The organism is Rhodococcus sp. NCIMB 12038, assembly GCF_002165735.1.
Lineage (GTDB): Bacteria > Actinomycetota > Actinomycetes > Mycobacteriales > Mycobacteriaceae > Rhodococcus_F.
Map to the genome: position 1 here is coordinate 57672 of NZ_NHML01000001.1, position 115343 is coordinate 173014.

Genomic DNA, 115343 nt, shown 5'->3' on the forward strand with positions numbered 1-115343 from the left:
CCCGATCACGACGTCGGCGGCGGCATTACCCAACCCCGGGCCGGTCGTGGTCGGTCCGGTAGGAATGAGCGCAGCCAGTCCACGGCCAAGTCCACCCTTACGCGTCTGACTCATCGCTGCTCCTGCTTCGTGATGTGCGCGGTGCGTGCTGCGAGTTCACGTCCCGCATCGAGGTAACTCATGGCCCCCCGTGAACCGGGGTCGTAATCCAGCACGGTCATCCCGTAGCCGGGAGCTTCGGACACCTTCACGCTGCGCGGAATGACAGCGCGGAGGACGGCGTCCCCGAAGTGATTGCGAACCTCCTCGGCCACCTGGTCCGCCAACTTGGTGCGCCCGTCGTACATCGTGAGGAGGACCGTCGACACGTGAAGGTCAGGGTTGAGATGCGCCTGCACCAGTTCGATGTTCCGCAGCAGCTGTCCCACGCCCTCGAGTGCGTAGTACTCGCACTGGATCGGGATCAGAACCTCCTTGGCGGCGACCATGGCGTTCACCGTGAGCAGTCCGAGCGACGGCGGGCAGTCGATCAGAATGAAGTCGGCATCCACCTCGCCGAGTGCCTTCTCTGACAGCGCACCCTTCAGCCGGCCCTCGCGGGCGACCATGGAGACCAGTTCGATCTCGGCGCCGGCAAGGTCGATCGTGGCCGGGATGCAGAACAGCCGGTCGTTGTGCGGGCTCTTCTGGATCGCTTCCGCGGCCGTCACCTCACCGAGGAGGAGCTCGTAGCTGGACGGCACGCCGGAGTGGTGGGCGACGCCCAACGCGGTGCTGGCGTTGCCCTGAGGGTCGAGGTCGATCACCAGTACGGTCAGTCCCTGAACCGCCAGAGCGGACGCGAGGTTGACGGCACTCGTCGTCTTGCCGACGCCGCCCTTCTGATTCGCGATGGTGAGGATTCGCCGTTCGGGTGGCTTCGGAAGAGATACCGAGTGCGGGTGCAGCACCTGGCTCGCGCGGTGCGCGGCGGCACCGATCGGAGTCTCCTCGACGGAGATTCCGTTGTAGGGGGCCGTGAATCCGTCGTCTCCGTTCCCGGAGCTCGTCGCCTGGTCGGATTGATGGTCGGTTTCACGTGAAACTGTTTCACGTGAAACGGCGGATTCAGGCCCACCCGACATTGACTACTCCTTCAATTGGGAATCGCTCGTTACTCGACATACTCACTCCCTCGTCCACCGTGCTCATCGTCATCGACGCTGACGGCGTTTCGGTAAACGTTCTGCCCGAACGACAACGGTGGGGACAGGAAGCAGGCCCACCCCGCATTCCACGATATCCAGCTTGCCAGCACCCAACCGAGTCAGGGAAGCGCGATCACGGGAAATCTCTTCGGCGGCGCTCGAACCTTTCAATGCGAGCATTCTCCCATGCTCGTGGATAAGCGGCAGCGACCACTTGGCCAATTTCTCCAACGGGGCCACCGCCCGGGAAGTGACGACGTCCGCGCCGCCTGCTTCCTTCACCACGCCGGACTCCTCGGCACGCCCCCGGACGACAAGCACATCCAGACCGTTCGACTCGACGAACTCCGCGAGATACACCGACCGGCGCAGCAGGGGCTCGACCAACGTGATACGGAGATCGGGCCTGGCGATCGCGAGGGGGATGCCGGGCAACCCGGCACCGCTTCCGACGTCGACGACCGACTCACCCTCAGCGATCAACTCACCGACGACGGCACAGTTGAGAAGGTGACGCTCCCAGAGTCGGGGAACCTCCCGCGGCCCGATCAACCCCCGCTCGACACCGTCGGTCGCCAACGACTTGTAGTAGCGCTCCGCAATATCGAATCGTTCACCGAACACCTGGCGTGCCGCCGCTTGTTCGTCCCATTCGGCCGGCTCTCCAGCATTCGGTTCCACGTGAAACATCCTCCCGCGAATGACGCGAAATCAACAAACACAGCCTCTCCATTATCCGCCCTCGCCCGCGACTATGTCCCTCAACTCGAACGCGCAACGCCGGACAGTGTCGAGTCGCACCCCTTCCGGTGGGGGAGGGGAGGGGTTGGACGTTCTGCTGGTGGCCCGGACCGGGCCCCGCGCGGAGCAGGCGGGCGTCAGGACCGGCGTCGTCATCACTGCGGTCGAGGGCAAGGACACACCCGCGTTTGCCGACGCGGCCGCCGCGACCCGATCGCTGTCCGGTCCGGTCGACTTGACGATCGAGCGGCACGGCCAGCAACAGACGATCGTCGTCGTGCACTCGGCCCTCTGTGCGGTTCCCGCGTCTATCGCGTTCACCGGTGACGTGTTCGCAATGACCGGATGGGACGGGACACGCGGACATCACATCGACGTCGCCCACGGGATGTTTCACGTGGAACCGCCGGGCGAGCGCGCAGGCGCCGGGAAGTCTGCACCCCTCGCGCTGTCGCCCCGACGGAGATGACATCCAGATAGCGGACGAGCCAGCCGATCCTGACTCGACAAGATCGCGGCGCTACACGCGCGACACGTCGGACTCATGCCTACCCGTCCCGCCGCGCCTCGCCTTCGACGACAAGAGGTTCACAGGACCCGGTTGAGTCGCGAGCAGTTTCACGTGCAACATCGGGTCGGTGTTTCACGTGGAACAGGCGTCGCGCGAATACCTGTTTCCGACTGCCACCAACGCTTCCACCGGACTCACCCTGTCGCACCGATGATTCCCGATTTCACAATCATCACAGTGACGAAACTCCCGGGTGTGGTTAGGTGGGTGAAACTACAACCTAAATTCGTCCGAAAAGTCCGAAAAGATGACCATCTCCGACCCGCATCGGCCGTCCGTCAGACACTGGTGTCGGGGAAGGAATGATGCTCGTGAGCGACGAGCCAACGACCATTCTCCTTCCGCAACCCGAAGGTGAGCCGAAGGCGGTTCTCCGGATTGTCGGCGAGTTCCATTTCCGTTCCGCACCGGAGGAGAGCGTGGGCGAATGCAACGTCCTCGCCCGCGGTCACATCCAATGACACCAACTCGAACCTGGCACCACTCGACTGCCATTCGAAGAACGGTGGCCATGTCTCGCGATACTCGTCGATTCCGCGAGCGCCTTCGTAGGGTGGCGGCACGTCGAACATCACGATGTCGTCGGAGTGGTCGGTGAGAACCCCAGCCATGTCACCACTGTGCACGGCCTCGGCCCAACGGTCGATCAGATTCCGGATCTGTTGTTCGTCCTCGCTCATCAGTCACTCCATCCACTCGACGGGCCCCGGTTCAGCCCCTTGGATGGTGTGGACTTCGGAACGCGTCGAAACTCATCGCCAAGCTCGGTGCACCCGTCGGGTAGACACCCGGCGCAGAGCATGTCCGCCGGCGCGACGTGCGGCCGCATTTTATTTCGAGGAGTTCAACCGTTGGCGACGCCCGCGAACTCGAGCGGGACTCGAGCACTTGCCAGGGCCGCGCGGTCTCGGGACCCGCGAAAGACAATGCGCTGCTTCACTGACTGCCCCGCACCGGAAGACCCACCTGGCGGTCGAGGCCGCGATCCGATTCTGTCTCCTGTCGGGATGATCGTCGGCGGGATACCGCTCGCGACCGCCGCCTCCGCGGTGAATGTCTGCCGAGTCCACTACACGGCCAGAGTCGCAACTTTTGAGGCGGTAGCTATCGCCTTCGAGGGACATAACGACGATGTAGTGGACGAGGCGACCGACCTCCTCTGCCGCGACGAGGGTGCCGGTGCAGCCGACCCGCACCCCAGCCACGGCGGTGACTGCGAATCCGCCGGTCAATCACCGCCGGGTGCACCTAATCGTCGTGGGACTCGAGACGGGCGTAGTGACTGCGGGCAAGCAGCGTCGTCCCGCGATCGGCGGCACCGGCGGCAGTGCAAGCATCACGTGCCAGTCGATCTCGACCCGGTCCGCCGGTGCGCAGTCTCGGCCCGACCATTCGCACATGACATCCCGTCGCCCCTCCCGACCTACTCGAGTCGGGATCAGCGCGCGGGAGATCGAACTCGAGATCACGGGTCGCCGACACGTTTGAGGCGGAGGCAGCGAATCCGCCTTTTCGATTCGTCTCGAGCCGCGAGGAATGCACCGGGTCGATCATCAACTCGAACGAGCCGTAGGCCGCTGCAAGTGAGTGTTCGGCGACAGGGTCGACGACACGGATCCGAAGATGAGCGTGCGAACGATACTCGAGTCCGCATGCCACACGACGTTCAGTTCTCACGTGCCCCCGCGTCTACATCTGCTGCGCGACGGCGGCCGGGCACGGAGCCTCGGTGGGGGAGGGGAGGGGTCTGTGTTTCACGTGAAACGAAACGACGCCAAAGTGACTAACCGAGACATCGACTCCCGCGACATACGCATAGAAAAAGGCGGGGCTCCGGAGGTGAATCCGGGAGCCCCGCCTAGGTGGTGCGTGTGTGGATCAGTCCTTGATGACGACCACGCGACGTGACGGCTCGGCGCCTTCGCTCTCGCTCGATACTCCGTCGACCTTCGCGACCGCGTCGTGAACGATCTTGCGCTCGAACGGCGTCATCGGAGCGAGCTCCTCGCGTTCGCCGCTCTCGAGGACGCGACGTGCTGCCGAGGAACCCAGCTCGGTCAGTTCGGCGCGACGGCCGGCACGCCATCCGGCGATGTCCAGCATCAGTCGACTGCGTTCGCCCGTCGCCTGCTGCACGGCGAGGCGAGTCAGCTCCTGAAGTGCGTCCAGCACCTCACCTTTGCGCCCGACCAACTTGGTGAGATCGTCTCCACCGTCGATGCTGACAACAGCGCGGTCGCCCTCGACGTCCAGGTCGATGTCGCCGTCGAAGTCGAGTACGTCGAGCAACTGCTCCAGGTAGTCGCCGGCGATTTCCCCTTCCTCGATCAAGTAGTCGTCAGAATCGGAATCCACCTCGGTGTCCGGGTTCTGCGTCGGTGCAGTCACGTCTGTCTCATCTCCGTCCACTGCGATGTCAGGCTCACTAGCCATGCTCGTTCTCTTTTCTGAATCAGCGCCGCTTGCGCTTGGGGGACTTTCCGCGGTTGGACTGGGGGCGGGCACCGGGCTTCGGCTTCGACGCCGATCCGTCACCACTCGGTTGATCGGAGACGTCGCTTTCGATGACGCCCTCGACGATCTCCGGTTCGTTGTCGGAGAGAGAACCGTCCGTTGCGGTCGCGGACTTCTTCTTTTTCTTGGTGAGATCGGGCCGTGCGCCGGGCTTCGGAGCGTTGTCCGCGCGGCGTGCGATGGCAGCCTGCTTCTTCTCTTCCTCTTCCGCGTCGATGCGACGGAAGACGATGTGCTGCTGCCCGTACGTCCAGATGTTGTTACTCACCCAGTACAGGAGGATCGCGATGGGGAGGAACGGACCACCGACGAGCACACCGAGCGGGAAGACCCACAGCGCGAGCTTGTTCATGATCGCCGACTGGGGGTTCGCGGCGGCCTCGGGGCTCTGGCGCCCGACGGACGCACGCGAGTTGAAGTGCGTTGCGATGCTGGCGATGACCATCAGCGGGACCGCGACAACCGCGATGTTCAACACGGTGGGAATGGGACCGTATGCGGCGAACGCGTCGAGCTGCGCCTTCGGCATCGTGATCCACGCCGAGATGGGGGCACCGAACAGGCGGGCACTCAGGAAGGACTGCACGTCCTCGACGCTGAAGAAGTAGTTCGGGGTGTTCGCGTTGGCCTCGACCGACATGCCGAGCTGACCGATACCGGTGCCGGTGCGGTTGAACGAGCGAAGCACGTGAAACAGGCCGATGAAGACCGGCGCCTGCGCGAGAACCGGGAGGCAGCCCATGATCGGGTTGAACCCGTGCTCCTTCTGGAGCTTCTGCATCTCGGTGGCCTGGCGCTGGCGGTCACCCGAGTACTTCTTCTGCAGAGCCTTGATCTGCGGCTGAAGTTCCTGCATCTGGCGCGTCGTGCGGACCTGCTTGACGAACGGCTTGTACAGCACGGCACGCAGCGTGAACACGAGGAACACCACGGAGAGCGCCCACGTGATGCCGCTGTCCGGACCCAGGAAGGGAATGGCACCGAAAACCTTGTGCCAGACCCACAGGATCCCGGACACCGGATAGTAAATGAAGTCGAGCACGGCTCTATGTACTCCTCTGTTCGTCCACGTTCGCCGGACAGCAACGACGGCTACCCGCATGACGGTCGTGACGGGCAGGGACCGGGTCCCACCCTCCAGGGTGCCAGGGGGCACACTTCGCCAACCGAACCACCGTCAAAAGAAGGCCTTTGATCGCCCCGTGGGTACGCAGGGATTCCACCGCGTACTCGCTACAGGTCGGCATGAACCGGCAGGTCGGCAACCGCAGGGGCGACACATACGTCCGGTAGAGCTCGATGAAGAATATGAGAGTGCGTGCCGGTAACGCACGGACCGACTTCCACGCGGAAGAGGCCGAGGAGGTGCCCTCGGCCGTGTCGGCGCGCGACTCGTGGAGTGCGCTTTTCATGTGGAGTTACTCACGGGTGCAAGAAGATCCAATCGAAGGAGACCTGCACGGAGTTGCTTCTCCAGGTCCCGGCTACTTGCAGTCGCAGCTCCCGGAAGAGCGCGAATCACCACATCGGTTCCCTGTGGAACCACGTCCACGAGGTCGATGCAGATATGACGAAGCCGGCGTGCGACTCGATGTCGAATCACCGCCGGCCCGACAGCCTTACTCACAACCAGTCCGAATCGCGGACCGCCGCTACTCACCAGCTCATCTGCCTGCGCACGGTCGAAAGCGTGCACAACCAGATCGCGTCTACCCATCCGACGACCACGTCGCACAGTCAACGAAAAATCTGAATGACGACGCAATCGGTGCGGCTCAGGCAACACCCCGAGCTCCCGAACCCAGTGTCGGGATCAGGCGGTGAGGGATTCGCGGCCCTTACGGCGACGCGCCGAAACGATTGCACGACCCGCACGGGTCCGCATACGAAGACGGAAGCCGTGAACGCGCGCGCGGCGTCGGTTGTTCGGCTGGAACGTCCGCTTGCCCTTGGCCACGGTCAACACTCCTCGAAGTTCATCGACGCCTCCCGGCGTCATGGATCTAACATTGGCGAAAACTCAGGTGTTCATCCACAGGTGGGGATGGAACGACTCCGAAACTGGACTCGAGCCAGCACGAAACCGCCACCTCACCACAGGGTGACTGTTCGAGAGTACTTACCACTCCCGGTCAGGTCAAACTCGCTCACCTGCGATTCCCCCGCGAATCGGCTGACCGACACGCCGAGGATCGACAAATGCTTGCACCCCAACTTCCAATGTGCCAAACCGCTGTGAGGTTGCCGACACTGTTGCTAGCGTCTATGCATGGTCTCGCCGATGAACCCTGATCGAGTGCCCAGCTCTCGACTTCACCGTTCTCATCTGCACATTCACCACAATTCATCCACAGGGCACAGATGGTGTCCCGTTTCGGATCATCACGAGGGTTCCTGACGCCCTTCACTTCTCGGGTCCCCGCACCCGCTCTTCCAGATTTCGTATGCATAAGCGCAGGTCAGCGCGCTCAATCTGGACTCCTCGCCGCGCCACAACGCCCAAACAAACGGCGTCTGCGGTTTGTCCACATCTGTGGATAATTGTGTGGAAACACAGTTCAGATGGCATATTCGTAGGTCCGTACGGGGTCCATCCTCAGGTCGGGGAAGCTCCCATTTCCGCCTCGACGACGGCACCGACACTGGACTCGGCACCGCACGCGCCGAGTCCGCGAACACACTGGGGAGGAACCACGTGAACGACGATCCGAATGCTCTCGCACGGATCTGGATCGACGTCGTCGCCGACCTCACATCCGATTCGCCCGGCGGCGATCTGCCGCCGTTGACGAGGGGACAGAAGGCGTGGTTGGCGCTCGTCAAACCGCTGACACTCGCACAGGGCTTCGCGCTCCTGTCCGTTCCGTCGCCCTTCGCGCAGGAAGCGATCGAACGGGATCTGCGTGAGCCGATCCTCCACGCGCTCGGCCGGCACCTCGGTGAGCAGGTCGAGGGCCTCGGTGTGCGCATCGCCGCCCCGGTCGACGACGAACCCGAATCCGAGGCCCCGAGCCGGGAGCGCAGGCCCGAGCCGGAACCTGTGCACACCCCTCGCCACCTCGAGTCTTCCGTCACCAGTTCAGGTACGTTCCGCAGGCGCCGCTTCGGCTCCGGTGAAGACCAGCCCTACTCCGACACCACGGACTTCGAGGAGGTGGACGACGACAGCGAGGCCCTCGCCAGCGTCCACGAATCCTGGCCGTCGTACTTCACGAAGCCGCCCGCAGGCCCCACACCTGCGGCGACGGGCGGGAACAGCCTCAACGCGAAGTACACGTTCGACACGTTCGTGATCGGCTCGTCCAACCGGTTCGCCCACGCCGCGGCGGTCGCCATCGCCGAGGCCCCGGCGCGCGCATACAACCCGTTGTTCATCTGGGGTGCGTCCGGACTCGGCAAGACGCACCTGTTGCACGCCGCCGGCCACTACGCCCAGCGGCTGTTCCCGGGGATGCGCGTGAAGTACGTCTCCACCGAGGAATTCACCAACGACTTCATCAACAGCCTCCGTGACGACCGCAAGGTGGCGTTCAAGCGTCGCTACCGCGAGACCGACGTGCTGCTGGTGGACGACATCCAGTTCATCGAGGGCAAGGAAGGTATCCAGGAGGAGTTCTTCCACACCTTCAACACCCTGCACAACGCGAACAAGCAGATCGTCGTCTCCTCCGACCGGCCGCCGAAGCAACTGGCGACACTCGAGGAACGCCTGCGCACCCGGTTCGAATGGGGCCTGATCACCGACGTTCAGCCCCCCGAACTCGAGACCCGCATCGCCATCCTCAGCAAGAAGGCCCGAATGGACCGGCTCGAGGTGCCCGACGACGTCCTCGAGTTGATCGCCTCCCGGATCGAACGCAACATCCGGGAACTCGAGGGTGCCCTCATCCGGGTGACGGCGTTCGCGTCCCTGAACAGGCAACCCCTGGACCTCACGCTCGCCGAGGTGGTGCTGCGGGACCTGATGCCGGATTCGTCGAGTCTCGAGATCAATGCGGCGACGATCATGGCGGTCACCGCGGAGTACTTCAACATGTCGATCGACGACCTGTGCGGGCCCGGCAAGGCGCGTCCACTGGCGTCCGCCCGCCAGATCTCCATGTACCTGTGCCGTGAGCTGACCGATCTGTCGCTGCCCAAGATCGGGCAGACGTTCGGCCGCGACCACACTACCGTCATGTACGCGGACAAGAAGATTCGCAAGGAGATGACGGAGCGGCGGAAGGTTTACGACCAGGTCCAGGAGCTCACCGCCCGGATCAAGCAGCGTTCCAAGAGGTAGTCACCCGCCTCCGCCTCTCCTGTGCCCCTGGTAGCTCGTCTACCGGGGGCACACGTCGTATCGCGGGAGTTGTGGCCCGGCTCCGCCGCCTCGAACAACTCGAGGGGCTCCTCGAGCCGGTCCTCGAGGGTGAGCTCGAGCGGGTCCTCGAGGTACCGCTCGAGGGTCTACTCGAGGCCCGCACGAACCCCCGTCGGCGCGACACACCGGGGCAACACGCCGACGCCGGGACCTGCGATAAAGCATGCACACCTGTGGATAAATGTGGGGATGAGGTGGAATCTCTGTGGACAGAACGTGCAGAACTTTGAACAACCTCGAGTAGTCCACACGGGTGTCGAATCGGTCCTCGAGTTTGTCCTCGAGAATTCCCCATACGAGTAAGCGGAGGGACCAGCGTCTACAGCTGTTCGTCCACAGATTCCACAGGACCTAATAGTACTTCTCATTAATTCTTCTAAAAACCTCTTTGAAAACAGGGTTGGGGATCGCGTCCGTTCACAGGCCTCCGTCGGAGACTCGAGGACGGACGCGTTCCGCTTTCAAGTTCGTCCTCGAGGGCATACGGTTATGCATCGCCGCTCTGTGAAAGACTGCAGTGCTGTGGTCACGGCCCGACCGTGGCGAACAACCGTGCCTACCGAGAGGAACAACCCGGCGATGGAGCTTGGAAGCCTGAAGTTTCGTGTCTCCCGGGAAGAATTCGCTGATTCAGTGGCATGGGTCGCTCGCAGTCTGCCGTCGCGGCCTCCTGTGCCCGTCCTCGGCGGAGTACTCCTGGACGCGACCGAGCAAGGGTTGACGGTTTCCGGATTCGACTACGAGGTGTCGGCCCAGGTCAGGGTCGGGGCCGAGGTCGGTAGCGTCGGTCAGGTCCTGGTCTCGGGCAAGCTTCTCGCCGACATCACGAAGTCGCTCCCCAACAAGCCCGTCGACGTGACACTCGAGGGCACCCGCGTGCTGATCACCTGCGGAAGTGCCAAGTTCTCCCTGCCCACGATGCCGGTCGAGGACTATCCCCAGCTTCCGCAGTTGCCGCAGCAGACCGGCTCGATTCCCGCGGACCTGTTCTCCGAGGCGATCAGTCAGGTGGCTGTCGCGGCGGGCAAGGACGACACCCTGCCGATGCTCACCGGCATCCGGGTCGAGATCGAACGCAACGCGATCGTGCTCGCGGCCACCGACCGGTTCCGTCTCGCGGTTCGCGAACTCGAGTGGTCGCCGGCGAACCCGGACACCACCGCGGCCGTCCTCATCCCCGCGAAGACGCTCTCCGAGTCGGCGAAAACCCTTGCGGGAGATGCCACTTCACCGGTCGAGCTGGCTCTCGGTTCGGGCTCCGCGGTCGGAAACGACGGCCTTCTCGGCATCGTCCACGACGGCCGCCGCACCACCACCCGCCTGCTGGACGCCGAGTTCCCGAAGTTCCGGCAGCTGCTGCCGTCCGAGCACACGGCACTGGCCACCGTCGAGATCGCCCCGCTCGTCGAGGCCATCAAGCGTGTCGCCCTCGTCGCCGAGCGCGGTGCGCAGGTCCGTCTGCAGTTCTCGACCGAGGGCCTGCTGCTCTCCGCCGGTGGCGACGATGCCGGTCGCGCCGAGGAAGGCTTGAACGCCGTCTTCCAGGGTGAGCCGCTCACCATTGCCTTCAACCCCGGCTACCTGATCGACGGGCTGTCGTCGCTGCACAGCGAGCAGGTGCTGTTCGGTTTCACGACCCCCAGCCGCCCCGCGGTGCTGCGTCCGGCCACCGAGGACGAGATCGAGCCCGACGATTCCGGCAACTTCGCGGCGCCGGAGAGCGCGTACACGTACCTGCTGATGCCGGTGCGTCTGCCGGGCTGACGATTCGCGGAAGCGAAACCAGTACTGCCGAAAGAAATCTCACGAGTGGACGGAGATCACGATGCAGATCGGGTTGGTCGGGCTCGGAAAAATGGGATTCAACATGCGCGAGCGGTTGCGCGCGCACGGGCACGAGGTGGTCGGCTACGACCCCCGACCCGAGGTCACGGATGTGGCGTCGCTGGAGGAACTCGCGCAGCGACTCGAGCCTCCGCGCGTCGTGTGGGTGATGGTTCCGGCAGGGAAGATCACCCAGGACACAGTGACCGGGCTGGCGTCGGTGCTCGAGAGCGGCGACCTGGTGATCGACGGCGGCAACTCGAGATACACCGACGACAAGATTCACGGTGAGCTGCTCGGTTCCCACGGCATCGGCTACCTCGACTGCGGTGTGTCCGGCGGGGTCTGGGGACTCGAGAACGGCTACGGGCTGATGGCCGGCGGGTCGGATGCGGACATCGAGCGGGCGCTGCCGATCTTCGACGCACTCCGCCCCGAGGGTGAGCGTGCGGACGGCTTCGTGCACGCAGGTCCGATCGGCGCAGGCCACTACGCGAAGATGATCCACAACGGCATCGAGTACGGATTGATGCAGGCGTACGCCGAGGGCTACGAACTGCTCGAGGCCGAAGACCTCGTCACCGACGTCCACGGTGTGCTGCGCGCGTGGACCAACGGCACCGTCGTCCGGTCGTGGCTGCTGGAACTGCTCGTCAAGGCGCTGGGTGAGGATCCCGATTTCGCCGAGATCTCCGGTTACACAGACGATTCCGGTGAGGGCCGCTGGACCGTTCTGGAGGCGATCGACCACGCTGTGCCCGCGCCGGTGATCTCGGCCGCGCTGTTCGCGCGGTTCGCGTCCCGTCAGGACGATTCCCCCGCGATGAAGGCCGTCTCGGCGCTGCGCAACCAGTTCGGTGGTCACGCCGTGAAGAAGGCGGCAGGCGAGGCAGAAGCCGGTTCTGGAACGTAGGTGTTCGTTCGCGCACTCTCGCTCAGAGATTTCCGTTCCTGGGACGCTCTCGGTCTCGCCCTGCGTCCGGGCTGCACCGTCTTCGTCGGACCCAACGGGCACGGCAAGACGAATGTGCTCGAGGCGCTCGGCTACCTGTCGACGCTCTCGTCGCATCGGGTCAGTTCGGACGCCCCGCTGATCCGGACGGGCACGGCTCAGGCGTTCGCGGGGGCCACCGTCGTCAACGCCGGCCGGGAACTGACGGTCGATCTCGAGTTGAACGAGGGCAAGTCCAATCGGGCGCGGATCAACCAGTCGCCCACCCGGCGGCCGCGGGAGATTCTCGGAATTCTGCAGACGGTGCTGTTCGCGCCGGAGGATCTGTCGCTGGTCCGCGGGGACCCGGGGGATCGACGGCGGTACCTCGACGAACTCCTCACGTCCCGGATCCCCCGTATGGCGGCGGTCCGCGCCGACTACGAACGGGTGCTGCGACAGCGGTCGGCGTTGCTCAAGACCGCGGGCGGCGCGTTGCGGCGGTCTTCGCGCGGCAGCGGTCAGCCGAGCGAGGACGGCGCGAGTGCCCTTGCCACACTGGAGGTCTGGGACGGACATCTCGCCGCGCACGGCGCGGAACTGCTGGCCGGGCGGCTGCACCTCGTCCACGATCTCGCGCCGCACCTGGCCGAGTCGTACCAGTCGCTGGCGCCCGAATCGAGGCCCGCGAGCATCCGCTACCGCTCCAGTCTGGGGTCCTCGCTGCCGCCGGAGTTCACCGAGCCGGCTCGAGTACCCGAGGCGGGCGACATCGCGTTCCTCGAGGAGCGGTTCCTCCAGGAGCTGTCCGTGATGCGCTCGAAGGAGATCGAGCGGGGTGTGTGCCTCGTCGGACCGCATCGTGACGATCTCGAACTGCAACTCGGCGACACCCCGGCGAAGGGGTTCGCGAGTCACGGCGAGTCGTGGTCGTTCGCCTTGTCGCTGCGCCTCGCGGGATTCGCCCTGCTGCGGTCGGACGGCAGCGATCCGGTCCTCATGCTCGACGACGTGTTCGCCGAACTCGACCGCAAGCGACGCAGCGCCCTCGCCAAGGTGGCGTTGGACGCCGAACAGGTGCTGATCACGGCCGCCGTGCCGGAAGATGTACCAGAGGAACTCGATGCCGTCCGATTCGGCGTGGAGGCCCGCGACACCGATCGAGGACGAATTTCACACATCCTGGAAGAGAGGGAGGACAGCCATGACGGATGATGCCGAACCCACCGCGCCCGCGGCGGCTCCCGAACCGGAGGTGAAGGGAATCGATCTCGCCCGGCGTGCCCTCGAGGAGGCGCGGGCCGCGGCGAAGGCGAGTGGAAAATCCGTCGGGCAGGGTCGCCGGTCCGGGACCGGTGTGCGGGCGTTGCGCGCCCGGCGCCGGCGAGGCTGGTCCGGTCCGGGGCCCGACGACCGCGATCCCCAGCCGTTCGGTGCGCTGACCAGTGCGCTCGCGAAGCAACGCGGCTGGTCTCCCAAGGTGTCCGAGGGGACGGTCCTCGGACGGTGGGTGCAGGTGGTCGGTGAGGACATCGCCGCGCACGCCGAGCCGACCGGGCTGCGGGACGGAATTCTGAGCGTCTCCGCGGAGTCGACGGCCTGGGCGACCCAGCTCCGGATGATGCAGTCGCAGATTCTCGCGAAGATCGCCGCGGCCGTCGGCGACGGCGTCGTGAAGTCGCTCCGGATCACCGGTCCGACCGCGCCGAGCTGGCGAAAAGGCGATCGGCACATCCGGGGGCGCGGCCCGCGGGACACCTACGGGTAGGCCGGAGCGGGCGTTCGGTCCCTAGTTTTGTCTATTACCCAGTGTTACAGTTACTCCAAGTCATAGAGTGAACTGTGCCACAAGCCTTCGTCGTGGCGCAGCCGCCGGCACGAAGGAGTAATGAGATGTCCGCCCCGACTGCACCCCGGACCACGATCCCCGAACCGGACCACATCCTGTTGCAGGCCAGGAACGTGGAGTTCGACTGGTCGAATCTCCCGATGCACTGGATCCCGGGCGACCCGTTCAGCACGCACGTCCTCAACGTCCTGCACCTCCTTCTGCCCGCGGGCGAGGAGTGGTTCGTCGAGACGTTCAAAGAGGCCCTGCCGCTGATCGAGGACGAGCAGCTTCGCGACGACGTCGTCGGATTCATCGGCCAGGAAGCGATGCACGCCAACGCGCACACCGGCGTGCTGGTGCACCTGAAGAAGAAGGGTCTCGATCCGACGCCCTTCACCGAGCAGATGGAATGGACCTTCTCCAAGATCCTCGGACCGCGACCGCTGACCGGGCTGCGTGAGAAGAACTACCTGATCGAGCGGCTGGCGGTCATCGCCGCCATCGAACACATCACCGCGTTCCTCGGCGACTGGGTCCTCAACGCCGACGGCCTCGACCGGGTGGGAATACATCCGACGATGCTCGACCTGCTGCGCTGGCACGGCGCCGAGGAGGTCGAGCACCGGTCGGTGGCGTACGACGTGATGCGGTACTTCGACAAGCGGGAGTCCCGGCGGATCCGCACCCAGCTGATCGTGACCCCGGTCATCGTGTGGCTGTGGGTGCGTGGCACCCGATTCCTCATGCGGAACGATCCGGAGCTCGCGCAGTGGTCGGCGCACCGCCGCAAGCCGCACCTGACCGATTTCTTCGGGGCGGGCAAGCGCGGCACCCTCCCCACAGCATGGGAACTCGGGAAGCGGATGTCCACGTATTTCACGCGTGCGTACCACCCGAGCAACGAGGGTTCGACGGCGCAGGCCGTGAAGTACCTGGCATCCTCGCCGGCGGCTCAGGCGGCCGAGCGATGAAGCTGTCCCAGGTTCGGGAGGTACTCGCCGGGCAGGGGCTGCCCCGCTACGACGCGCCGCCGGACATCAAGGGCCGTCCGCGCCCCGACCGCGCCATGCGCCTCACCGAGGCGATGGCCGCCAAGTATCTCCGCGTTCTCACCGCGTACGAGTACGACCCCGGCGTCGCCGGACACAACCCCGACGTGGCGATGACAATGGTTGTCTCCCAGCGGGACGTCGTCGCATTGGACGACAACGTCGTGCAGCTGCGGTTCGAGGCCGAAAACGGCGCGGAACTTCCTGCGTGGCAGCCGGGTTCGCACCTCGACTTCCACCTGCCGTCCGGGCTGCGACGCCAGTACTCGCTGTGCGGCGACCCGTCCGACCGCACGGGCTACAGCGTCGCCGTCCGGCGGATCCCCGACGGCGGCGGCGGATCCCTCGAGATGCACGCCCTCGAGCCGGGGGCGTCGGTGACGGTTCGCGGTCCCCGCAACGGATTTCCTTTCGTGGGCGAGGGGAGTGCCCTCTTCGTCGCCGGTGGTATCGGCATCACGCCGATCCTGGCGATGGTGCGCGCCGCGCGTGAACTCGGGATGGACTGGCAGTTCGTGTATTCGGGCCGGTCGCGGCAGTCGATGCCGTTCCTCGACGAGATCGAAACATTCGATCGGTCACGGGTTTTCATCCGCCCCGACGACGAGTTCGGCCTGCCGACCGCCGAGGAGTTGCTGGGGCGTGCCGCGCCCGGCGGCGCCGTGTACTGCTGCGGGCCGACCCCGATGCTCGAGTCGGTACGCCGCGCCTTTCCCGGAAGCCCGGCCACCGCACTGCATTTCGAGCGATTCGGGGCACCGCCGGTCCTGGGCGGAACCGAATTCGAGGTGCAGCTCGTCAGCACCGGTGAAGTACTCACCGTGCCCGCCGACGAATCCGCGCTCACGGTCATCAAGAAGACGATGCCCGGAGTCGGGTATTCGTGCCAGCAGGGCTTCTGCGGGACGTGCAGGGTCAAGGTGCTGTCCGGCACCCCGGACCACCGCGAGACCCGGCTCACCGACACCGAGCAGGAGAGCGAGATGCTGATCTGCGTGTCCCGCGCCGACAGCGGCCGTCTCGTCCTCGACCTGTAACCCACAACTTCCCGAACCCGAACGACGACCAGAGGACCCCCCATGACTTCATCCACGTCCGGCACCGCCCGGCGGATCGCCAACGGTTCCGTCGACCTCGCCGTGTTCGAGGACGGCAACCCCGCCGGCGAGACGATGGTGCTCGTCCACGGCTGGCCCGACACCCACGAACTGTGGAGCCGGGTGGTGCCGTTCCTGAAGGAACGGTTCCGGGTGATCAGCTACGACAGCCGCGGCGCAGGCGAGAGCACCGTGCCCACCCGGGTCGAGGACTACCGGCTGCCCGCACTGGCGAGCGACCTGTTCGCGGTGATCGACGCCGTCAGCCCCGGCAGGCCGGTGCACGTGCTCGCGCACGACTGGGGGTCGGTGGAGGCGTGGGAGGCGGTCTGCGAACCGGGCGCCCGCACGCGGATCGCGTCGTTCACCTCCGTCTCCGGGCCGAACCTCGACCACCTCGGCAAGTGGATGCGCCGCCGCATCTCGGACCGCAAGTTCGGCGGGCCGCTCGCACAGGCAGTCGCGTCCGGCTACACCGTCCTGTTCCAGATTCCGGGCCTGGCGACGCTGCCGCTGCGGCTGTGGTTCGCCCGGCACTGGCCGGCGTTCCTGAAGTTCTTCGACCGCCTCGACCCCACGCTGGTGCGCCCGGCGCCGACGCTGGCGGACGACATGGTCAACGGTCTCAAGCTGTACCGGGCCAACATCCGGACCAGCCTGTTCAAGCCGCGTGAACGGTACACCGACGTTCCCGTCCAGCTGATCCTGAACAAGAACGACAAGGCGGTGCGGCCCGTCGGGTACGAGGACACCGAGAAATGGGCACCCGACCTGCGCCGTCGAGGGGTCGACGCCGGTCACTGGTCGCCCATCTCCCACGCCGAGGACATCGCGCAACTCGCCGCGGAGTTCGTGCTCGACGTCGAGGACCGGCAGTGGGGAAATGTCCCGGACGGGCCGTCCGAGAGCGCGTCGGCCTAGGTTTTCACTCCCGAAGCGCCCTGAAAATTCGTCTACGGGGCGCTCAGGGGTGTCATAGCCCGCTCCTGGGCCAGACGTACCAGTAAGATGGCCGAGGTAACTAGCGGCAAGATTCCCGATTCTCGTCTCCCGCGTGCCCGACCAGGGCGGTGGGCGCCTGCGTCGGGCATTGGACGGAGAAGGAGAGCTACCCACCCGTGGCTGCCCAGAAGTCAGACAAAAGCACCTCCAGCAAGGACTACGGCGCTTCTTCCATCACCGTCCTCGAGGGACTCGAAGCCGTCCGTAAGCGACCGGGTATGTACATCGGTTCCACCGGTGAACGCGGTCTCCACCACCTGATCTGGGAAGTCGTCGACAACTCCGTCGACGAGGCCATGGCCGGCTACGCCAGCAAGGTCGAGATCACCCTTCTCGAAGACGGTGGCGTCCAGGTCGTCGACGACGGTCGAGGCATCCCCGTCGGGATGCACGCCTCCGGTGTTCCCACCGTCGAGGTCGTCCTCACCCAGCTGCACGCCGGCGGCAAGTTCGACTCCGACTCCTACGCGGTATCCGGCGGTCTGCACGGTGTCGGTATCTCCGTCGTCAACGCGCTGTCCACCCGGCTCGACGTCGACATCAAGCGCGACGGCTTCCGCTGGAACCAGACGTACACCGACTCCAAGCCGGGTGAACTCGTCAAGGGCGAGGCCACCAAGGAGACGGGAACCACGGTCACGTTCTGGGCCGACCCGAACATCTTCGAGACCACGGTCTACAGCTTCGAGACGGTCGCGCGCCGCCTCCAGGAGATGGCCTTCCTCAACAAGGGCCTCACGATCACCCTCACCGATGAGCGCGTCAGCGACGCCGAGGTCACCGAAGAGGTCGTCAGTCAGGTCGCGGACGCCCCGAAGACCGCCGAGGACGAGCACGCCGAAGCCGACGCGCCCGCCGTCCACAAGGTCAAGACCCGCGTCTACCACTACCCGGGCGGACTCGAGGACTACGTGCGGCACATCAACCGCACGAAGCAGCCGATCCACAACTCCGTCGTCGGGTTCACCGCGAAGGGCACCGGTCACGAACTCGAGATCGCGATGCAGTGGAACTCCGGCTACTCGGAGTCGGTCCACACGTTCGCGAACACCATCAACACCCACGAGGGCGGCACCCACGAAGAGGGGTTCCGGTCGGCTCTGACGGCGACGGTCAACAAGTACGCGCTGGACAAGAAGCTCCTCAAGGAGAAGGACCCGAAGCTCACCGGCGACGACATCCGTGAGGGCCTCGCCGCGATCATCTCCGTCAAGGTAGGTGAACCGCAGTTCGAGGGTCAGACGAAGACGAAGCTCGGCAACACCGAGGTCCGGTCGTTCGTGCAGAAGGCGAGCAACGAGCACCTCTCGCACTGGTTCGAGGCGAATCCGGCCGACGCGAAGACCATCGTGAACAAGGCGGTGTCGTCGGCGCAGGCCCGCGTCGCCGCCCGCAAGGCCCGCGAACTGGTTCGCCGCAAGAGCGCCACCGACCTCGGCGGGCTGCCGGGCAAGCTGGCCGACTGCCGGTCCAACGACCCGAGCAAGTCCGAGATCTACATCGTGGAGGGCGACTCCGCAGGTGGCTCCGCCAAGTCCGGCCGTGACTCGATGTACCAGGCGATCCTGCCGCTGCGAGGCAAGATCATCAACGTCGAGAAGGCACGCATCGACCGTGTGCTGAAGAACACCGAAGTCCAGTCGATCATCACCGCGTTCGGCACCGGCATCCACGACGAGTTCGACATCGCGAAGCTGCGGTACCACAAGATCGTGCTGATGGCCGACGCCGACGTCGACGGCCAGCACATCGCAACGCTGCTGCTCACGCTGCTGTTCCGCTTCATGCGGCCGCTCGTCGAGCACGGCCACGTGTACCTGGCGCAGCCGCCGCTGTACAAGCTCAAGTGGCAGCGCGCCGACCCGGAGTTCGCGTACTCCGATCGCGAGCGCGACGCGCTGGTCAAGGCCGGCCTCGAGTCGGGCAAGAAGATCAACAAGGACGACGGCATCCAGCGCTACAAAGGTCTCGGCGAGATGAACGCCAAGGAACTGTGGGAGACCACGATGGATCCGGCGGTGCGCGTCCTGCGTCTGGTGACGCTCGACGACGCGGCCGCGGCCGACGAGTTGTTCAGCGTCCTCATGGGTGAGGACGTCGAGGCCCGGCGAAGCTTCATCACCCGTAACGCCAAGGACGTCCGCTTCCTCGACGTCTAGGTATCGGGCACAAGAGAATACGGATCTGCTGCAGCCACCGGTGGTCGAAAGACCCCGGTGGCTGCACCCGTGTGGGCCGGTTGCGGGACCGGGTGACGCAGAAATCCGTCCTCGACTGTGAACGGCGATTCTGTGTAGCCTGGTCGGCTGATCCACCCCGTGGCGGCAACGTCTGGGAACAGTGGTGCGCATGTTACTCGGAAGTAAGGATCGGGGAATTTCTGTGGTAAGAACGTTCCCCATGGGGATGTGATGAACTCGTTACATTCGGAAATCGGTGCGTCGGGCAGCGCTGCGCACAGCGCAACTGATCGATCACTTTCCTCTGTCGACGCGTGTCGTCCGATCCGGTACGGCTGCCCTCTCACGGGCGGGGTCACGAGCACAGAGCGACAAGCTATGAGTGGTTGGAAAGGAAGCGTGGGATGAGCGACGATTCGCCGCCCCGGGCAAAGTTCTGGGATATCGAGGGCTGGGGCCTGCGGTGGAAGGTCACTGCGGTACTCGCAGTTCCCGTCACCGTCGCCATGGTGCTCGGCGGGCTCCGCGTGCAGGGCGAGCTGAGCAACGCCGTCCACTTCACCGAGGCCGCCGACCAGATCGTCGTCGTCCCGGACATCGTGGCCCTCGAGGCCTCGATGGGTACCGTGACCAGTGGTTACGCCTCGGGCACCCTCACCAAGGAGGACCGGGCGACCGCGGAATCCCTGATGAACGACGTGGCCGAACAAGCCCGGAACCCCGAACTGGATCCCGCTGTCGCGAGTTCCATCAACCAGACCGTCTCGGACGGCCGGGCCCTCCTGAATCTGATGGACTCTCCGGGTGTCGCCACCGATCTGCTCGCGGAACGCCAGCGCGCGTTCGCCGCGGACTTCATCCGCGAAGTCGACGACATCGTCCGTCCCATCGAGGACAGCGAGGTCGTCGACAAGGGTTACCAGCTGACCAACGCCTGGCAGGCGCAGCGCCGCCTATTCGAACAGGCCATGGGTCTCGTCATCGTGAAGGACGTGTACGCCAGTCCCGAAGGACGGGAGAAGGCCCGTACGGGCAACATTCCCACCTCCGCAGTCGTCGCGGCCGCCGGCGCCGAATCGAGCCTCCTCGACGTCCTCGACCGGTACTACCCGAAGGGCGACGAGCGGCTCCAGACGCTGCGGAACAACATCAACGACCGCAACGCTCTCATCGACAAGGGCCTGGCCGACGCGGCGCGCGGCGGGGTGCTGCCCATCCTGCAGTTGCGTTCCTCCCTCATCGCGAGCCGCGACGTCTACCAGGAACTGACCAGCGAGGCGGCGAAGGACATCGCGTCCACCGTGCAGGTTCGCGCCGCCGAGACCCGGTCCGCCGCGCTGCGTGACACGGCGATCGTCCTCGGAACGCTGCTCGCCGCGCTCGTCCTCGCGCTCCTCGTGTCGCGGTCGCTGATCGGCCCGATCCGCCGACTGCGGTACGGCGCCCTGAAGGCCGCCCGCCGCGACCTTCCGGACGCGATCGAGCAGATCAAGGCCAGCGACGATCCGAGGGCACTGTCGTTCGAGCCGGTGGCCGTGCACTCGTCCGAGGAGATCGGGCAGCTCGCCCGCGCCGTAGACGACATCCACGGACAGGCACTCAAGCTCGCCGGTGAGCAGGCCCAACTGCGCCTGCAGATCAACGACATGTTCGAAACGCTCGCCCGCCGAAGCAAGTCGCTCGTCGACCAGCAGCTCGGCCTGATCGAGAACCTCGAGTTCGAGGAGAAGGATCCGAAGCGGCTCGAGAGCCTGTTCCGCCTCGACCACCTGGCCGCGCGTATGCGCCGGAATGGTGAGAACCTGCTGATTCTGGCCGGCACCCGCGTGCGTCGGTCGCAGGCGGCACCGATCCCGCTCGGCGACGTGCTGCGTGCCGCGATCTCCGAGGTCGAGGACTATCAGCGCGTCCAGATGGGTGCGACCCCCGAAGGCGCACTCAGCGGCACCGTCGTCACCGACGTCGTGCACCTGCTCGCCGAACTCGTCGACAACTCGCTGCGCGCCTCGCCGCCGGACACGTCGGTGACGTTCAGCTTCGCCCGCGCCGTGGACGGCGGAGTGCTGCTCGAGATCGCGGACCGCGGCATCGGTATCCCGGCCGACGACATGCGCGCCGTCAACGAACGCCTGGCGTCGGGTGGCGAGGTCGGTCCCGAGACCGCCCGTCACATGGGCCTGTTCGTCGTCAGCCGGCTCGCGAAGCGACACGGTCTGACCGTGCGCCTGCGGTCGACGTTCGACACCGCCCGCAACCCGGGTGTGACCGTCAGCATCCACATCCCGAATGCGCTGATCGTGTCGCAGGCGGCGCGGCAGGACACCGGATCGCAGCGGAAGATTCCCGCGGCACCGGTCCGGACCGCCATCCCGGCGCCCGCTGCCCCCGCGCCGCGCAAGGACAACCCGCAGCTGCCGGCCACCCGCAACGGACTGCCGACCCGCACCCCGTCCACACCGGCGCCGAGCCCGGCTCCCGCGGGTGTCGTGGCGACGGCGTCGGGCACCAGCCTGCCCCGACGGCAGCCCGGTGCCAGTGGCATCGCGGCCGGCGCGGGATCGTCGGCCGTTGCCCCGGCCGCACAGTCCCGGGACACCGTCAACGTCCGCGGATCCGGAGCGATGCCGAAGCTGCCCGTGCGGCGGCCGCAGGCCGCGACCCCGGAATCCCAGTCGGAGACGGCACCGGCGGAATCGCAGCCGCAGCACGCACCACGCAGCGAGAACCGCATCGAGGCGCCCCCGTCGTCGAACGGCGACGATCAGAGCCCGGTCCGGCACCGCTACCGCACCAACTCGGCGAAGACCGCGTCGTTCTTCCAGTCGCGGATCGATCCGCCCCCGGCCGAGGCCACCCCGCGGCCCGGCGGCGGCACCCCGATCTTCTCCGACATGGTGTCCGACTGGCTGACCGATCCGACCGGCACCGAGGGCGCACCCGGCGTCTGGCATTCCGCCGGTGACGCCGGATGGTCCGCCGCGGAAAGGATCAACGAGACCCCCGTCGAGGTCGACCCGGAGATCGGACTGCCGAAGCGGCGTCCCGGCGACCGGCTGGTTCCCGGCACGGTCGAGGGCGCGCACAATACGGGGACCCTGCGCCGGGTGCGCGACCCTGAGACAATTCGCGCCAATCTCAGTCGTCACCAGCAGGGCGTCCGAAACGGCAGGGCCACGAGGCTCGCGGAACGCAACAGCATTGAAGGAGACCGATGAACACCGCTCATGGATCCGACGTCACGCGACCTCTCGACTGGTTGGTGTCGAACTTCGCCAGTGACGTGCCCGGTGTCTCGCATGCCGTGCTGGTGTCCGCGGACGGTCTCCTGATGGCGGCCAGCGCCCACCTCCCCATCGACCGGGCCGAGCAGCTCGCCGCGGTCACGTCGGGGCTCGCCAGCCTGTCGGCCGGTGTGTCCCGGCTGTTCGAAGGTGGCGGCGTGCTGCAGTCGGTGGTCGAGATGCAGCACGGGTACCTGCTGCTCATGAGCGTCGGCGACGGTTCGCACCTCGCGACGCTGACGGACGCCGAATGCGACATCGGGCAGGTCGGCTACGAGATGGCGATCCTGGTCGACCGCGTCGGCGCATCGGTGCAGGCCACGGCCCGCACCCCGCAGGGTCTCTGACCAGCCCATGCCCATGAACGACCACCACTCGGAGCGGCCGGGCCCGAACATCGTGCGCCCGTACTCGCTGACGTCGGGCCGGACCCGGCCCGCGGTCGAGCTCGCCCTCGAAGCGTTGATTCAGGCACTGCCGCAGTCGGTGGACCGGCAGTGGGAACTCGACGACGTCAACGCGGCCATCGTCGCGTTGTGTCAGCAGTCGCCTTCGGTCGCCGAGATCGCCGCCCGGGTGGGTGTGCCCCTCGGAGTGGCACGCGTCCTGGTCGCAGACCTGGTCGAGGCCGGTCATCTTCAGATCCTGGCCACCCTGAAGGAAGACTCGACCGACTCCGAACGTCGTGAACTCATCGAAAGGGTCCTCAGTGGACTTCGCGAAATCTGATCCCCGCAATCGGGTGACCTCGACCAAGATCGTGATCGCCGGCGGGTTCGGCGTCGGCAAGACCACGCTGGTGGGAGCTGTCTCCGAAATCGTCCCGCTGCGCACCGAAGCGCTCGTGACCAACGCCAGCGACGGCGTCGACAACCTGGCCGCAACGCCGCAGAAGGCCACGACCACCGTCGCCATGGACTTCGGTCGCATCAGCCTGGCCGACGACCTGGTGCTGTATCTGTTCGGAACCCCCGGTCAGCACCGGTTCTGGTTCATGTGGGACGACCTGATCCGCGGTGCGATCGGGGCGATCGTCCTGATCGACACCCGCAGGCTGGACGAGAGTTTCGCGGCGGTCGACTTCTTCGAGGCCCGGCAGCTGCCGTTCCTCGTCGCGATCAACGAGTTCGACGACGCCCCGCGTTACCCCATCGAGGACATTCGGGCGGCCCTTGCGATCTCCGAGGACGTGCCGATCATCCCGATCGACGCGCGTGACCGGGAATCGGCGAAACGCGCCCTGGTCGCGATCACCGAATACGCACTGACCAAGCTCCACACGGCCGCGTACTGAGGATTCGAAACATGTCGGACGAGTTGCAGCACTTCTCCATGGGCACCTGGATCGTCGCCCTCGCCGCGGTCACGTCGTTCATCGGCGTCTTCGTCGGTATCGCCAGCGCCCGCAAGGCGATGACCGCTCCGAACCCGAGGCAGCGGTACCTGTGGCTGGCGTGGGGCGCGCTGTCCATCGGCGGTTTCGGCGCCTGGCTGCCGCACTACATCGCGATGGTCGGGTTCGAGGTCTACGGCAGCGTGGTGCGCTACGACGTCCTGTGGATCGCGATCTCGTTCGTGGTGCCCGTCGCGGCCGCCGCGGTGGCGTTGCTGATCATCAGCCCGCCGCCGACGAAACACCGGCGGCCGAGCACGTCGGTGGAGATCAGCCGGCTCGCAGGCGGTGCGGTGCTCCTCGGCATCGGATTCACCGGAATGGACCTCGCGATCGTCGCCTCCCTCGAAATCCAGGGTGCGGTGAACTCCGACATCGTGCTGACCACGGCTTCGGCCGCGATCGGCCTCGTCGTCGGCGCCGGAATTATGTGGTCCATCTCCGCCCTCGAGTCGCGCACACTGCGACTCGTGGCGTCGGTGGTCGTGGCGGTCGGACTGGTGGCCATGCACTACACCGGCGTGTTCGGGCTGAGCGTCACCGTCGACCAGGCCGTGGCGCGCCCGGACGGGCTCGAGGTGTTCTCGATCCTGTTCCCCGTCTTCGTGCTGGGCATGCTGGTGGTCACCATCCCGATCACCGCCCTGCTGATGGCGCCCGACCGTGTCGCCGCCGAGCTCGAACTCGAGGCCGACATGCTCGCCGCCGAATCCCTTGCCGCCGAATCCCTCGCCGCTGAAACGCAGGGCAGGGAGCTCGAACTCCAGTAGTCGAGGCGACTGCTGCGGCAACGATTCCCGGGCGCACCCGAGTCCTTCACCCTCATAGCTGACCTGCACCTATAGACTCGGGTGGTTGCGCGACGTCGTGCTGGACCGCGAGTCCGCGAGGAGACGTCAAGCCGAGTAGAAGAAGGAGCTCATGACCGACACAACGTTGCCGCCGGAGGGACCGGGGCACGACCGCATCGAGCCCGTCGACATTCAGCAGGAGATGCAGAGCAGCTACATCGATTACGCGATGAGCGTGATCGTGGGTCGTGCGCTGCCCGACGTGCGGGACGGCCTCAAGCCGGTGCACCGCCGCGTTCTGTACGCGATGTACGACAACGGTTACCGGCCCGATCGCGGTTATGTGAAGTCTGCGCGACCGGTCGCCGAGACGATGGGTAACTACCACCCCCACGGCGACTCCTCGATCTACGACACGCTCGTCCGCATGGCCCAGCCGTGGTCGCTGCGCTACCCGCTCGTCGACGGCCAGGGCAACTTCGGTTCCCGCGGCAACGACGGCGCCGCCGCGATGCGGTACACCGAGTGCCGGCTGACTCCGCTGGCCATGGAAATGCTCCGGGAGATCGACCACGAGACGGTCGACTTCACCCCGAACTACGACGGTCGTACACAGGAACCGTCAGTTCTCCCCAGCCGTATCCCCAACCTGTTGATCAATGGTTCCGGCGGCATCGCCGTCGGTATGGCCACCAACATCCCGCCGCACAACCTGCGTGAGGTCGCCGAGGCCATCTACTGGGCCCTGGAGAACTGGGAAGCCGACGAGGAGTCCACACTCACCGCGGTCATGGAACGCGTGAAGGGTCCCGACTTCCCGACGCACGGGCTGATCGTCGGCGGCCAGGGCATCCACGACGCCTACACCACCGGCCGCGGCTCGGTCCGCATGCGCGGTGTCGTGGAGATCGAGGAGGACGCCAAGGGGCGCACCACGATCGTCATCACCGAACTGCCGTACCAGGTGAACCCGGACAACCTGATCACGTCGATCGCCGAGCAGGTGCGCGACGCGAAGATCGCAGGCATCTCCGACATCCACGACGAGTCCTCGGACCGTGCGGGTATGCGCATCGTCGTCACCGTCAAGCGTGACGCGGTCGCGAAGGTCGTGCTCAACAACCTGTACAAGCACACGCAGCTGCAGACCAGCTTCGGCTGCAACATGCTGTCCATCGTCGACGGCGTGCCGCGCACCCTGCGCCTCGACCAGATGATCCGGCTGTACGTCGCCCACCAGGTCGAGGTCATCCGCAGGCGCACCGAGTACCTGCTCCGCAAGGCCGAGGAACGCGCTCACATCCTGCGCGGACTGGTGAAGGCCCTCGACGCCCTCGACGAGGTCATCGCGCTGATCCGGGCGTCGCAGACCGTCGACATCGCGCGCGCCGGCCTCATCGAGCTGCTCACCGTCGACGAGATCCAGGCCGACGCGATCCTCGCGATGCAGCTGCGTCGCCTCGCCGCCCTCGAGCGTCAGAAGATCATCGACGAACTCGCCGAGATCGAGCGGGAGATCGCCGACCTCAAGGACATCCTCGAGAAGCCCGAGCGTCAGCGCCGCATCGTCCGGGACGAGCTGAAGGAGATCGTCGACAAGCACGGCGACGACCGCCGCACCCGCATCATCGCGGCCGACGGCGACGTGGCCGACGAGGATCTGATCGCCCGCGAGGACGTCGTCGTCACGATCACCGAGACCGGCTACGCCAAGCGCACCAAGACCGACCTGTACCGCTCGCAGAAGCGCGGCGGCAAGGGCGTGCAGGGCGCCGGGCTGAAGCAGGACGACATCGTCTCGCACTTCTTCGTCAGCTCCACCCACGACTGGCTGCTGTTCTTCACCACGAAGGGCCGCGTGTACCGGGCGAAGGCGTACGAGCTGCCGGAGGCGAGCCGCACGGCCCGCGGACAGCACGTGGCCAACCTGCTCGCGTTCCAGCCCGACGAGCGCATCCAGAGCGTCATCCAGATCAAGACGTACGAGGACGCGCCCTACCTGGTTCTCGCCACCCGCAACGGTCTGGTCAAGAAGTCCAAGCTCACCGACTTCGACTCGAACCGCAGCGGCGGCATCGTCGCGATCAATCTGCGCGGCGAGGACGAACTGGTCGGCGCGGTCCTCTGCTCCTCCGACGACGACCTGCTGCTCGTCTCCGCGCAGGGACAGTCGATCCGCTTCTCCGCCACCGACGAGGCGCTGCGCCCGATGGGACGCGCCACGTCCGGCGTCCAGGGAATGCGGTTCAACGGCGACGACGAACTGCTGTCGCTCAATGTGGTGCGCGAAGGGACCTACCTGCTGGTGGCGACGTCGGGCGGCTACTCGAAGCGCACCGGTATGGAGGACTACCCGGTCCAGGGTCGCGGCGGAAAGGGTGTACTCACGATTCAATACGACAAGAAACGTGGCACCCTGGTCGGAGCGCTCATCGTGAACGACGACGACGAGCTCTACGCGATCACGTCGGGCGGTGGCGTCATCCGCACCGCCGCCAAGCAGGTCCGCAAGGCCGGTCGGCAGACCAAGGGTGTTCGTTTGATGAACCTCGGGGAAGGCGACACCCTGCTCGCGATCGCGCGCAATGCCGACGAACCCGACGAACCCGACGACAACGCCGAGAGCAGCGGCAAAGGAGCTAAGGAGTCCTAGTGAGCACTCCCAACCAGCCAGGCAGTGACCGGCAGAACCCGGGTTCCGCCAATCAGGCGCGATCCGAGCAGCAGGCCTCCCGCACTCCCGAGAACGGGTCGGCGCGACCGAACCCGCAGCAGGGTTCCGCGCCGCAGGGGCCGCAGGCGTCAGCCGGTCGTGGTCCCGCTCAGGCGGGGCCGGCTGCCCGGCCGGGCGGTGCTCCCGACGCGAGACCGGATCGACAGGCCCCGGCCGATCCGGCCCGGTCGCCGTCGACGCCCCAGCATCAGGGTCCGCGTACGCAGACCCCGCAGGGCCGGTCCGTGCCGCCGCAGCAGGGTCAGGCTCCGAGCCAGCAGGCTCCCGGCCATCAGGCCCCGCCGCAGCAGGCTCCCGGCAACCGGGCGCCCGCGGGTGGTGCGCCCACCGAGTCGATCCGGGGGAATCAGGCGCCGCCGTGGCAGCGGGGAATGCAGCGTGAGCCGCAGACCAACCTGAAGCGGCCCCTGCAGGGCGGGGCGGTAGCCAAGCAGGCCTCGCGCCCCGAGGGGCAGAACCCGTCCGCCGGTGCGGGAACGGCGGCTGGGGGTGCCGCGGCCGCGAAGGCTGCGGGCGGTTCGCAGACCACCTCGCCGCAGAAGTCGCAGCCCGAGGGTGCGCCCCAGGGACAGCGACCGCAGGGCGGGCAGAATCCGGGTGCTCCCACCCAGGCTGTGCCCACGCAGGCCGTCCCCACGCAGAAGTCGCCTGCAGCGAACTCGTCGGCGCCGGCCAACGGTCAGCCCGCGCAGAAGCAGGAGACCAATCGCACAGCCTCCCCGACGGCCGCCACCGCGGCGGTCGGTGCGGTGTCCGGTGCAGCCGCGGCCGGGGCCGTGACCCAGCGGGAGTCCGCGAAGGCGAAGGCGTCCGCGATCGACGGACCCACCCGGCACATCAACCGGGACGTGCTCCCCAAGGACATGCCGGACCTGTCCGAGGCCAAGCACCCCCTGCCGGGGGCGGCGGCCACCGGTCAGCAGCCGAAGATCGCCGTTGCCCCGCAACGGGTCGAGGAGGGTGAGGCTCTCCGCGCGACGGTGCAGGTCCGAAAGATCGACCCGTGGTCGACGCTGAAGATCTCGTCCGTCATCTCGGTGTCACTGTTCTTCGTGTGGATGGTGGCCGTCGGTCTGCTGTACGTCGTCCTGGACGGGATGGGCGTGTGGGACCGGCTGAACAACGCGTTCACCGACATCGTCGCGGAGTCGAGCTCTGACGGGCTCGTGACGGCCGGGCAGGTCTTCGGATACGCCGCCGTCATCGGCCTCGCCAACATGGTGCTGTTCACCGCGCTGGCGACGATCGGCGCGTTCATCTACAACCTGTGTTCGGACCTCGTCGGGGGCGTCGAAGTGACGCTCGCGGACCGGGACTGAACGCGAAAACCGATAGGGACTGAGCTGGGAAAAGAGCGTCTCGCCGGACCGGTTTTGGTACTTGCCGGTCCGGTGGGGTAATCTTCCGACTCGGTTCAGGGAACTGTGCGAGATGAGTTTCCGGACTTCAGGGGCCTATAGCTCAGGCGGTTAGAGCGCTTCGCTGATAACGAAGAGGTCGGAGGTTCAAGTCCTCCTAGGCCCACTCCTGGTGCCGGTGAAAGGTCAGTCGCATGAAGGTCCTCCTGTTCGTGGGAGCCGGAGTGCTGGTGGCAATCGGACTGACCAAGTTGCTTCGCGGCAACGAGGTGTGGCACGAGGTAACGGGGCCTTAGCTCAGTTGGTAGAGCGCTGCCTTTGCAAGGCAGATGTCAGGAGTTCGAATCTCCTAGGCTCCACAAGTACATAGAAGTAACAGTGTGCCCCGGATTCGGAAGAGTCCGGGGCACACTGCTGTGCAGACCCGGATTGGGTGAGGTTACCCTTACTTCATGACCGCAGTCGACCCCGGAGCCCGTGACCGTCTCGACCCGCGCAGCCGCGTGGCGTCCCACCACCGGACGGGGGAGGGAACCGCGCGCATCGGTTACCCGATCGGGGTCCGCACGGTCACGGTCCGCGCGCGCGAGTACGTCACGCCCCGCATGGTGCGCCTGACGATCGGGGGTCCCGGACTCGACGGGTTCCACACCTATCAGGCCGACGATCACGTCAAGATCGTGTTCCCCGACGCGGACGGCACCCGCCGCATCCCGGTGGCGAACGACGCCATGATGCTCGACTGGCCGCGACCGCTCCCGACGAGCCGGAAGTACACCGTCCGGCGCTACGACGCCGACGCCCGTGAAGTCGACCTGGACTTCGTGCTGCACGAGGGCGGGCGGGCGTCGTCCTGGGCGACGACGGTCGAGATCGGCGACGACGTGACCATCGCCGGACCGCCCGGCGCGAAGGCGTTCGCCCACAACTTCGACCACTACGTCTTCGCGGTCGACACCACCGCGCTTCCCGCGGTCGCGCGGTGGCTCGACGAGTCCCCGGCCGACGTTTCGGCGCACGTCGTGATCGAGACCGACGACGCCGTCGAGCACGGCTACCCGCTGGCCGCGCGCGACGACGTGGACGTGACGTGGCTGGTTCGCGACGGCAGCGAGTCCTCCCTGGCGGCGACGGTGCAGTCGCTCGCGCTGCCCGGCGGCCGCACGTTCCTGTTCGCGGCCGGCGAGGCGAACGACATCAAGCCGCTGCGCGCGTGGAGCAAGGACCGGATGGAGTCGCTGTTCACGGGCTACTGGAAACGCGGAGTCGCCGGTCTGGACGACTGACCGGCCCTACACTCGCACCATGACGACGGTCCGGCCCGCACTCGCCCGCCGAGCAGTCGTCGCTGCGGCGATGCTCGGAATGCTGACGGCGGCCGGTGCCGCGCCCGCGAGTGCGCAGACCCGCCCGCTGCAACCGATCGCCCTGGCGGTGTCGCTGCGCCTCGCCACGGCGGACACGGTGGCGTCCGCCAAATGGGGCACGCCGTCGCCGATCGACGATCCCGCGCGCGAGGCGCAGGTCCTCGGCACGGTCGCCACCCAGGCAGCAGACGAGGGCCTCAGCGCGCCGCGGGTGCAGCAGATCTTCCGGGATCAGATCGAGGCCAACAAGGCGGTGCAGCGCGCGCTGTTCTCCTGGTGGAGCGTCGCACCCGGTGCGGCGCCGACGGTCCGGCCCGACCTGACGCAGGTCCGCCCGGTCATCGACCGCCAGAACACGGACATCCTGCTGCAGTTGCGTGAACAGGAGGACGTGCTCGCGGGTCCGGGCTGCGTGCCCGCTCTCGTCGACGCCGCGGTCGCGGTGGCGGCCGAACAGCGTCTCGACGCGCTGCATCAGGCGACGCTGGCCCGGGCGCTCGTGTCGATCTGCGGCGCCGTCCGCGAATGACTGGCCGTTTCGACATGGTCCGGCAAAATTTCGCCAACTAGACTCGGGGCATGATCTCCAGGGTCGCGACACTCCTCCTCGATCGGGTGTCCATGTTCGAGTTCGGTGTGGTGTGCGAGGTGTTCGGAATCGACCGCACCGAATACGGCGTGCCGGCATTCGACTTCCGGATCTGCGGAATCCGCCCCGGCGAACCACTCACGTCGGTCACCCCGGGACTGACGCTCTCCGCCGGATACGGGCTGGACGCGCTGCGCGACGCGGATCTCGTCGTGGTCCCGCCGCCGGGGGCGCAGTCCGGCTTCCCGGAGGAGGCGCTCGACGCCGTGCGCGCGGCCGCGGAGGCCGGTGCCACGGTCCTCAGCCTGTGCTCGGGTGCGTTCCTGCTCGGCGAGGCGGGACTACTCGACGGGCGCAAGTGCACCACCCACTGGGGGTACGTCGAGGAACTGGCTGCCCGGTTCCCGACCGCGGTGGTCGACCCCGACGTCCTGTTCGTCGACGAGGGCAACCTCGTCACCAGCGCAGGCACCGCGGCCGGCATCGACGCCTGCCTGCACGTGGTCCGCCGGGAACTCGGTTCCGCGGTGGCCAACACGATCGCCCGCCGAATGGTGGTGCCGCCGCAACGCGACGGCGGTCAGCGGCAGTTCATCGAGCAGCCGGTGGTCGCGTGCACGTCGGACAGCCTGAGCGTGACGATGGCGTGGATGAGCGAAAACCTCGACTTGCCGCACACGGTCGACGAGCTCGCGGCCCGCTCGTCGATGTCGACGCGGACGTTCGCGCGCAAGTTCGCGGCCGAGACGGGCACCACCCCGGTGAAGTGGCTGACGACGCAGCGGGTCCTCTACGCCCGGCAGCTGCTCGAGGGCACCGACCTCGGTCTCGAGGCGATCTCGAGACGCACCGGATTCGGATCCGGTGCGCTACTGCGCCACCACTTCAACCGGGTGGTCGGCGTCGCGCCCGGCGACTACCGGCGCCGGTTCGGCTGCCACACAGCCGAACTCACGCAATGAACGTTCCGATGGCCGGATTCGCCTGGCAGATCGGGCTGCTGCCGAAGTTGATCGACCCGAACGCCGTGGCCACCACGTTCCCGACACCGGTGTTCACCGTCGCGGACAGGAACGGGTAGACGCCGCCGAGGTTCACGATCCCCGAGCGTCCGCTGTCGGTGTTGACCCAGGCGACGGTGACCTGTGCGGCTGCCGGGATCGGTGGCGCGGCGGGGTGTGACTCGAAGCGGATGTCGCCGTCGGCGATCGGCGGGACCGCCTCCGGCCCGGACTGCCCGGTGAGCGCCGTCAACGACATCAGACTGCCCTGGTTCGGACATCCGATGGTGAGGGCCGGTCCACCGAAGGGGTGGGGTGGGTCGGCGCCGGCGGGCCCGGCCGTCAGCAGGGCCGCGGTGGCGGCGACCGGAAACGCGACAACGGCGATGCGGTGGGCGATACGTGTGGCGGTCATGTCTGCTCCTCGGAACGGATCCTCGCGCTGGTGCGCATCTGCCAGCGGGATACCCGTGGTACAAGCCGTGAAACGAAGACATGACCGCCCGCCGGACGACACCGCGCGCGCCCTGCCGGCCGGGGAGTGACGGATCAGTTGGCGGTGAGGGGCTTCGTCGCCGTCGGCGGCGTGGCCTCCTGCGCGTCTGCACTGTCGAGGTCGCGCAGGTTCGGGGGAGCGGACGCCACCCGGGGCTGCTCCCGGCGGCGGCTCTTGAAGAACACCGCGCCCCCGGCGACGGCGGCACCGACCAGCACGACGATCGCGATGCGACGGCCCTTCCGCGACTTCTTCTCCTCGACCGGCGCGACAGCCGAGGTCAGGGGACGGATGACGTCCTGGGTGACCTCTTTCACCGGTACGGTACGGGCGCGTTCGTAGCCCTTCTTCGCCAGCGACGCCCCCTGCCTGCCGAGGAACACACTGACCTGCCCGGCGCCGCGGGCCGCGGCGAGCGCAGCGGAGCGCGCGCAGCGCAGGGCCTGATCCACGGCCTCGGATTCTTTGACCCGAACAGCCGAATCCTCGACGTGGGCCAGCGCGGTCTCGACTCGTTCGGACACCTGCTCCTGCAGGTGCTCGGCGCGTTCGGTCGGAAGCAGATTCGTGAGGGACTCCGTCGCTCGTGTCATGACCCCACTTTGTCACAAGAACCGGCAGCACGAACCGATCCCAAGTACTCGAGTCACGGCGGCGGAACCACGCGGAACCGCACAATGGCAACATGGTGGTGTGACTTCACCTCATCAGACCGCAACCGCAACGCTGCACACCAACCGCGGCGACATCAAGATCGCGCTGTTCGGCAACCACGCGCCCAAGACCGTCGAGAACTTCGTCGGCCTGGCCGACGGTTCGAAGGACTACAGCACCGCCAACGCTGGTGGCACCAACTCCGGACCGTTCTACGACGGCGCCGTCTTCCACCGCGTCATCGACGGATTCATGATCCAGGGCGGCGACCCCACCGGCACCGGCGCCGGCGGCCCGGGCTACAAGTTCGGCGACGAGTTCCACCCGGAACTGCAGTTCGACCGCGCCTACATCCTGGCCATGGCCAACGCGGGCCCGGGAACCAACGGTTCGCAGTTCTTCATCACCACCGGCCCGACGCCGCACCTCAACCGTCGCCACACCATCTTCGGTGAGGTCGTCGACGAGGAGTCGAAGAAGGTCGTCGACGCCATCTCGACCACGGCCACCGATCGCGCGGACCGTCCGCTCGAGCCGGTCGTGATCAACAGCGTCACCATCGCGTAGGGAACCGCAGCACATGACCAACCCCGGCTGGGGCGGTGCCGCGAACGAGGGCACTCCGCCCCAGCCGCGGTGCGTCCGCCACCCCGATCGCCCCACCGCACTGTCGTGCAATCGGTGCGGTCGCCCCGCATGCCCCGAATGCCTGCGCGAAGCCGCCGTCGGCTACCAGTGCGTCGACTGCGTCGCCGCCGGACAGCGTGACGTCCGCGCGGTCCGCAACGTCGCCGGTGCCGTGACCACGCAGCGTGCGGTGCCGCTGGTGACGTACATCCTGATGGCCGCGAACGTCGGTATCTTCCTGATCACCGCGGCGCAGTCCCGCAGCATCATGCAGAACCAGGCGGGATCGACGCTCTTCGCGGACTGGGCGCTGTTCCCACACGCTGTCGTGGACGGTCAGCTCGTCCGCGTGATCGGCAGCGGATTCCTGCACTTCGGTCTCATCCACCTGGCCGTCAACATGTTCGCGCTGTGGATCATCGGCCGCGACACCGAACTGGTCCTCGGCCGAGCCCGCTACGCGTTCGTGTACTTCGCGTCGATCCTCGGCGGTTCCGCCGCGGTGATGCTGTTCCAGCTGCACGCAGTCACCGCGGGGGCGTCGGGCGCCGTCTTCGGACTGATGGGCGCGCAGGCGGTCATCCTCCTGAGGCTGAAGCGCAGCCCGGCACCGGTGATCTCGGTGATCGCCATCAACGTGATCATCAGCATCACCATCCCCGGGATCTCGCTGTGGGGGCATCTCGGCGGCCTGGTCGCCGGGGCCGCGGCCACCGCGGCCATCCTCTACGGGCCTCAGCTGCTGGGCGTCGGGAACAACCGGGAGAAGGCCGTCACCGTCGGCTGGATCTGCCTCGGCGTCGTGGTGCTGGTGCCGCTGGCCGTCATCGCGGTCCGCACCCTGCAGCTCCGCGCGAGCTTCGGTTACTGACCCCGGCCCACCAGACGGTGCACCGCGAGAGCATCGAACACGTCCTCCGGAGTGGTGCCGAGGTCCCAGCGGCCGAAGATCAGGAGGCGTTCGGTGCCGTCCTCGGTGCGGACGTCGATCTCGAGCATCGGCACCCGGCGGCCCAGCCGCGGATACCGGACCAGACGCGCCCGGTCGATCTGCGAGCGGGAGTACTCGTGGCGGCCCGTCAGCCGGTGCACCACGATCCCGCCGCCCTCCTTGTCGACGGCCAGGCGCGGGCGCTGCCGGAGAGCCGACGCGGCGGTCAGCAGCAGCCCGAGGGCGGCGACACACACGAGGACACGGCCCGCCGGCTCGATCGACACCGAAAGTCCCGCGACCCCCAATGCGAGCCCGCCCACGGCCAGAGCGATCACCGCACCGAGCGGCGTCGACCACTCCAGCGGTGCCTCGTCAGCAGACATCGGCACTCGACCTGCGGCTATCCACAGGGGTTGTCCACATTGGGGATGAATGACATGCGTGTAATTGTGATCGTCAACGCCAGCGCATCGTCATGATCAGCCCGACCACCATGAAGCCGAACCCGATGAGGAAGTTGTAGGCACCGAGGTTGTTCATCCACTCGAGCTGGTCGGCGGCCAGGTAGTAGACGAGCAGCCACACCAGCCCGACCAGCATGAACCCGAGCATCACCGAGACGTACAGGGTGCTCGAGGGGCCGGCCTTCACCTTCACCGGGGTGCGGCTCGCAGGGTTGATCGTGTAATCGGTCTTCTTTCGGACCTTCGACTTCGGCATGACGTCCTCGTTCGTGCGGCTCTGCGGGAATGTGGGCAGGTAGATTCGGAAATACCTGCGTGTGTACACGCTAACGTAGCCGCGATTCGCGCGGCGAGGACGAGGGGACGGAAACACCGGTGACCAGGTCGATCTTCTGGCGGATCGCGGTGCTGGTGGTGTGTCTCGTGGCCGGCCTGCTGGTGGCCACCACCCGCCAGGTGTCGCACGGCAACGAGATCCGGGCCGGTGACTCCACCCGGTTGTCCGACCTCGTGCGGAACGCGCAGTCCGAGACCGACCAGGTGGCCCAGACCCGCGACGATCTGGCGGCGCAGGTGGAGTCGCTGCAGCAGGACGCCGCGGCGTCCGACAGCGGTGTCGCGCGGGCGCTCGCCGACAGCAAGGCGCTCGCAACGGACGCCGGACTCACGCCGATGACCGGTCCCGGCGTTACCGTCACCCTCACCGACGCCCCCCGCGACGCCGACGGCAAGTACCCCGTCGACGCGTCGCCGGACGATCTCGTTGTCCACCAGCAGGACGTCCAGAGTGTGCTGAACGCGCTGTGGGTGGGCGGCGCCGAGGCCGTCGGCATGCAGGACCAGCGGATCGTCAACACGTCCGCGCCGCGCTGCATCGGCAACACCCTGCTGCTGCACGGCCGCACGTACAGCCCGCCCTACGTGATGTCGGCGATCGGGGATCCTGCGCGACTGGAGGCGGCACTCGCCAACGAACCCGGAATCCGGGTCTTCAAGCAGTACGCGACGCGGTTCGGCCTCGGCTATTCGGAGGCCGCGTCCGGCCAATTGTCCGTGCCCGGTTACGCGGGCCACTGACCCGAAGCCGGGCTGAACCGTCCCCGGCCGTGCGGGGCCTGGGGCGGGCAGAATACCCTGCTCCCATGAGGATTCTCGTCGTCGACAACTACGACAGCTTCGTGTTCAACCTGGTCCAGTACCTCGGACAGCTGGGAACCCGGGCCGTGGTCTGGCGCAACGACGATCCGAACCTCACCGGGCCCGACGCGATCGCGGCCGCAGCGGCCGAGTTCGACGGCATTCTCCTCAGCCCCGGCCCCGGCACACCGCAGCGCGCAGGGGCGACGATGGACCTGGTCACGGCATGCGCCGCGGCCGGGACGCCGCTCCTCGGGGTGTGCCTCGGACACCAGGCGATCGGCGCCGCGTTCGGCGCGACCGTCGACCGGGCCCCCGAACTCCTGCACGGCAAGACCAGCGTCGTCCACCACACCGGCAAGGGCGTTCTCGCGGGTCTGCCCGACCCGTTCACCGCCACGCGCTACCACTCGCTGACCGTCCTGGAAGACACCATCCCGGACGAACTCGAGGTCACCGCGCACACCGACAGCGGCATCGTCATGGCGATGCGGCACCGCGAACTGCCGATCCACGGCGTCCAGTTCCATCCGGAGTCCGTGCTCACCGAGGGTGGGCACCGCATGCTCGCCAACTGGCTCACCGTCTGCGGCGACGCCCCGAAGGAATCCCTCGTCGCCACCCTCGAAGCCGAGGTCGCGCAGGCATTGGGGGCGTAACCCCCCGTGCGCCTTTCTGGTCGCTACAGCAACCAAAAAGGCGCACGGGCGCGGAGCGCCTACCGCGGGATGCCGAGCGCGCCGACACCGACCGAGACGACCGCGTTCTTGGTGATCTCCGATCCCGGCGGCTGTTCCTGGCTGATGATCTTGCCGACCATCTCCGGGTCCAGCGTGGACGTCTGCGTCTGATTCAGCGAGGCTGACGACCCGCTCCAGCCGGCGCTGCGCAGTTCCGCGAGCGCCTGCGACACCGTCTTGCCCGTCAGGTCGGGCATCTCGATGTTGTTGCCGTTCGACACCCGGATCTGGATGGTGTCGCCCTTGGCGGCGGTGGAGCCGCCGACGGGATCGGTGGAGACGACCTGGCCCTTCGGCACACCGGAATCGATGTTCTGGATCTGCACCTTGAAGCCGGCGCCCTCGATGTTCGCCTGCGCGACCTCGACCTTCTGGCCGGTGACGTCGGGGATGCGGATCTGCTCCGGCCCGGTGCCGAGCGTGACGGCAACCTCGGAGTCGAGGGAGATGCTCGCCCCTGAGGACGGGTCCTGCTGGATCACCTTGTCGACGTCGGACGCGTCGGACGGGGCGCGGGCGACGGCGGTGTCGAGCCGCAGACCGACCGCGTTCAGTTCCTGCTGGGCTTCCTGCTGGGTCAGGCCCGCGAGCCGCGGGACCTTCACCTGTTCGGGGCCCGTCGACACCTCGAGAGTGATCGTGCTGCCCTCGTCCACCTGCACGCCGCCGACGGGCCGGGTGGTGATGACGTTGCCGGTCGCCACGACGGCGTCGGGTTTCTGCTGCCGGGAGACGCGGAAACCGAGGTTCTGCAGCGTCGTCTCGGCGTCGTCCGCCGCCTGGTTCGTGACGTCCGGCATGGTCACCTGATCGGCCTTCGAACCCGGGCCCACGGACCACAGGAACGCGCCGACGATGCCGACGACGATGAGGGCGCCCAGCGCCATCAGCGCCAACCGCATCGGGTTCTTCTTCTTGTCGGGCTCGCCGCCACCGTCCGTCTTCGACGCCGTGGTCTGGGTGGCGGTCTGCTGGCGCCGGTAGTTTCCGGCCCCGGAGTCGACGGCACCGAGGATCGTGGTGCGGTCCTCGTCGCTCATGACCATCGGCGCGCTGGGGCGCTGCCCACCGAGAACCCGGACCAGATCGCTGCGCATGTCTGCGGCGGTCTGGTAGCGGTTGGCGGGGTTCTTGCTCATCGCCTTGAGGATCACCGAGTCGAGCTCACGCGGAATGTCCGGGTTGACGACGGACGGCGTCTGCGGGTCCTCCCGCACGTGCTGGTACGCGACCGCGACCGGCGAATCACCCTTGAACGGGGGTTCGCCGGTGAGGATCTCGAACAGCACGCAACCGAGCGAGTACACGTCGGACCGGGCGTCGACCTGCTCGCCGCGAGCCTGCTCGGGCGAGAGGTACTGGGCGGTGCCGATGACGGCGGCCGTCTGCGTCATGGGGCTGGACGCGTCGGAGATCGCCCGCGCGATGCCGAAGTCCATCACCTTCACCGCACCGGCACGGTTGATCATCACGTTGGCGGGCTTCACGTCGCGGTGCACGATGCCGTTGCGGTGGCTGAAGTCGAGCGCCGCGCACACGTCCGAGATGACTTCCATCGCCCGGCGCGGCGCCATCGGGCCCTCGCCGCGCACGATGTCGCGCAACGTGTCGCCGTCGACGTACTCCATCACGATGTACGGCAGCGGTCCCGCGTCGGTTTCCGCCTCACCGGTGTCGTAGACGGCCACGATCGCCGGATGGTTCAGCGCCGCCGCATTCTGCGCCTCGCGGCGGAACCGCAGGTAGAACGTGGGGTCGCGGGCCAGGTCGGCGCGCAGGACCTTGATCGCGACATCGCGGCTGAGCCGGACGTCCCGGGCGAGGTGGACCTCGGACATGCCACCGAAGCCGAGAATCTCACCCAGCTCGTAGCGTGAGGAGAGGTTGCGCGGTGTCGTCATGGCTGTCCTTGTGGGGTCGGAGTAGTTGACTCCTCCGACGTGGTCGTCGTGGTCGTCGTCGTGGGTGCGGTGGTGGTCGTGGTGGTAGTCGTCGTCGGCTCTGTCGTCGTCGTGGTGGGTGCTGTGGTGGTGGTCGTCGTGTACGGCGGCTCGGTGGTGGTCGTCGTGTACGTCGGCTCGGTGGTGGTCGTCTCTTCTTCGGTCGTCGTCGTGGTCGTCGGCCGCGGTGTCGTCGTGATCGTCCGCAGCGACGAGGTCACCGCCGGCGACGTCGGTTCCTTCGTGTCACCACCGTCGAACAGGACGAGTGCGAGCGCGATGATCGCCGCCAGCAGGATCAAACCACCTGCACCCCAGGCAATGGCTTTCTGGCCGCTGGTCAACCCGCCCTTCTTGCCGTCACCGTTCGGGTCGTCCGGCGGCACCTGCCCGGTGACCGGTCCCGCGTACGCCGTGTGTGAGGGCGGCATCATCTGGGTTGCGCCGGTCATCGGCGGGGGCAGCACCCGCGCCGCCCCGGTTCCCGACACACCGGGCGGCGGCGGACGCCTGCCTGCCCGGACCGCCGCGACCGCGTCGGCGAACTCTCCGCCGCTGGCGTAGCGGGTGCTCGGATCCTTCGCGATCGTGATGTCGATGAGCTCGCGGATGTTCGGCGGCAGGTCGTTCGGCAACGGTGCCGGCGCTTCCTGCACGTGCTTCATCGCCACCGTGATGGCGCCGTCGCCGATGAACGGGCGTCGTCCCGACAGCGCCTCGTAGCCGACGATGCCGAGAGAGTACACGTCGCTGGCCGCGGTCGCGTCTTGGCCGAGCGCCTGCTCGGGGGCGATGTACTGGGCGGTGCCCATCACCATGCCGGTGCGCGTGACAGGCGAGTTCTCCACGGCCTTGGCGATGCCGAAGTCGGTGATCTTCACCTGACCGGTGGGGGTGATCAGGATGTTGCCCGGCTTCACGTCGCGGTGCACGACTCCGGCATCGTGCGCCACCTGCAGCGCCCGCCCGGTCTGCTCGAGCATGTCCAGTGCGTGCGGCACCGCGAGCCGGCCCACCCGCGCGAGGACGGCGTTGAGCGGCTCACCGTTGACGAGTTCCATCACCAGGTAGGCGGTGGAGTCGCCGGTGGCGTCGCGGACCTCGCCGTAGTCGTAGATTCCGGCGATGCCGGAATGGTTCAGCTGCGCGGTGGTGCGCGCCTCGAAGCGGAACCGTTCGACGAACTCCGGGTCGGACGAGAACTCGGACTTCAGCACCTTCACCGCGACACGGCGGTTGAGCCGGTTGTCCGTCGCTTCCCAGACCTGTCCCATTCCGCCCGTGGCGATGAGCCGGATCAGGCGGTATCGATTGGCGATCAGCGCGCCGTTGTTCAGTGCCACAATCAGCCCCCTTGTAGTCCGGCTGCGATGACGGCACGGCCGATAGGTGCAGCCACCGAGCCGCCGGTTGCGGCCAGTGCACGATCTCCGCCGTCCTCGACGATGACCGCGATGGCCACGGTCGGATTCTGGGCGGGTGCGAATCCGATGTACCAGGCGTGGGGCGGGGTGTTCCGGGGGTCGGTTCCGTGCTCGGCGGTGCCGGTCTTGGACGCGATCTGGACGCCCGGGATCTTGCCCTCGCCGCTGGTGTTGTTCTCGGAACCGATCATCAGATCGGTCAGGGTAGCCGCCACCTGAGACGACATCGCCTGGCCTTCGGACACCGGGTTGGTGGTCGCGAGGTTGGACAGGTCCGGGCCCTGCAGTTCCGACACCAGCTGTGGTTGCATGCGCACCCCACCGTTGGCGACGGTAGCCGCGATCATCGCGTTCTGCAGCGGGGTGAGCGCCACGTCCCGCTGGCCGATGCTGCTCTGGCCGAGCGCGGCGTCGTCGGGGATCGACCCGATGGTGCTGTCGGCGACGGGGAACGGGACGCCGGGCATCTGCCCGCCGATGCCGAGTGCACTGGCCTCGTCGCCGACGGCGTCGGCGCCGGTCTTGACGCCGAGTTCGACGAACGCGGTGTTGCAGGACCGCGCGAACGCCTCCCGCAGCGACGCGGTGGGTGCGGCGCCGCACGTGGAGCCGTTGTAGTTCTCGAGCGTCGTCGACGTGCCGGGGAGGGTGATCTGTGGGGCCGCGGTCAGCTGGGTGTCGGGGGTGGTTCCGGCGGCGAGCGCGGCGGCGGTGACCACCACCTTGAACGTGGAGCCGGGCGGGTACGTCTGCGACACCGCGCGGTTGATCAGCGGTTTCTCCGGGTCGGCGTTCAGCGCCTCCCACGCCTGCGTGGTCTCGGTGCCGTCGTGGCTGGCGAGCGAGTTGGGGTCGTAGCTCGGGGTGCTCACCATCGTGAGGATGCGTCCGGTGCTCGGCTCGATCGCCACGACCGAACCGGTGTAGCCCTTCGCGGTCAGCTGGTCGTACGCCACCTGCTGCATGACCGGGTTGATGGTGGTCACCACGTTGCCGCCGCGCGGGTCGCGTCCGGACACGAGGTCGAAGAAGCGACGCCCGAACAGCCGGTTGTCGGAGCCGTTGAGGACCGGGTCCTCGGACCGCTCGAGTCCGGTGCTGCCGTACTGCATGGAGTAGAAGCCGGTGACCGGTGCGTTCGCCAGCGGGCTCGACGGCGCCGCCGGGTTCGGCGGGTACGTGCGCAGGTATTTGTAGCGGTCGTCGGTCGGAACGGACGCCGCGAGCACCTGCCCGGCCGCCGAGATCTGGCCGCGCTGCCGCGAGTACTCGTCGAGCAGCACACGCGAGTTCCGCGGATCGGCCCGCAGGTTGTCCGCCTTGATGACCTGGACGTAGGTGGCGTTGGCGAGGAGGGCGACCACCATCACCATGACGGCGATCGCGACGCGACGCAGAGGTGTGTTCATGAGCGCGGCACCATCTCCGTCGGGGCGTCGGCGATGGGTGCGGGGCCCTTCTTCTTCGGGACGGCCGGCTCACGGGCGGCGTCGGAGATCTTGATGAGGATCGCGAGGAGGAGGTAGTTCGCGAGGAGGGACGACCCACCGTACGACATGAACGGCGTGGTCAGACCGGTGAGGGGAATCAGCTTGGTGACGCCGCCGACCACCACGAACACCTGCACCGCGATCGTGAACGACAGACCGGCGGCGAGGAGCTTGCCGAAGCTGTCGCGGACGGCGAGTGCGGTGCGCAGGCCGCGGATGACGAGGATCAGGAACAGCATCAGGACGGCGGCGAGACCGATGAGTCCGAGTTCTTCACCGATCGTCGCGACGATGAAGTCGGTCTTCGCGAACGGCACCTGGGCGGGCCTGCCGCTGCCGAGTCCCGTCCCGGCGACGCCGCCGGTCGCGAGCCCGAACAGCGACTGCGAGATCTGGTAGCCGGTGTTGTTGTAGTCGCCCAGCGGGTCGAGCCAGGTGCTGACCCGGACCCGGACGTGGCCGAACAGCTGGTACGCGAAGAAAAAACCGATGCCGAGCAGCCCGACGCCGATCAGCAGCCATCCGACGCGTTCGGTGGCGATGTAGAGCATCACGAGCACGGTGCTGAACAGCAGCAGCGACGTGCCGAGGTCCTTCTCCAGCACCAGCACGCCCACCGACACCATCCACGCGACGAGGATGGGCCCGAGGTCGCGGGCGCGGGGAAGGTCGATGCCGAACACGTGCTTGCCGGCGGTGGTGAACAGGTCGCGCTTCGCGACGAGGACGGAGGCGAAGAAGATGATCAGGAGGATCTTCGCGAACTCGCCGGGCTGAATGCTGAAGCCGGGGAGGCGGATCCAGATCTTCGCGCCGTTCACCTCGGAGAAGCTCGACGGCAGGATCGCGGGGATGGCGAGGAACACCAGTCCGGCGAGTCCCAGGGTGTAGCTGTAGCGGGCGAGCAGGCGGTAGTCCTTGAGCAGCACCAGCACGGCCACGAAACCGGCGATGGCCAGCGTCGTCCACAGCACCTGCTGGTTGGCGTCCGGCGACGGGACGGGCAACCCGAAGTAGGCGGCGGACTGTGCGTCGGCGAGGTCGAGCCGGTGGATCAGCACCAGGCCGAGGCCGTTGAGCAGCGCGACGATCGGCAGGATCAGGGGGTCGGCGTACGGCGCGAACCGGCGCACCGCGAGATGCGCGATCAGGAACAGCGCCGAATAGGCGGCGGCGTACTTGGCGAGGTCCCAGGTGATGCTCTGTTCCTGGCTGGCCTCGACCAGCACCAGCGAGATCGTCGTGATCAGGATCGCGAAACCGATCAGGATCAGCTCGGTGCCCCGGCGCGTCGACTGGACGGGGGCTGGCGCGAACCCGCCGGGTGGACTGGGAAACTGCGCCCCCGGTGATGCACTTGCGACCGACATCAGCTAGCCGTCCTGCAGTTCTGACCGGGAACCTGGGTCACGGTCGGCGCCGGGGTGGCGGTCGGGGTCTGAGGTGCAGGCGTCTCCGGTGCCGGCAACGCTGCCGGGGGAGCGGGTGCGGGAGCGGGCGCGGGCGGCGGCGTGGTCTCCGGGACGGGCGCGGGTGCCGGGGTCGGCGCAGGACTCGGTGCCGGGGTGGTCGTCGTGGTGGTGGCCGACTCCGACTCGCAGACCGGGAGCAGATCGTTCTGGGCGAGCCGGGTCATCTGGTTGCGGACGTCGTCGAGCTTGCCCGATGGCAGCCCCGCACGCACCTGCTCACGGGCGGACGGCTGGAGGTCGTCGACCTCGAGGATGGTGCACCCGTTCTGCGACTCGGTCGGCGACATCAACGTCAGGTCGCCGGTATCGCTGACACAGCCGACGAGATTCGCCTCCTGCAGCGAGTACCCGAGCACCGAGCCGGGAACTCCACGCAGCACGGTGACGCGTTCGCCGTCGGCGCCGACGTAGTAGTTGTTGCGGACCAGAGCCCGCCCCACGAAGGCAGCGACGGCGACCACGACGATCAGACCGAGCGCGAGTGCAGCCCACCACATGCGGTGACGCTTCTTCTTCGTCGGCGGTTCCTCGACCTGCGGGACCACCCGCTTCGGCGTGGCACGCGGCGGGCGCATCGCCGCGGCACGTCCCGCGGCCGTGTTGGGCGGCGGCGTGTCCTCCTCGTCGTCGGCGGACGCGGCACCGGCCACGATGGGATGACTCTGCCCGTAATCGAGGTCGATGACGTCGGCGACGACGACCGTCACGTTGTCCGGGCCGCCACTGCGCAGCGCCAGTTCGATGAGTCGGTCGGCGCACTCGTCCTGCGAGCCCTCCCGCATCGTGTTCTCGATGGTTTCGTCGCTGACCACGTCCGACAGTCCGTCGGAGCACAGCAGATAACGGTCGCCGGCGCGGGCCTCGCGGACCGTCAGCGTCGGTTCGATCTCGTTGCCGGTGAGGGCGCGCATGATGAGCGAGCGCTGCGGGTGGGTGTGCGCCTGCTCGGCGGTGATCCGGCCCTCGTCGACCAGCGACTGCACGAACGTGTCGTCCCGGGTGATCTGCGCGAGCGAGTCGTCGCGGAGCAGGTAGGCGCGGGAGTCGCCGATGTGGACCAGCCCGAGCTTGTTGCCGGAGAACAGGATTGCGGTGAGCGTGGTGCCCATGCCGTCGAGTTCCGGGTCTTCCTCGACGTGATCGGCGATGGTGTCGTTGCCCTCGCGGGTGGCGGCCTCCAGCTTGCCGAGCAGGTCTTCGCCGGGCTCGTCGTCGTCGAGATGCGCGAGGGCCGCGATCATCAACTGCGACGCGACCTCACCGGCCGCGTGACCGCCCATGCCGTCCGCCAGCGCCAGCAGCCGGGCCCCGGCGTACACCGAATCTTCGTTGTTGGAACGGACGAGGCCACGATCGCTGCGGGCGGCATAGCGGAGTACGAGGGTCACGGGCGCAACTCGATTACCGTTTTGCCGACCCGTACGGGGGTACCGAGCGGCACGCGGACAGATGTGGTGACCTTGGCGCGGTCCAGGTACGTGCCGTTGGTCGAGCCGAGGTCTTCGACGTACCAGTCGGCGCCCCGCGGGGAGAGCCGAGCGTGGCGGGTGGACGCGTAGTCGTCGGTGAGGACGAGCGTGGAGTCGTCGGCCCGGCCGATGAGGACGGGCTGGGTGCTGAGCGTGATGCGCGTGCCGGCGAGGCCGCCCTGCGTCACCACCAGATACTTGGCCGTCTTCGTCTTGCCCAGCGACGGCAGAACATTGCCGCTGCGCGAATACCGGGGCGGCACACGGACGCCGGAGCCGGCGTAGATGTCGCCGCGCAACGCCCGCAGAACGGTCCAGACGAACAGCCACAGCAGAAGCAGGAAACCTGCTCGTGTGAGTTGCAGAATCAAACCTTGCACGGCAGTCCACCTCCTTCTGTGGCCGGACCAGTCGAGATTCCGGCGTCTTTTTCTCGCAGCATCATAGGGGCAACCCGCACCCTGCGATCAGGATACGGACAGCCCACAACGATACGGAGTCCCCACCGTGTTACGTCCGACACGGGCTCCGACGCGATGTCGGTCCAGTATCGAAGCCGTCTCGGTTGTGTCTCGGCGAGGGAGCTCGGGTTCGGGTATCGGGGATGTGTCCTCGGGGTCCCAACTCGGTGGAGCCTCAGAGGATTCGGACCAGGATCTCCGAATGACCGGCCCGGATGATGTCTCCGTCGGCCAGCTGCCAGTCCTGCACCGGCGCACCGTTGACGGTGGTGCCGTTGGTGGAACCCAGGTCGGACAGCATCGCGACCTGACCGTCCCAGCGAATGTCGATGTGGCGGCGCGACACACCGGTGTCGGGCAGGCGGAACTGTGCCTCCTGGCCGCGACCGATGATGTTGTTGCCCTCGCGCAGCTGGAAGTGGCGTCCGCTGCCGTCCTCGAGCTGCAGAGTCGCCGTGAACGTGTGGCCGTCGGCTGCGTAGGCCTGCTGGCCGTAGCCGCCCTGGTCGTAGTCGGCGTAGCCCTGCTGGTCGTACTGCTGCTGGTCGTAGCCGCCCTGCTGGTAGCCGCCGCGGTCGTAACCCTGGTCGTAGCCCTGCGGCTGCTGGTAGCCGGCGTCGGCGTAGGAACCGTCCGGGTAGCGCGCGGGAGCCTGCTGGTCGTAGCCGCCCTGGTAGTCCTGCTGGTAGCCGCCCTGCTGGTAGTCGTAGCCGGCGTCCGCGGGCTGCTCGTAGCCGGGAGCCTGCGCGCCCTGGTCGTACGCCTGACCGTAGGCCTGATCCTGGGGGTACGCGCCGCGCTGGTCGTCGGGGTACTGCTGCTGGTCGTAGCCGCCCTGCTGGTAGCCGCCGCGGTCGTAACCGTTCTGGTAGCCCTGCGGATACCGCTGGTCCTGACCTGCATGGGCATGACCGTTGCGCGCGTACTGCGGGTCGGGATTGCGGTTGCCCGCTGGTTCGCGGCTGGGGTCGTAGCCTGAGTTCTGCGTCATGGGGCCAGCTCCTGGATTCGACGTGACGGGTACAAACGGTGCCTGTGGTCGCGGTGCGGGACCGCGTGGCGGTTCGGGTCGCCCCGGCGTGGCCGCACCCTGGCGGCCTGCGTCCGGATCCACCGAACCCCGGGTGCGGAACTGCCCGGTGTGCAGTGAAGGCGACGGTTCGAACGCGACATGAATGGGACCATACGTCTGCCAGCCCTGGTCGCGAATGAAGTCTTCGAGGTGTCGGGCGAAGGCCTTGACCGTCAACTCGCGGTCGGCGGCAAGTCCTTCGTGGTCCGAGTTGTTGATGGCGATGACATAGCTGTTCGGCGCGAGCAGGTGCCCACCGTCCAGTTGCTGGATCCGGTCGGAGGCTTCCTGCTGAAGCGCGGCCTCCACCTCCTGCGGCACCACACCACCGCCGAAGACCCGGGCGAACGCATCACCCACGGCTCCCTGGAGCTTCCGCTCGAAACGTTGAACTATCCCCATCGGAACCTCCTCACGGTGCCTGTCGGTCGGGCCTTCTGTCCTCGTGCGTGGTGGCTGTGACAAGACATGTCCGTGTCGCGCCGCTGCCGTACGCGTATCCCACGGTACTGTCATTGCCTCGAGCCAAGACACGGGTCCACGCCCTTGCATGATATCGGTCTTTGCCTGGACGGGTGTTTTTGTCGCCGTTTCGGGGCCTGACCTGTACGAATCGTGATTTCTGGCGACCTCGTGTTAATGTTTCCGGGTCGCTCGGGCGAGTGGCGGAATGGCAGACGCGCTGGCTTCAGGTGCCAGTGTCCTTCGGGACGTGGGGGTTCAAGTCCCCCTTCGCCCACCACAAGCGATTCTCCGGAATCGCGACAACGAGGCCACGAACTCCACGGAGTTCGTGGCCTCGTTTCGTCGGCGGTCCCAGCGCCTACTGGGGGCGGATCGGATTGCAGCCGACGCTGACGTACGTGACGATCCCCTCCTGCAGTCCGCAGGTCGTGTACGGATTCCGTTAGCCGAAGACCCGCCGGGGTGGCGTCGTCCCCACCCCAGGGTGCCTACCCGCGCAGCCCGCGCGGGCCGACGATGAAGTGGAAGCCTCGTCGCGAACCTCCGGCCCCTCCGGACCGGAACCCGTCCCCTCGGCGGTTCGTGACGAATGACTCGAGTGTGAACCTGCCGTCCGGCTTCTTCCGCTCGGTTACTGCGAACGTCGAGAGTGGGTTGTAGATGAGCATCAGCCAGGTCCGGGCCACCAGCTCGGCGAATGTCGGTGAATACGTCGGTTCCGTCGCGACGACAGTGGACGCCCTGTCGGTCGACTGGTGGTTGACCCCAGCGTTCGACGTGGTCGTGACCCTTTCCAGCGAGATCCCCTACTACCGCGGCCGGAAAGCGGTCCTGGCCTGGAACCGCCACTTCGGGTGGTCGCTCGGAGTCCACGGACTCTCTCAGGGAAACGTTCTGGTGGTCGAGGCACTCGGGCTGGGACCGGCACCGGATCCCGCGCAGTGTTCGGATCGGGTCGCCGAGATGCTCACCGAACTCGCCGACTGGGCCCCTCAGCGAGCGACCGGAAAGCCCGCCCTGCGAATCGTGCACGGCCCCGGCGCTCCTCGCGGGTGACCCAGTTCGCGGGAACCCGTGCGGCCCCGGCGCCGACCGGCTTGGATAGCGAATATGGACGGCAGGAGAGCCCTCGATCCGCTGCGCCTCGCGGCCGGCGCCGCCGCGACCGCAGGCAGTGCGTTGCAGCGCGTGATCGGATTCGGCATCGACACGGCGCGACGCCTGCCGGGAGTCGACCCGGTGCTGGTCACCCTCGAGGAACGTGGCACCGAGACACTTCGCGGCGCCGACGAACTTGCCGATCGGGTGCTGCACGCGGTGCTGCGGAAGGTCGTGCAGGTCGCTCTTCAGGAGGTGGACCTCACCGCGATCGTGCGTGATCACGTCGACCTCGACGTCGTCGCCGAGGGCATCGACATCCAGCGGATCATCGACCGGGTGGACGTGGACGCGATCGCCGCCCGGGTCGACATCCCGCTGATCCTCGACCGCGTGGACATCGACGCCGTCGCCGCGCGGATCGACGTGGACGCGATCGTCGACCGCGTCGATGTGGATTCCGTCATCGGACGCGTCGACCTGGTGGTGCTCGCCGACACCGTGATCGAGGGCGTCGACCTCCCGCGCATCATCCGTGAATCGACCGACTCGATGTCGAATGAGGCGGTCCGCGGGGTGCGCACCCAGGGCATGCAGGCCGACGACGCCGTCGCCGGGTTCGTGGGCAAGTTGTTCGGGCGCGGGCACGAACCGGACGATGCATGAGCGCGCCGGCGCATCGTGCCGCCGGGATCGTCACCCGGGGTCTGGCGAGCAGCATCGACCTGGCGATCGTCATGGCCGTGATGGGCGGCATCTACGTGGGCGCACTGTTCGTGCGGTTGCTGTTCTCCCCGCAGGAGTTCACGTTTCCCGACGCCAGTGCCCTGCTCTCCGTCAGCATGTTCATCGGCGTGTCGGTGCTGTACCTGACGGCGTGCTGGGCCGTGAGCGGCCGCACCGTCGGCGCCGTGACCATGGGGCTGCGGGTCGTCAGCCGCAACGGTGAACTGATCGGCTGGCTCCGCGCCCTTCTCCGGGCGCTGCTGTGCGTGATGTTCGGGTTCGGGTTGCTGTGGGCCGCGGTCGACGGCCGGCGCCGGTCCCTGCAGGACATCCTGCTGCGGACCACCGTCGTCTACGACTGGGAGCCGGATCTGCACATCGGTGAACCGGGCGCCTGACCGCTGCGGAATGTCGTGCCGGCTGCCTAGCATGGGGTCATGTACACGGAGCGGCGGTCGGTGTTCCCCGGCGCCGTCGTGTGGCAGAAGACCACGTCCGGCGGTGAGGCCGCAATCCTGCCCGACGGCTGCATGGACCTCATCTGGATGAACGGTGACGTCGTCGTGGCCGGTCCCGACTCCCGCCCGTATCTCACTCGCAGCAGGGCGGGCGACCGCTACGTCGGATTGCGTTGTTCCCCGGGCACTCTGCCGGACCTCCTCGGAACCCCGGCGGAGGTGTTGATCAATCAGCGGGTGCCGCTCGCCGATGTGCTGAGCGACCGCGCCACCGCAGAATTCCTCGGCAGGATCGCCGACGCCGCAGACCCCGGCCGGGCACTCGAGGAGTTCGCGCGGTCACGCAGGCTCCTCGGGCCGCCGCCGGACGGCAGGATCCCCGCCGTCGTGCGACTGCTGGAGCAGCAGGCGTCGGTCCGCGATGTCGCGGACGGGATCGGTGTCGGCGAGCGCCAACTGCACCGCCTGTGCCGACGGCAGTTCGGTTACGGGCCGAAGATGCTGGCCAGGATCCTTCGGTTGCAGTCGGCGGTCGGGCTGGTGGGTTCGGCCATTCCCGCTGCGCAGGCGGCCGGCATGGCCGGGTTCGCCGACCAGGCCCACCTGATCCGGGAGGCCCAGGAGTTGACGGGCCGCACCTTCGGTCAGCTGGTCACGGCGTGAGCGCCGCGAAGAGGTCGACGGAGTTGCCGTCGGGGTCGTCGACGGTGGCGTAGCGCTGCCCCCACGGTGCGTCCCACGGCTTCTTCTTGCCGTTGTAGCCGGCGTCCGTGATCTCGTCGAAGAGTGTGTCGACACCGGCAGCGGTTCCGCAGTCGAAGGCGAGCGCGATGCGATGCCCGCCGGCAGGTTCGGTCCAGTCGGGCGTGAACGAGCGGATGGTCTCGATCGTGTCCCACAGTAGGCGAACCCCACCCGGGAGTTCGAATTCGACGTGCGGCGCCTGATCGGCGTCGGCCGGAATGTCGAGTCCGAGTCGCCGGTAGAACGCGAGCGACGTGGGCAGGTCGCGGACGACCAGTTCGATGGCACTGAATGTTGCGGTCATGTCCAGAACGCTAACGATTTGGGGCGGACCCGCATTGAAGGTTTCGGACATCGGGCGCACGCGGGTCCGATTTCTTCAATCACCCGGGCCGTGCAGCAGGAATGCTGGGAGTCATGACCACCGAATCAACCCATGTCAGTGTGTTCATCGCCCGGACCGCCGCCGACGTGTACGCCTACGCGAGCGACCCCGCCAACCTCCCCGCATGGGCGGCCGGCCTCAGCAGCACCATCACCCGCGACGGCGACCGCTGGCTCGCCGACTCCCCCATGGGCCAGGTAGCCGTGACCTTCGCACCCGCCAACGACTACGGCATCCTCGACCACGACGTCACCCTCCCGAACGGTGACACCGTCTACAACCCCGTGCGCGTCATCCCCGACGGCGATGACAGCGAAGTCCTCTTCACCATCCGCCGACGCGACGGCGTGAGCGCCGAAGAATTCGCGCAGGACGCCGCAGCCGTCACCGCCGACCTCCAGCGGTTGAAGGGGTTGCTGGAGGCGTGAGGTGCGCGGGCACATCCGCGCACCGATTGGTCAAAATCTCACGCAATTGTGTGCGCAGGTGGCAAAGCCGTGCGCGGATGTCGTGCTGCGGTGTACTCACCGAAGGAGGAGTGAGTCCTCAGACCCGTTCCGCACGACCTTCGGCCACGGCCGATGCGGCGACGGCGAGACATTGGTACGCCGCCCGGGTTTCGGGTGCCAGCTTGCCGTGTTCGATGACGATTCCCATGCCGAGGTGTTCGTCGTAGGGGATGGTCTCGACGCCCCACACCTGTCCGCCGAGGTATTCGCGGAGCAGGTCGAGGTCCACCTGCCAGCCGGTGGCGTCCTGGTTGGACACGGTGACGACGGTGCGGGCGAGTCCGGGTTCGCCGAGCGTGTCACCGATCGACTGCAGTGCGGAGCGGAGGCGGTTGAACGCGTCGGCGCGGCATGGGACGACGAGGACGATGGGGGTTGGCGTGGCCAGCAGTGGCGCGAGGTACGCGGCGCGCAATCGGTGGCCGAGGTCGTGGACGGCGCTGACCTGGCGTGCGCGCAGTGAGGCTGTGAGAGTGTGGAATTCACGGTCCGACGCGGTCTGGTTCCCGATGCGGTTCAGGATGCGAGTCCCGGCACTGGTGCGGGAGCAGTATCCGTCGAACACGTCGTCCGCGACGGGGCCTGCGGCCGCGGACGCCACCAACTGCTCCAGGCCGCTCACGGACAGCACGGCGTCGGCGCCGCGTTCGGCGACATCGCCGCCCGCGGGAGTCGCGTCGACGGCGACGACCGCACCGCCGCGGGCCGCCGCGGTGTTGGCGAGCCCGAGCGCCGTCGTGGTGGCGCCTGCTCCTCCGCACGCCCCGAGGACGAGGGTCGACACCGGAAGTGCTTGCTGCAGTTGGTCGGTCACTTCGCGTCTCCAATGGATGTGATGTACGTGCGACCGTCGCGGTCCGCGGTGGTCACGACCTGCTCGTACCGTTTCGTCGACCCGTCCGGTCGCAGTTCCGTCAGCGTCACCGCGTAGCGGCCGGGTTCGGTTTCGGTGATGGCGAGGCAGTGCTCGGTGCCTTCGGGCAGCAGCGAGTCGATGCCGCCCTGGATGGTCTCGGCGGACCCGAGCGGCGCGTCGGGGGCGACCACCTCGCGGGCCTTCGCGCCGCTTCGTTCGACGTAGTAGGCGTGGTCGAAGGCCAGGATCGCGGCGACGCCGTCGGAGGTCCCGCCGGGACCGTTGCCGACGACCGTCGAACCGTCGCGGGATGCGGCGCACCATCCTGCGGCGACCGGGTTTCCGCTCGCATCACCGGAAGTCGAGGTGAACACGGCGACAACACCGACGACGACGGCGACCACCGCTGCGGCGGCTCCGGCGAGCGCGAGTTTCCGCTTGCCGCGACCGTCCCGGACAGGTGGGGTGGGATCGGGTTCGTCGCCCGGCGTCAGCCACGTCGGCGCCGGGGGAGGGGGCAGCTGTTCGGGTTCGGGCTCCACGACGGGAACCGTCGGTGCCGCGGCCGACGGGAAGGGCGGGTACCAGTGCGAGAAGCGGTCGAGGGGGGCCCGGTTCGGCGGTTCTGTCACAGTTGAATCCTCCACACCTCATTCCCCCGCGCGGAGCCCACCCCGGACGGGCTCGCGCGGGGGAATCGGATCACACGTGCAGCGTCGCCTGGCTGCGCACGTTCACGCCGGCGATCGTCGTGGTCGCCGGACCGCTGTCGGTCGACTGCAGCTGCGGGAGCTGCGGTGCGGGCAGGGACGCGATCGTCTGCACCAGCTGCCCGAACGCCGGGTACCGGTCGGCGGCATCTGCGATCGCGGCGGCGACGGGCGTGACGTCGACGGGCGCCGACCAGTTCGTCGGGTGCTCGGCGTTGGAGTCGGCCGAGAACGCGGAGACGGTGGCGGCGGTCGGCGAGGACGGGTCGACGGCGATGCCCGCGGTGCCGGTGGCGTCACCGACCCGCCAGCCGATGGTCCCGACGTACCCCTCGGGGTTGCCGTACTGGCGGCCGTTGACGGCGACCGGCACCGCGCCGACCAGCGTGTCGGCGGCCGCGTTCACCTCGACCACCGGCTTCGGCACGGGCAGGGTGGGGGCGACGGGCGCCTGGTGCGACTTCGGCATGTCGTCGGGGTCGATCCACACGGTCGCGGGCTGGGCGGCCTGCTCGGCGGGCACGGACTGCGCCGCGGGTGCCGGTTCCGCCGGAGCCTCGTCCTTCGCCAGATCGGGCGCGGCGGGTGCGGCCGTCTCGGCGCCCGGGACGGCCAGCGGCGCCTGCGGGGGAGCGGGCGTCGTCGTGGTCGGGGCCGCCGGATCGGTGACACCCGGCTGCGACGTGCTCGGCGGCGCGGACGGGACCGTCACGCCGGGCTGCGACGTGGTGGGCGCGGTCGAGGGATCGGTGACGCCCGGCTGCGACGTCGACGGCGGGGTGGTGGCCGGAGCGGCGTGTGCCGTCGCGGCCCCGAGCAGTGCGGCGGCGGACACCGAGATCGCGGCGGCCAGAGCGTGCATGCGGATTCTCAAGTCTTTGACTCCTGAAGTCGAACGGACATGGTTGATCGAACGGACGGGTGCTGACGAAGCAAACGCAAGAGAGATGCAGATCAGAGGCACCGAAAGAGGGATGCGAGCACAGCAGAATGCCTCCACCGACACGGTGGATGTGTTGTTTCCCCGATGAGATCCGTCCGTGCTGCGGGCGCACTGCCGCAGCCGTCGTTCACCGCCCCCATGACCGCCCCCGGTTCTTTCTCTTCCCCCTACCGCGGCAAAGTACCAGACGGGCAAGCGTTCCCGCGCTCCCGGATTCCGGTCAGGCCAGGCCCGCGGCCAGCTTCACCGTCAGATCGCGGAGTGGGCGGAGACGGCCGGTCATCGCGACGGCGGACATGGCGCGCGATCCGCGCACCAGCCGCCGGGTGGCGGGCCGTCGCGTGCGGTCGTAGCGGCGCAGCGCCGTCTGAATGTCGGTGTCGGCGGCGAGGAATCGACCGAGTGTGACGGCGTCGACGAGGGCCTCGCACGCGCCGCGGCCGAGGTTCGGCGCCATCGCGTGGGCGGCGTCGCCGAGCAGCGCCGTGGTGCCCGACACGTACGACGGGAGGGCCGGGGACTCGTACAGGTCGTGGTGGAGCATCGCGTCGGGCGTGGCTGCCTTCAGCACGGCCCGGACGTCGGCGTGCCAGCCCCCGAACCGGGACCGGAGGAAGTCGAGGCCACCGGGGTGCCCGGCGTCGGTGCGGATGCACGCGAACCAGTTGACGAGGTCGCCGTCGCGCGGGGTGATCCCGAAAAGTGCGTCTGCGTCCCAGGTTTCGCTGACGCTGTCGCGATGTCCGGGCACCCAGCCGCGCCAGGCGGTGGCGCCTACATAGCGTGGCTCGAACTTGTCGCCGAACAGTTGCGTGCGGGTCGGGCTGCGCAGACCGTCCGCGCCGATCACGACGTCGTGGTCCGTCAGCGCGTCGAGGGCGGGAGCGGGGGTGCCGAACGAGATCATGCCGTCGGGCAGTGTCTCGGCGAGCGTGGCCAGCAGGGCGGGCCGCGACAGCAGGTAGGCGATGCGGTCGCGGTTGTCGATGGTGCCGATCACGGATCCGTCGGGGCGCAGGAGCGAGCCGCGGTGCTGGGGTGACCCGAGGGTGCGGACCCGATCGCCCGCGCCGATCGCGTCCAGCGCGTCGAGGGCCTGCGGCCACATGCCGAGCGCGGTGCCCGACGTGGGCAGGGCGTCGGCCCGCTCGAACACGTCGACGTGCCAGCCGGCGCGGTGCAGGTAGCCGGCGACGGCGAGTCCGCCGATGCCGCCGCCGAGGACTGCTGCGGAGTGTGTCATGGCCACCACGCTACTACGGATGTAGTGAATATACTACCGATGTAGTGTCGGGGTCATGGCAGACAAACGGGAGCAGGTGCTCGACGCCGCCATCGCGCTTCTCGGCACGAAGGGGGTCCGGGCCCTCACGCACCGCGGCGTCGACGAGCTGGCCGGAATGCCGCAGGGGTCGACGTCCAACTACTTCCGCAGCCGGGGGGCACTGCTCGAGGGGATCGTCACACGGCTCGTCGAACGTGACCGGGAGGACTGGGTGAAGTTCGCGCACCTGCGCCCGGACAGCAAACATGCTCTGGTCGACGCGCTGGTCGCGTTCGTGAGATTTTCCACCGGTCCGGACCGGGTCCGCACGAGCGCCCGATACGCGCTGTTCGTGGAGGCCTCCGTCACGCCGGGGCTGGACGCGAAGATCGGATCGGCACGGCGCGCGCTCGTGGAATGGGGCGCGGACATGCTGGAACGTGTGGGTTCGAAAAACCCCGCCTCGGACGCCGTCGTGATCACCGACTACCTGGACGGTCTGATCCTTCACCAACTGACCGTCCCGGATCTCGATTTCGATCCGACTGCGGGAATTAGAGCGGTCCTCCGCGCGCTCACTTAACATGTACTCAGTGCAGTCGGACGAGGTCCGCCCTCGACAATGCCCAGTTCAGAGGGTTAATAGGCCAACCTAAGTTGTGTTTCGTCAGGGGTTCTGAATTATCGTTTTCGTTACACGTTGGACCCACGAAAGTCCGACCCGACCGAAAAGCCACGTCGCCTGGTGCGAGGACCACACCCAGCGTGCTGCAAAAGGGCGATAGCCGATCGGTGGTGCCGAGCACGTCGTGACGGCACCTGCATTGCAAGTTGATGGCCATCAGCGCTGCTGGTCGTCGGTGCATCTTTTGGCATACGAAGGCTAGGTATGAAGCAACTTCCAGGCCCCCAGGGGCTGTATCACCCGTCGAACGAGCACGACTCCTGTGGTGTCGCATTCGTCGTGGACATGAAGGGCCGCCGCAGCAGGGACATCGTCGAAAAGGCGATCACCGCGCTGGTGAACCTCGAGCACCGTGGTGCCGCGGGCTCCGAACCCAACACGGGTGACGGCGCCGGCATCCTCCTCCAGGTCCCGGACAAGTTCTTCCGCGCCGTGGTCGACTTTCCGCTGCCCGCGGAAGGCACGTATGCCACCGGCATCGCCTTCCTGCCGCAGAGCAAGGCCGACGCGCAGCGCGCCGCCGACGCCGTCGAGAAGATCGTCGAGAGCGAGGGCCTGAAGGTCCTCGGCTGGCGTGAGGTCGCGACCGACGACTCGTCGCTCGGCGCCCTGGCCCGCGACGCCATGCCGACGTTCCGGCAGATCTTCATCGGCAGCGAGAACGACGCCCTCACCGGACTCGATCTCGAGCGCCGCGCCTACGTCGTCCGTAAGCGCACCGAGCACGAACTGGGCAGCGAAGGCGCAGGCAAGGACGGTCCCGGTCGCGAGACCGTGTACTTCCCGAGCCTGTCGAGCCAGACGTTCGTCTACAAGGGCATGCTCACCACCCCGCAGCTCAAGGGTTTCTACCTGGACCTGCAGGACGAGCGCGTCGAGTCGGCCCTCGGCCTCGTGCACTCGCGCTTCTCCACCAACACGTTCCCGTCGTGGCCGCTGGCCCACCCGTTCCGGCGGGTGGCCCACAACGGTGAGATCAACACCGTCACCGGCAACGAGAACTGGATGCGTGCCCGTGAGGCGCTCATCGACAGCGACATCTTCGGAGGTCGCGAGCAGCTCGAGAAGATCTTCCCGGTCTGTACGAACGGCGCCAGCGACACCGCGCGCTTCGACGAGGTGCTGGAGATGCTGCACCTCGGTGGCCGCAGCCTGCCGCACGCCGTGCTGATGATGATCCCGGAAGCCTGGGAGCGGCACGAGAGCATGGACCCCGCACGCCGGGCGTTCTACCAGTACCACTCGTCGCTCATGGAGCCGTGGGACGGACCGGCGTCGGTGTGCTTCACCGACGGCACCGTCATCGGCGCCGTCCTGGACCGCAACGGCCTGCGCCCCTCCCGGCTCTGGGTGACCGACGACGGCCTCGTCGTCATGGCCTCCGAGGTCGGCGTCCTGCCGATCGACCCGGCCACCGTCGTGAGGAAGATCCGGCTGCAGCCCGGCCGCATGTTCCTCGTCGACACCGCCGAGGGCCGCATCATCAGCGACGACGAGATCAAGTCGGAACTGGCCGCCGAGCACCCGTACCAGGAGTGGCTCGACCAGGGTCTGACCCACATGAACGACCTGCCGGACCGCCCGTACACCTACATGTCGCACGAGCGCGTCGTTCTGCGTCAGCAGATGTTCGGGTACACCAACGAAGAGGTCAACCTCCTCGTCAAGCCGATGGCGATCTCCGGTGCCGAGGCTCTCGGCTCCATGGGTACCGACACCCCGATCGCCGTGCTGTCTTCGCGGTCGCGGATGCTGTTCGACTACTTCTCGCAGCTGTTCGCGCAGGTCACTAACCCGCCGCTCGACGCCATCCGCGAGGAGGTCGTCACCAGCCTCGGCGGCACCATCGGCCCCGAGCACGACCTGCTGCACCCCACCGCGGAATCCTGCCGGCAGATCTTCCTGCCGCAGCCGATCCTGCACAACGACGACCTGTCGAAGCTCATTCACGTCAACGACGACGGTGAATTCCCGAACTTCCGCAGCGTCATCGTCCGCGGTCTGTACCCGGTGGCCGAGGGCGGAGCGGGTCTGCGCAAGGCCCTCGACGACGTCCGCTACCAGGTGTCGGAGGCCATCGCCGGCGGTGCGCGCCTCGTCGTCCTGTCCGACCGTGAGTCGAACGAGACGTACGCGCCCATCCCGTCGCTGCTGCTGACGTCGGCCGTGCACCACCACCTGGTGCGCGAGAAGACCCGCACCAAGGTCGGTCTCATCGTCGAGGCCGGCGACGCCCGCGAGGTGCACCACATGGCGCTCCTCATCGGCTTCGGTGCTGCGGCGGTCAACCCGTACATGGCGTTCGAGACCGTCGACGAGGCCGTCCGCAACAACGAGTTGCAGGGCGTCTCTCTCGACAAGGCCATCCAGAACTACATCAAGGCCGCGGGCAAGGGTGTGCTCAAGGTGATGTCCAAGATGGGCATCTCCACCCTGGCGTCTTACACCGGTGCCCAGCTGTTCCAGGTCATCGGCCTGTCGCAGGACCTGGTCGACGAGTACTTCACCGGTCTCAACTCGAGTCTCGGCGGCATCGGCCTCGACCAGATCGCCGCCGACGTCGCGGTCCGCCACGCCAACGCGTACCTGGACCGTCCCGAGGAGCGCGCGCACCGCGAGCTCGAGGTGGGCGGCGAGTACCAGTGGCGTCGTGAGGGCGAATACCACCTGTTCAACCCGGACACGGTGTTCAAGCTGCAGCACTCCACGCGCACCGGGCAGTACGAGGTGTTCAAGGAGTACACGAAGCTGGTCGACGACCAGTCCGAGCGCCTCGCTGCGCTGCGTGGCCTGTTCGAGTTCAAGAAGGGCGTGCGCGAGCCCGTCCCGCTGGACGAGGTCGAGCCCGCCACCGAGATCGTCAAGCGCTTCTCGACCGGTGCGATGAGCTACGGCTCCATCTCCGCCGAGGCGCACGAGACTCTCGCCATCGCCATGAACCGCCTCGGCGGCCGTTCCAACTCCGGTGAGGGCGGCGAGAACCCTGCCCGCTTCACGCCGGACGAGAACGGTGACTGGCGCCGGTCCGCGATCAAGCAGGTCGCGTCGGGACGCTTCGGTGTCACGTCGCACTACCTGACCAACTGCACCGACATCCAGATCAAGATGGCGCAGGGAGCGAAGCCCGGTGAGGGCGGCCAGCTGCCCGCGCACAAGGTGTACCCGTGGGTGGCCGAGGTCCGGCACTCCACGCCCGGCGTCGGGCTGATCTCGCCGCCGCCGCACCACGACATCTATTCGATCGAGGATCTCGCGCAGCTGATCCACGACCTGAAGAACGCCAACCCGCAGGCCCGGATCCACGTGAAGCTGGTGTCCGAGGTCGGTGTCGGCACCGTCGCCGCGGGTGTGTCGAAGGCACACGCGGACGTCGTGCTGATCTCCGGTCACGACGGTGGCACCGGTGCCACCCCGCTGACGTCGATGAAGCACGCGGGCGCCCCGTGGGAACTCGGCCTCGCCGAGACCCAGCAGACGCTGCTGCTCAACGGTCTGCGCGACCGCATCGTCGTGCAGGTCGACGGCCAGCTCAAGACGGGCCGCGACGTCATGGTCGCCGCGCTGCTCGGTGGCGAGGAGTTCGGTTTCGCTACCGCGCCGCTGGTGGTGTCGGGCTGCATCATGATGCGGGTCTGCCACCTCGACACCTGCCCCGTGGGTGTCGCGACGCAGAACCCGGTGCTGCGCAAGCGGTTCAACGGCAAGCCGGAGTTCGTGGAGAACTTCTTCCTCTTCATCGCCGAAGAGGTGCGCGAGCTTCTCGCGGAGCTCGGCTTCCGCACCCTCGACGAGGCCGTCGGCCAGGTCGACGCCCTCGACACCACGAAGGCGCTCGAGCACTGGAAGGGCAGCAAGGCCGGCAACCTCGACCTGTCGCCGATCCTGCACGAGACCGAGTCGGCGTTCATGGACCAGGACCTGTACTGCACGGGCACCCAGGACCACGGCCTCGACAAGGCGCTCGACCAGCAGCTGATCGTCCAGAGCCGCAACGCTCTCGACAAGGGCGAGAAGGTCACGTTCGAGTCGCCGATCACCAACGTCAACCGGACGGTCGGCACCATGCTCGGCCACGAGGTGACGAAGGCGTACGGCGGCGACGGACTGCCGGACAACACGATCGACATCACGTTCACCGGTTCGGCCGGTAACAGCTTCGGTGCGTTCGTCCCCAAGGGCATGACCCTGCGCCTGCACGGCGATGCCAACGACTTCGTCGGCAAGGGCCTGTCCGGTGGACGCCTCGTGGTGCGCCCGCCGCTGGAGACCGCTCCCGGGTTCGTCGCCGAGGACAACATCATCGGCGGCAACGTGATCCTGTTCGGTGCCACGAGCGGTGAGGCTCTGCTCCGCGGTGTCGTGGGCGAGCGATTCGCGGTCCGCAACTCCGGTGCCACCGCCGTCGTCGAAGGTGTCGGCGACCACGGTTGCGAGTACATGACCGGCGGAAAGGTCGTGATCCTCGGTGCGACGGGACGCAACTTCGGTGCCGGCATGTCCGGTGGCGTCGCGTACGTCTACAACCCGGACAAGATGTTCGAGGACAACCTCAACACCGAACTGGTGGATCTCGAGGACCTGACGGGTGACGACTTCACCTGGCTCAAGTCCGCGATCGAGCGTCACCGCGACGAGACGGGCTCCGAGGTTGCCGCGCGCATCCTCTCCGACTGGTCGCAGCAGGTCAATCATTTCGCGAAGGTCATGCCCCGCGATTACAAGAAGGTGCTCTTGGCCATCGAGGCCGCGAAGAAGGATGGAAAGAACGTGGACGAGGCAGTGATGGAGGCAGCTCGTGGGTGATCCAAGCGGCTTCCTGAAGCACACGTCACGCGAACTTCCGGTTCGCAGGCCGGTGCCGTTGCGTCTGCTCGACTGGAACGAGGTCTACGAGGAGTTCTCGTCGGACACCCTGAAGACTCAGGCCAGCCGGTGCATGGACTGCGGTATCCCGTTCTGCCACAACGGTTGTCCGCTGGGGAACCTGATTCCCGAGTGGAACGACCTGGTGTACAAGGACCGGTGGCACGACGGCATCGAGCGTCTGCACGCGACCAACAACTTCCCGGAGTTCACCGGGCGGCTGTGCCCCGCACCCTGTGAGGCGTCGTGCGTCCTGGGCATCAACCAGGACCCCGTCACCATCAAGCAGGTCGAGGTCGAGCTCATCGACCGCGCCTTCGACGAGGGCTGGGTCAAGCCGGTGCACCCGACGCGTTCGACGGGCAAGAAGGTCGCCGTCGTCGGTTCCGGACCCGCGGGGCTCGCTGCAGCGCAGCAGCTGACGCGCGCCGGGCACATGGTCACCGTGTTCGAGCGGGCCGATCGCATAGGCGGGCTCCTGCGGTACGGGATCCCCGAGTTCAAGATGGAGAAGCGGCACATCGACCGCCGTCTCGACCAGATGAACTCCGAGGGCACCGTCTTCAAGACGGGTGTCAACGTGGGTGTCGACATCACCGCGGACGCACTGCGCGAGCAGTTCGACGCCGTGGTCCTGGCCGGCGGTGCGACCGAGGCCCGCGACCTGCCGATCCCCGGCCGCGAGCTGGACGGCATCCACCAGGCGATGGAATTCCTGCCGATCGCCAACCGCGTGCAGCTCGGCGACCTGGAGCAGCCGACGATCACCGCGGAGGGCAAGAAGGTCGTCATCATCGGTGGCGGCGACACCGGCGCGGACTGCCTGGGCACCTCGCACCGTCAAGGTGCCGAGAGCGTTTACCAGTTCGAGATCATGCCGCGACCGCCCGAGACCCGGGCCGAGCACACCCCGTGGCCGACGTACCCGTTGATGTACCGCGTCGCGTCCGCTCACGAGGAAGGCGGCGAACGCCTCTTCTCCGTGAACACGGAACGGTTCGTCGGTGCCGACGGCAAGGTGACCGCGCTGAAGGCCCACGAGGTCGAGATGAAGTCGGGTCGCTTCGAGAAGGTCGAGGGCTCGGACTTCGAGCTCGAGGCCGACCTCGTGCTGCTGGCGATGGGCTTCGTCGGACCCGAGAAGCCGGGCCTGCTCACCGATCTCGGCGTCGACCTCAACGAGCGCGGCAACGTCGCCCGCTCCGCGAAGTGGGCCACCAACGTCGACGGCGTCTTCGTGGCCGGTGACATGGGACGCGGACAGTCGCTCATCGTGTGGGCCATCGCCGAGGGTCGTTCCGCGGCCGCCGCGGTCGATGCGTACCTCGAAGGCAAGACGGCGCTGCCGTCTCCGATCGAGACCACCACCGCCCCGCAGCGGTAGCTGTAACCGCCAGTTCAACCCGCACCCCGGTAGGTTTTCCTACCGGGGTGTCGGTTTATCGTGCGGGGGTCACGTTCGGTCGGTAACGTTCATTTACCGATCGTGCATCTTTAGGTCACGTCGTCCTGGCAGCATCCCGTCTGCTGGACGACGAAGGGGAGAACAGGTTGATGCCATGGCAATGAGACGGGTTATCGCATTCTTGACCGCAGTGGCCGCGGCCGCGGCCATCCCGGTGGCGTCGGGGGTGGTGGGTACGAGCGCGGTAGCGAACGCGGACCCCTGCCCGAGCCTGTACGTGGTCGCGATTCCGGGGACGTGGGAAACGTCCACCAAGGACAACGTCCGGCCGACGCCGGGTCTGCTGTCCGCGGTGACGAACGGTCTGCCGTCGTCGATCCGCACCGACTACGTCACGTACGCCGCCACGGCCTTCCCGTGGGAGTCCGAGGTGTACGGGCGCTCGAAGGCGCAGGCGGTCACCAACGCCAAGGGCATGTTGTCGTCGATGGCGCAGCAGTGCCCCGACACCAAGCTGTCGATCATCGGCTACAGCCAGGGCGCCGACGCCGCAGGTGATCTCGCCTCGGAGATCGGCACCGGCCTCGGCGTCGTCCCCGCCGACAAGATCGCGGCCGTCGGACTCGTCTCCGATCCGCGGCGGTCGCCGACCGACGCCCTCGTCGGCCCCGCCGTCGCAGGCAGCGGTGCCGGTGGTCCCCGCATCGGCGGCTTCGGCTGGGTCAGCCAGAACACGCGCACCTTCTGCGCGTACGGCGACCTGTACTGCTCCACACCGAAGGAAGACTTCGTGACGCGGCTCGCCGGGTTCCTCGCGCAGACGTCGGATCCGACGCCGAACCTGTTCGGCCGGTACCAGCAGGAAGCGCTCGCGATCTGGAACGACATCCTCGCGGTCGGCGGTGTGCCCGCGCTGATGGCTCAGCTGGACGAGCAGCACAACGAGAAGCGCATCGACGAGCTGGAGCAGTTCTACAAGTCGCAGGCCCACCAGGACTACACCAGCTACGCGGTCGACGGTTCGGGTACGCCGGCCACCACGTGGCTGAAGAACTGGTTGCGCGACATCGCGTGAGTTCCGCCGACGGCGGCAGGGGATGATGTCCATCGTGACCGACTCCCCTGCCGCCGTCGTCGGCTACGACGCCTTCGTGACCGTCCGGTGGTCCGACATGGACGCCTTTCAGCACATCAACCATGCGCGGATGGTGACGTTGCTCGAAGAGGCCCGGATCGACTGGCTGCTCAGCGAGGGCAGCGAGAATTCGTCGCTCATCACGAGCGCGTTCATCGCCGACATCCACGTGCGGTACCGGGGACAGTTGCGGCATTCCGACAGCCCGCTGCGGGTCACGATGTGGATCGCGAAGCACCGGGCCGTCGACTTCACCATCGGCTACGAGGTCCGGGGTGCGCGCACCCCGATCACCGATCCGCCGGCCGTAACCGCCACCACGCAGATGGCTGTCGCGGATGTCGACGCCCAGCGGCTACGCCGCATCACTCCCACCGAGCGCGAGTACCTGGCCCGCTGGTCCCGTACGTGAGCGGCAAAGCGTGTTCCGGGACGCTTTCCCACTCACGTGCGGAGGTCGCCGGGGGCCGGTAGGGGAAGGTGGGGATCGAGGACGACGCCGCGGCCGCGCATGGTGGTGTCGACCAGCGCCCACGCCCACGCGGCCAATTGCTCGGTCAGCGCGCCGACGTCGGTGCCGCCCGGTCGTTCGATCCAGTCCAGCGCCACCGACTCGACCATCCCGATCAGCGCGTTGGCCAGAGGTGTCGCGGTGGCCGGGGTGCCGAGCGCATCCAAATAGGGGCGGAGCATGTCGGCGACGGCGGTGGTGATCGCCCGCCGCACCTCTTCGGCGGCGGGGGAGAACGACATCAGGTAGCGGTACAGGTTGGCGTGTTCGGTGACCCACTCGAGGTGGGTGCGGGCGGCGCGGGTGAGGATGGCGTGCGGCGCGCCGTCAGTGGTGATCACGGGCGCGTATTCGAGGAGCATCATCGCGGCGACCCGCCGGGCGACGGCGTTCCTGAGGTCGGTGCTGTCTTCGAAGTGCCGGTAGATGCGGGTGCGCGCGACCTCGGCGTAGACGGCCATCGTCGCGACCGACACGTCGGGACCTTCTTCGGCGATGGCGACGAGTGCCCGTTCGACGAACTCCGAGCGCCGCTTCTCGCGTTGGCCGCGCCAACGGACAGCGCGCCCGTCACCGGCGTCTTGCTGGGGGTTCGTCATCGAATCGAATCGTAGTCTTCCCTGCTGCGGTGTTTCCGTATAGCGTCACCAATATGCGGTACATCGATGTACCACACACTCTGCAGCTCGGACGCCGACACGTTGGGAACACCGCCTTGTCCATTCAGCTCTGCCTGTCCGACCCCCGCCGGTCCGCGCGTTCGATGATCGGGTTGCGCACCACCACGGTGATCGTCGTCCCGCCCCCGATGGCATTCGAGTACCTCGGTGACGCGGAGACCGTGCTCGGCCCGGTGACGCTGCCGTCCCGCGGCCGGATCACCGCGTCGGATCCGGGTCGTCGCCTCGTCGTCGAGGCCGATCACGGCGTGCACGGATCGGTCTGGACATTCGCCGCCCTCAACGCGGACGAAACGGAACTTACCGTCGACTTCCGCTACCACTCTCCCGGCAGGCCGGCCGGGAGAGTGCTCGGCGGGGTCGCCGCACCGGTGGTGTGGCAGGCGCTGCGTCGCGCGCAGGTCGTGTTGAAGGACCGGATCGAAACCCTCTACTACGAGCCCGCCGACCCGGCCGGTCTCGACCGAAGGAGAGCATGACGTGGGATTCTCGGCAGCGGGCAGGACGGTCCTGATCACCGGGGCGGCGATGGGGATGGGACGGCTCTTCGCCCGGCTCGCCGCCGCAGACCGGGCCGCCGCGGTGGTGTTGTGGGACATCGACGCCGACGGGCTCGAGCGCACCGCGCAGGAACTGCGCGAATCCGGGTGCGCCGTCAGCGCGCAGGTCGTCGACGTCGCCGACCTCGAATCCGTCCGCACGGCTGCCGCCGAGGTCCGCGGTACGGTCGGCCGTCCCGACGTGCTCGTCAACAACGCCGGAGTGGTGCGCGGCAAGTACTTCTGGGACCACGACCACGAGTCGGACACGAAGTTCGTGATGGACGTCAACACGCTCGCGCCGATGTACGTCACCAACGAGTTCCTGCCCGCCATGATCGAGGACCCACGCCGGGAGTGCCGGATCGTGAACATCGCCTCGGCCGCCGGGACCGTGGCAACACCGAGAATGGCCGTGTACGCGGCGTCGAAATGGGCTGTCCTGGGGTGGAGCGATTCGCTGCGACTCGAACTGGTCCAGGCCGGTCACGGGCACGTCAAGGTCACGACGGTGTGCCCGAGCTACATCTCCACCGGCATGTTCGACGGCGTGAAAAACCCGATGTTCGCCCCGATCCTGAGCCCGGAAGACGTCACCGCCCGGTCGTGGCGGGCGATGCGACAGGGCACACCGCTGCTGATGCTGCCGCGGTCGTTGTACCTGTCGAGGGTCGCGAAAGCCGTTCTGCCGGTGCGTGTCTGGGACCGTCTGGCCGATCGGCTCGGCGTCTATCACAGCATGGACGCCTACACCGGCCGGGTGCAGGTGCCCACCGCCTGACGTCGCGGATCAGCCGAGGTCGAGGCGGGCGCCGAGCCGCATGCTGCCCGGGGTGAGGCGGCTCAGCGCGCGCCCGAACTTGGCTTCGGGCGTGACGGGGACGACGGCCTTGTTGGACTTGACGGCCTTGACGATCTGGGTCGCCACCCGGTCCGGGGTGAAACCGCGTTTGCGGTAGAGCTTGTCGGTCCGGTCCCGCATCTTCGCCTGCTCCTCCGGGGTGGCGCCTGCGAAGTCGGTGGACTGGATGATGTTGGTGTGGACGACTCCCGGGCAGATGGCGCTGACGCCGATGCCGTGATTCACCAGTTCCGCTCGGAGACAGTCCGACAGCATGAACACTGCCGCCTTGCTCGTCGCGTACGCGGTCAGTCGCTTCTGCGGCGTGAATGCCGCGGCGGACGACAGGTTCACGATGTGCCCGCCGGTTCCGCGTTCGATCATCTGCTCGGCGAACGCGCGGGAACCGTAGACGACTCCCCAGAAATTCACGTCCATCACCCGCTCGAAGTCCTTCTGCGGGGTCTGCGTGAACGTGCCCGAATATCCGATTCCGGCGTTGTTGATCACGACGTCGGGGGTGCCGTGCTCGGCCTGCACCTTCTCCGCGAAGCGCTGCACCTCGTCCTCCACCGCGACGTCCACCTGATAGGCGTGGGAGCCCCCGCCGAAGATGGCGACGGCGCCGCCGCCCTTCATCTGCGCGGAGTTGATGAGATCGGAGGTCTGCTGCGCGGATTCGAGATCGCGGTCGGCGACCACCACCACTGCACCCTCGGACGCGAACGCGAGCGCGGTCTCGCGCCCGATCCCGCTGCCACCGCCGGTGACGACGACGAGAGTGCCGTCGAGATCCCGCAGGCGGTGATGCTTCCGTGCACCGCTGCGCCAGCCCCTGACTTCGCCGAGAAGACTCATGTGACCATCTTGTCCGAGTACGGTCGGTTGTGTGCTGATCTGGTACGTCAGCTATGGATCGAACATGGCTGCGACGCGTCTGACCTGCTACCTGCGCGGTGGTCGCCCGGCAGGGGGCAACCTCGTGCACGCGGGCGCCCGAGATGCGCGCGCTCCTCGGGCGTCGATGCCGGTGGTGATACCCGGCACGGTGTTCTTCGCGGGAGAGTCGCGGATCTGGGGCGGCGGCCGCGCCTTCTATGACCCCGACGCGCCCGGCACCGTCGCGGCCCGCGCCTTCCTGGTCACGCGGGAACAGTTCGAGGACATTCACGCGCAGGAACCCGCCTGCTACGACCGCCTGGTCGCACTCGGATCCCGCAACGGCGTTCCCATGCGCACGTTCACGACCCGTGCCCGCGGCGACGTCGTCGCCAGGAACGCGCCGGCGCCCGCCTATCTCGCGACCATCGCGGACGGTCTCCGCGAGGCGCACGGCTGGGACGAACCGAAGGTCGCCGATTATTTGACGCGACTTCGGGTTTCCTAGCCGACCCAACTGTGCTTACGTGAGACGGGCCACACGAGGTGGCGTTCACGAAAGGGAGTCGATGTCCGATCTGCATGTCGTAGCGACCATTCCTGCCAAGCCCGGCTCCGAGGACATTGTCGGCGGCGGACTGTCCGCGCTGGCCGCGGAAAGCCGCAAGGAAGAGGGCTGCATCTCGTACGAGGTCTTCGAATCAGCCGCGGTCGCGGGAACCTTCGTCACCGTGGAGGTGTGGACCGGCCAGGAGGCGCTCGACGCGCACATGCAGTCGCCGCACTTCCAGGCCGCGCTCGGGAAGTTCGGCGAGCACCTCGCCGGGGCACCGGGTATCCACCCGCTGAAGCCGGTTTCCTAGAGTCGTAGTTCGTGACCACACCACTCACCGTCATCGCCCCCGAAGGTCCGGCCCGCGGCGGCGTCGTCGTCATCCAGGAGGCGTTCGGCGTCACCGACCACATCGTCGACGTCTGCCGTCGTTTCGCCGCGGCCGGGTATCACACCGTCGCCCCGCACCTGTTCCACCGGAACGGGGATCCGGTGCTGGCCTACGACGACATGAAGTCGGCGATGTCGCTGATCGGTGAGCTCACGGCGGAGCACATCGACGAGGACGTCGACGGGGCCGTCGCGGCTCTGTCGGCGGCCTCGATCGCACCGCGGAACACGGCGATCGTCGGATTCTGCATGGGCGGGACCGTCGCGTTCCACACGGCGACCCGCCTCGACCTGGGCGCGGCGGCGAGTTTCTACGGCGGCGGCATCGCGAAGGCGCGGTTCGGGTATCCGACGCAACTCGATGCCGCGAGTCGGCTCCGGACACCGTGGCTGGGCCTGTTCGGCGACCGCGACAAGGGGATCCCGGCCGAGGAGGTCGAGGAACTGCGCACCACGCTCACCCACGCTCCGGTCGACACCGAGATCGTCCGCTACCCCGAGGCAGAACACGGCTTCCACTGCGACGACCGGCCCGCCGTGTACAACGAGGCGGCCGCCCGGGACGGATGGGCGCGAACGTTGCAGTGGTTCGGCACCCATGTCGACGGCACACGCGCAGCCGCCACCGACTGACCGCGGCCGAATCCCCTCGGGTGTACGGCGACGCAACATTCGTCCACGAGCAAGACAGGTCACGGCGTGTTGCCTTCGCCGTGTTTCTTGTGTCGCATTTCCGCAGGTTTCGACGTCGACGGCTCGCCGTTAATACGATGTGCGTCACAGGAGTACGTCGAAAACCCGTCTGACGTGGCGTCCGGTCTCCTTCATGCGCGAGACCCGTAATCGAACCGTTATAGTCGGCGGCATGACTTCAGTTCTCGGTGTATCCGTCGGCGCCAGCGCGGTGCGCTTCGCGTGCCACGACGCCGTGAGCCTCGAAACCCCGACCTTCCAATCACGGTCGGTGACCGCAACACTCGAACTGCCGGCGGAACTGGCCGCCGAATCCATCGGGACGGTACTCGCCGAACGGGACGAGGCCGACGAGGTGGAGGCCATCGGCGTCGCGTACCAGGACGACGCGCAGGCAGGTGCCATGCAGGCCGCGATGGCGCGGCTGCAGATCGGCAACTTCCAACTGGTCCCCGAAGTCACCGCCGCGCTGCAGATGCTGGAGATGTCCGGAGAACTCGGCGACCACTCGACGCTCGTGTTCTACGACCTCGGCAGTTCGGGTCTCACGGTCACCGTCCTGGACCGCGACTCCGGCATGGTGCTGAGCCGTGCACGCTCGGATCAGATCAGCGGCGACCTCGTCGACCGGCTGATCTGTGACAACCAACTCGAACTGAACCGCTTCGCGCACCCCGCCGACGCTGCGGCCGCCTTCGCGCTCGCCGCGCGGTGCCGCGACGCGAAAGAGCAGCTGTCCAGTAACGGCGCGGTGTGCATGCCGGGCGAGGGCGGTCTGCTGCTCCTGTCGCAGGACACCTTCGATTCGCTCATCGTGGGTCCCGTCGAGACGTCGGCGCGCCTCACCCGCGAGGTCATCCGCCGCTCGGGACGCGCACCCGACGCCGCGGTGCTGATCGGCGGCGGCGCGCACATTCCCATGGTCGCGTCGGTGATCGAGTCCTGGCTCGACCTTCCCGTGATCGTCCCCGCGCAGCCCGAATTGGTGGCGGCGGAGGGTGCGGCCCTGCTGGCGCTCCCGACATTCGACGAGTTCGTGGCACCCCTGCCCCGGCCGGAGCTGCAGCACGCACCGGAGCTGGAACCGGAACCTGAGCTGGAGCCCGAGACGCAGGCCCTGTGGCACTCGTCGTACCCGGACTCGGACTCGGACGAGGTGATCGCACCGGCCCGGAAGCGTCGGGGTCTCGTCCTCGCGGGCGGTGTCGTGGCCGTGGTCGCCGCGGTCGGTCTCGGACTCGGCTTCGGCACCGACCTTCTGCAGGGCTCGGAGGAGGAGGCGCAGCCGGCCGCCACGCAGGCGACAACGGAGGCGCCCGCCGCGCAACAGGCAGCACCGTCGCAACCCACGACGACCGCGGAGGTGCCGCCGCCGGTGGAGGCGGCTCCGTCGGTCGTCGACGAGCAGCCGGTGATCCCGCCGCAGACCGAGGTGCGCAGCAGATACCAGCCGCAGACACGGGCGCAGAGTCCGACGCAGGCGCCGGTCGCCCCCGAGACGCAGAGCGTCGCGCCGTCCGATACGTCGGTTCCGCCGACCACGACGGAACCCGCGCCGCTCATCCCGGGTCTGCCGCAATTCCAGATGCCGACGATTCCGCCGCCCGCACCACTTCCGATGCCGGAATTGCCGCGGATTCCCGGGCTCTGAGCCGCTATAACGAAGGGTGTCGTCGCGAGGCCCCGACACGCCTGCCGTGACCAAACCGTTATAGTCTCCACATGGTTTCAGCTCTCGGTGTATCGGTCGGTGCCAGCGCGGTGCGCGTGGCGTACCCGGACGACGAGGGGGCCGTGTTCCGGTCATTTCCCGTGGATTCGCCCCACACCCACCCGGAACAGCTGGTTGCCGACTCCATCGAAACGGTGATGGCCGAGTGCCCGGCCGCCGACGAGGTACAGGCGATCGGTGTCGCATATCGCGATCAGGCGCAGGCCGCTGCCGTGCAGGCCGCGATGGGCGACTGCCGGCTGGTCCCGGAGGTGGCGGCGGTGCTCCGGCAGCTCGAGGCGTCGGGACAGCTGGGCGACCATTCGACGCTCGTGTTCTACGACCTCGGCAGTTCCGGCCTCACGGTCACGGTCGTCGACCGGCTCACCGGGGAGGCGCTCGGGGCGGCACGGACCGACGAGATCAGCGGCGACGGCATCGACCGGTTGATCCGCGACCACCAACTCGAGCAGGAACGCATTGCCCGCCCGGCCGACGAGGCCGCGGAGTGGGCGCTCACCGAGCGCTGCCGGCGGGCCAAGGAGGAACTGTCCACCAACACGGCGGTCTGCGTGCCCGGCGACGGCGGTCTGCTGCTGCTCTCGCAGGACAATCTCGATTCGCTCATCGTCCGCCCCGTGGAGGCGTCGGCGCGCCTGGCGCGTGAGGTGATCGCGTCGTCCGGACGCAGACCGGACGCGGTGGTGCTGATCGGGGGCGGCGCGTACATCCCGCTGGTGGCGTCGCTGATGGAGTCGTGGCTCGCGCTTCCGGTGATCGTGCCCGCACAACCCGAACTGGTCGCCGCGGAAGGTGCCGCGGTGCTGGCGCAGGAGCATTCGGGTTCCTTCGGGGCCGGAGCGGCCGCCGAGAAGTTCGCGAAGCCGGTGATCCGGGCCGGTGCGCTGGCCGGTGGTGCGCTGGCGGTCGTCGCGGTGATCGGTCTCGGTCTCGGCTACGGCAACCACGTGCGGGGCGCCGAGGGCGAAGCGCAACCCGCCGCCACGCAGCCGAGCGCCGGGCAGGCGTCTCCGTCGCCCACGCCGTCACCGGTGGCGCCGCCGCCGGCCGCGGTGTCGATTCCGGAGCCGGCCCAGGAGGAGGCGAGCGTGCCGGATCCTGCGCCCGCACCGGCCCCCGCCCCGCGGCCCCTCATTCCCGGTCTGCCGCAGATTCAGCTGCCGACCCTGCCGCCACCCCCGCCGCTTCCTCCGCTGCCCCGGATTCCGGGCCTCTAGCGGCTCGGAGCGGGTTCTACCGGCGCAGCATGTCCCGGACGTGGCCGGTCTCGTTGACCGACGCCACCCGTCGCTCACCGCTGCGGGAGACGAGCACCCGCGTCACGGACACGTACTCGATCGGGAACACGAGGGGCCGGTCGAGGCCGAGAAGCTCCTGCAGGAACACGTTGATGACGCCGCCGTGCGCGAACACCGCGACGGTGTCCTCGTGGCCGGACTCCTCGACGATGCGGCCGAGGGAGTCGAACACCCTGGTGCGGAACGCGTCGGCGTCGACGGACTTCGGGAACTGCCCTGCCCGGATGCGGGCGTAGGCCTCCGGCGCCCGTGCCTCCGCCTCGTGGAACGGGATGTAGTGGTCGAGGTCGTAGTCGTATTCCGCGAGCCCGACGTATTCGGTGACGGGAAGGTTGAGCGCCTCGGCGACCGGCGCCGCCGTCTCGAGTGCGCGGCGCTGCGGGCTGCTCACGATCCGGGCGATGCGGTACGGGGCCAGCGCGGCGGGCAGCCGCTTGGCCTGCGCGTGACCTTCCTCGGTCAGTGCGGGGTCCGCGCGCACGCCGGACGTGGTGACGAGCTCGGGCAGCGCGTGGCGGATCAATAGCAGTTGCACGCACCTCAGCTTGCCAGCTCCCGCACCAGCGCCGCGATCTGGCCGGGCTGATCGATCATCGCGTGGTGGTGCGCGGGGCGCACGACGCGGAACGTGGCGCCCAGGAATTGCGCGAACTGCCTCTGCGTGCGGATCCACGCCGACCCCCAGGGCGTCGGGCGGCCGGTGTGGGCGGCGGCCACGACGACCGGCGCCGTGATCGTCGTGGTCCCGCGCAGCGCGGCCAGTTCCTGGGCCAGCGCCGGGTACGACGCGTTCTCGACGATCGAGGATTCGAGGTAGGCGGGCTCGCGGTAGATCCGCTCGACCCACCGGCGAGTGTCCGGGGCGACCCCGCCGGGCGGGGTCGAATGGTTCAGGATCCTGCGGACCGTGGGGCCGAGGAGTTTCTGCAGTCCCGTCGCGCTGGCCGCCCGGGCCACCCGCCTGCCTGCCGTGACGCGCCACCGGGTCGGGATCACGCGGTGCGGACGGGTGGTGACGGTGGCGTCCAGCAGAATCACGCCGCCGGTTCGCTCGGGGTACAGCCGCGCGAACGCCTCGACGTAAATGCCGCCGAGCGAGTGGCCGACGAGTACCGCCGGGGTGGTCACGCCGACCGCGTCGAGGACGCCGGAGATTCTGTCGGCCTCACCGCGAGCGGACGGCCGCCGGCCGGACGGGGGACTGAGTCCGTACCCGGGACGATCGATCCGCACGACGAGGCAGGTCCCGGACAGCAGTTCGACCACGTCGTCCCAGTCGAACCAGTTCCCGCCGAGGCCGCCGTAGAGGACGACGGGCGGGCCGTCGCCGTCGACGACCACGTGCACTCCCACGACCATTTCCCCAGGACGTTTCACGTGGAACCATCCTTTTCCGGGGTGACGTGAATCACGCTGAGTGCCACGAAGATCAGCCACCCGCAGAACGCGAGCAGTTGGACGCGCTGGCCGAGCCCGAGCCAGGCGTCCTGTTCGCCGCGCAGTCCGGCGGCCGTCAGCGTCCACACCGTGCCCCCGATGAACACGATCGCCACGGCCGCGCCGGTCACTTTCAGCCAGGCCGGCCAGCCGTACCGGAACGCGGCCAACAGGAACGCGAGGCTCGACACGACGGCACCCGTCGACGCGGACGCGCTGGTCACGGCGTGCAGATCGTGGGTGAGGGGCAGGTGCCCGGCGGACTCACGCGCCGCGCACACGGTGTCGGTGGTGGCCGCGCAACTCATCGGCAGGCGTGAATCGGCGATGGTCGCGACAGCGAACACGATCAGCCCGATCCATCCGACCGCCGTCACGCAGCCCTGCGAGTACCGCGACAGTCCGAGCACCCCGGCCACGGCGACGATGCAACCGGTCACCAGGTCGCTGGTGCGGAACACGAACCCGTACGGCTGGTCCGCGGCGGCGAGTTCGCTCGCGAACCCCCGCAGCGGATCGATGCCGGTGTCGAGGACGAATTCGAGTAGCCACGACGCATAGCCGACGGCGCCGAGGATCAGCAGCGCCGCGACGGCCACCCGGCCACGGGCGGTCATTGCCTCGGCTTGGCCAGGGGGAAGGCGAGGGTTTCGCGGATGCTGCCGCCGGTGATGAGCATGACCACCCGGTCGACGCCCATGCCGAGCCCACCGGTCGGGGGCATGGCGTGTTCGAGGGCCTGCAGGAAGTCCTCGTCGAGTTCCATCGCCTCCTCGTCGCCGCCGGCCGCGAGCATCGACTGCTCGGTGAGCCGGTTCCGCTGATCGACCGGGTCGGTGAGTTCGCTGTAGGCGGTGCCGAGTTCGATGCCCCACGCGACGAGGTCCCATTTGGCGGCGACCCCCGGAATAGTGGGGTGCGGACGCGTCAGCGGCGACATCGACGTGGGGAAGTTGGTGTAGAACGTGGGGAACTCGGTGTAGTCCTCCACCAGGTGCTCGTACATCTCCTGCGCCACGGCACCGGCGTCCCACGCCGACTGGTACGGGATCTCGTGCTCGTCGCAGAGCCGTTGCAGTTCCGCGAGCGGCGTCTCGGGTGAGACGTCGACGCCGAGTTTCTCGGCGACCGCCTGGTGCATCCTCTTGACGGGCCATTCGCCGGAGATGTCGACCTCCACCAGCCTGCCGTCGGGGCCCGGGCGCATGATGATCTCGCGCCCGTACGCCGCGACCGCCGCGGTCTGGATGAGCTCCCGGCACAGGACCATCATCTTCTCGTAGTCGCTGTGCGCCTCGTACGCCTCGAGGATCGTGAATTCGGGGTTGTGCTTGAAATCGACGCCCTCGTTGCGGAAGACGCGGCCGATCTCGAACACCTTCTCCATGCCCGCGACGCACAGACGCTTGAGGTACAACTCCGGCGCGATCCGCAGGTACAGGTCCAGGTTGTAGGCGTTGATGTGGGTGAGGAACGGGGCCGCGTTGGCGCCGCCGTGCACCTGCTGCAGGATCGGGGTCTCCACCTCGAGGAAGCCGCGTCCGCCGAGCGAATCGCGCAGCGACTTCACGACTGCGCTGCGGGCCTCGAGCAGGCGGCGGGCGTCGGAGTTGATGGCGAGGTCGACGTACCGCTGCCGGACCCGGGTTTCCGGGTCGGACAGGCCCTTCCACTTGTCGGGCAGGGGGTGCAGGCACTTGCCGGTCATGCGCCACTCGTTCGCGAGCAGCGACAGCGCGCCGCGACGGCTGTATCCGATGACGCCGGCCACCTCGACGAGGTCGCCGAGGTCGAATTCGGCGGCGAACGCCCGGATGCGGTCGGTACCCACCCGGGCCTCGTCGACGAGGATCTGGATGTCGCCGGACCAGTCCCGGACCACCGCGAACACGACGCCGCCGTAGTCGCGGATCCGGAGCAGGCGGCCTGCGATGCGGACGGTGGTCCCCTCCGGCGACTCCACGGCCTCGGTCACCGTGTGCGAGGGCGGAAGTGCAACCGGGTAGGGGTCGATGCCCTGTTCTGCGAGGCCGGCCAACTTGTCGAGCCGGACGCGAACCTGCTCGGGACGTTTCGGTCCGGTCGTGGTCGGTGCGAGGCCCTCGCCGGGTGCGCTGCCGTCGGAGTGCAGTCCCTCGGCGGCGACGAGCGCGGCGGGGACCGCGGCGTGGTGGCCGGTGTGCTCGATGGCGTCGTGGGTGCCGGAACGGCCGAACCGGGGCAGCGTCACGAATCCTTCCGCGACGGCCGAGGCGAATCCGACGCGGAGCAGTTCCCGGTTGTCCTCGAAGCAGAGGAACCGCGGCACCCATTCCGGCTGGTACTTCACGTTGGACCGGTAGAGCGCCTCGAGCTGCCACCAGCGGGAGAAGAACACGAGGATCGAGCGCCAGATCCGCAGGATCGGTCCGGCCCCGATGCGGGAGCCCTCCTCGAAGACCGAACGGAACACCGCGAAGTTCAGCGACACCTTGGTGATGCCGAATTGGTCGGAGTTGGTGGCCAGTTCGGACACCATCAGCTCGACCACCCCGTTGGGGGAGGTCGGCCTGCGGCGCATCAGGTCGAGGGAGACGCCCGTGGGTCCCCACGGAACCAGCGACAGGATGCCGTCGATCTCGCCGTCCTCGGCGACGGCCTCCACCAGCAGGCAGTCGCCGTCGAGGCGGTCGCCGAGCCGGCCGAGGGCCATCGAGAAGCCGCGCTCGGTCTCGGTGTCCCGCCACGAGTCTGCGAGCCGGATGGCCTCGGCCATCTCGTCGGGGGGAACGTCGCGGTGCCTGCGGATCCGGACGGTGATGCCCTGGCGGCGGACGCGGGTGACGGCCTGGCGGACCTGCCGCATGTCGCGTCCGCTGAGGTTGAACTCGCGGGTGCGGAGGATGGCCTCGTCGCCGAGTTGGAGGACGGTGAGTCCGGCTTTGTTGTAGGCGGTGGCCCCGGTTTCGCTGGCGCCCATCACGGCGGTGGCCCAACCGTATTGGGACGCGAGCGCCTGCCATGCCTCGATCGCGTGCGGCCACGCCTCCGGGTCGCCGATCGGATCGCCGCTGGCCAGGCACACACCCAGTTCGACGCGGTAGGTGATGGCCGCTTTCCCGCTGGGCGCGAACACGACGGCCTTGTCGCGGCGGGTGGCGAAGTAGCCGAGGGAGTCGTCGGCGCCGTACTGCAACAGCAGTCCGCGCAACGCCGATTCGTCGTTGCCGGTGAGCGCGTTGTGGGAGCGCTGGGCGCGGAACAGGGTGATGACGGCGGCCAGCAGGGCGAGCGCGCCGAACAGGCCGAGGAGGGTGTTGACGAATCCGTGCGGTCGACCGCTGAACTGTTCGTTGTCGGCGGCGGCGAGCGCGGTCACGCGGTTGAGCGCCCACAGGAACCGTTCGCCCTGCGGCAGGGTGCCGGGGAACAATTCGACGAGTCCCCACCCGACGAGGGTGCCGATGGCGAGACCGACGATGAGGACGCCCAGCGCTTTCCAGCCTGCGCCGCGCCGGACCCGGGTGTAGAACTCGGGCCGGGCCGCGATCAGGATGCCGATCAGCACCACCTGGACCACGGCGGCGACCATCGCATTGACGTTCCGGTCGGTGATGCTCACGATCACGTTGGTGATCAGAATCAGAGTCAGATAGATCGTCAGCAGCCACCACGCGATCCGCTTGCGGCTCGCCAGCGCCGCCGCGAGCAGCGCGACCACCAACGCCCACGACAGGCTGGTGTCGGGCGCGTCGAAGTAGTAGGTGTCGACGTACTCCCGCGGCACGTGCACGTAGTAGCGCAGTACCGGCGAGATGCTCCACAGGAACACGAGCACCGAGAAGACGCCCAGGATCAGTCCCGCGATGTGGGGAACCTGGTGCAGGCGCCCGTTCTTCGAGCCGAGGGCGGGCCGGGGCCGTGGTGCGGTGAGGTCGGCCTCGGACGCGTGGTGGGTCTCGGTGCTAGCTGACATCGAGCGTTTCCTTCCCGGCAAGAGATACGTACCGATCACGGGAGACAGATGTTCCAGTGTTCAGTGTGAGCCGTCGGGCCGCGATTTGGGTGAAGAGGGAAGATAGAGGCATGTCCGACATTCACGACGCCGTGCCGATCCGCGACGAATCCATCCGTCTCGGCCAATTCCTGAAGCTCGCCAACCTCATCGAGTCGGGGGCCGAGGCGAAGGAAGTGATCGCCGACGGACTCGTGTCGGTGAACGGCGAGGTCGAGGTGCGGCGGGGTCGGCAGTTGCGGGACGGGGACGTCGTGGAGATCGGTGGGATGACGGCTCGGGTGAGTTCTCAGTCCTGACGGGCGGCGGTCGCGAACCGCTGTAGGAACAGTGCCTCGGCGACGGCGAGGTTCTCGATTTCGCTGGGATCCACACTCTCGTTGGGGGCGTGGATGAGGCAGCGCGGTTCCTCCACCCCGATCAGGGCGATCTCCGCGGTCGGGATCACGGCGGCGAAGACGTTGCACAGCGGGATGGAGCCGCCCTGCCCGGCGGTTCCGAGTTGCTTCCCGAACGCCTCCTCCATCGCCGCGCCGAGGGCCGCGTACCCGGGACCGTCCGTGGTGGCGCGGAACGGTGAGCCCACCGCTTCGCGTTCCACCGTCACCCGCGCATTCCACGGGGTGGCGTTCTCGAGGTGCGCGGCGAGCGCGTCCTGCGCCTGCTGTGGGTCCATGCCCGGCGGTACGCGCAGGTTGAGGCGGGCCGAGGCGCGCGGCGCGATGGCGGCGGCGGAGCCGACCACGGGCGGGCAGTCGATGCCGAGGATGGTCAGCGCCGGCCGGGCCCACACGGCGTCGGCGACGGACCCGGAACCCGCGAGACCGACACCGTCGAGCACCCCGGCGTCCGTGCGGAACTGGGCCTCGGGGTAGTCGACGCCGGTCCACGTCTGGTCCGATTCGAGACCGTGAACGACGGTGTTGCCGTCCGCGTCACGCAGGGTGGCAAGCATCTGGACGAGCGCCGCGAGTGCGTCGGGGGCCGGCCCGCCGAACATGCCCGAATGCACCTCCCCGGCCAGGGTCTCGACGTGCACCACCACGTTCGCGATGCCGCGCAGCGTGGTGGTGACGGTGGGTCTGCCGACGGCGGCGTTCCCGGTGTCGACGACGAGGATCATGTCGGCGTCGAACAGTTCGGGCCTGGCCTCGACGAGGTTCTCGAGCCCGCCGGTGCCCATCTCCTCGGACCCTTCGGCGACGATTCGGATGCCGACCGGGAACGGGGTGCCGAGTGCGCGCAGCGCCAGCAGGTGCATCACGATGTTGCCCTTGCAGTCGGCCGCGCCGCGCCCGTACCAGCGCCCGTCCCGCTCGGTGAGGGTGAACGGGTCGGTGTGCCAGAGTTTCTCGTCGCCGGGCGGTTGAACGTCGTAGTGGCAGTACAGCAGCACCGTCGGGGCGCCGTCCGGGGCGGGTTGATGTCCGACGACGGCGTGTGAACCGTCGGACGTCTCGATCAGTTCGACGTGTCCGATTCCGGCTCCGACGAACGCGTCCTCGACCCATTCGGCGGCGCGAACGCATTCCTCCGGTGGGAACTGCCGCGGATCGGCCACCGACCGCATGGCCACCAGCTCGGCGAGTTCGTCACGCGCCGTGGGCATCAGCGCGGCCACCTTGGAACGGATTTCGTCGGACATCAACGCCTCCTCGAAATTCAGACTCAGCGGACGACGACGCCGTCCTGATCGCTGTAGACGGTCTCGCCGGGGTTGAACGTCACGCCGCCGATCTCGATCGGGACGTTCTTCTCACCGGAGCCGGTCTGGGTGCTCTTGCGGGGGTTGGTGCCGAGTGCCTTGACGCCGATGTCCAGGGTCTTCAGGATCGCCGAGTCGCGGACCGCGCCGTTGACGATCACGCCGGCCCAGCCGTTGTCGACGCCGCGGCCGGCGATGATGTCGCCGACCAGCGCGGTGTGGATGCTGGCGTCGCCGTCGACCACGAGGACGCCGCCGTTGCCGGGCTCGCCGAGGGTCTGCTTGACCAGCAGGTTGTCCTGGAAGCACTTGATGGTGGTGATGGGGCCGGAGAACACTTCACGGCCGCCGAACTGGATGAACTGCGTGTCGCAGCTCCGGATGTCGGGTCCGATCTCGTCTGCCAGGTCAGCGGTTGCCACGGGTTCAGTCATACGCGCCAGGATAGAGGTCCGGCGCTGGGAGAATGCGAGCCATGACCATTGCAGTGACTGGAGCCACGGGGTCGGTCGGCGGCAAGGTGCTCGAGCGGCTCGGCGGCGGCGCCGGTGTGCGGCTGATCGGGCGGAACGCGCAGCGGCTCGAGCCGCTGGCCGAGCATTTCGACTCCGGGTTCGCCGTGGCCGCGTACGCCGACGGTCCGGCGATGACGACCGCGCTGGACGGCGTCCGGTTGCTGTTCCTCGTCTCGGGTCGCGAGAGCGCGACCCGGCGCGAGGAGCACCGCACCGTCGTGGACGCGGCCCGGGCCGCCGGGGTGGAGCGGATCGTCTACCTGTCGTTTCTGGGTGCCGCGCCCGAGTGCACGTTCACGTTCGGCCGCGACCATTACTTCACGGAGCAGCACATCCGGGAGAGCGGCCTGAAGTTCACGTTCCTGCAGGACGGCTGGTATCAGTCGATGATTCCGCTGATGGCCGACGACCAGGGCGTCATCCGGGGACCCGCCGGCGACGGCCGGGTGAGCGCGGTGGCGCCCGACGACGTCGCGGATGCCGTGACGACAGTGCTCACCACCGGCAACGGCGACCACGACGGCGTCACCTACCGCCTGACCGGACCGGACGCGTTCACCCTCACCGAGGCCGCCGAGACGATCACGAGGGTGACCGGACGTTCGGTGCGTTTCGAGAACGAGACCCTGGCCGAGGCGTACGCGTCCCGGGCCCACTACGGGGCGCCGGAATTCGAGGTCGCAGGGTGGGTGACCTCGTACGCAGCGATCGCGGCCGGTGAGTTGGCGGTGGTGACGGGCGACGTCGAGGCGCTCACCGGGCGCCCGCCGCAGACCTTTGCCGACTACCTTTACAGCTACACTTGACCCGTCCTGGCATAGCGAGCGGTAGATAGGTCTTTGATGGTCAGCTCATCCAAGGGTGCGACGCCGCCCATCGAGGTCGGCAACGCGGCCGACTGGCGCCGCCTCGAACCCACGAAGTTGACGCCGATCCTCAGCGCCTCCCTCGACGCATTCTACGAACACGGCTTCCACGGCACCTCGGTGCGCGACATCGCCCGCCGAGTCGGTGTCACGGTACCTGCTCTGTACTACCACCACGAGAACAAGGAGGCCGTTCTCCTCGCGCTTCTCGAACTCTCCACCAGCGACGTCCTCGAGCGGGCCCACGCGGCGAGCGCCGACGGCGGCGACGATCCGGTGCAGCGGCTCGCCAACGTGATCGAGGCGATCGTGCTGCGGATGACCATGCGGTCCCGCCTGGCGGCGCTCGAGAGCGAGGTGCGTTACCTGAGCCCCGACAACCGGCAGCGGTACCGCACCGTCCGCAAGGGTGTGGAGGAACTGGTCCTCGAGATCGTCAAGGAAGGCAAGAAGCGGGAACTCTTCGACGTGGCGGATGCCGCGGAGACCACGCGGGCGCTTCTCGGTATGTGCCAGTCGATTCCGCGCTGGTATCACGCCGAGGGCAAGCTGACCCCGGACGCCGTGGCCCGCAAGTACGTCGAGATCGCCATGAAGACGGTCGGTTCCACCGAGCTTCCCGTCAAGCCGAAGAAGAGGCGCACCGCCGACGTCTGACCGGCGATGCGCCCCGGCAGGGTGCGGGTTTCAGCTCCCCAGACCCGATGACGCGACGACGTCGAACTGTGCCGTCGCCTCGGCGGGGGTGCCGTTCGGCGGGGTGAACGTGAATACGACGGAGTAGCGGCCGGCCTCGTGCGTCCGGATCGCGGCCGTCCCGGCACCGAGGGTGAGCGGGATGCTGCGGGTGTTCACGTCGCCGTCGGGTTCGGTGATCTCGAGTTCGACCGGGGTGGATCCGTCCGTGCCGGTCGGGGTGGGAGTGACCAGCGTCCCGAGCGTCACCAGATTGTTGGCGCGGACGGTGCCGATCGGCGGAATGACGGTGATCTGGTAGGTGGTGGCGGCGGTTGCCGTGGGCGCCAGAGCAAGTGTGGCCGCTCCTGCCAGTGCGGCAATGGTCAGGGTCCCTCGAGTGAAGTTCACGCAATCCCTTCCTGTCGACGGTCGCTACGCGCAGCCACGTTACGGCAGAACGGGGAGTTGCCCACCCTCATTCGCCGTGTGTCCGAGAATAGTTCGAACACACGGCTTTACGTCGATCAGGCGTCCAAAGCTGTTCGGGATGAGGTGTTTTCCGGCGCGACCGTACCGTTGGTGTGCTGCACGGGGCAGGTTCGGGGGAAGGTACCCAGTTTCTCCACTGCGTACCCGTTCGGGTAGCTGCGAATGTTGGGCAGGTCGCGGGCGAACTTGGGCACCGCGCGCACGGGATAGAACCGGACGAGGCGGGCGCGGGCCTTCAACGCACCGCGGGACAGCGTCCGCACGAGGCGGGACGGCCTGCGGTAGGCGAACGCGTCGAGAAGGGGATCGTCCATCAGCGCCCACGAAAACCGTTTGATCAGGGCGGCGGGAGCGAGATTGTTCGGTGGGAACGTGCACAGGAGGTCGAGCGTGGAGTCGGCGACGGCGCGGCCGCCCAGGTCGAAGAGGAAGTGTTCCCGCTCGTAGTCGTCCAGGAACTTCTCGAATGCCTCGAAGGTCTCGGAAATCTCCTTGATGCCCATGTACTTGCCGAGCGCGCGGTAGTAGTTGGTGGAACCGACGATCTCGTTGCGGGTGAGCTTCCGCCAGCCGAAGTCTTCGATCCAGCGCGCGGGGATCACCACGAACGTCGACAGTACGTACCGCATGTCGTCGTTGGAGATGTCGTAGGAGCCGTGCATCTGGTTCATCCGGCGGATGCCGGCGCGGCCGGGGTCGCTGGTGAGGCCGTGTTCGAGGACCGCGTCGAGGATCAGGCCGGTGTCGTCGTAGCGTTTCTGGACGCGTTCGGTGAATTCGCCGGTCTCGAACAGCAGTCTGCCGATGGTGGGCACCGCGTACGTCCGGAACAGCGCGAAGCTGAGGGCCTGGTTGATGTCCCAGGGAAACTCCTGCGTTGCGAGAATCCGGGCGATCTCTTCGTACTGCGTCTCGGGGTCGAGGCGGTCGGTCCGGCGACGTAGGTCGAAGCGTTTCATGAGTTTCACTTCCTGCAGCGGCTGTGACAGATGGCCAGGCAATTTAGCGATCGTTCAGGTGACTCGACTGTATCTCCCGTCACAGTGCGACGCCAGAGTGGCATTATGCAAACACATGGCACGAAATTCACCGCAGACCGACCGCATCGTGATGCTGACGGAACTCCTCGCCGACGAGCCGGAGACGCCCCGGAGCCTCGCCGACATCGCCCGGCACCTCGGCGTCGCGAAGGCCACCTGCTATCCGATGGTCGTCGCGCTGACCGAGGCCGGCTGGCTCATCCGGCACCCCACCCGCAAGACCTATCGACTCGGTCCCGCACTGATCCCGGTCGGGCGAGCCGCGGAGACGGCCACGGACGTCGTCGACCTCGCGCGGTCGGTGATGCACGAACTGGCCGACGCGTCCGACATGGCGTCCATCGCGTTCGTGCAATCGGGAAGCGACGTAGTGGTCGCGGAGGTGGTGCAACCGGTCGGCGGGCGCCGGGGAACCCTCGGGCTGCGCCTCGGCGACAAGGTGCTGCTGGTGCCGCCCATCGGTTCGGGGATCGCGGCCTGGTATCCGCAGGAGCAGCGCGACGAGTGGTACGCCCTCGGCGGGCAGAGTCTGGGTGTCGACGTGGACGTGCTGCGCGCGACGTACGAGCCGGCCCTCGCGCTCGTCCGGGAGCGCGGGTACGCGATGGAATGCATGCAGCAGCAACAGCATTCGCTCGCAGATACGGTGTCGGAACTCCGCGGACGCGGAGTGGGCGGACACCGCTCGACCGTCGCGCTGCGAGAGGCGCGCAAACTGCTGTCGGCGGATGCGGTGGTCGGTGACATCGACCCGGAGGGCAGCTACCAGCCGCTGTCGATCAACGCGGCGGCGTTCGACCGCGACGGTGAACCGGCGGTCGTGCTGTGCGTCGCCGATGCGTCCCGGCCGATGTCGGGGGTACGCACGGCGGAAATCGGTGAATTGGTCCGCGACGCCGCGGCCCGGGTGACGACCGCCATGCACGGCCGCCACCCGTGAGTACTTGTTAACCGCGGGGGGGCTGTTGCAAAATCCCGGCGGCTGATCAGCGTGTCACGGCGCCCTGGCCTGGGATTTCTTGGATAATGTGTTGGTGGCCAAGGGATATCGTCCGGTGAATCGTGATCAGCAGTTCCTGTTACCGCCGGACATGCGGGAATGGGTACCGGCCACGCATCCGGTGTGGACGGTGATCGAGATCGTCGACACCCATCTCGACACGTCGGCGTTCCACGCGTCCCGCCGCACCGGCGGTGCGGGCCGGGCCGGGTACGACCCGGACATGCTGGTGACCCTGCTGATCTGGGCGTGGTCGCGGGGAATGCGGTCGTCACGGCAGATCGAGCGGGCCTGCACCGAGGACATCTCGTTCCGGGTGATCTGCGCCGGGAACACCCCCGACCACGTCACGATCTCCCGGTTCCGCAAGGACAACCACACCGCCTGTCAGGACCTGTTCACGCAGGTCCTGATCCTGGCCGCGTCGCTGGGGTTGGGCCGGCTCGAAACGATCGCGCTGGACGGGGTGAAGATCGCCTCGAACGCCTCGAAGGGCGCCAACCGCACCGAGGCCGGGCTCGGTCAGGCGGCCGAGGCCGAGGCCGCGCGGATCGCCGCGGCCGCCACGGCCGCGCACGCGGTGACCGACGACGCCGAGGACGACCTCTACGGACCCGACGATCCGGGCCCGGGACAGGTGCCGGCGGAGCTGGCCGACCCGGGCACCCGGACGGCACGAATCGCGGAGGCGATGGCCCAACTCGAGGCGGACAAGCGGGAGCAGGACACCGCACGGGACCGGAAGGCAGACGACTACCTGGCCCGCCTCGACGCCGGTGAGAAGGTGCGCGGCCGGGTCCCGGTCGGGGCCGAGGTCGCCGCCGCACGCCGACGACTGGAGGAGGCGGTCACCGCCCAGCAGGCGACCCTCGACCGATTCGAGGGAGCGTCCGCTGCCGGGGCCCGGGGCCACCGGTTCGCACCGAAACCGGTCGACGAGCACCACCTGGTGCGGCGGCGGCGCACCGAACTCGACACCGCCCTGGCCAAGCAGGCCGCACGCGATGCCGCCGTCGGCCGGCGTCGCCGCAACACCACCGACCCCGACTCACGGCTGCAGCCACTGCGCGGCGGCGGCTGGCTGCAGGGCTACAACTGCCAGGCCTTCACCAGCGCGGACGGGCTGATCCTGGCCACCGGCGTCGGGACTAGCCCCGCCGACTACGACTACTTCCCCGACCTGGTCGAGCGGGCCGGGCGGGCCGCGCAACTGATCGACACCACCCGCCGCACCACCACCCCCGCCGACACCAACCCGGCCCCGGCCCCGGCCCCGGCCCCGGCTCCGGCTCCGGCTCCGGAGGAGTTGATCGGGGTGATGCTCTTCGACGCCGGCTACTGCTCCCGCGAGAATCTGACCTCCCCGGGCCCGGACCGGTTGATCGCCACCGGCAAAGCCCGCGACCTCGAAACCGCCGCGGCGAAGGACCCGGTCACCGGATCCCCACCACCACACACCGATCCGATCGAAGCGATGACCCACCGCCTGCGCACCGAGGACGGCATCGCCACCTACCGCCAGCGCTCACACATCGCCGAAACCGTGTTCGGGCACGCCAAACACAACCTCGGATTCCGGCGCTTCACCGGCCGCGGCCTCGACCGGGCCCGCAGCGAATGGGCCTTCCACGCCGCCGTCCACAACATCGGCAAGATCCTCACCCACCTGACCGACGGGAACACCCTCCCGGCCACCACCTGACCGGCAGCCCGGGGCGGGCGGGCCGCACCTTCCGCCGACCCACCCAACACGCCGACCACAGCCACACCACCGTCACTCAATTCCGCAACAGCCCCCCGGCGGTTAACAAGTACTCACGGGTGGGAGTCGGGCTCCGAGTCCGTGGAGTGCTGCGTGTGGTTGGTGGTCGGGGTCGACTGCTCCCGGCGTTCGAATGCGAGGTCCATCTCCAGGTCCTCGTGCTGGTTGTGCCGGAACAGGATGAAAAACACCACCCAGCCGACCAGTGCGACGAGGATGTAGCTCACGAGGCGGTAGACGAACACAGCCGCGAGCGCCTGCGACGCGGTGGCCCCCGCCGCGGTCAGTGTGGCGATCAGTGTGCCGTCGACGAACCCCAGCCCGCCCGGGGCCAGCGGAATGCTGGCCACGGCCTTGGCGGCCGCGAACGCGATCAGCAGACCCGCGAATGATGGTTCCGCGCCCACCGCCCAGCACGCGAAACCGAGGCACGCGACGTCGGCGAGCCGGTGCACCGCGGACCAGCCGAACGTGATGATCGAATCCTTGCGCCTCAGCTCGACCGAATCGAGCTGGCTCAGGATTTCCCGCCACCGGTCGGCGCCGGCTGCGGGAGGATTCTTGCGGATCTTGTTGTACCGGGCGAGCACCCACAGCCCGATCGACTCGATGGAATCGGGGTTACGTGAGATGTATCGCAGTGCGTAGAACAAGCCGAACGCGGCCACCAGCGACAGCGCGAGGGTGACCGGACTCACCTTGGTGCCCACCGCGAATGCGCCTACAGCGCCGAGAAGCGCGAGGCTTCCCGCGGCGATCACACCCGAGATCGCCAGCTGCCAGGACGCGACGATGGGGGTGGCACCCCACTTGCGGGTCTGCTTGTAGGTGAAGGCGGTGGAGAACACCTGACCGGCGGGGAGGCTCACGGCCATCGCGGTGCTCGCATAGATCACGGACACCGACTTCAGCTGGGTGACGACGACTCCGCCTGCCTGCAGCAGTCGCTGCTGGACCGCTCCGTACCCGCTCAGGGACACCGCCTGGGCTGCGATGCACGCCGCGACCCACCCCCAGTGGATCTCGGTGAGCGCTTTCCACGAGTCGCTGAGTGTGGGCCACAGATAGATTCCCTCGACGGTCAGCAGGGCCAGGAGGCCGGCGCCGAGTAGCCATTTGATCCACCAGTATCGGCTTCGCTGCCGAGGATGCTCGGCAGTGGGCGGGTCGGATCGAGGCTGTGCCACCTGACCAGCGTAACCAACGGGTAGCGGATTACTCCGGATAGTCCTCCGGCCAAGCCAGATGGGTGTTGCGGCGACGGCCCCGCAGCTGGACCTGTTCGCCGAGTTCCCAGTGTGCCTGTTCGTCGTCGTCCGCGAAATACAGGGCACTCGTCGACGCCAGCACGCGGCTGGGGTGCAGCTTGGCGAGTTCGGTGAGCCGCGACGCCTCGTTGACGGGGTCTCCGATCACCGTGTACTCGAAGCGTTCGGCGGCGCCGATGTTGCCTGCGACGGCGAGGCCCGCGGAGACGCCGATGCCGACGTCGAGGCCGGTGATCTCGTTCAACGCGAACCGCAGCTCCCGGGCCGCGGCCAGCGCCGCCGTCGGTGCGTCCGGGCGGTCGAGCGGGGCGCCGAAGATCGCGAGCGCCGCGTCACCCATGAACTTGTTGACGAAGCCGTGGTGCCGGTCGATCACGTCGACGACGACGCGGAAGAACTCGTTGAGCAGGTTCACGACCTCGCCGGGGGGACGTTCCGCGGCGGCGCCGGTGGAGCCGACCATGTCGACGAACAGGACGGCGACGAACCTCGTCTCGCCGCCGAGTTCGGTGCCGAACTGCAGTGCCCGCCGCGCCACGTCCTCACCGACGTGCTGACCGAACAGTTCACGCAGCAGCCGGCGCTCGTCCGACTCGCGCATCATGCGGTTGAACCCGACCTGCAGCCGCCCGACCTCGCTGCCGTCGAACACCTCGACGCGGACGTCGGTGGCGCCCCGCTGGACGCGTTCGATGGCCCGTCGCAGCTGCTTGATCGGGTCGGAGATCTGGCTGGCCGTCAGCATCGACAGCGCGAACGCCTGCGCGATCGCGATGATCGACAGCAGCATGATCGCCCACGCGAGCGCGTCGGGGGAGAACACCAGGTCGGTGGTTATCTGCGTCACGCACAGCAGGATGATGCCGATGACGGGCATCAGCGTTCCGAGTCCCCACGTCATCGCCATCCGGGTGCCGACGCCGGGGGCCATGGTCCGGTCGAACTCGCCCTCGCTGAGCGCGCGGGCGGCCACCGGTCGCAGGATGCGTTCGCCGAGCATGTACGTGAAGCCGAACGTGGTGGTTGCGGCCATGCAGACGGTGACGATCACCGCGACCGCCAGTTCCGGCATCTCGGTGATGGTGAGGAGCACGAAGATGATGCCGCCGAGGATCCACAGCACGAGGTGCACGATCGCCTGCCGCAGCGGTGCGTGCAGCGCCGACATCTGCTCGCTGCGCGTCGGCGGGCCTCCCCGCAACTGCCAGCGGACGACCGACCGCAGCATCATCGCGGCGGCAGTGAGACTCACCACGGCGGCGAACGCGAGATAGCCGCCGAAGATCGCGACGTTGCGCACCCGGTCGGCCATGATGGCTGCCGATTCGGGGATCGGCACGCCGTACCGGACGAAGGCGAACACGAGGATGGCGCCGATGAAATTGGCGAGGAGCATCGAGATCATATAGAGCGGCCATCTGCTGCGGACCGTCGCCGCGATCGCTCTATAGGATTTCCGCACGCCGTTCAATTTAGCGGGGGGTGTACCGGGTGGCGTAGGACACGTCCCCTAAACGGCGCATATGCGTGCCCTGCGCACGTGTTTCCCGCGCGAAGCACCCGGCGCCGCCCGAACCCCGATACGCTCCGCAGGTGAACGCGAACGAGCAACGCTCGGACACTGCCGCGGTAACACAGGGCGGGGGTCACCCTTCGGCGTCGGTGCACCCGGTGGTGCGGGTGGCGGCCGAGTGGACGTGGCGGCTACTGGTCATCTTCGCCGGCCTGCTGACCCTTGGATACATCGTGACCAGGCTCGACACCGTCCTGATCCCGGTGGGGCTGGCGCTCCTGGCGTCGGCGCTGTTGGTGCCGCTCGTCGACTGGCTGCAGGGCAAGGGGGTGCCGCGGTCGGCCGCCGTCCTCGTCGTCCTCATCGGGTCGATCGGCATCGTCGCCGGGATCATGACGTTCGTCGTCGAGCAGTTCATCGAGGGTCTTCCCGGCCTCACCGAACAATTCGAGGCGAGCGTCACACAGATCCAGGGGTGGCTCACGGACGGCCCGTTCCACTTCAGCGAGGATCAGATCCGGCAGGCCGGCGATTCGGTGGTCAAGTCGATCCAGGAGAACCGGCAACAGCTGACGAGTGGCGCACTGACCACCGCCACGGTCGTCGGCGAGATCTTCACCGGCGCCCTGCTGACGCTGTTCACCCTCATCTTCTTCCTCTACGGCGGCTCCCAGATCTGGGAGTTCGTCACCCGCCTCGTCCCCACCAGGTCACGGCGGCGGGTCCGGCTGGCGGGAAGCGAGGGGTTCGGCTCGCTGATCGGGTACGTCCGGGCCACGGTGGCGGTGGCCGCCGCGGACGCCATCGGGATCGGCGCGGGACTCGCGATCCTCGGGGTTCCGCTCGCGCTGCCGCTGGCGTCGCTCGTGTTCATCGGTGCGTTCATCCCGATCGTCGGTGCGTTCCTCACCGGGTTCCTCGCGGTGCTCGTGGCCCTCGTCACCAAGGGATTCCTCACCGCGCTGATCGTGCTCGGCATCATCATCGGGGTGATGCAACTGGAGGCCCACGTGCTGCAGCCACTGCTGCTCGGCCGCGCGGTCCGGTTGCACCCGCTCGCGGTGGTGCTGGCCATCACCACCGGCATCGTCCTCGCCGGGATCGTCGGCGGCCTGCTGGCGGTGCCGATCGTCGCGCTGCTGAACACGGCGGTGCGGTCACTGCTGTCGGCGGACCCCGAAGCCACCTACGACGCACTCGAGGTCGACGACCCGTCGGTCCCGCTCTATCCGGCCGAAGCCGACACGCCGCCTCACCACGACCCGCACTCGGAGAACCCGGCGCAGACCGATGACCGACGAGAGTGAACACCGCAGCCGCCTGCACTACCGGCCGCGACCCGCGACCGAACTCGACACCCAGCCGGACGCCCCGCTGTGGCGTGCGGCGCAGGCGTTCCGCCTCGTCACGCTGGTGTACGCGATCAGCTACCAGATCGTGTCGGTGCAGTACTACACCCATCAGCGGCTGAGCTGGTTCTTCATCGCCCTGATGGCGGTGTGGTCGGGACTGTCGGCGGTCCTGCTGTCCCACGGACGGGTCCCGCGCTACCAGGTCGTGATCGCCGACCAGGTGATCGCCATCGCGCTGATGGCGTCGACGCGCGTCGTCTCCGATCACGATTGGTACAGCCACCATCAGACGCTGCCGACGACGCTGTGGGTCACCAACGCGGTGATCTCTGCCGCCGTCTTCGGCGGGCCGTGGCTCGGCATGGCGTCCGGGGTGCTCATGGCGACCGTGAGCGCGGTGGTGCGCGACCAGGTCAACCTCGACCTGTGGAAGGATGCGACGGCGCCCGTCCTGGTGTCGGTGGGGTTGGCGCTCGGGCTCGCCACCACCACCGCGAGGCGCGCGCAGGCCCAACTGGAGCAGGCCGTGCGGTTGGCCGCCGCCACCGAGGAACGGGAACGACTCGCCCGTGAGGTGCACGACGGCGTCCTGCAGGTGCTGGCGCTCGTGCGCCGCAGGGGCAACGAGATCGGCGGGCCCGCAGCCGAACTCGCGGAGCTCGCCGGAGAACAGGAAGTGGCGCTGCGCATGCTGATCTCCGAGCAGGGCGCGGGTGTCGCGTCGGATCTGGGTGGGAGCGCGATCGACGTGCGACTGCTGCTGGGCACGCGGGCGAGCACCACGGTGTCCGTGTCGACTCCGGCGGATCCGGTGGCGATCGAGCGCGGCCGGGCGACCGAACTCGTCGCGATCGTCGACACGGCACTGTCCAACGTCGCGCTGCACGCGGGGACCGGCGCACGGGCATACGTGTTGCTGGAGGACCTGGGCGGCGAGGTGATCGTCAGCGTCCGCGACGACGGCAGCGGCATCGCCCCGGGACGGCTGGCCGAAGCGGAGGCCGAGGGGCGCATGGGAGTATCGAAATCCATTCTGGGCCGCGTCGGCGCGCTCGGCGGCACCGCCGAACTCGACACCGAACCCGGCCAGGGCACCGAATGGGAGATCCGTGTGCCGAAGGGAGACGAAACGCATGGGTGACCCGGACACCGGCGAACAGATCACCGTGATGGTCGTCGACGACCACCCGATGTGGCGGGACGCCGTGGCCCGCGACCTCGACGGCGCCGGGTTCACCGTGGTCGCCACGGCGGACGGCGTCGCCGCCGCGGGACGCCGGGCTGCGGCAACCCGTCCCGCTGTCGTGCTCATGGATATGCAACTGCCGGACGGCAACGGGGCCGCCGCCACCGCCGCCGTCCTGGACGTGTCGCCGGACAGCCGGGTGCTGGTGCTGTCGGCCTCGTCCGAGCGTGACGACGTCCTCGACGCCGTCAAGGCAGGCGCGTCCGGGTACCTCGTGAAGAGCGCGTCCGTCGAGGAACTGCTGGACGCGGTGCGGGCCACCGCCGCCGGGCAGGCGGTGTTCACGCCGGGCCTCGCGGGACTCGTGCTGGGGGAGTACCGCCGAATGTCGAGCGCACCCGCCGACGAGCAGGGCCCCGCCGTCCCCAAGCTGACGGAACGGGAGACCGAGGTGCTGCGGTTCGTCGCGAAAGGGCTCAGCGCCAAGCAGATCGCGAACAAGCTCTCGCTGAGTCACCGCACCGTCGAGAACCACGTCCAGGCCACCCTCCGCAAGCTGCAGTTGGCCAACCGCGTCGAGCTGACCAGGTACGCCATTGAGCAGGGCCTCGAGTAGCCGTGAGTACTTGTTAACGTCCGGCGGTTAACAAGTACTCACGGGCGCTAGCCTGGTCGGTATGGAGGCACGGGACCTACGCGTATCGGATGCGGAACGGGAACACGTCGGCGAACTGCTGCAGCGGGCGGTGGGCCAGGGGATGCTCTCGCTCGGCGAGTTCACCGAACGGATGGACACGGCACTCGCCGCGAAGACGCGCGCGGAGCTGAACGTCGTCCTGGTGGATCTGCCGGGGATCCAGTTGATCTCCGAGTTCACGCCGCCGCCGTACCCCGACCAGCCGTACGTATCCCGCCCGGTGCCGCCGTCCGTGCACCGCTCACCGGCACCGCCGCCGGGTGACGTCGTCCGCGGCCGGATGTCGTCGGTCAGCCGTACCGGCTCGTGGCACGTTCCCCCCGCCCTCGAGGTGAACACCCGCCTGTCGACGGTGACGCTCGACTTCACGCGCGCCGTGATGTCCACGCAGGTGGTGCACGTGACGATCGACGACTACGCGAGCACGATCTCGCTGGTCGTGCCGGAGGAGGCGACGGTCGACCTCAACGGCGTCGAGACGGTCGGCGGTTCCGCGACCAACAAGGTGCGGACCGGCCCTCCGATCGGCCCGCTGCACGTCGTCGTCCGTGGCAAGGTCCGGTTCGGGAACGTGACCGCCAAGCATCCTTTCGGCACGTCGATTCGCCGCATGTTCGGGTAGCACGACGCAGGTCTCTCGAGTAGGCCTACTCATGTGTGGGCGCCGTCGCCGCAGGACGATTGATCCATGTCCACACCTGGTATTCCTTCAGTCGACCCCCGGCTCGTCGCGCAGCTGTCCGGCGACTTCTCGGCGCTCGGTCAGCAGATGCGTCACGTGGGTGAGAACCTCGCCGTCCTGCAGGCGCAACTCGCGAGCGTCCCGCGGCCCCAGCCCCAAACACAGCCCCAACCGCAGCCTCAGCCCCAGCCTGCGCCGCAGCCGATGTACCGGCCGCCGGTGGCGCAGCCTGCGCCGGCACCTCCGCCACCCGCACCGGCCGTCCCGTACCGGCCCGCTCCCGCGCCGCGGCCCCGGGTGGTTCGCGAACCCTGGTGGCAGCGCGACGGGATGATCAGCCGCGTGCTCGCGGTCGCGGGTGTCGCCGTCACCCTGATCGGTGTGGTGATGCTGCTCGTGCTGGCCGCGCAGGCCGGGTTCTTCGGCCCGGAACTGCGGGTGGTGGCGGGCGGGCTGTTCTCGGCCGGTCTCGTCGTCGCCGGTGCCCGCGTCTTCGGACGTCCCGGCGGCCGGGTCGGCGGGATCGCTCTCGCGGCAACGGGTATCGCCGGCGCCTACCTGGACGTCGTGGCCGTGGCGGTCGTCTATCACTGGCTGCTGCCGGTGCTCGCGATGGTCGTGGCACTCGGGATCGCGGGAGCCGGTGTCGCACTGGCGGTCAGGTGGGGTTCGCAACCCCTCGCGCTGCTGGTGGTGACCGGCGCCGCCGTGCTCGCTCCCGTGTTCACCGACGGCATCACGCTCACCCTCATCGGGTTCCTGTTTGTCATCCAGGTCGCGAGCTTCCCGGCGCAACTCGGTCGCGACTGGCTGTATCTGGCGATCGCGAGGACGTGCCCGGTGGTGATCGCGCTGCTGATCGCGATCGCGAATACTGGACTCGACGACCGGCCGGAACGGTTCTGGCTGCTGGCCTCCGCCGCACTGGTTGCAGTGTTCGGGCTCGTGTCGTCGATCATCTTGCTGCGCAGCAACTCCCACGACGTCACCGCGACCGCGATGATCGTCACGACGGCCGTCCCGACGCTGGTGATCGGCCACCTCTTCGACCGGCTCGGGTCCACGCTGATTGCGCTGGCACTGGCCGCCGCGATGTTCGGCGCGTTCGCCGTGGCCCGGTCGTTGCCGAACCACGCCCGGATCGCGCTCGCCGGCGTGGGTACCCTCGCGCTGCTCGAAGCGTGCCTCATCGGATCGAGCGAAGACCTCGCACCGCTCGTACTGCTCGGGGTGGCGGCACTGTTCCTCACCATCGGCGGGCAGGCGGAGTCGCGGATCGCGTACGCCGTCGGTGCCGTCTTCACCGTCGTCGGCGGATTCGCCTTCGTGATCACCGCGCCGCCGTTCGTCCTGGTCGACGAGTACAGCGCGCTCGACGCACTCGGGGTGACCACGGTGCTGTCGTCACTCGTGCTGGCGGGAACCGTCTTCCTGTTCGTCTGGTACGCGCACCCACTGAAACTGCTGAGCGCCACCGCCGCCCAGCCGTGGTGGGTGCTCGCGGGGCTGGTGATTCTGTACGCCGTCACCACCGCGACGGTGTCCGCGGGGACGGCGGTCACCGGGACGTCCGCAGGCTTCATCGCCGGACACTGCGCCGCGACCATCGCGTGGATGGCGGCAGCGACGGCGGCCCTGGTGTTCGGACTGGCTCGACGCGACTACGCCCACACCGCGCTCGGCGTCGGACTGGGACTGACCGCGGCGGCGCTGGCCAAACTGTTCCTGTTCGACCTGGCCACCCTCGACGGACTGTTCCGCGTCCTCGCGTTCCTTGTGGTGGGCCTGCTGCTGCTCCTCGCCGGCACCCGCTACGCGCGGGAATTCGCGGAGCGTGAGGCCGGACGGGAAACGCCGAACGGCTCCGTCAGCGCCGGTTCTGCCGAGCGATGAGTTCGCTGACGCTGACGGCGTTGGTGTCGTCCGCGCGGTGCCTGCCGCTCGAGGCGTCGTCCGGATCGACGGGCGGCTCCTCGGCGCGGCGGCGCGAGCCGTTGGTCGGGGCACCGTTTGCCGGACTCCCGTTGGCCGGGCTCCCGTTGGCAGGCGTGCCGTTGGTGCGCCTGCCGCCGTTGACGGGTTCCGCAGGCTCGGCGGCGCGACGCCGCGACGGGATCGGCGGCACCGGGCGGGCAGGAGACGACTGGGGGGTCTCCTGCTCGTACGGTGCGGGCACCGAACGCGGCGAGCGGGTCGGCAATGACGGCGCCGACGCGCTCGGTCGCGGTTCGGAAGGCGAGGAGATCGGCCGCGGTTCGGCGGCCGACGTGGACCGCAGGTCCGCGAGCCAGCTCTCGATGGGACGCGACTCGGTGGCCGGGCCCGGGGCCGGGGCCGCCGCCTGGCGGGGCCGGGGAGCGGGACGTGACTGCGGTGCGGGGCGCGGCGTCGGCGTGGGGGCGGGACGGGACTGCGTCGGTGCCGGACGCGGGGGAGCGGGCTGCGGCAGCGCGGTGGTCTGCGGTTCCGCGGCCGGCTCCTCGATTTCCACCGGTGGCCGGGCGGGGCGGCCTGTCGCCGACCGCCGGGCCTCGTCCTGCGCCCGGCGTGCCTTCGCGTCGTCCTCGGACATCTTCGCGGCCAGCGCCCGCGCCGTGACGAGGGGGATCGGTTCGGTGAGCGGTTCCGGTTTCCGGGGGGCGGGCGGGGCCGCGAGCTTGCGCTGCGGCGGGACGGCACCGATCGGGGTGAGCTCCGGGACGTCGGTGGGCATCAACTCGTTGTCGAGGATGGGCTCACCGAGACCGGTCTTCTCCTGGATCCGTTTCATCCACGCCGGCGCCCACCAGCAGTCGTCGCCGAGCAGCTTCATCGTGGCAGGGACGAGGAACATACGGATGAGGGTCGCGTCGATGATGAGCGCGGCGATCATGCCGTAGGAGATGTACTTCATCATCACGAGTTCGGAGAACCCGAACGCGCCGGTGACGACGATGAGGATCAGCGCGGCCGCGGTGATGATGCGGCCCGTGTGCGCGGTGCCGATGCGGATCGACTCCGTCGTACTGGCCCCCTGCGCCCGCGCCTCGACCATCCGGGAGAGCAGGAACACCTCGTAGTCGGTGGACAGGCCGTAGACGATCGCGATGATCAGCACCAGCACCGGCGACATGATCGGTCCGGGGGTGAAGTTCAGCCACTCCGAACCGTGACCGTCGATGAAGATCCACGTCAGGATGCCCAGCGTGGACCCGAGGCCCAGCGCGCTCATCAACGCAGCCTTGATCGGCAGCACCAGCGAGCCGAACGTGAGGAACATCAGCAGCGTCGTCAGGAAGAGGACAGAGATCACCATCGTGGGCAGGTGGTCGAGCAGCGCCGAGATACTGTCCTGCTCGATCGCCGGGGTGCCGCCCACCAGCACTTGGACGCCGTCCGGACTGTCCAGGGCACGCAGATAGTCGATGGTCGGCTTGGACTCGTTGCGGTCGACGAGACCCGCCTTGAGGACGACCACCCCGTCCTTGGCCGCGCCCTCCGGGGTGAACCGCTCGATCAGACCCGGCGCGCCACTGGCTTCCTTGATGATCTGGCCGAGCGCCTTGTTGTCGGCGTCGGACACCACGAGCTTGACCGGTTCGGTGCGCAGATTCGGGAAGATCTCGTCGAACTGTTCCTGCGCCGCGCGGGTCGTGCTGTCCGGGGGCAGGTAGGTCTCGTTGATGCCACCGAACTTGATACCCGTCAGCGGCACGATCAGCAGGAGCAGGCCGACGACGATGGGAATGGTGACCTTGAGCGGGTTGCGCATCACCCAGCGGGTGAGCCGGCCCCAGACGCTCGCCTCGATCTCCTCGGTGTTCTTGGTCTGCCGGAAACGGTCGAGGCTGAGGGCGTCGACGCGCTTGCCGAGGATGCCGAGGATCGCGGGCAGGATCGTGATCGACGTCAGGGCGGCGAGGCCCACGGTCGCGATGGCGCCGTAGGCGACGGATTTCAGGAAGCCCTGCGGGAACAGCAGCAGTCCGCCGAGGCTGGCGACGATCATCGTCGCCGAGAAGACCACCGTGCGGCCCGAGGTCATCACCGTTCTGCGGACGGCGGAGCGGGTGTCGTACCCCTCCGCCATCTCTTCTCGGAACCGGCTGACGATGAACAACCCGTAGTCGATGGCCAGGCCCAGCCCCACGAGGGAGACCACGGGCGCGACGAACGAGTTGACCTCGGTGAAGTTGGTGATCAGACGGACGATGCCGTTGGCGCCGACCACGGTCAGGCCGCCGATGATCAGTGGCAGCGCCGCCGCGATGACACCACCGAACACGAAGAACAGCAGCACACCCACGGCCGGGATCGCGAGGAGCTCCATCCGCCGGATGTCCGTGGCCATCGTGTCGTTGAGCGCACCGGACACGGGCTGGAGACCGGCGAGTTGCACGTCGACGCCGTCGATGTAGAACTCGTCCTTGACGTCGCGGAAATTGGCCGTGACCTCGGTGTCGTTGTCGCCGACGATGGCGATGCTCTCGATCGCGTGCTGCTTGTCGGCGTCCGCGGCGGACGCCAGCTGTGGCGCGGTACCGACCTTGAAGTAGCCGCCGTTGATCTTGAGGATCTTGTCCGGGTGTTCTGCCGCCAGACGCTCGAGGTTCGCGACGACCTTCGCCTGGAACTCGGGGTCCTCGATCGTCTTGCCCTCGGGGGCCGTATAGAGCGCGACGACGTCGCTGTTGGTGTCGCGACCGAAGGTGCCGTCAGCCAGCTTGGCCGCGGCGACCGACTCCGAGCCCGGATCGTCCCAGCCGCTCTGGCTGAGATGCTTCTCGAGGCCCAGGCCGTACGCGGCCGAACCGAGCAACAAGGCAACCATGATGCCGATGACGGTGAATCGGGCCCGGTAGACGACGCTTCCCCAGCTCGCGAACACAGATCAACTCCTACTCGGCAGCACTCTTCCGCCCGACGAGCAGGGCGGAAAGCGGTCGGAACGGCTGCAACCAGGCACCCTCGTCGGGCAGTGTGTCGAGGCTGACCCGAGGCAGTGGCTCCCGGAACACGCCGGGGATGTCCTCGAGATCGACGAAGTCCAGAAGGTCGGACGCGACCGCCCAGCTGGCGTGCTCGCGGAACCCGAGTATCTGGACCGGAATGCCGGTCGCGGCGATGCCCTCCAACGGTTCGCGAAATGCTTGACCGTCGGCGGAGGCGACCATGACACCGGCCAGCCCCTCGCCGTGACGAAGCGCGATGTGGTCCAGCATGTCGGAGTCGACGTCGCTGTCCTCATCGATCTTCGGCTTGGCGAACACCGCGAATCCCACATTACGCAAGGCTTCGACCCACGGTCTCACGACATCGGCGCTGCCAGCCGCGATGTTGGTGAAGACCGTTGCCTCGGGTTCGAGTGTGTCGGTGCCGGACGCGGACAGTTCCGCGGTCCGGGAGAGCAGCCAGCGGCCGAGTGCATCGAATCGTGGCCGGTAGGCGGCCGTGGGCCTGCCGCCGAGGATGGCGCCGAGACCCATGTCGAGGTTGGGTGCGTCCCAGACGAGAAGGACCCGCTTCTGGTGGCGCCCGTCACGTGCACCCACCGCGGGAGATCCTGACGACACCGCGGTGCCTGCCGGGGCGGTGCCGGCTGTGTCGGTGTATTGCTCGCTGACGCTCATGACCTGATCTTCCCCCAAATCAACTCGGTGATCGCACTGCCGACCTGGTGGGCCTTGTCTTCGAACTTCGTCACCGGACGTTCGTGCGTCATGGGTGACTCCCAGTCGAGGGAGGTCAGGAGGGGTTCCGCGTTGCCTGCCTCGGCGATGGCCTCGGCGTACTCGGCGTGATCTGTTGCGACATGCAACACACCGCCGGCCTTCAGTCGACTCGCGATCAGGGCGAAAGTGGGGGCCTGCAGCAGGCGGCGCTTGTGATGGCGGGCCTTCGGCCACGGGTCCGGGAAGAAGACACGGACTCCGGTGAGCGATTCCGGTTCGATCATGTTCTCCAGGACATCCATGGCGTCGCCGCGCAGGACCCGGATGTTCGGGATCTCGTCCCGTTCGATCTGTTGAAGCAACTGTGCGAGCCCGGGCCGGTAGACCTCGACGGCCATGAGGTTCACATGGGGTTCGGCCTTCGCCATCGCCGCGGTAGCGGTACCGGTGCCCGAGCCGATCTCGAGGATCAGGGGCGCGTCCCGGCCGAACCACGACGGCGCGTCCAGGCGATTGTCCGAGACGTCCGCGCCGATCACGGGCCATTGCCGGTCCCACGTCTCCTGCTGCGGAGCGGTCAGAGCGCCCCTGCGCGAGCGGAAACTTGTCACCCTCGGGTGGAGACGGGACCCCTTCGAGTCCTTCGTCTGCCCCTCCTCGGGGACGGCGGGTGCATCCTGATCAGCGTGGTTCACCGGACCATTGTCACGCATGAGGGGCGTTTCTGGCATACGGGTCTGAAGTTCACCTTGAGACTTTTTCGGTAATCCGGTGCCCAGCCTGCACGGTTGCCCACGCCGATTCGGGGCGAGTCTGACAGAATCGGCGCGGGACAAAGGGGGGTGACTGCGTCATGGGCACTGCAGATGCCGGGGCCGGGGAACTGACGGATCTCGCCGCAGAAGTCGCGGCACTGGACGAGGCCGCCGGCGACCGCGTCCGCGCCGCCGTCGCGGCGTTTCGGGCGCCGATCCGGGTTCAGACCGCCGGTCGGGCGGGTGTGGGCAGGTCGACCGTGGCCGCCGCGCTGACCGCCGATGGCATCGACGGCGCGGTCGTCGAGGAATCGGACGCCGTCGACGTGCCCGGCGCACCCGACCCGATGCTGGACGGCGACGTCGTGGTCTACATCCTCGTAGAAGCGGTGCGCGACGCCGACCGGGACGCCGTGCGGAACCTGGACCCGGCGCAGGCCCTGTTCGTCCTCAACAAAGCGGACACGTTGGGCGCGTCGCGCGTGCCCGCCGACGCCTGGGCGACGGCGACCGCGCGGGCCGCCGAATGCTCGGAGGAGGGCGGCCTGCCGGCCCTGCCGCTGATCGGCACGCACGCGAGCGCGGGGACGTCCTCGAAGTCGGGGATCTCGGAGTCGGGGATCTCGGAGTCCGGGATCGGCGCGGTGTCGGCCGCTGTCGCCGACCGGGTCGCACGAGCCCGGGCGCACCGCGGGGAGATCCTGCTGAACACGCTACGGTCGCAGGCCGCGCGCAGCCTCGCGTCCCGCGACGTGCTGGAGCGGTACCTCGCCGGCGACCACGCGGTCGCACTCGGCGCCGCCGCGGCCCGGCTCCACCTCGCCGACTGCATCGCGGACGAACCGGAACCGCCGCGCACCGCCGCGGACGCCGGCCGGTGCGCGGACTGGTGGCGGGCGCAACTCGCCCGGCAACCGACGGCCCGCCGGCGCCGAGCGGTCGTAGACATCCGGCGCCACTACGTTCGCGTCGGACGGCAGCTGAGCGGCAGCCCCGGAACGTGACGACGCCACAGTTGTCCGATCTGCCCGCAGAGACCGTCGACGTCGTGACGCGATGGAACCCGGACGCCGTCGCCCGCCTGAACTCCGGGGGACCCGCGCAGCGAGGTGTCTTCGTCGCGGGGCCGCGGCGCGCAGGCAAGACCACTCTCGTGCGCAGGCTCCGCGCACTCGACGCGTCCGCGCTCGCATTCGTGGAGGATCCGCTCGACGCCGGGGTGGTCCTGATGGTGCTCGACGCGGCAGCGCCACTCGGACGGGAGGAGCTGTCCGTCCTCGACGTCGTTGCGCGACCGGCGTGCCCCGTGGTCTTCGCGCTCACCAAAACCGATGTCCACCGGGACTGGGCGGGCGTGCGTGAACGTAACCGGGCCCTGCTCGCCGGGCACGCGGCGCGCTTCGCCGACGCGCAGATCCACCCGGTCGCGGCAGGCGGATCCGGGGTGGAGGCGCTGCTCGCGGCACTCCTGCGGGCCGCCCGGGACGAGGCCCACGGCACGCGCCCGGCCACCGAGTCGGTGCTCGAGCAGACCCGACGGATGATCGTGGCCACCGCCCGGTCCGTGCGGGAGACCGAGCCGGGCGCGGAACTGCGCGCCGAGCGGGTGCGCGCGCTGACGCTGCGGGACGGCGGGCGAACGGAACGGGTCGCCCAGCTCCGCGGTCAGGTCCAGCTCGCGAAGGTCGAGTTGCTGCACGAGGTGGCCTCCCAGGTTCGCGCGGCCGGAGCGTCGGCGCGGTCCGAGATCGACCGCGCGGGCCGCGGGACCCTCGCGGACTATCCCGAACGGCTGGCCGAGATCGTGCGCGAGAGAAGCGGTGCGGTCGACGCCGCGGTGACCGCGCGCCTCGACGACCTGCGGTCGCGTGCGGGCGTCGCCGCCGCCGATCCCGGGGCCGCCGCTCCGCTGCCGGAACCGGTGGTGCCGGACGGGCCCGAACCGCGGCACCGCGGGCTGGAGGACCGGATGACGATTCTGATCGGTGCGTCCGCCGGGCTCGGTCTGGGCCGGCTGGTGGTGTCGCCGCTGTCGATGGTGCCCGCCCTCGACATCGCGAGCATCCCGCTGACCCTCGCGCTGGGAGCCGTCGCGGCGTGGTGGCTGACGCGGTCGCGCGCGCACGTCGCCGAGCGTGCCCACGTGCGGCAGTGGGCCACCGAGGCGCTGGTGCACGTGCGGTCGCAGTGGGAGCAGTTCGTCCTCGCCCGGTTGCTGGCGGCGGAGACCCGGGGGAGTGAGGCGGTCATCGCCGAGAGCAGGGTCGCCGCCCGGGAGGTGGACGAGCGGGTCGCGCAGATAGACGGTGAACTCCGCCGGCTGGCCGCGCGGCGCAGCGGGCAGTTGTCGTCCTGCGAACGCGACCTCGCGGCGGTCGACCGGGGACTGCAGGAGGTCCGCAGGCCGGCCGGGGAACCGAATCGCCGCGGTGAACGTCTGAATACATAGGTGCCCGACCGTTGTTCGCCCGCTTTCATGTGGGAACGTGTTGAAATATCTTGATATGTCTTGTTTTGGGCGGGAAACTGGTCCGAAATACGAAGGGAGACCGCGGTGGCGACGACTGAGAGTTTTCTGGTCCCGGACGTGCCGGACCTCGATCCGAACACGTTCGGTCACGATTCCGGGCCGGTCGCGCTCACCGATCCCACCCACGACATCGACGGCGACGGCATTCTCGATACCCAGACCTTCGACGCGGGCGATGCCGTCGTCATCGCCTCCGACCTCGACTCGGACGGCGACGCAGACCATCTGACGTTGATCCACGAGGACGGCGAGTACGCGTCGTGGGAGTTTCACCGCGACGGCGACGGCGTCGTGCACTGGGAGCAGACCGACGGTGGGACTCTCGGTAACGGCTGACCACCCCGAAACCCGCACTCCAGACGCGGGAAAAGCCCCTGGCAGGGCGACTGAATCGTTTCTGTGACCATTCCAACCGCACCCGATTCCCCGAGATGGGACCCGCGGCGTTAACCTCTAGGGATAGGACACCCGGCGCCCGCGTCTTCCATGTGGCATGGACGGCCTGGCTGGACCCCGCCGAGAGGGGAAATCGGACCGTCTGGCACACGCTGCGAGGTTCTCTCAGCGGACGGCAGATGGTCCGGTTCCGGCTCACCCCAGGAGAGTTTGATGACCTCAGCGACCATTCCCGGTCTGAACGGAACTGACGGCACGCCCCCCACGGAGCACAGTGAGCTGCTCGCCTGGGTTCGAGAGGTTGCCGAACTCACTCAGCCCGACCGCGTCGTCTTCGCCGACGGCTCGGACGCAGAATGGGATCGACTGACCGAGCAGCTCGTTGCGGCCGGCACGTTCACGCGACTCAACGACGAGAAGAAGCCGAACTCGTTCGTCGGCAACTCGGACCCGTCGGACGTCGCACGCGTCGAGTCCCGCACCTACATCTGCTCGCGTGAGGAGATCGACGCCGGGCCCACCAACAACTGGATGGATCCGACGGAGATGCGGTCGCTCATGACCGACCTCTACCGCGGCAGCATGCGCGGACGCACCATGTACGTGGTGCCGTTCTGCATGGGCCCGCTCGGTGCCGACGACCCGAAGCTGGGTGTCGAGATCACCGACTCCGAGTACGTCGTCGTCTCCATGCGCATCATGACGCGCATGGGCACGGCCGCGATGGAGAAGCTGGGCAAGGACAAGCCGTTCGTGAAGGCGCTGCACTCGGTCGGCGCACCTCTCGCGGAGGGCCAGGCCGACGTCCCGTGGCCGTGCAACGACACCAAGTACATCACCCACTTCCCCGAGGACCGCGAGATCTGGAGCTACGGTTCCGGCTACGGCGGAAACGCCCTCCTCGGCAAGAAGTGCTACTCGCTGCGCATCGCATCGGCGATGGCCCACGACGAGGGCTGGCTCGCCGAGCACATGCTGATCCTCAAGCTGATCTCCCCGGAGGACAAGCCGTACTACATCGCGGCCGCGTTCCCGAGCGCCTGCGGCAAGACCAACCTCGCGATGATCCAGCCCACCATCCCCGGATGGCGCGCCGAGACCCTCGGCGACGACATCGCGTGGATGCGCTTCGGTGAGGACGGCCGCCTATACGCCGTCAACCCGGAATACGGCTTCTTCGGCGTCGCGCCGGGCACCAACTACGGGTCGAACCCGAACGCGATGAAGACGCTCGAGGCCGGCAACTCGTTGTACACGAACGTCGCGCAGACCGACGACGGCGACGTCTGGTGGGAGGGCCTCGAGGGAGACCCGCAGCACCTCGTCGACTGGAAGGGCAACGAGTGGACGCCCGAGTCGGACGGTAAGGCCGCGCACCCGAACTCGCGTTACTGCACCCCGATGTCGCAGTGCCCGATCCTCGCCCCCGAGTGGGACGACCCGCAGGGAGTGCCGATCTCCGCGATCCTGTTCGGTGGACGCCGTAAGACCACGGTTCCGCTGGTCAGCGAGTCCTTCGACTGGCAGCACGGCACGTTCCTCGGTGCGACGCTGTCATCCGAGCAGACCGCTGCCGCCGAGGGTGCCGTGGGCACCGTCCGCCGCGACCCGATGGCCATGATCCCGTTCATCGGCTACAACGCCGGCGACTACCTGAACCACTGGATCAACCTCGGCAAGCACGCGGATTCCGAGAAGCTGCCGAAGATCTTCTACGTCAACTGGTTCCGTCGCGGCGAGGACGGCCGCTTCCTGTGGCCCGGTTTCGGCGAGAACTCCCGCGTGCTGAAGTGGATCGTCGACCGCATCGAGCACAAGGCCGGCGCCGAGTCCACCCCGATCGGATTCGTTCCGACCGCAGCCGATCTGGAGCTCGGTGGGCTGGACGTCAACGCCGACGACGTCGACGAGGCGCTCAAGGTCGACGTCGACGAGTGGAAGCAGGAGCTGCCGCTCATCGAGGAATGGTTCGAGTTCCTCGGCGAGAAGGTGCCCTCCGGCATCCGTGACGAGTTCGAGGCCCTGAAGCAGCGCCTGGGCTAGTCCCTCCCCGGTGACCGAATGTCACAGTGGTTCAGTTCGCCTGAACCACTGTGACATTCGTCGTTTCGGGGGAGGTTTCCGTAGTAAACGCATACCATTCGGTTTGTAAAGGCCTCGATTCTCGAAGCTCGCACGCGACGAAAGGATTGCAGATGCAGACAGGGACCAGCAGGGGCATGAAGCGACTCGCCGGAGGGGCCGCACTCGCTGCCGCAGCCGCCGCCACCGTAGCCATGACCATGCCGGCGACCGCTTCCGCAGCGACGGAAGTGCAGCCTCCCACCTTGGTGACCGCGGTCGACGGAAGCACCCTCGACATCACCGTCACCAACCCCAACGTCCTGAATCTGCTGGACGCACAGTCCTGCGGCGCAGTGGCATTCGACGCCACCAAGCTGCCCGCGGTACTGGCCGATCCCACCGTCGTTCTCGAACCGGGATTCGTCGCGTGGGCCACCAACCCGATCGAACGCGTCCTCGCGAACGCCGCCGGCGACGCGGTCAAGACGTTCACCACCCCGGAACTTCCGGACGGCGCCTACGCGGTCCTCGGCGAATGCCTGTCGCTGACCACCGTCGCCAATCCCCAGACCACGATGCCGCAGATCGTCCTCGTCGGCGGTCCGTTGGGTGGGATGCAGTTCGGAAGTTAGGCCCTCCGGGCTCGTGCGCCTTTCTGGTAGCTGGAGCAACCGGAAAGGCGCACGGGCGGCGAAGCCGCCTACCCCGTGTAGCCGGGCGGCATGAGCACGGACTTGGTCTCGCAGAACGCCTCGAGCCCCTCCGGTCCGTTCTCACGGCCGATGCCGGAGGCCTTGTAGCCGCCGAACGGTGATCCCGGATCGAATGCGTACCAGTTGATGGCGTACGTGCCGGTGCGGATCTGCTTCGCGACGGCGAGACCGTGATCGATGTCGGTGGTGTACACCGAACCGGCGAGGCCGTAGTCGGAATCGTTGGCGATCTTGATCGCCTCGTCCTCGGAATCGTAGGGAATCACGGACAGAACGGGCCCGAAGATCTCCTCGCGGGCGATCGTCATCGAGTTGTCGACGTCCGCGAAAATGGTCGGCTCCACGTACCAGCCCTTGTCGAGGCCCTCCGGACGGCCGCCGCCGAGCACCACGCGGGCGCCCTGTTCCTTGCCCTTGGCGATGTACCCCTCGACGCGGTCGCGCTGCTTCTCGGAGATCAGCGGCCCGAGTTGCGCGGCCGGGTCGGACGGATCTCCGACGGCCATGAATCCGGCACCCGCGACGAGGGCGTCCAGCACCTCGTCGTAGCGGGACCGCGGGGCGAGGATCCGGGTCTGCGCGACGCACGCCTGCCCGGTGTTCATCAGCCCGGACATCACCAGCATCGGCATCGTGGACGCGAGGTCGGCGTCCTCGAGGATGATGGCCGCCGACTTGCCGCCCAGTTCGAGGGAGCAGCGCTTGAGGTTCTGCGCGGCGATGGCCCCGATCTTGCGGCCGACGGGACTGCTGCCGGTGAACGTGATCTTGTCGATGCCGGGATGCGAGACCAGGTATTCACCGGTCTCGGCGCCGCCGGGCAGAACGGAGATGACGCCCTCGGGGACCCCGGCCTCGGCGAAGATCTCGGCGAGAACGTGGGTGGAGAGCGGGGATTCGGGTGCCGGCTTGAGCAGCACGGTGCAGCCGGCCAGCAGTGCCGGGGACAGTTTGTTGACGGCCAGGAACAGCGGGACGTTCCAGGCGAGGACCGCGGCCACCACACCGACCGGCTCCCGCAGCACCTTCGTCTGGCCGAACACGCCGGTGCGGGTCTGCTCCCACTCGAATTCGTTCGCGAGACCGGCATAGAAGTTCAGCGTCGCGAGTGACGGTGTCTGCTGCATCATCCCGACCATCGCGGGCGGCTGACCCATCTCCGACGAGATCAGCGCGTTCAGGGTCTCGCCGCGCTCCTCGATGAGCTTCGCCGCCTTCGCGAGGATCTCCCCGCGCTCCGCGGGAGTGGTCTGCGGCCACGGACCTTCGTCGAACGCCCGCCTGGCGACGGCGACGGCGTCGTCGATGTCGGCAGGCGACGCGACGGGACAGCTGCCGACGCGTTCCTCGGTGGCCGGGGAGAACACTTCGAGCACCTGGTCGGTGGCCGGGGCCACCCACTTGCCGCCGATGTAGAGCTTGTCGTAGTCGGTCATGAGTCCATTCCTCGTGTCGGTCCCCCGGTCAGGAGGCGGTGTCGGTGAAACTGTCGAATCCGTATCGTGCGTGTGGCCCGATCGCCGCGACCTCGAACAGCCCGGTCCCGACGACGGTCTCGCCGCCGTCCTCGAGCCGGAATCGGGTGAGATTGTCGACGGGGCAGAACATCCGGAGTCCCGGCTCGATCTCGGACGCCCGTTTGCGCAGTCCCTGCACCACGAGTTCGCCCTGCCACATGCCGTGACGCCAGTCGGCTTCGAGTCCGTACCCGGTGCCGATGCCGATGTAGTTGGGAACCAGCAGGTCGCAGGTGACGGTGACGACCTCGCCCGTCGGCCGGTGGAAACTCAGCGACGCCGACGTGACGTCCCGCGTCCCGGGCTCGAATTTCAGCTCGTGTTCGGGCCGGCCCAGCCATTCGGGTTCGCGGTCGGCGTCCGGCCAGATGCGGACGGCCTCCTCGACGATGCGCCTGCCGAGTTCGTCCTCCTGCAGGACGACGGAGACGGCATAGTCGTCGAACTGCATCACCGAGTAGATCCAGAAGAAGTTCTGAATCCCGTCGAACGCCCGCCGTCCGGGAGGCTCGGACTCGCCGACTGGGCGCACTCCCCACGACCGGTCGCGGTTGCCGCGCCAGGTGTCGGGGGTGACGGGGCGGGACTCGCCGTCGATCGTGAGTTCGCCTGCCCAGGTGCCGGTCTGGACGAAGCGGCTGGTGTCGAACGTGACGCGCTCGAGTTGCCTGCGGAAGTGGCGGGGCTCGAGCGTCGCGGGGATCGCGCCGTCGAAGGTGAGGTCGAAGGAGAGGTCGTAGTCGTCCGGTGCGAGCACCACGCGCAGGCGCTGCAGCCCCTCGAGCACCTCGACGCGGAACGGTCCGACGGTGCTCTCGGAGCGGTCGTGGCCCAGCGCCGCCGACCCGCGGACCACGATGTGGTCGTCGCCGCGGCGGAGCACCGCGAACGCGTCCGTGACCCCGAGGTTGGGGTACTGGCCGAGACCGATGATGAGGAACAGGTCGGACTCGTCGGAGGGATAGCAGTTGAAGTAGTAGCGGTCGTAGAAGTTGCGGTCGGATGTCGCGACCCGACGGATCGGTTCGGCCACCTGATGGATGGGGTAGTCGTCCATCGGGGACAGCGGGTTTCCGGCGTAGTCGGCGGTCATCGGATCTTCTCCCAGTACGTGCCGTCGAGCATCGCCTCGAGCGAGGCGCGGTGCATGATCATGTCGTCCGGATCCTCGGGGGCGACGGCCTGACCGAAGTGGATGGCGCGCTCCTGGATCCGCAGCATGATCGTGGCCTGCCGCAGGGCCGCGTAGGCGGTGTAGTACTCGAGATCGCGGGGCGTGTGGCCCGTAAGTTCCTCGTACAGGGCGGCGAGGTCGTCGAGGCGCAGGAAGTCGGGCATCCCGTCGAGTCCGGCGGACGCGGCGATGTCCTCGAAGAACCGGTGCAGGTACGTCATCCAGCCCAGGTCGAGTTCGCGGGGCCCGAGCGTGGCCATCTCCCAGTCGAGTACGGCCACGGGCCGGAAGTCCTCGAACATCATGTTGCCGATGCGGGCGTCGCCCCAGCAGAAGACGGCGGGGGAGGAGTCGTCGGGGAGGTTCTCCTCCATCCACGCGAAGCCGCGTTCGATCAGCGGGGACCGGGGACCCGACTGGGTCGTCCATTCGTAGTAGTCGCGTTGCTGCCGGAGGTGCGCGGCGAGCGCCTCGGTGACGGTGGGGCCGGCGCCGGGCAGTCGCAGGAACGCGAACCGCTCCCACGGCCGGTCGATGCCGTGCAGTTGCGCAAGCACATTCACCGCGCTGTGCTGCAGCACCGCACGCTGCTCCTCGGTCGCTTCCGTCACCCACGACCCGAAGTTGTAGGGCATCACGTCCGGCGGGACCTGCCCCGAGACGCGGGCCATGACGAAGAACGGGGCGCCCAGGGGTCCGGGGTCGGGTTCGGACCAGTAGACGACCGGGACCGGGACGGCGGAGTGCTCCCGGACCTGCGTCATCGCCCGGAACTGTCCGTCGAGGTCGTAGTCGGGGAAGACGGGCATCGTCGTGTCGGCGGGCGCGACGCGTGCGACCAGTGGGTGCATTTCGCCAGACCAGGTGGCGTCGAACAGGATGGTCTCGCTCGACATCCCGTTGGCGTCGGGGAGATGGACGTGCGTGACTTCGGGTGCGGCGTCGGCCGGCAATTGCGCGGCGAGCCAGCGTTGCAGCGCCTCCCGCAGCACCTCCGGATCGCGACGGGAGTCACTGGGCCTGGCAACTTCGGATCGGTGATCGGAGTCGTCGGCAGATCGGGTTGCGCTCGTGCTCACGGTCACCTCCTCTCCTGAACGTGGTGTGACCCTGAACACTAGAACACGTTACAGAATTTCGGAACAGGTGAGGAGATTCCGCTGCGTCAGCCCTCGCCGCCGGCCAGGACTGCCGCCCCGGCGAGCGTGCCCGAGGCGCCGAGTTCCGCGGGCACCACCCGCAGATCGGCGACGAAGGACAACCGGGCGTGACGGGCCGCGGCCCGGCTCATCGGGTCCCACAACGGCGGCCCGGCCTGCGCGAATCCGCCGCCGATCACCGCGAGATCCACGTCGAGGAGGGCCGCGGCCGACGCGATGGCTTGCCCCAGCGCGGTCCCCGCGCGGTCGAGGGCGGCCACCGCGACCTCGTCACCGTCCGCGGCGGCCCGCGCCAGTTCGACGCCCGTCGTCCCGCGCCATCCGCGGGACCGAGCCCAGCGCACGGACGACGGTCCGCTGGCGACCGTCTCCAGGCACCCGACCCCGCCGCACGTGCACGGGTCGGTCCCGCCGGGAACCACCATGTGACCGATGTGTCCCGCGTTGCCGGTCCGGCCGGTGGCGATGCGGCCGCCGAGGACCACCCCGCCGCCGATGCCGGTGGACACGACGAGGCTCAGCAGGTCGGGGGCGCCTCGACCGGCACCGTGACGATGCTCGCCGAGAGCGGCCGCGGCGCCGTCCATCGCCAGTCGCGCTGGGACCCCCGGGAAGAGTTCCTGCACCGCGCCGCCCAGGCCGAATCCGCCCGCCCACTCCGCGATGTTGATCGGCGACACGGTGCCGGCGACCGTGTCGACCGGTCCCGCGCACGCGATGCCGACCGACGTGATCTTCGCGTCTCCCGCGACCTGGCGCAGCAGCGCGGCGCACGCGTCCGCGACTCCGGTCGCCGGCGTGGGAGTGGTCGCGGGATGCGGCACCGAACCGTTCGCGTCGACGATCCCGGCGGCGATCTTGGTGCCTCCGATGTCGAGTGCCAGCGCGACCACGGTCAGCGCTTCCGCATCACGAGAACGAGGTTGCTCACCAGGAACTCGCGCACTCCGGGAATCCGCACCATCCACCACGCCCAGCGCGGGTGATAGCGGGGGAAGGCGGCCAGCAGGTCCGCGTCCGGGGTGCGCCGAGCCCACCGAAGCCCGTCGGTTGCACCCACTTTGAACAGGGACACACCGTAGCGGTTCTTGGGATCGCGGCCATTCTTGCGCAGGTAGCGCCGGGCGGCGTACTCGCCGCCCAGGGCATGCCACGGCCCGGTCTCGTGACCGCCGAACGGGCCCCACCACAACGTGTACGACAGCACCATCAGACCGCCGGGCTTCGTCACGCGGATCATCTCCTCCGCCATTGCCCACGGTTCGCTGACGTGTTCGGCGACGTTGGAGGAGAAGCAGATGTCCACCGACGACGTCCGGAACGGCAGCGCCAGCCCCGACCCACGCACCGCGCCGCCCACGGCGAGCCCCGCGGCGTGCATCTCGGACGGATCCGGTTCGACGGGAACGTACCGGGCGCCGGCCTGCTGGAACACGTCCGCGAAGTAGCCGGGGCCGCCGCCGACGTCGAGGACCGTCGTACCGGTGAGATCCGCGTCGGTCAGACCGCCCCACAGGTCGCCGATCAGTTCGACGGAGTCGCGGGCGAGGGCGCCGTAGAACAGGTCGGGCGCGGTCTGTTCGTGCCGGAAGTCGCTGAGCAGGCCGAACGACCTCTTCAGGGTTGCCCGTCGACCGAATCGCCGGGTCACGGGAGGCGTCGTCACGAGACTGAACCTTAGCGAGTGCAGCCCGCGGGACGGCAATCCGTGCGCGGTGGCTGCAACATCCGGCGGAATGCGACCGATAGGGTGTTCGGGGACTACCGCGCGGAACGTCCCGCCCCGAGACCACGAGTACCGCACCGACCACAGGAGTTTATGAACGTGCGAGAGGTTCTGCTGCTCTGCTGGCGCGACACCGGTCACCCGCAGGGTGGCGGCAGTGAGCGGTACCTCGAGGAGGTCGGCGCGCAACTCTCGGCGCGGGGCATCAAGGTCACTCTCCGCACCGCCGGTTACCGCGGTGCCGCCAAGAAGGAGACCGTCGACGGCATCGAGATCAGCCGGGCGGGCGGACGGTACAGCGTCTACCCCCGCGCCCTCGCCGCGATCGCCGCCGGACGGCTCGGGTTCGGGCCGCTCCGCGGCATCCGGCCCGACGCCGTCATCGACACCCAGAACGGCATCCCGTTCTTCTCCCGCGTCGTCGCCGGCGCACCCGTGACGCTGCTCGTCCATCACTGCCACCGCGAGCAGTGGCCGGTGGCGGGCCGCTTGATGGGCAAGATCGGCTGGTGGGTGGAATCCCGGCTGTCGCCGCGCGCGCATCGCGACGACCAGTACCTCACCGTGTCGCTGCCGTCGGCCGACGAACTCGTCGAACTGGGAGTGGAGCGCGAGCGGATCGCGGTGGTGCGCAACGGCGCCGACGACATCCCCCTCGACGTGGAGATCGGCGGCGCCGGCACGAGGACCGCGCACCCCAGTGTGTGTGTGCTGTCACGGCTCGTGCCGCACAAGCAGATCGAGGACGCCCTCGAGGCCGTGGCCGCCCTGCGCCCCACGATTGCCGACGTGCATCTCGACGTCATCGGTGGCGGCTGGTGGGAGCAGAACCTCCGCGATCGCGCGCACGAGCTGGGCATCGGCGACGCCGTCACGTTCCACGGGCACGTCGACGAGACCCGCAAACACCAGTTGCTGTCGCAGTCCTGGGTGCACGTGATGCCGTCCCGCAAGGAGGGCTGGGGTCTGGCCGTCATCGAGTCCGCGCAGCACGGCGTCCCGACCGTCGGCTACCGCAGCTCCAAAGGGTTGACGGATTCGATCGTCGACGGCGTGACCGGGGTTCTGGTCGGCAAGGCGGAAGCGGCGACGGCCGATGTCGCCGACCTGACCGCGGCGGTCAAGACGCTCCTGCTCGAGCCCGAGACCCGCACGGTGCTCGGCGAGAAGGCACGCGTCCGGGCCGGTGAGTTCTCCTGGAAGCACACCGGGAACGGCGTCCACGAGGTACTGGCGGGCACTGCCGCGGGCCTGCGCACGTCAGGTTTGGTGTCGCCGGCGCCGGCGCGTCCGGGCCTCGAGCACGCCCGCGCCGAGTAGACCGCCTGCCAACAGCATCGCCCACAGCACGTGGGCCGCGACCACCGTCGCGCGCGCCCGTCGGGTCGCCTCGTGCGGCGTGACGTCGCCGTCGACGCGGTACAGCTCCAGATGCTCGTCCGAGAACTGTCGCTCCAGACCGGCCAGGGTGGTCGCGGATTCGCCGCGCGGTCCGGGCGTGTCGCGCTCGACCAGAACCCATCGGACGCCCAGCGCCGCGAGATCGGCGGCGGAACCGCCGGTGAGCAGCACCCGTTCGACCTGCTGCCCCCGGGACCCCTCGCCCTCGACGCTGCCGCCGGCCACCACCAGCTCGCCGGTCTGCAGGACGTCCTCCGGCAGCATTCTCGGGGCGGGGTCCAGGACGGGAGCGGAACTGCTGTAGGGGAACTTGCGGAACATGCCGGTGGGCAGGACTGCGACGTCCCCGCTGTTCGGGTCGCTGTCCAGTTGGGAGGCCACCTGCTGCCACGACGGCGGATAGTGGACCGGGCGCAGGGCGCCGCCGACGCCCCACGCGAGGTCGGGGAGGGCGAGCAGCACGATCAGGACGGCCGAGACCGACCAGGTGACCGGGCGCCTCAGCACGGCGGCCGCACCGGCGAGCGCATACAGCGGCGCCGCGAGCGCCACCCACTTCTGCGCGTCCCGGAGCAACCCGGCGCCGGGGATGTGCTGCACCGACCAGCGGCCCGCGTCGAGACCCCACGCCGTCGCGCCGAGCGTGGGCAGCAGCACCGCGAGCAGTGCGAGCACGGTCAGCGCGGCCACCGCCGGATGCCGTCGCCGCCGCCGCAGCGCGGGCAGGCCACACAGCACGACACCGAGCAGCAGGACCGTTCCCACCACGGCGAACAGCGTGGTCCGGGTCTGCGGGACGGCGGTCTCGTTCCACACGCCGCCGAGCCCGGCGAGACTGCCGAGCGTCGCCAGTCCCGGCTCGGCGCGCGCCGCGAACGCCGCGACCCCGGCCGGATCGGAGCCGTCCCCACCGCCGCCGGACAGGGCCGTGGCCACCAGCCACGGCGCGCTCGCGGCGAAGAACAGGCCCAGCGCACCCGTCAGACGCAGCCACCGGCGGGAACGTCCACCCGGGCAGGCGAGGACGGCCACCGCCGTGACTGCCGCGAGCAACACCCCGGTCGGGGTCAGCCCGGCCGCGGCGAGGCAGGCCGCGAGCGCGAACCACCCCCGGCCCCGGCCCCGCCGGATCGCGACGGCCGCGCACACCGTCCACGGCAGCGCCGCGTACCCCGTCAGCAGACTCCAGTGACCCTGCAGCAGTCGCTCGGCGACGTACGGGTTCCACACCGTCACCGTCGCGGCCACGAGTTGCGGTCCGAGCCCGGCGGTCGGCAGGACGGCCCGGACCATGTGGGCCGCCCCCCAGCCCGCCGCCCACAGCGCGAGCAGCAGGATCGCCTTCACCACCAGGCCGCCGTCGACGAACGTGCTCAGCGCGGCGAGGAGAGCGTCCTGCGGCACCGCCCGCGCGGCGGCATCCGTGAGCCCGAGCGCCGAGGCCGTGAGATACGAGCGGGGAGTGCTCACCGCATCACGCAGCAGCAGGTAACCGGGACCGAGCAGCGGACCGAGGACGAGTAACGCCAGGACGAGGCTGTAGACCGCCGCCACGAACGGTGCTCGGCGCCGGACGGTCATGGGCCGTCACGATACGTGGTGCATCGACCCGGCCCGCACGGCACGTAGTGCATCATGGGCGAATGCCACGCCAGACCCTCACCAGCTCGGCGGTCGCCGGGGTGACGATGGTGACGGCGGGCTCGATGACCGCGAATATCGCGTCCTACCTGCTTGCCTGGGCAGCGAGCGCCTGGCTCGGCCCGGCCCGCTACGGGGAGTTCGCGAGTCTGCTGGCCGCCCAACTCGTCCTCGCCGTCCCCGCGCTCGCACTGCAGACCGTCGTCGCCCGCGAGGTGGTCCGGGGCAAGGGCGCCCACGCGCTTCGGCTGCTGGGGTACCGCTGCGCGCTGATCGTCGCGGTCGCGGCGATGCTGCTCGCACCACTCGTGTCGTGGGCCCTCGACACCGGCATGCTCGCCACGTTCTCGGCGCTCGTCACGGCTCCCGTCCTCGTCCTGCTCGCCACCGAACAGGGACTGCTGCAGGGCGCGGCCCGGTTCGGTCCGCTCAGCGTCGTCCTCGCCGGAGCCGGTATCGCGAAGGTCGTTCCCGCGGTCGTGGTGCTCGCCGTCGGCGCCGGGCCGGGACTCGCCCTCGCCGCCAGCGCGGTCGGCACCGGCCTGGTGGCGCTGTGCGCGCGACTGTTCGCCGATTCCGGCATCACCGGGGAGTCGAGCACCCGGATCGGCGTCGCGGCGGTGCTGAAGGCGTCGCAGGTGCAACTGGCGCTGATCGCGCTGTCGTCCATGGACCTCGTGATCGCCCGCATCGTGCTCAGCAACGACGACGCAGGCCTGTACGCGCTGGGTGCCGTCGCCACCAAGGCCGCGTTCTGGCTGCCGCAGGCCGTCGGGGTGGTGCTGTACCCGCGGATGGCGAATCCCGCGCACTCCGCGCAGGCGATCCGCTCGGCGCTCGCCGTCCTCGTCGGACTCGGCGCGGTGCTCGTCGCGGGCGTCGCGGTGGCCGCCCCCCTCGTCCCGCTCCTCGTCGGCGACGCGTACCGGCCCGTGCAGTCGCTGCTGTGGCTGTTCGCGCTGCACGGCGCGTGCCTGGCCGTCCTGCAGGGTGCCCTGCTGTCCGCCATCGCGGGGGAGCGGACGCACCTCGCCGTCATCGCGTGGATCGGTCTGGCCGTCGAGATGACCGCCATGCTGACCCTCGCGTCCACGATCGGCGAGTTCATCGCCGTCGCCGTGACGGTCGCGTCGAGCACCGCCCTGGTCGCGAGTCTCTTCGCCGTGCGCAGCGCGCGGCGTGACGCGCCCCGGACTATCTGACATCGGTCCGGTCCGACAGGACCCCGACACGCCCTGACACGACGAAGGGGACCTCGGTGAGATACCGAGGTCCCCTTCGCACCGGACTACGTGGCGTCCGGCTGTAGTGCTCTACCGCTCGTCGTACCGGCGCGGATCTGCGACGGGAATCTCTTCCGTCTTGTCCGTGGTCCAGTCGTGCTGCTCCGTGGGAGCCTCCGAGGCATCCGACTTGCCCAGGTCGACGTGGCGTCCACCGCCGCTCTGCGGGTAGTCGCCACCGTCGGCCGGTGCGGGCTGGTTGCCCTTGCCGCCGCGCAGACCGAGGAACAACCCGGCGATCAGGGCGATGAGACCGAGGATGCCGGCGATGATCGGCACGGTGCGACCGAACGTGCTGAGCTTGTCCATGCCGTCCTTGGCCTGCTGGACCTGGTACTCGATGGTCTGCTCGTTGAACGGCAGTTCCACCTTCAGGACGTCGATCTCCGGCTTGTCCTTGTTGCGGGCGTAGTACTGGTGCAGCTGCTCCTGGCCCTTGACGACGACACCGGTCTCGGGCTCCACCCACAGGTCACGCACGTTGGTGTACCAGCGGGTCATCGTGACGGGGAGGGTGCCACCGGGGACGCCCCAGGCTTCGGCGGGCAGCGTCAGCTTGTTGGTGGGCGAGTTGACGACCTTCGACAGGTCGACGGGGGCGATCGTCTGGCTGTAGTGGTACACCTTCAGGCCGTTGATCTCCGTCTCCTCGACGAAGTCGATGTCCTGGGTGGCGCGCGCGTTCAGGTCGAAGTAGGGGTAGCTCTGCTTCTTCGAATCGAACGGGAACTTGTACTGCAGTCCGTCGCGCGGAACTTCCTCGGCAGGCTGGTTGGGCTGCGTCTGGATGGTGCCCACCGGGTCGTTGGTCGGCATCGACGTCTTGCGGTCGACGGTGTTGCGGTCGACGATCGCGGACAGCAGTCCGGTGTCGCCCTGCTTGTCGGTGCGCCGCAGCGTCTGCCCCGCCTGGAGAGTGACGACGTCCGCGTTCGCGGGGTCCTCGGTGGTGACGTAACGCTGTGACACCAGTGGAACGTTCGTGTTGACTTCGGCCTTGCCTGCGAGAAGAGACTGCGAGTTGAGCACGCTGCCGGAACCTTCGGCGATCGTGGTCACTTCGAGGTCCAACGGCGTCTTCGCCAATTTGCCCACCGTGTAGGTGGGAATGAGAATGGCGACGGCCAAGAGGAAGGCACCGAGGCCCACCAGAATGCAAGCAAGTATCCGGCTCGGCCCTGAGCGCTCCGCCATGCTTTCTCTCCTAACCCAATTCTGTCGATTGAGATTCCCCCACCGGCAGCACGGCTGCACGGATCGCATGGAGCCCACATCGACACCACGTGAGGCAAAACACTAACAGTCTCGAATGCGCATTTGCCCCATCGGATAGTAAACGCACCGGCCGTTCCGCAGCGAAGTGACGGGGACGGAGTTTTCCGTCACAGCGCCCGGACCAGGCACACTGTTGGTGATGAGCACCTCGGCCACGATCTCGCCCGCGCCCGCAGCGACCGCTGCTGCGCGCAGTTTCATTCCCGCACTGGAGGGGATGCGCGGTCTCGCGGCGCTGGGAGTGCTCGTGACGCACGTCGCGTTCCAGACGGGCGCGACGCACGTGCCGGTCCTCGGCCGCATCTGGGGACGATTCGATCTGGCGGTGGCGGTCTTCTTCGCGCTGTCGGGATTCCTGCTGTGGCGCAGCCATGCCGGGGCGGCGCGGGGGATGGGTTCCGCCCCGAGTGTCATCCGGTACTGGATTTCGCGGGCGACGCGCATCCTGCCGGCGTACTGGGTCGCCGTGGCCGTGGTGTTGACGTTCCTGCCCACCGCCAACGCGAGTTACCGCACGTGGTGGGCGAATCTCGGTCTCGTGCAGGTGTTCGTGCCCCTCACACTCACCGACGGTCTGACCCAGATGTGGAGTCTGTCGGTGGAGGTGGCCTTCTACCTGGTGCTTCCGCTGCTGGCGTTCGCGCTGGTCCGGTTGCGGGGTCCGGCTGCGCGGCTGCGTGTTCCGGCGATCCTCGCGTTGATCGCGGTGAGCCTGACGTGGGCGTTCGTGCCGATCTCGACCCCGGGCGGCATCCACCACGACAACTGGCTGCCCGGGTACCTGCCCTGGTTCGGCGCTGGGATGTTGCTGGCCGAACTGGCGGTGAGCCCGCCCGGGCGGATGCATCACTGGGCGCATCACCGCATCCGGATGTTTCTCGTCGCCGCAGGGGCATTCGCGCTCACGGCGACCGACCTGGCCGGGCCGGAGGGGCTGGTGCGTCCCGAACCGTGGCAGTACGCCGTCAAGATGGCGCTCGGCGCCGTCATCAGTTTCGCGTTGATGGCTCCGCTGGTGCTGTCCGACACGTCCACCCACCGCTACCTCGCGAGCCCACTCGCGCTCGCCGTGGGCCGCTGGTCGTACGGCATCTTCATCTGGCACCTCGCGGTGCTGTCCATCGTCTTCCCGGTGTTCGGGCTCGTTCCGTTCACCGGCCACTTCGTCTATATCCTGTTCCTGACGACGGCGCTGAGCGTCGCGGTCGCGTCGGCCAGTTACGCGTTGGTGGAGGAACCGGCGCGCCGCGCCGTCAAGCGCTGGGAGGCGCGCGCCAGCAACGCCGAACGTCCGAGCGGCAGCACGGCGAGCCCGGTCGCGACGAGC

105 protein-coding genes, 3 tRNA genes and 2 pseudogenes (2 of these 110 cut by a window edge) are annotated in these 115343 nt (G+C 68.3%); 62 read left to right on the forward strand and 48 right to left on the reverse strand.

Translation table 11 applies throughout. The features are described 5' to 3' along the window. The 3 genes from CA951_RS00160 to rsmG form a co-directional block, all read right to left on the reverse strand. Positions 1-114, reverse strand: partial view of a ParB/RepB/Spo0J family partition protein gene (locus tag CA951_RS00160; protein WP_087554927.1) — the 5' end (the start) only. Its footprint begins 981 nt before the window's first position; 114 of the gene's 1095 nt are visible here — the first part of the coding sequence; the start codon lies at positions 112-114; the stop codon falls past the left edge of the window. Then, entirely contained in the window at positions 111-1124 is a 1014-nt protein-coding gene (locus CA951_RS00165) for a ParA family protein (protein WP_087554928.1), read from the reverse strand. The genes CA951_RS00160 and CA951_RS00165 overlap by 4 nt, the downstream gene beginning before the upstream one ends. A 69-nt stretch (positions 1125-1193) precedes the next feature. Further along, the gene (gene rsmG, locus CA951_RS00170) at positions 1194-1877 is read right to left on the reverse strand and encodes a 16S rRNA (guanine(527)-N(7))-methyltransferase RsmG (protein WP_012690670.1); all 684 of its coding nucleotides are present in this window, start codon (positions 1875-1877) and stop codon (positions 1194-1196) included. A 136-nt stretch (positions 1878-2013) separates the two neighbouring features. On the opposite strand from rsmG, the gene CA951_RS43920 reads away from it, so the two are divergent. Next, on the forward strand, positions 2014-2397 hold the full coding sequence (locus CA951_RS43920) for a hypothetical protein (protein WP_256973159.1): 384 nt from the start codon (positions 2014-2016) through the stop codon (positions 2395-2397). 380 nt (positions 2398-2777) lie between these two features. Here CA951_RS43920 and CA951_RS00180 read toward each other — a convergent pair whose 3' ends face one another. From CA951_RS00180 to rpmH, 6 genes are all read right to left on the reverse strand, one after another. Then, on the reverse strand, positions 2778-3182 hold the full coding sequence (locus CA951_RS00180; protein WP_087554929.1) for an SgcJ/EcaC family oxidoreductase: 405 nt from the start codon (positions 3180-3182) through the stop codon (positions 2778-2780). 1195 nt (positions 3183-4377) lie between these two features. Further along, positions 4378-4932: a protein jag gene (locus CA951_RS00190; protein WP_037234922.1), complete on the reverse strand. Its 555-nt coding sequence runs from the start codon at positions 4930-4932 to the stop codon at positions 4378-4380. Between the two features lie 19 nt (positions 4933-4951). Beyond that, complete coding sequence (gene yidC, locus CA951_RS00195) at positions 4952-6055, reverse strand: membrane protein insertase YidC (RefSeq protein ID WP_087554931.1); 1104 nt, start codon at positions 6053-6055, stop codon at positions 4952-4954. Between the two features lie 4 nt (positions 6056-6059). After that, positions 6060-6425, reverse strand: a complete 366-nt coding sequence (gene yidD / locus CA951_RS00200; protein ID WP_087554932.1) for a membrane protein insertion efficiency factor YidD — start codon at positions 6423-6425, stop codon at positions 6060-6062. Continuing rightward, on the reverse strand, positions 6422-6799 hold the full coding sequence (rnpA, locus tag CA951_RS00205; RefSeq protein ID WP_087554933.1) for a ribonuclease P protein component: 378 nt from the start codon (positions 6797-6799) through the stop codon (positions 6422-6424). Before rnpA ends, yidD begins: the two co-directional genes overlap by 4 nt. Before the next feature lie 27 nt (positions 6800-6826). Next, a complete protein-coding gene (rpmH, locus tag CA951_RS00210; RefSeq protein ID WP_005263481.1) occupies positions 6827-6970 on the reverse strand; it encodes a 50S ribosomal protein L34 in 144 nt (47 codons plus the stop codon). A 738-nt stretch (positions 6971-7708) separates the two neighbouring features. Between rpmH and dnaA the strand changes: the two genes are divergently transcribed. The 21 genes and pseudogenes from dnaA (at position 7709) to CA951_RS00315 (ending at position 31765) form a co-directional block, all read left to right on the forward strand. Continuing rightward, positions 7709-9295, forward strand: a complete 1587-nt coding sequence (gene dnaA / locus CA951_RS00215) for a chromosomal replication initiator protein DnaA (RefSeq protein WP_087554934.1) — start codon at positions 7709-7711, stop codon at positions 9293-9295. Positions 9296-9955: 660 nt separating this feature from the next. After that, positions 9956-11140: a DNA polymerase III subunit beta gene (dnaN, locus tag CA951_RS00220; RefSeq protein WP_087554935.1), complete on the forward strand. Its 1185-nt coding sequence runs from the start codon at positions 9956-9958 to the stop codon at positions 11138-11140. Positions 11141-11180: 40 nt separating this feature from the next. After that, positions 11181-12113, forward strand: a pseudogene (gene gnd / locus CA951_RS00225) (phosphogluconate dehydrogenase (NAD(+)-dependent, decarboxylating)); the annotation flags it as partial. Then, positions 12114-13346: a DNA replication/repair protein RecF gene (recF, locus tag CA951_RS00230; protein WP_087554937.1), complete on the forward strand. Its 1233-nt coding sequence runs from the start codon at positions 12114-12116 to the stop codon at positions 13344-13346. Continuing rightward, positions 13336-13899 (forward strand): DUF721 family protein, encoded by a 564-nt coding sequence (locus tag CA951_RS00235; RefSeq protein ID WP_087554938.1) that lies wholly within the window; start codon positions 13336-13338, stop codon positions 13897-13899. Before recF ends, CA951_RS00235 begins: the two co-directional genes overlap by 11 nt. Before the next feature lie 125 nt (positions 13900-14024). Continuing rightward, the gene (locus CA951_RS00240) at positions 14025-14933 is read left to right on the forward strand and encodes a metal-dependent hydrolase (protein ID WP_087554939.1); all 909 of its coding nucleotides are present in this window, start codon (positions 14025-14027) and stop codon (positions 14931-14933) included. Further along, positions 14930-16048 carry a PDR/VanB family oxidoreductase gene (locus CA951_RS00245; RefSeq protein ID WP_087554940.1) on the forward strand — a complete coding sequence of 373 codons (1119 nt, stop codon included), beginning with the start codon at positions 14930-14932 and terminating at the stop codon, positions 16046-16048. The genes CA951_RS00240 and CA951_RS00245 overlap by 4 nt, the downstream gene beginning before the upstream one ends. A 42-nt stretch (positions 16049-16090) precedes the next feature. Continuing rightward, positions 16091-17029, forward strand: coding sequence for an alpha/beta fold hydrolase (locus tag CA951_RS00250; protein WP_087554941.1), 939 nt, complete (start codon positions 16091-16093; stop codon positions 17027-17029). A 197-nt stretch (positions 17030-17226) separates the two neighbouring features. Next, positions 17227-19269 carry a DNA topoisomerase (ATP-hydrolyzing) subunit B gene (gene gyrB / locus CA951_RS00255; protein ID WP_087554942.1) on the forward strand — a complete coding sequence of 681 codons (2043 nt, stop codon included), beginning with the start codon at positions 17227-17229 and terminating at the stop codon, positions 19267-19269. A 425-nt stretch (positions 19270-19694) separates the two neighbouring features. After that, positions 19695-22505, forward strand: a complete 2811-nt coding sequence (locus tag CA951_RS00260) for a sensor histidine kinase (RefSeq protein ID WP_087554943.1) — start codon at positions 19695-19697, stop codon at positions 22503-22505. Next, a complete protein-coding gene (locus tag CA951_RS00265; RefSeq protein ID WP_005249096.1) occupies positions 22502-22918 on the forward strand; it encodes a roadblock/LC7 domain-containing protein in 417 nt (138 codons plus the stop codon). Before CA951_RS00260 ends, CA951_RS00265 begins: the two co-directional genes overlap by 4 nt. 7 nt (positions 22919-22925) lie before the next feature. Continuing rightward, positions 22926-23300 (forward strand): DUF742 domain-containing protein, encoded by a 375-nt coding sequence (locus CA951_RS00270; RefSeq protein WP_087554944.1) that lies wholly within the window; start codon positions 22926-22928, stop codon positions 23298-23300. Between the two features lie 13 nt (positions 23301-23313). Beyond that, entirely contained in the window at positions 23314-23865 is a 552-nt protein-coding gene (locus CA951_RS00275) for an ATP/GTP-binding protein (RefSeq protein WP_087555308.1), read from the forward strand. A gap of 11 nt (positions 23866-23876) precedes the next feature. After that, on the forward strand, positions 23877-24734 hold the full coding sequence (locus CA951_RS00280; protein ID WP_087554945.1) for an MHYT domain-containing protein: 858 nt from the start codon (positions 23877-23879) through the stop codon (positions 24732-24734). A 151-nt stretch (positions 24735-24885) separates the two neighbouring features. Continuing rightward, positions 24886-27408, forward strand: coding sequence for a DNA gyrase subunit A (gene gyrA / locus CA951_RS00285; protein ID WP_087554946.1), 2523 nt, complete (start codon positions 24886-24888; stop codon positions 27406-27408). Then, positions 27408-28808: a DUF3566 domain-containing protein gene (locus CA951_RS00290; RefSeq protein WP_087554947.1), complete on the forward strand. Its 1401-nt coding sequence runs from the start codon at positions 27408-27410 to the stop codon at positions 28806-28808. The genes gyrA and CA951_RS00290 overlap by 1 nt, the downstream gene beginning before the upstream one ends. Positions 28809-28939: 131 nt before the next feature. Further along, positions 28940-29013: transfer RNA gene (locus tag CA951_RS00295), tRNA-Ile, on the forward strand. A gap of 120 nt (positions 29014-29133) precedes the next feature. Continuing rightward, positions 29134-29206: transfer RNA gene (locus CA951_RS00300), tRNA-Ala, on the forward strand. 93 nt (positions 29207-29299) lie between these two features. Then, positions 29300-30133 carry a siderophore-interacting protein gene (locus CA951_RS00305; RefSeq protein WP_087554948.1) on the forward strand — a complete coding sequence of 278 codons (834 nt, stop codon included), beginning with the start codon at positions 29300-29302 and terminating at the stop codon, positions 30131-30133. 19 nt (positions 30134-30152) lie between these two features. Then, a complete protein-coding gene (locus CA951_RS00310) occupies positions 30153-30743 on the forward strand; it encodes a chorismate mutase (protein WP_087554949.1) in 591 nt (196 codons plus the stop codon). A 50-nt stretch (positions 30744-30793) separates the two neighbouring features. Next, positions 30794-31765, forward strand: coding sequence for a helix-turn-helix domain-containing protein (locus CA951_RS00315; protein ID WP_087554950.1), 972 nt, complete (start codon positions 30794-30796; stop codon positions 31763-31765). On the opposite strand, the gene CA951_RS00320 is transcribed toward CA951_RS00315, so the two are convergent. Then, positions 31755-32219 carry a hypothetical protein gene (locus CA951_RS00320; protein ID WP_087554951.1) on the reverse strand — a complete coding sequence of 155 codons (465 nt, stop codon included), beginning with the start codon at positions 32217-32219 and terminating at the stop codon, positions 31755-31757. The genes CA951_RS00315 and CA951_RS00320 overlap by 11 nt on opposite strands. Before the next feature lie 134 nt (positions 32220-32353). Continuing rightward, a complete protein-coding gene (locus CA951_RS00325) occupies positions 32354-32893 on the reverse strand; it encodes a hypothetical protein (RefSeq protein ID WP_087554952.1) in 540 nt (179 codons plus the stop codon). A 100-nt stretch (positions 32894-32993) separates the two neighbouring features. Here CA951_RS00325 and CA951_RS00330 point away from each other — a divergent pair, with 100 nt between their 5' ends. Together CA951_RS00330 and CA951_RS00335 are read left to right on the forward strand one after the other, a co-directional pair. Beyond that, positions 32994-33521, forward strand: a complete 528-nt coding sequence (locus tag CA951_RS00330; protein WP_087554953.1) for a peptidylprolyl isomerase — start codon at positions 32994-32996, stop codon at positions 33519-33521. Between the two features lie 13 nt (positions 33522-33534). Continuing rightward, positions 33535-34452: a rhomboid family intramembrane serine protease gene (locus CA951_RS00335; protein ID WP_087554954.1), complete on the forward strand. Its 918-nt coding sequence runs from the start codon at positions 33535-33537 to the stop codon at positions 34450-34452. Here CA951_RS00335 and CA951_RS00340 read toward each other — a convergent pair. After that, on the reverse strand, positions 34446-34904 hold the full coding sequence (locus tag CA951_RS00340) for a PH domain-containing protein (RefSeq protein WP_087554955.1): 459 nt from the start codon (positions 34902-34904) through the stop codon (positions 34446-34448). The two genes, CA951_RS00335 and CA951_RS00340, sit on opposite strands and share 7 nt — an antisense overlap. Before the next feature lie 67 nt (positions 34905-34971). After that, positions 34972-35235 carry a cell division protein CrgA gene (crgA, locus tag CA951_RS00345; RefSeq protein ID WP_005249082.1) on the reverse strand — a complete coding sequence of 88 codons (264 nt, stop codon included), beginning with the start codon at positions 35233-35235 and terminating at the stop codon, positions 34972-34974. A 119-nt stretch (positions 35236-35354) separates the two neighbouring features. On the opposite strand from crgA, the gene CA951_RS00350 reads away from it, so the two are divergent. Together CA951_RS00350 and CA951_RS00355 are read left to right on the forward strand one after the other, a co-directional pair. Then, on the forward strand, positions 35355-36056 hold the full coding sequence (locus CA951_RS00350) for a DUF881 domain-containing protein (protein WP_087554956.1): 702 nt from the start codon (positions 35355-35357) through the stop codon (positions 36054-36056). Between the two features lie 65 nt (positions 36057-36121). Next, the gene (locus tag CA951_RS00355; RefSeq protein ID WP_087554957.1) at positions 36122-36775 is read left to right on the forward strand and encodes an aminodeoxychorismate/anthranilate synthase component II; all 654 of its coding nucleotides are present in this window, start codon (positions 36122-36124) and stop codon (positions 36773-36775) included. Between the two features lie 59 nt (positions 36776-36834). On the opposite strand, the gene pknB is transcribed toward CA951_RS00355, so the two are convergent. The 7 genes from pknB to CA951_RS00395 form a co-directional block, all read right to left on the reverse strand. Beyond that, positions 36835-38757: a Stk1 family PASTA domain-containing Ser/Thr kinase gene (pknB, locus tag CA951_RS00360; protein WP_087554958.1), complete on the reverse strand. Its 1923-nt coding sequence runs from the start codon at positions 38755-38757 to the stop codon at positions 36835-36837. Further along, positions 38754-40139, reverse strand: a complete 1386-nt coding sequence (locus CA951_RS00365) for a protein kinase (RefSeq protein WP_087554959.1) — start codon at positions 40137-40139, stop codon at positions 38754-38756. Before CA951_RS00365 ends, pknB begins: the two co-directional genes overlap by 4 nt. 2 nt (positions 40140-40141) lie before the next feature. Continuing rightward, on the reverse strand, positions 40142-41629 hold the full coding sequence (locus tag CA951_RS00370; RefSeq protein WP_087554960.1) for a penicillin-binding transpeptidase domain-containing protein: 1488 nt from the start codon (positions 41627-41629) through the stop codon (positions 40142-40144). Further along, positions 41626-43080, reverse strand: a complete 1455-nt coding sequence (locus tag CA951_RS00375) for an FtsW/RodA/SpoVE family cell cycle protein (RefSeq protein ID WP_087554961.1) — start codon at positions 43078-43080, stop codon at positions 41626-41628. The genes CA951_RS00370 and CA951_RS00375 overlap by 4 nt, the downstream gene beginning before the upstream one ends. After that, positions 43080-44570: a PP2C family serine/threonine-protein phosphatase gene (locus CA951_RS00380; protein ID WP_087554962.1), complete on the reverse strand. Its 1491-nt coding sequence runs from the start codon at positions 44568-44570 to the stop codon at positions 43080-43082. Before CA951_RS00380 ends, CA951_RS00375 begins: the two co-directional genes overlap by 1 nt. Further along, on the reverse strand, positions 44567-45031 hold the full coding sequence (locus CA951_RS00385; protein WP_087554963.1) for an FHA domain-containing protein: 465 nt from the start codon (positions 45029-45031) through the stop codon (positions 44567-44569). The genes CA951_RS00380 and CA951_RS00385 overlap by 4 nt, the downstream gene beginning before the upstream one ends. Before the next feature lie 256 nt (positions 45032-45287). Next, positions 45288-46586 (reverse strand): DUF3662 and FHA domain-containing protein, encoded by a 1299-nt coding sequence (locus CA951_RS00395; protein ID WP_087554965.1) that lies wholly within the window; start codon positions 46584-46586, stop codon positions 45288-45290. Positions 46587-46840: 254 nt separating this feature from the next. Between CA951_RS00395 and CA951_RS00400 the strand changes: the two genes are divergently transcribed. The 5 genes from CA951_RS00400 (at position 46841) to CA951_RS00425 (ending at position 49594) form a co-directional block, all read left to right on the forward strand. Next, a tRNA-Leu gene (locus CA951_RS00400) sits at positions 46841-46926 on the forward strand. 383 nt (positions 46927-47309) lie between these two features. After that, positions 47310-47705 carry a DUF6292 family protein gene (locus CA951_RS00410; protein WP_087554967.1) on the forward strand — a complete coding sequence of 132 codons (396 nt, stop codon included), beginning with the start codon at positions 47310-47312 and terminating at the stop codon, positions 47703-47705. Positions 47706-47759: 54 nt separating this feature from the next. After that, on the forward strand, positions 47760-48413 hold the full coding sequence (locus tag CA951_RS00415; protein ID WP_087554968.1) for a hypothetical protein: 654 nt from the start codon (positions 47760-47762) through the stop codon (positions 48411-48413). Further along, the gene (locus CA951_RS00420) at positions 48410-48871 is read left to right on the forward strand and encodes an RDD family protein (protein WP_087554969.1); all 462 of its coding nucleotides are present in this window, start codon (positions 48410-48412) and stop codon (positions 48869-48871) included. The genes CA951_RS00415 and CA951_RS00420 overlap by 4 nt, the downstream gene beginning before the upstream one ends. 39 nt (positions 48872-48910) lie before the next feature. After that, positions 48911-49594: a helix-turn-helix domain-containing protein gene (locus CA951_RS00425; protein ID WP_087554970.1), complete on the forward strand. Its 684-nt coding sequence runs from the start codon at positions 48911-48913 to the stop codon at positions 49592-49594. On the opposite strand, the gene CA951_RS00430 is transcribed toward CA951_RS00425, so the two are convergent. Continuing rightward, complete coding sequence (locus CA951_RS00430) at positions 49584-49979, reverse strand: VOC family protein (RefSeq protein WP_179220062.1); 396 nt, start codon at positions 49977-49979, stop codon at positions 49584-49586. The genes CA951_RS00425 and CA951_RS00430 overlap by 11 nt on opposite strands. Positions 49980-50092: 113 nt before the next feature. Between CA951_RS00430 and CA951_RS00435 the strand changes: the two genes are divergently transcribed. Further along, on the forward strand, positions 50093-50488 hold the full coding sequence (locus tag CA951_RS00435) for an SRPBCC family protein (protein WP_179220063.1): 396 nt from the start codon (positions 50093-50095) through the stop codon (positions 50486-50488). A 118-nt stretch (positions 50489-50606) separates the two neighbouring features. On the opposite strand, the gene CA951_RS00440 is transcribed toward CA951_RS00435, so the two are convergent. The 4 genes from CA951_RS00440 to CA951_RS00455 form a co-directional block, all read right to left on the reverse strand. Next, positions 50607-51383: a hypothetical protein gene (locus tag CA951_RS00440; protein WP_087554973.1), complete on the reverse strand. Its 777-nt coding sequence runs from the start codon at positions 51381-51383 to the stop codon at positions 50607-50609. Further along, positions 51380-52057, reverse strand: a complete 678-nt coding sequence (locus CA951_RS00445; protein ID WP_087554974.1) for a hypothetical protein — start codon at positions 52055-52057, stop codon at positions 51380-51382. Before CA951_RS00445 ends, CA951_RS00440 begins: the two co-directional genes overlap by 4 nt. A gap of 70 nt (positions 52058-52127) precedes the next feature. Beyond that, the gene (locus CA951_RS00450) at positions 52128-53009 is read right to left on the reverse strand and encodes a glycoprotein (RefSeq protein ID WP_256973160.1); all 882 of its coding nucleotides are present in this window, start codon (positions 53007-53009) and stop codon (positions 52128-52130) included. Positions 53010-53298: 289 nt separating this feature from the next. After that, positions 53299-54321 carry an FAD-dependent monooxygenase gene (locus CA951_RS00455; protein WP_087555309.1) on the reverse strand — a complete coding sequence of 341 codons (1023 nt, stop codon included), beginning with the start codon at positions 54319-54321 and terminating at the stop codon, positions 53299-53301. Between the two features lie 55 nt (positions 54322-54376). On the opposite strand from CA951_RS00455, the gene CA951_RS00460 reads away from it, so the two are divergent. The 5 genes from CA951_RS00460 (at position 54377) to CA951_RS00485 (ending at position 62842) form a co-directional block, all read left to right on the forward strand. Then, complete coding sequence (locus CA951_RS00460; protein WP_087554976.1) at positions 54377-54925, forward strand: TetR/AcrR family transcriptional regulator; 549 nt, start codon at positions 54377-54379, stop codon at positions 54923-54925. A 306-nt stretch (positions 54926-55231) separates the two neighbouring features. Further along, positions 55232-59830 carry a glutamate synthase large subunit gene (gene gltB / locus CA951_RS00470; RefSeq protein ID WP_087554978.1) on the forward strand — a complete coding sequence of 1533 codons (4599 nt, stop codon included), beginning with the start codon at positions 55232-55234 and terminating at the stop codon, positions 59828-59830. Further along, positions 59823-61274 (forward strand): glutamate synthase subunit beta, encoded by a 1452-nt coding sequence (locus CA951_RS00475; RefSeq protein WP_087554979.1) that lies wholly within the window; start codon positions 59823-59825, stop codon positions 61272-61274. Before gltB ends, CA951_RS00475 begins: the two co-directional genes overlap by 8 nt. A 181-nt stretch (positions 61275-61455) precedes the next feature. Next, entirely contained in the window at positions 61456-62370 is a 915-nt protein-coding gene (locus CA951_RS00480) for a cutinase family protein (protein WP_087554980.1), read from the forward strand. A gap of 22 nt (positions 62371-62392) precedes the next feature. After that, entirely contained in the window at positions 62393-62842 is a 450-nt protein-coding gene (locus tag CA951_RS00485) for a thioesterase family protein (protein ID WP_083395677.1), read from the forward strand. A 32-nt stretch (positions 62843-62874) separates the two neighbouring features. Here the strand turns inward: CA951_RS00485 and CA951_RS00490 are convergent, their stop codons facing one another. Beyond that, complete coding sequence (locus CA951_RS00490; protein ID WP_087554981.1) at positions 62875-63540, reverse strand: TetR/AcrR family transcriptional regulator; 666 nt, start codon at positions 63538-63540, stop codon at positions 62875-62877. Positions 63541-63656: 116 nt separating this feature from the next. On the opposite strand from CA951_RS00490, the gene CA951_RS00495 reads away from it, so the two are divergent. Both CA951_RS00495 and CA951_RS00500 read left to right on the forward strand, forming a co-directional pair. Next, positions 63657-64100: an SRPBCC family protein gene (locus tag CA951_RS00495; protein ID WP_087555310.1), complete on the forward strand. Its 444-nt coding sequence runs from the start codon at positions 63657-63659 to the stop codon at positions 64098-64100. Between the two features lies 1 nt (position 64101). Further along, positions 64102-64941 (forward strand): SDR family oxidoreductase, encoded by an 840-nt coding sequence (locus CA951_RS00500; RefSeq protein ID WP_087554982.1) that lies wholly within the window; start codon positions 64102-64104, stop codon positions 64939-64941. Between the two features lie 9 nt (positions 64942-64950). Here CA951_RS00500 and CA951_RS00505 read toward each other — a convergent pair whose 3' ends face one another. Continuing rightward, complete coding sequence (locus CA951_RS00505) at positions 64951-65859, reverse strand: SDR family NAD(P)-dependent oxidoreductase (protein WP_087554983.1); 909 nt, start codon at positions 65857-65859, stop codon at positions 64951-64953. A gap of 31 nt (positions 65860-65890) precedes the next feature. Here CA951_RS00505 and CA951_RS00510 point away from each other — a divergent pair, with 31 nt between their 5' ends. The 5 genes from CA951_RS00510 (at position 65891) to CA951_RS00530 (ending at position 70465) form a co-directional block, all read left to right on the forward strand. Further along, the gene (locus tag CA951_RS00510; protein WP_087554984.1) at positions 65891-66388 is read left to right on the forward strand and encodes a hypothetical protein; all 498 of its coding nucleotides are present in this window, start codon (positions 65891-65893) and stop codon (positions 66386-66388) included. Between the two features lie 61 nt (positions 66389-66449). After that, a complete protein-coding gene (locus CA951_RS00515; RefSeq protein WP_072942817.1) occupies positions 66450-66743 on the forward strand; it encodes a putative quinol monooxygenase in 294 nt (97 codons plus the stop codon). Between the two features lie 11 nt (positions 66744-66754). Continuing rightward, positions 66755-67456 (forward strand): dienelactone hydrolase family protein, encoded by a 702-nt coding sequence (locus CA951_RS00520; protein ID WP_087554985.1) that lies wholly within the window; start codon positions 66755-66757, stop codon positions 67454-67456. Between the two features lie 232 nt (positions 67457-67688). Continuing rightward, entirely contained in the window at positions 67689-69167 is a 1479-nt protein-coding gene (locus CA951_RS00525; protein ID WP_179220065.1) for an Hsp70 family protein, read from the forward strand. A 71-nt stretch (positions 69168-69238) separates the two neighbouring features. Next, positions 69239-70465: an Hsp70 family protein gene (locus tag CA951_RS00530; protein ID WP_087554986.1), complete on the forward strand. Its 1227-nt coding sequence runs from the start codon at positions 69239-69241 to the stop codon at positions 70463-70465. 16 nt (positions 70466-70481) lie between these two features. Here CA951_RS00530 and CA951_RS00535 read toward each other — a convergent pair whose 3' ends face one another. Genes CA951_RS00535 through lysX form a run of 4 tightly spaced genes read right to left on the reverse strand, consistent with a single transcriptional unit; the run spans position 70482 to position 75938 of the window. Continuing rightward, a complete protein-coding gene (locus tag CA951_RS00535) occupies positions 70482-71081 on the reverse strand; it encodes a histidine phosphatase family protein (RefSeq protein ID WP_087554987.1) in 600 nt (199 codons plus the stop codon). Between the two features lie 5 nt (positions 71082-71086). Next, positions 71087-71905, reverse strand: coding sequence for an alpha/beta fold hydrolase (locus tag CA951_RS00540; protein ID WP_087554988.1), 819 nt, complete (start codon positions 71903-71905; stop codon positions 71087-71089). Between the two features lie 14 nt (positions 71906-71919). Next, on the reverse strand, positions 71920-72600 hold the full coding sequence (locus CA951_RS00545) for a DUF998 domain-containing protein (protein WP_087554989.1): 681 nt from the start codon (positions 72598-72600) through the stop codon (positions 71920-71922). After that, the gene (lysX, locus tag CA951_RS00550; RefSeq protein ID WP_087554990.1) at positions 72597-75938 is read right to left on the reverse strand and encodes a bifunctional lysylphosphatidylglycerol synthetase/lysine--tRNA ligase LysX; all 3342 of its coding nucleotides are present in this window, start codon (positions 75936-75938) and stop codon (positions 72597-72599) included. Before lysX ends, CA951_RS00545 begins: the two co-directional genes overlap by 4 nt. 110 nt (positions 75939-76048) lie before the next feature. Here lysX and CA951_RS00555 point away from each other — a divergent pair, with 110 nt between their 5' ends. Continuing rightward, positions 76049-76276, forward strand: coding sequence for an RNA-binding S4 domain-containing protein (locus CA951_RS00555; protein ID WP_005263380.1), 228 nt, complete (start codon positions 76049-76051; stop codon positions 76274-76276). On the opposite strand, the gene CA951_RS00560 is transcribed toward CA951_RS00555, so the two are convergent. Together CA951_RS00560 and rraA are read right to left on the reverse strand one after the other, a co-directional pair. Next, positions 76267-77622, reverse strand: a complete 1356-nt coding sequence (locus CA951_RS00560) for a dipeptidase (protein WP_087554991.1) — start codon at positions 77620-77622, stop codon at positions 76267-76269. The two genes, CA951_RS00555 and CA951_RS00560, sit on opposite strands and share 10 nt — an antisense overlap. 23 nt (positions 77623-77645) lie before the next feature. After that, positions 77646-78116, reverse strand: a complete 471-nt coding sequence (gene rraA, locus CA951_RS00565; protein ID WP_005563989.1) for a ribonuclease E activity regulator RraA — start codon at positions 78114-78116, stop codon at positions 77646-77648. 41 nt (positions 78117-78157) lie between these two features. On the opposite strand from rraA, the gene CA951_RS00570 reads away from it, so the two are divergent. Both CA951_RS00570 and CA951_RS00575 read left to right on the forward strand, forming a co-directional pair. Next, positions 78158-79003 carry an SDR family oxidoreductase gene (locus CA951_RS00570; RefSeq protein ID WP_087554992.1) on the forward strand — a complete coding sequence of 282 codons (846 nt, stop codon included), beginning with the start codon at positions 78158-78160 and terminating at the stop codon, positions 79001-79003. Between the two features lie 36 nt (positions 79004-79039). Then, on the forward strand, positions 79040-79720 hold the full coding sequence (locus tag CA951_RS00575) for a TetR/AcrR family transcriptional regulator (RefSeq protein ID WP_087554993.1): 681 nt from the start codon (positions 79040-79042) through the stop codon (positions 79718-79720). 30 nt (positions 79721-79750) lie between these two features. On the opposite strand, the gene CA951_RS00580 is transcribed toward CA951_RS00575, so the two are convergent. Together CA951_RS00580 and CA951_RS00585 are read right to left on the reverse strand one after the other, a co-directional pair. Beyond that, a complete protein-coding gene (locus CA951_RS00580) occupies positions 79751-80149 on the reverse strand; it encodes a hypothetical protein (protein WP_087554994.1) in 399 nt (132 codons plus the stop codon). A 116-nt stretch (positions 80150-80265) separates the two neighbouring features. Continuing rightward, on the reverse strand, positions 80266-81189 hold the full coding sequence (locus CA951_RS00585) for an oxygenase MpaB family protein (protein ID WP_087554995.1): 924 nt from the start codon (positions 81187-81189) through the stop codon (positions 80266-80268). 115 nt (positions 81190-81304) lie between these two features. Between CA951_RS00585 and CA951_RS00590 the strand changes: the two genes are divergently transcribed. Then, entirely contained in the window at positions 81305-82210 is a 906-nt protein-coding gene (locus CA951_RS00590) for an IclR family transcriptional regulator (protein ID WP_087554996.1), read from the forward strand. Positions 82211-82325: 115 nt separating this feature from the next. After that, the gene (locus CA951_RS00595) at positions 82326-83972 is read left to right on the forward strand and encodes a transposase (RefSeq protein ID WP_087555312.1); all 1647 of its coding nucleotides are present in this window, start codon (positions 82326-82328) and stop codon (positions 83970-83972) included. A 113-nt stretch (positions 83973-84085) separates the two neighbouring features. On the opposite strand, the gene CA951_RS00600 is transcribed toward CA951_RS00595, so the two are convergent. Both CA951_RS00600 and CA951_RS00605 read right to left on the reverse strand, forming a co-directional pair. Further along, on the reverse strand, positions 84086-85219 hold the full coding sequence (locus CA951_RS00600) for a YbhN family protein (RefSeq protein ID WP_087554997.1): 1134 nt from the start codon (positions 85217-85219) through the stop codon (positions 84086-84088). 28 nt (positions 85220-85247) lie between these two features. Beyond that, on the reverse strand, positions 85248-86705 hold the full coding sequence (locus CA951_RS00605; RefSeq protein WP_072947540.1) for an adenylate/guanylate cyclase domain-containing protein: 1458 nt from the start codon (positions 86703-86705) through the stop codon (positions 85248-85250). Positions 86706-86893: 188 nt separating this feature from the next. Here CA951_RS00605 and CA951_RS00610 point away from each other — a divergent pair, with 188 nt between their 5' ends. From CA951_RS00610 to CA951_RS00630, 5 genes are all read left to right on the forward strand, one after another. After that, positions 86894-88120: an AI-2E family transporter gene (locus CA951_RS00610; protein WP_087554998.1), complete on the forward strand. Its 1227-nt coding sequence runs from the start codon at positions 86894-86896 to the stop codon at positions 88118-88120. Beyond that, positions 88104-89306: a MacS family sensor histidine kinase gene (gene macS, locus CA951_RS00615; RefSeq protein ID WP_087554999.1), complete on the forward strand. Its 1203-nt coding sequence runs from the start codon at positions 88104-88106 to the stop codon at positions 89304-89306. Before CA951_RS00610 ends, macS begins: the two co-directional genes overlap by 17 nt. Continuing rightward, positions 89299-89967 carry a response regulator transcription factor gene (locus CA951_RS00620; protein WP_087555000.1) on the forward strand — a complete coding sequence of 223 codons (669 nt, stop codon included), beginning with the start codon at positions 89299-89301 and terminating at the stop codon, positions 89965-89967. Before macS ends, CA951_RS00620 begins: the two co-directional genes overlap by 8 nt. Positions 89968-90028: 61 nt before the next feature. Further along, positions 90029-90670, forward strand: coding sequence for a DUF1707 domain-containing protein (locus CA951_RS00625; RefSeq protein ID WP_087555001.1), 642 nt, complete (start codon positions 90029-90031; stop codon positions 90668-90670). 66 nt (positions 90671-90736) lie between these two features. Continuing rightward, positions 90737-92623, forward strand: coding sequence for a DUF2339 domain-containing protein (locus CA951_RS00630; protein ID WP_087555002.1), 1887 nt, complete (start codon positions 90737-90739; stop codon positions 92621-92623). Here CA951_RS00630 and CA951_RS00635 read toward each other — a convergent pair. From CA951_RS00635 to trmB, 3 genes are read right to left on the reverse strand one after another with little or no spacing between them, the layout of a single operon-like run. Then, positions 92598-95597, reverse strand: a complete 3000-nt coding sequence (locus CA951_RS00635) for an MMPL family transporter (protein WP_087555003.1) — start codon at positions 95595-95597, stop codon at positions 92598-92600. The genes CA951_RS00630 and CA951_RS00635 overlap by 26 nt on opposite strands. Positions 95598-95607: 10 nt before the next feature. Next, on the reverse strand, positions 95608-96339 hold the full coding sequence (locus CA951_RS00640; RefSeq protein WP_087555004.1) for an NYN domain-containing protein: 732 nt from the start codon (positions 96337-96339) through the stop codon (positions 95608-95610). Next, the gene (trmB, locus tag CA951_RS00645) at positions 96336-97112 is read right to left on the reverse strand and encodes a tRNA (guanosine(46)-N7)-methyltransferase TrmB (RefSeq protein WP_179220066.1); all 777 of its coding nucleotides are present in this window, start codon (positions 97110-97112) and stop codon (positions 96336-96338) included. Before trmB ends, CA951_RS00640 begins: the two co-directional genes overlap by 4 nt. Positions 97113-97234: 122 nt before the next feature. On the opposite strand from trmB, the gene CA951_RS00650 reads away from it, so the two are divergent. The 5 genes from CA951_RS00650 to CA951_RS00670 all read left to right on the forward strand — a co-directional run bounded on the left by CA951_RS00650 (position 97235) and on the right by CA951_RS00670 (position 102758). Continuing rightward, positions 97235-98140 carry a hypothetical protein gene (locus tag CA951_RS00650; RefSeq protein ID WP_087555006.1) on the forward strand — a complete coding sequence of 302 codons (906 nt, stop codon included), beginning with the start codon at positions 97235-97237 and terminating at the stop codon, positions 98138-98140. Next, entirely contained in the window at positions 98137-99585 is a 1449-nt protein-coding gene (locus CA951_RS00655) for a hypothetical protein (RefSeq protein ID WP_087555007.1), read from the forward strand. Before CA951_RS00650 ends, CA951_RS00655 begins: the two co-directional genes overlap by 4 nt. A gap of 105 nt (positions 99586-99690) precedes the next feature. Continuing rightward, positions 99691-100002, forward strand: a complete 312-nt coding sequence (locus CA951_RS00660; RefSeq protein WP_087555008.1) for a DUF6802 family protein — start codon at positions 99691-99693, stop codon at positions 100000-100002. Between the two features lie 273 nt (positions 100003-100275). Continuing rightward, a complete protein-coding gene (locus tag CA951_RS00665; protein WP_087555009.1) occupies positions 100276-102105 on the forward strand; it encodes a phosphoenolpyruvate carboxykinase (GTP) in 1830 nt (609 codons plus the stop codon). 152 nt (positions 102106-102257) lie between these two features. Beyond that, the gene (locus CA951_RS00670) at positions 102258-102758 is read left to right on the forward strand and encodes a hypothetical protein (RefSeq protein WP_256973166.1); all 501 of its coding nucleotides are present in this window, start codon (positions 102258-102260) and stop codon (positions 102756-102758) included. A gap of 68 nt (positions 102759-102826) precedes the next feature. On the opposite strand, the gene CA951_RS00675 is transcribed toward CA951_RS00670, so the two are convergent. The 5 genes from CA951_RS00675 to CA951_RS00695 form a co-directional block, all read right to left on the reverse strand. Then, positions 102827-104275 carry an aldehyde dehydrogenase gene (locus CA951_RS00675; RefSeq protein ID WP_072947526.1) on the reverse strand — a complete coding sequence of 483 codons (1449 nt, stop codon included), beginning with the start codon at positions 104273-104275 and terminating at the stop codon, positions 102827-102829. A 28-nt stretch (positions 104276-104303) separates the two neighbouring features. Continuing rightward, entirely contained in the window at positions 104304-105449 is a 1146-nt protein-coding gene (locus CA951_RS00680; RefSeq protein WP_087555011.1) for a hypothetical protein, read from the reverse strand. Then, the gene (locus CA951_RS00685; protein ID WP_087555012.1) at positions 105446-106615 is read right to left on the reverse strand and encodes a phosphotransferase family protein; all 1170 of its coding nucleotides are present in this window, start codon (positions 106613-106615) and stop codon (positions 105446-105448) included. The genes CA951_RS00680 and CA951_RS00685 overlap by 4 nt, the downstream gene beginning before the upstream one ends. Positions 106616-106695: 80 nt before the next feature. Beyond that, a complete protein-coding gene (locus CA951_RS00690; protein ID WP_087555013.1) occupies positions 106696-107583 on the reverse strand; it encodes an ROK family protein in 888 nt (295 codons plus the stop codon). A gap of 2 nt (positions 107584-107585) precedes the next feature. Beyond that, positions 107586-108341: a bifunctional 2-polyprenyl-6-hydroxyphenol methylase/3-demethylubiquinol 3-O-methyltransferase UbiG gene (locus CA951_RS00695; protein ID WP_087555014.1), complete on the reverse strand. Its 756-nt coding sequence runs from the start codon at positions 108339-108341 to the stop codon at positions 107586-107588. 168 nt (positions 108342-108509) lie between these two features. On the opposite strand from CA951_RS00695, the gene CA951_RS00700 reads away from it, so the two are divergent. Continuing rightward, positions 108510-109736: a glycosyltransferase family 4 protein gene (locus CA951_RS00700; RefSeq protein ID WP_373413353.1), complete on the forward strand. Its 1227-nt coding sequence runs from the start codon at positions 108510-108512 to the stop codon at positions 109734-109736. Here the strand turns inward: CA951_RS00700 and CA951_RS00705 are convergent. After that, on the reverse strand, positions 109677-111398 hold the full coding sequence (locus tag CA951_RS00705) for a hypothetical protein (protein WP_087555015.1): 1722 nt from the start codon (positions 111396-111398) through the stop codon (positions 109677-109679). The genes CA951_RS00700 and CA951_RS00705 overlap by 60 nt on opposite strands. Positions 111399-111460: 62 nt before the next feature. On the opposite strand from CA951_RS00705, the gene CA951_RS00710 reads away from it, so the two are divergent. Next, on the forward strand, positions 111461-112660 hold the full coding sequence (locus tag CA951_RS00710) for a polysaccharide biosynthesis protein (protein WP_087555016.1): 1200 nt from the start codon (positions 111461-111463) through the stop codon (positions 112658-112660). A 111-nt stretch (positions 112661-112771) separates the two neighbouring features. On the opposite strand, the gene CA951_RS00715 is transcribed toward CA951_RS00710, so the two are convergent. Then, positions 112772-113935, reverse strand: a complete 1164-nt coding sequence (locus tag CA951_RS00715) for a DUF3068 domain-containing protein (protein ID WP_087555017.1) — start codon at positions 113933-113935, stop codon at positions 112772-112774. 220 nt (positions 113936-114155) lie between these two features. Here CA951_RS00715 and CA951_RS00720 point away from each other — a divergent pair. Continuing rightward, positions 114156-115211: pseudogene (locus CA951_RS00720) on the forward strand (acyltransferase family protein); the annotation flags it as partial. Positions 115212-115234: 23 nt separating this feature from the next. On the opposite strand, the gene CA951_RS44870 reads toward CA951_RS00720, so the two are convergent. Further along, positions 115235-115343: the 3' end of an alpha-(1->3)-arabinofuranosyltransferase gene (locus tag CA951_RS44870; protein ID WP_087555018.1), read on the reverse strand. The gene runs 4205 nt beyond the window's last position; the window shows 109 of its 4314 coding nt (coding positions 4206-4314); its start codon lies off the right edge, out of view; it ends in the stop codon at positions 115235-115237.

Bases quoted from the DNA above. Each gene is read 5' to 3' on its own strand.
- crgA (WP_005249082.1), bottom strand. From the start codon at position 35,235: ATGCCGAAGTCGAAGGTCCGAAAGAAGACCGATTACACGATCAACCCT.
- CA951_RS00430 (WP_179220062.1), bottom strand. From the start codon at position 49,979: ATGACCGCAACATTCAGTGCCATCGAACTGGTCGTCCGCGACCTGCCC.
- CA951_RS00620 (WP_087555000.1), top strand. From the start codon at position 89,299: ATGGGTGACCCGGACACCGGCGAACAGATCACCGTGATGGTCGTCGAC.
- CA951_RS00640 (WP_087555004.1), bottom strand. From the start codon at position 96,339: ATGAGCGTCAGCGAGCAATACACCGACACAGCCGGCACCGCCCCGGCA.
- CA951_RS00315 (WP_087554950.1), top strand. From the start codon at position 30,794: ATGATCTCCAGGGTCGCGACACTCCTCCTCGATCGGGTGTCCATGTTC.
- CA951_RS00650 (WP_087555006.1), top strand. From the start codon at position 97,235: ATGGGCACTGCAGATGCCGGGGCCGGGGAACTGACGGATCTCGCCGCA.
- CA951_RS00570 (WP_087554992.1), top strand. From the start codon at position 78,158: ATGACCATTGCAGTGACTGGAGCCACGGGGTCGGTCGGCGGCAAGGTG.
- CA951_RS00480 (WP_087554980.1), top strand. From the start codon at position 61,456: ATGAGACGGGTTATCGCATTCTTGACCGCAGTGGCCGCGGCCGCGGCC.
- pknB (WP_087554958.1), bottom strand. From the start codon at position 38,757: ATGACGACACCGCGCAACCTCTCCTCACGCTACGAGCTGGGTGAGATT.
- CA951_RS00265 (WP_005249096.1), top strand. From the start codon at position 22,502: ATGAACACCGCTCATGGATCCGACGTCACGCGACCTCTCGACTGGTTG.
- trmB (WP_179220066.1), bottom strand. From the start codon at position 97,112: ATGCCAGAAACGCCCCTCATGCGTGACAATGGTCCGGTGAACCACGCT.
- CA951_RS00540 (WP_087554988.1), bottom strand. From the start codon at position 71,905: ATGGTCGTGGGAGTGCACGTGGTCGTCGACGGCGACGGCCCGCCCGTC.
- CA951_RS00415 (WP_087554968.1), top strand. From the start codon at position 47,760: ATGGACGGCAGGAGAGCCCTCGATCCGCTGCGCCTCGCGGCCGGCGCC.
- CA951_RS00355 (WP_087554957.1), top strand. From the start codon at position 36,122: ATGAGGATTCTCGTCGTCGACAACTACGACAGCTTCGTGTTCAACCTG.
- CA951_RS00420 (WP_087554969.1), top strand. From the start codon at position 48,410: ATGAGCGCGCCGGCGCATCGTGCCGCCGGGATCGTCACCCGGGGTCTG.
- dnaN (WP_087554935.1), top strand. From the start codon at position 9,956: ATGGAGCTTGGAAGCCTGAAGTTTCGTGTCTCCCGGGAAGAATTCGCT.
- CA951_RS00525 (WP_179220065.1), top strand. From the start codon at position 67,689: ATGACTTCAGTTCTCGGTGTATCCGTCGGCGCCAGCGCGGTGCGCTTC.
- CA951_RS00485 (WP_083395677.1), top strand. From the start codon at position 62,393: ATGATGTCCATCGTGACCGACTCCCCTGCCGCCGTCGTCGGCTACGAC.
- CA951_RS00320 (WP_087554951.1), bottom strand. From the start codon at position 32,219: ATGACCGCCACACGTATCGCCCACCGCATCGCCGTTGTCGCGTTTCCG.
- macS (WP_087554999.1), top strand. From the start codon at position 88,104: ATGACCGACGAGAGTGAACACCGCAGCCGCCTGCACTACCGGCCGCGA.
- CA951_RS00235 (WP_087554938.1), top strand. From the start codon at position 13,336: ATGACGGATGATGCCGAACCCACCGCGCCCGCGGCGGCTCCCGAACCG.
- gyrA (WP_087554946.1), top strand. From the start codon at position 24,886: ATGACCGACACAACGTTGCCGCCGGAGGGACCGGGGCACGACCGCATC.
- CA951_RS00165 (WP_087554928.1), bottom strand. From the start codon at position 1,124: ATGTCGGGTGGGCCTGAATCCGCCGTTTCACGTGAAACAGTTTCACGT.
- CA951_RS00710 (WP_087555016.1), top strand. From the start codon at position 111,461: ATGCCACGCCAGACCCTCACCAGCTCGGCGGTCGCCGGGGTGACGATG.
- CA951_RS00630 (WP_087555002.1), top strand. From the start codon at position 90,737: ATGTCCACACCTGGTATTCCTTCAGTCGACCCCCGGCTCGTCGCGCAG.
- CA951_RS00680 (WP_087555011.1), bottom strand. From the start codon at position 105,449: ATGACCGCCGACTACGCCGGAAACCCGCTGTCCCCGATGGACGACTAC.
- CA951_RS00425 (WP_087554970.1), top strand. From the start codon at position 48,911: ATGTACACGGAGCGGCGGTCGGTGTTCCCCGGCGCCGTCGTGTGGCAG.
- CA951_RS00240 (WP_087554939.1), top strand. From the start codon at position 14,025: ATGTCCGCCCCGACTGCACCCCGGACCACGATCCCCGAACCGGACCAC.
- CA951_RS00505 (WP_087554983.1), bottom strand. From the start codon at position 65,859: ATGAGTCTTCTCGGCGAAGTCAGGGGCTGGCGCAGCGGTGCACGGAAG.
- CA951_RS00305 (WP_087554948.1), top strand. From the start codon at position 29,300: ATGACCGCAGTCGACCCCGGAGCCCGTGACCGTCTCGACCCGCGCAGC.
- CA951_RS00245 (WP_087554940.1), top strand. From the start codon at position 14,930: ATGAAGCTGTCCCAGGTTCGGGAGGTACTCGCCGGGCAGGGGCTGCCC.
- rraA (WP_005563989.1), bottom strand. From the start codon at position 78,116: ATGACTGAACCCGTGGCAACCGCTGACCTGGCAGACGAGATCGGACCC.
- CA951_RS00585 (WP_087554995.1), bottom strand. From the start codon at position 81,189: ATGAAACGCTTCGACCTACGTCGCCGGACCGACCGCCTCGACCCCGAG.
- CA951_RS00260 (WP_087554943.1), top strand. From the start codon at position 19,695: ATGAGCGACGATTCGCCGCCCCGGGCAAAGTTCTGGGATATCGAGGGC.
- CA951_RS00375 (WP_087554961.1), bottom strand. From the start codon at position 43,080: ATGTCGGTCGCAAGTGCATCACCGGGGGCGCAGTTTCCCAGTCCACCC.
- CA951_RS00530 (WP_087554986.1), top strand. From the start codon at position 69,239: ATGGTTTCAGCTCTCGGTGTATCGGTCGGTGCCAGCGCGGTGCGCGTG.
- CA951_RS00325 (WP_087554952.1), bottom strand. From the start codon at position 32,893: ATGACACGAGCGACGGAGTCCCTCACGAATCTGCTTCCGACCGAACGC.
- CA951_RS00435 (WP_179220063.1), top strand. From the start codon at position 50,093: ATGACCACCGAATCAACCCATGTCAGTGTGTTCATCGCCCGGACCGCC.
- CA951_RS00605 (WP_072947540.1), bottom strand. From the start codon at position 86,705: ATGATCTCGATGCTCCTCGCCAATTTCATCGGCGCCATCCTCGTGTTC.
- CA951_RS00670 (WP_256973166.1), top strand. From the start codon at position 102,258: ATGCAGACAGGGACCAGCAGGGGCATGAAGCGACTCGCCGGAGGGGCC.
- CA951_RS00395 (WP_087554965.1), bottom strand. From the start codon at position 46,586: ATGGGGATAGTTCAACGTTTCGAGCGGAAGCTCCAGGGAGCCGTGGGT.
- CA951_RS00590 (WP_087554996.1), top strand. From the start codon at position 81,305: ATGGCACGAAATTCACCGCAGACCGACCGCATCGTGATGCTGACGGAA.
- CA951_RS00490 (WP_087554981.1), bottom strand. From the start codon at position 63,540: ATGACGAACCCCCAGCAAGACGCCGGTGACGGGCGCGCTGTCCGTTGG.
- CA951_RS00665 (WP_087555009.1), top strand. From the start codon at position 100,276: ATGACCTCAGCGACCATTCCCGGTCTGAACGGAACTGACGGCACGCCC.
- CA951_RS00700 (WP_373413353.1), top strand. From the start codon at position 108,510: ATGAACGTGCGAGAGGTTCTGCTGCTCTGCTGGCGCGACACCGGTCAC.
- CA951_RS00555 (WP_005263380.1), top strand. From the start codon at position 76,049: ATGTCCGACATTCACGACGCCGTGCCGATCCGCGACGAATCCATCCGT.
- CA951_RS00280 (WP_087554945.1), top strand. From the start codon at position 23,877: ATGTCGGACGAGTTGCAGCACTTCTCCATGGGCACCTGGATCGTCGCC.
- CA951_RS00625 (WP_087555001.1), top strand. From the start codon at position 90,029: ATGGAGGCACGGGACCTACGCGTATCGGATGCGGAACGGGAACACGTC.
- CA951_RS00410 (WP_087554967.1), top strand. From the start codon at position 47,310: ATGAGCATCAGCCAGGTCCGGGCCACCAGCTCGGCGAATGTCGGTGAA.
- rsmG (WP_012690670.1), bottom strand. From the start codon at position 1,877: ATGTTTCACGTGGAACCGAATGCTGGAGAGCCGGCCGAATGGGACGAA.
- CA951_RS00250 (WP_087554941.1), top strand. From the start codon at position 16,091: ATGACTTCATCCACGTCCGGCACCGCCCGGCGGATCGCCAACGGTTCC.
- CA951_RS00190 (WP_037234922.1), bottom strand. From the start codon at position 4,932: ATGGCTAGTGAGCCTGACATCGCAGTGGACGGAGATGAGACAGACGTG.
- CA951_RS00460 (WP_087554976.1), top strand. From the start codon at position 54,377: ATGGCAGACAAACGGGAGCAGGTGCTCGACGCCGCCATCGCGCTTCTC.
- CA951_RS00575 (WP_087554993.1), top strand. From the start codon at position 79,040: ATGGTCAGCTCATCCAAGGGTGCGACGCCGCCCATCGAGGTCGGCAAC.
- CA951_RS00560 (WP_087554991.1), bottom strand. From the start codon at position 77,622: ATGTCCGACGAAATCCGTTCCAAGGTGGCCGCGCTGATGCCCACGGCG.
- CA951_RS00515 (WP_072942817.1), top strand. From the start codon at position 66,450: ATGTCCGATCTGCATGTCGTAGCGACCATTCCTGCCAAGCCCGGCTCC.
- CA951_RS00370 (WP_087554960.1), bottom strand. From the start codon at position 41,629: ATGAACACACCTCTGCGTCGCGTCGCGATCGCCGTCATGGTGATGGTG.
- CA951_RS00270 (WP_087554944.1), top strand. From the start codon at position 22,926: ATGCCCATGAACGACCACCACTCGGAGCGGCCGGGCCCGAACATCGTG.
- CA951_RS00675 (WP_072947526.1), bottom strand. From the start codon at position 104,275: ATGACCGACTACGACAAGCTCTACATCGGCGGCAAGTGGGTGGCCCCG.
- yidD (WP_087554932.1), bottom strand. From the start codon at position 6,425: ATGAAAAGCGCACTCCACGAGTCGCGCGCCGACACGGCCGAGGGCACC.
- CA951_RS00335 (WP_087554954.1), top strand. From the start codon at position 33,535: ATGACCAACCCCGGCTGGGGCGGTGCCGCGAACGAGGGCACTCCGCCC.
- lysX (WP_087554990.1), bottom strand. From the start codon at position 75,938: ATGTCAGCTAGCACCGAGACCCACCACGCGTCCGAGGCCGACCTCACC.
- CA951_RS00455 (WP_087555309.1), bottom strand. From the start codon at position 54,321: ATGACACACTCCGCAGCAGTCCTCGGCGGCGGCATCGGCGGACTCGCC.
- gltB (WP_087554978.1), top strand. From the start codon at position 55,232: ATGAAGCAACTTCCAGGCCCCCAGGGGCTGTATCACCCGTCGAACGAG.
- CA951_RS00715 (WP_087555017.1), bottom strand. From the start codon at position 113,935: ATGGCGGAGCGCTCAGGGCCGAGCCGGATACTTGCTTGCATTCTGGTG.
- CA951_RS00310 (WP_087554949.1), top strand. From the start codon at position 30,153: ATGACGACGGTCCGGCCCGCACTCGCCCGCCGAGCAGTCGTCGCTGCG.
- CA951_RS00545 (WP_087554989.1), bottom strand. From the start codon at position 72,600: ATGACCGCCCGTGGCCGGGTGGCCGTCGCGGCGCTGCTGATCCTCGGC.
- CA951_RS00705 (WP_087555015.1), bottom strand. From the start codon at position 111,398: ATGACCGTCCGGCGCCGAGCACCGTTCGTGGCGGCGGTCTACAGCCTC.